Here is a 115,343-nt window from a genome sequence, read left to right as displayed (position 1 = left end):
CACCATCGGCCTGGCGATCTGGAGCGCCGCGATGGCGGCCGCCGCCGGCTCCCCGTGGGGAATCGTGGGAATCCTGGCCGCGCTGGCCGCCACGGTGGCGTTCTTCGTCTACAACCACCACCGCTCCAAGTCCCTGCGGGCTCGGCTGGAGAAGCAGGCAGCCACCGCCTGAGCCAGGCGCTGACGGCCGGTGGGCGCGGGTACACCCGGCCCGGCCGGTGCTGTGGAGGCGGTGGCCGGCGGCGCGTTACCCCCGAGCTCACAAGCGTGCGGTCGGGGTACAAAAGTATGGTCGGGGGCGTGGCCCCAAGCGGTCGGATGTACCCCGTTGTAGCATTTGCGGCGTGGTCTGAGCCGGCCGCAGTCGTACACGCCCACGATCAGTCGAAGGCCGTGAACATGGCAAAGAAGAAGCCCTCACCTAACGCGACCAACCTGACCCTGGCTTTTGTGTGGGAGGGGATGAACGGGAACTGCTGGGATCCGGTCAAGACCTGGATGCACGTGTGCGAGCGCTACTTCCCCGAATTCCTCCCCGACCACTACGGCAGCCCCAAAAAACCAATCACCCCGGAAGCGAAGGCAGAACTACTCACCGGCAGCAACCGCGCCATCACCTTCTCCCTCTGGCACAACCCCTTATTCGGAGAGATCTGCTTCTCCCTCCCACTCATCATGGACTGGGAAAACAGTCAGGTTCTCCCTGACCCCGGGGGCCTGTACACCATCTATGCCTGGGTGTGGCTGGATGCTGCCCTGGTCAAGAGCAGCCTGGCGCGCCTGGAGGAGTTCTTCGTCGCCATCTCCCAACACCTCCACGCCGAACTAGCCCTCGCAGAGGCACTAGCCGGTTGGCGCTCGTGGGGTTCCAAGGCCCGCTTCCAAGCGGGTGCCGAAAACAGAAACCGTGAGCACATGCACGGAGACAACATCTTTGGGTTGCCCACCCGCCCGGTGTGGGCCATGTGGATGGGACAACGCTACGCGGACCTGACCTCCCCCTGGCTGCACACCAGCCTCCCGGCCACCTGGGACGTGACCACCTACCCGGCCAGCCCGGCCATCCCCACCCCCGACTCCGGCCACGCCATCAAGGGACCAGACCCCAGCCCCTACACCGCCCCCGGGCTACTCATCAAGACCGCACCATTCCCCACCCGCAGCCAAGACCTACCCCCGGCCTGGTTCCCACCCGACTACCTGCCCGGCAAAACCTTCTTCGGCAAACTCAAACCAGCCAAACTACTCCCCCACGGCCCACGCGCATACGGCCCCGACCCCAAACGCGCCTAACCAACCGGCGCGCGGCGCATACCCGGGCAGCTGCGGCGCACCGCCGGTAGATCGCCCGACCGCCGTCAGGAGCTGACGGAATCCACCGCGCCGCCAAAGCGCCGGTCGCGCCGCGCGTACAGCTCGATGGCGCGCCACAGGGCCCGACGGTCGGCCTCCGGCCAGGGCTCGTCCGTGAAGACCAGTTCCGCGTATGCGGCCTGCCATAGCAGGAAGTTGGAGAGCCGGTGCTCTCCACCGGTGCGCCACACCATGTCCACGTCGGGCAGCTGCGGCTGGTACAGGTAGCGGGCCACCATCTCCTCGCTCACGCGGCGCCCAGAAATGCGGCCGGCGGCAACGTCGGCGGCGATCGCGGCAGCCGCATCGGCGATCTCCGCGCGACCACCGTAGTTGATGCACATGGTCAGGGTGAGGCGGTCGTTGTGCTTGGTCAGCTCGGCGGCCTCCTCCAGCTGCCGGATGACGCTGCCCCACAGCCGCGGGCGGCGTCCGGCCCACTGGATGCGCACCCCCCAGGAGTGCAGCATGTCCTGGTGCTTGCGCAGGACCTCGCGACTAAAGCCCAGAATGAAACTGACCTCCGCCGGGGAGCGCCGCCAGTTCTCCGTGGAAAAGGCGTAGGCGCTCAGGTGCTTCACCCCGATGTCCAGGGCCCCGGCCACCACGTCCAGCAGGGCCTCCTCCCCCTTGCGGTGGCCCTCGGTGCGGGGCAGGCCGCGCTCGTTGGCCCAACGGCCGTTGCCGTCCATGACGATCGCGATGTGCCCGGGCACCAGCTGGGCGGGCAGCTGCGGCGGGGTAGCACCGCTCGCGTGGGGTGGGGGCGTTAGGAAACTCACCGCTCCTCCTGCGTGTTGTTTTGGCTCTGCATTTTCAGGCCCGCTCCAGCAGCGGCAGGGACTTCAGGCGCCGCTCCAGGTGCCACTGCGAATACCCGCTCACCAGCTCGGAGGCCTCTACCCGCGCCCACGTCGGCGCGGCGTGGGCGCGGGGCCAGTCGCCGCTGAGCAGGGCCCCCAACAGGTGCAGCGCCGCGCCGGACGGGCACTGGGCGGTCACCGGCGCGCACGCCTCGCACAGCACCCCACCGGCGGGGGCGTCGAAGGCGGCGTGCGGGCCGGGCGCACCGCACGTGGCGCACTCGAACAAGGAAGGGGCCCAGCCGGCCACCGCCAGAGCGCGCAGCAGGAAGGAGTCCACCACCAGCCCGCTCGGGTGCCGGTTGGTGGCCAGGGAGGCCAGCGCCCCCACCACCAGGGCGTACTCCGTGGGTGCCTGTTCCAGGTCCTCGGTCAGCTGCGCGGCGGTCTCCACCACCACGGACGCGCACGTGTAGAGCGAGTAGTCCGCCATGATCGAGCGGCCGTAGGGCGCGATCGTCTCCACCTGCGTCAGCGTGTCCAGGCTGCGCCCTCGGTGCAGTTGGGCGTCCACCACCCCGAACGGCTCCAGTCGCGCCCCGAAGCGCGACGAGGTGCGCCGCACCCCCTTCGCCACGGCCCTGATCTGCCCGTGGTGGCGCGAGAGCAGGGTGACGATCCGGTCGGCCTCCCCCAGCGGGTGGGTGCGCAAAACCACGCACTCGTCCCGGTAGAGCTTGGCAGTCACGCGCCAATTGTCGCACCCCCACCGGCTTGGGCGCGTTAGCCCCGGCCCTGTAATGGCCGACGCTCCACCGGCGTTACTTCTAATGCAGGCCGGCGGAGCGTCGTCCACCCAGATTGGCCGCTAGCGCAGGGCGCGGTTGGCGGCAGAGATCATCGCCTGGAAGGAGGCGGCGACGATGGAGGTGTCGATCCCCACCCCCCACAGGACTTGGCCGTTGACCTCCGCCTCGATGTAGGCCGCTGCCTGGGCCTCGCGGCCGGAGCCGAGGGCGTGCTGGGCGAAGTCGCGCACCTTGATTTCCAGCCCCAGGGACTCCAGCGAGGTGACGAACGCGCCCAGCGGGCCGTTGCCCTCTCCCTCCAGCACCTTTGCCTCTCCGTCGAAGGTGATCTCGGTGGACACCTTGGTGTGGTCGTGGTCCAGCGAGGAGGAGTTGATGGCGCCCAGGCGGAAGCGGCCCCACGGGGTGAGGTCGCTGGCGTAGTCGTAGGGCAGGTACTCGTCCACAAACAGGCGCCACAGGGTGGCGGCGTCGATCTCCCCACCGGTGGAGTCGGTGTGGCGCTGCACCAGGCGGGAGAACTCGATCTGCAGGCGGCGCGGCAGCTCCATGTGGTGCTCGGTGGACATCAGGTAGGCGATGCCGCCCTTGCCGGACTGGGAGTTGACGCGCACCACCGCAGCGTAGGAGCGGCCCACGTCGTGCGGGTCGATCGGCAGGTAGGGCAGCTCCCACGGCACCGCGTTCTCGTCACCGCCGGCGGCCTTGACCTTCTCCTGGCGGGCAAAGAAGCCCTTCTTGATGGCGTCCTGGTGGGAGCCGGAGAAGGAGGTGTAGACCAGGTCTCCCACGTAGGGGTGACGCTCGGAGACGTCCATGCGGGTGCAGTGCGCGGCCGTGCGGCGCACCGTGTCGATGTCCCGCAGGTCCAGCTGTGGGTCGATGCCCTGGGAGAACAGGTTGAGCGCCAGCGTCACCAGGTCCACGTTGCCGGTGCGCTCGCCCTGCCCAAACAGGCAGCCCTCCACGCGGTCGGCGCCCGCCAGCATGGCCAGCTCTGCGGAGGCCACGGCGGTGCCACGGTCGTTGTGCGGGTGGACGGAGATGCACACGTTCTCGCGGTGGGAGACGTTGCGGGAGAACCACTCGATCTGGTCGGCGTACACGTTGGGAGTGGCGCGCTCCACGGTGGAGGGCAGGTTCAGGATGATTTCCCGCTCCGGCCCGGGCTCCCACACGCTGATGACGTTCTCGCACACCTCCAGGGCGAACTCGCGCTCGGTGTCCACGAAGATTTCCGGGGAGTACTCCAGCCCGAACACGGTCTCGTCACCCAGCACCTTCTCCGCCTGCGCCATGATCTCGCGGGTGCCGGCCATGGCCAGGTCCACGATCTGCGGCTTGCTCATGCGGAAAACCACGTCGCGGAACAGCGGGGCGGTGGCGTTGTAGAGATGCACGGTGGCGCGCGGCAGGCCCTCCAGTGCGTCGATCGTGCGGTGGATCAGGTCGGTGCGGGACTGGGTGAGGACGGAGACGGTGACGTCCTGCGGCACCGCGTCGTCCATCACCAGCGAGCGCACAAAGTCGAAGTCGGTCTGCGAGGCGGCGGGGAAACCGATCTCGATCTCCTTAAAGCCCAGCTTGACCAGCAGCTCGAACAGCTCGCGCTTGCGCTTGGGATCCATCGGCTCCATCAGCGACTGGTTGCCGTCGCGCAGGTCGGTGGACAGCCAGCGCGGCGCCGCCGTGATGCGACGCTGCGGCCACTGACGATCCGGCAGCTCCACCGGGTTGACGTCCAGGAAGGGCCGGTACTTCACGTACGGCATCGCGGAGGGCTGTTGGGGGGCGGGGCGGGCTGACGTCTTCATCGCAAAATCCTTCGGCGGTTAAGTCGGGTTCGGGTGCACTAAGTAGCCCGCGCCGAGGAGCCCGAACTTTAGGCCCCGGCGCGGCAGCTAAGCAGCAGGCCGAAGACGATCACGTTTCGCAGTGTACAACCCGCCCCCTGGGGCGTCCGGGCCTTCCGCAGTTCGGACAGGGGCGTTAGAAGCCCAGGCGTCCCAACTGCTTGGGGTCGCGCTGCCAGTCCTTGGCGGTGCGCACGTGCAGGTCTAGGAACACCCGCCGCCCCAGCAGCGCCTCGATTTCGGCGCGCGCGGCCGCACCGACCTCGCGCAAGCGGGAACCGCCCTTGCCGATCACGATCGCCTTCTGGGAGTCGCGCTCCACGTGCACCGAGCAGTGGATCGCCAGGGCGCCTGGGCTGCCGTCCGCCCGCGGCTCTCGCTCGATCATCTCTTCGACGGTCACTGCCAGGGAGTGGGGTAGCTCGTCGCGCACCCCCTCCAGGGCGGCCTCGCGCACCAGCTCCGCGATGCGCTTCTCGTCCCGCTCGTCGGTGATCTCCCCCTCGGGGTAGAGCGGCGGGCCCAGCGGCACCAGGCGGGCCAGCAGGTCCGCCAGGTCGTCCACTTGGCGCCCGGCCACTGCGGAGACCGGGATGATCTCGTCAAAGATTCCCAGCTCCTGCACGGCCAAAAGCTGGGCCACCAGCGCCTCGCGGTTGACCAGCTCGCTCTTGGTCACCACCGCCACCTTCTTGGCGCGCAGCTGCTCCACCTCGCCGGCAATGAACCGGTCGCCCGGGCCGATCTTCTCGTTAGCGGGGATACACATGACCACCACGTCCACCTCCGCCATGGTCTCCCGCACCAGCGAGTTCAGGCGCTTGCCGAGCAGGTTGCGGGGACGGTGCAGGCCGGGGGTGTCCACCAGCACCAGCTGGGCGTCGTCGCGGTGCACGATCCCGCGGATCGTGTGGCGGGTGGTCTGGGGGCGCATGGAGGTGATGGCCACCTTCTCCCCCACCAGCGCGTTAGTGAGCGTGGACTTGCCCGCGTTGGGGCGCCCCACCAGGGACACGAAACCGGAGCGGTAGTCGTCCGGTAGGGCCTCCAGGCGTGCCCGGGCGTGCTCGAAGTCGGCCATGCCCTCGCCCTCGAAGGCGTTGGGCCCGTTCATCAGGTCAGCGTCGCTCGGGAACTGCATCCTCTTCCTCCTCCGCTTTGCTCGCCAGCAGGGAGAGCAGTTGGTGGCGCCGCCCGCCAATGCGCTCGGCCTCCAAGTGAATACCAAGAATATCGGCGCTAGCGCCCGGGAGGGCAATCCGTCCCAGCGCCTTGGTGAGCAGGCCACCGGCCGTCTCCACGTCGTCGTCGTCGATGTCCAGGCCGAACAGCTCGCCCAGTTCTGCGATGGGCAGGCGGGCGGGCACGCGCCAGCGGCCCTCGCCCAGCTCCTCCACCTCGGGCTCGGCGCGGTCGTGCTCGTCGGTCATCTCTCCGACCAGCTCCTCCAGCAGGTCCTCGATGGTGACCAGGCCGGCCACGCCGCCGTACTCGTCCACCAGTACCGCGATGTGGTTGGAGGCGGCCTGCATCTGGCGCAGCAGGTCGTCTGCCCGCACGAACTCGGGCACAAAGAGCGGCTCGCGCGCCAGCTCCTCCACGCTCTCCTCCTGCGCGCCGGCGTGGTAGTGCAGGTGCTGCACCACGTCCTTGAAGTAGAGGATGCCAACGATGTCGTCACCCTCGTCCAGCACGGGCACGCGGGAGAACCCGGAGCGCACGAACAGGTTCATGGCCTTGCGCAGGGGCGCGTCCTGCGGGATGGTCACCAGGTCCGGGCGCGGCACCATGATCTCGTGGGCCAGGGTCTGGCCCAGCTCGAAGACGCTGCGTAGCATCTCGCGGTCCTCGTCCTCGAAGCCCTCGGTCTCGCCCACGCGGTCCACCAGGTCTCGCAGGTCGTCGGCCATCTCCTCGCGGGCCTCCGCCTCCGTGGTGGTGGGCGGGTTGATGTGCTCCAGCCCTTGCGTGGCGCTGGAGAGCCACCCTGCCACGGCGGCCGGACCCGCTATCAGCGGGCCCAGCTTTCGCGCCACGTTCACTGGGGAGTTCTTGCCCCACCGGGAGGGGCCCACCCCTGCCACGAGCGCCACGATCACCAGGATCACCGCCAGGCTCACCAGCGCGGTGAGCCACCAGGTCCTCAGGAACGCCGCCAGCCCCAGGGTTAGGGCCACGGTCGCCACGGTCTCGCACAGGTACTGGGTGGCTGCGGCGCCGGACTGCGCTTGGGCGCGCCGCTCCACGAATCCCTCCAGGCGGTGCGCGCCGCGCAGGCCCGCGCTTTGGGCCTCTTCCACCTGGACGCGGGAGAGGCGCTCCAGGGCGGGGCGGATCGCGGAGTAGAGGGCGGAGAGCGCATACAGCACCCCGGCCACCACGAACAGCAGGGTGGGGTACATCAGCACCCCTCCTGCTTGGCGCATTTGCCGCTCATCGGGCCCGCTGGGCTAGGAAGGTGAACAGCAGCTTGCGCTGCAGGTCGAACATGACCTTCTCCTCCTCCGGCTCGGCGTGGTCAAAGCCCAGCAGGTGCAGGATGCCGTGGGTGGTGAGCAGCAGCAGCTCCTCGATGGTGGAGTGCCCGGCGGCGGCGGCCTGTTCGCGCGCCACGTCGGGGCACAACACGATGTCCCCCAGCATCCCGGGCGGCGTGGGGGCGCCCGGCTTGCCCGGGCGCAGCTCGTCCATCGGGAAGCTCATCACGTCGGTGGGACCGGGCAGGTCCAGCCAGCGCTCGTGCAGCACCGCCATCGCGTCGGGATCCACCAGCATGATGGACAGCTCCGCCAGCGGGGAGACGTGCATGGAATCCAGCACGTACCGGGCCAGCTCGGCGAACTCGGCCGGGTCGATGGTGAAGGTGGTCTCGTTGTTTACCTCGATGCTCACTGCGCCTCCGTTTCGCTGTCGTGTCGCCCGCCCGCGCTGCGCTCGCCGCGCTCTACACCCGCGCCGTGCCCGCTGCCGTCGCCGCCATGCTCGCTGCCCTGGCCGCGCTCGCCGCGCTCTACGCCCGCGCCGCCCGCGCTGCGCTCGCCCTCGCGGCGGCTTGCCTCGCTGGCTTCCCGCCTGCGCGCCCGTTCGCCGGCCACGCGCGCCCGCTGCGCCTCGCGCCACCGCTCGTCGCGGCCACCGGCGGCTGCCTCTCTGGCGTCGTAGCGCTCGTAGGCGTCGATGATCTCCCCCACCAGGCGGTGGCGCACCACGTCGTTGGAGGTCAGGTTGCAAAAGGCGACGTCGTCGATGCCGGGCAGGATCTCTTGCACCACCTGCAGCCCGCTGCGCACTCCGCGCGGCAGGTCCACCTGGGAGACGTCGCCCGTGACCACCACGTGGGAGCCAAAGCCCAGGCGGGTAAGGAACATCTTCATCTGCGCGGGCGTGGTGTTTTGCGCCTCGTCCAGGATGATGAAGGCGTCGTTGAGGGTGCGGCCGCGCATGTAGGCCAGGGGCGCCACCTCGATGGTGCCGGCCGCCATGAGCTTGGGGATCTGCTGCGGGTCGATCATGTCGTGCAGCGCGTCGTAGAGCGGGCGCAGGTAGGGGTCGATCTTGTCGGTCAGCGAGCCGGGCAGGTAGCCCAGGTTTTCGCCGGCCTCCACGGCGGGGCGGGTGAGCACGATTCGGCGCACCATCCCGTTTTGTAGGGCGTGGACGGCCTTGGCCATCGCCAGGTAGGTCTTGCCGGTGCCGGCCGGCCCCACCCCAAAGACGATCGTGTTGGCGTCGATCGCGTCCACGTACGCCTTCTGCCCCAGCGTCTTGGGGCGGATGGTCTTGCCCCGGTTGGAGACAATGTCCGTGCCGAGCACCGAGGAGGAGCGGTCTTCTGCGTGGCTGGTGAGGATGGAGGCGGCGCGCGCCACGGCGTCCGGGGTCAGGCTCTTGCCGTCGCGGGCAAGCGCGATCAGTTCACCGGCCAGGTTGGCGGCCAGCTCCACCTGGGAGGCGGCGCCGGTGAAGGTGATTTCCGCGCCGCGCGAGTGGACCTGCAGGTGTTTGAAGCCGTCGGCCAGGGCGCGCAGCACCTCGTCGCGCGTGCCGAGCACCAGCAGCGGGTCCACCTCCGGCGGGATCGTTACGGTGCGGCTGGTCTGCGCCCGCTCCTGTGGCGCCGGGGCAAGCTGTGCCGGGCCGGGGATGGCGCTGCCGAGGGCGGCGGCCGGGTTCATCGCCTTACGCATGGTTTGGGGGCTTACCCCGTTCTCCTTTGTTCGCTTCGCCCACTTGGGTACTTTGCATTCAATGGTAAGGGCCGACGACGCCTCTCGCGCCTCCTTGTTTCCCTCGCCCTGCGGCGCAGCGGCCTTGCTTGGCCGGGCGGGAAGGCGGCAACGTCGTCCATCCCCTCGCGCCTTACGGCGGGGCGGCCGCCTTGCACAGGCCGCGCACGGCAGACTTGCCTCCACCGGTCGAATCGGACTGTACTACTTGAGGGACGCGGCCGGATCGCGCCACCTGACCGCACAGCGGCAGAGAACAGCGAGGTACCGACTATGAATCAGGCTCCCGGCGAGGGCGTTGCCTCGCTGGCGTTCGTCGCGTTCGTGGCCCTCGGGGTCTGGATGGCCTGGAATGAAGGGCCCACCTACTTCTGGTCGCTGATAGCTGCGGTGGCGGTGGCCGTGGTGATCATCGTGGCTTTCCTCGCCTGGGGATTCAGGAAGGGCCAAGCCCCCATGCAAAAGCTGCGCCGGCGTAAGGGCGTGATCGTCCACCCAGCCACCATGCTGCCGCTCCCGCTGGACGGCTCGCAAGACAAGATCGGCATCCTGAAGAACGAGGCCGCGCTGGTGATCTCCCGGGAGGCGCTCGAGCTGCACGACCTGCGCAAGAAGGACGCCGACGCGCCGATCGTGCTGCGGCAGGCCGACGTGGTGGGGATTCGCCTGGAGCCGGTCTCGTTCCTGCGTCGGCCGGAGTCGGCAGTGTTCATCGACACCCGCGCCGGCACCATCGCGCTTGTGCTGATGCTGCCGAAGGTGGACATGCAGGGCAGGCCCGTTGCTCCGGGGACTGCGGACGTGGCCCAGCTGCTCTACCGCTGGCACGCCGGCATGACCGGGTCCACCGACTTCTCTGGCGGGCAGTGACCCGCGTGGTTCTTCGCGCCCGGCGGACCTGCCGAGGTTTAGGCGTGCGGCCGCGCGATTTAGCTGAGCTGCCCGCATAGGATTGGCCCGTGCGTGTTGAAAATGCTGACAGGGTGCCCGTTCTGCTCGAATCCATACCCGCCAACGTGGGCCCGATCATCGGCAAGATCGTCGAACAGGTGCCCGAGGCAGCCGACGCGACGGTGACGGATGCGGAGGCAACGACACCGGAGGCGGGCGGGATTCGCCGCGCCGAGGCGGGCTTCGACGCGGACCTGGTCTTTTCGCTCGCGTTGCAGGGCGAGGCCGCCGCCCCGCAAGTGCCCGAGGGTGTTCGGGTGCTCCCGGTGGCCCCGCTGAAGGAATTGGGCTCCCAGGCTCTCGCGGAGGCATCCGGTTCCCTAGCGGACATCCTGGACGCCCTGGCTGACGACGTGGCGATCCTGCCGGTCGGTCTGGATGAGCAGGGCGAGATCCGCCCTATTGCCTTCACGGATCCCGGCACTGGCTTGCCTGACCTGCACATCTACTCCAGCGCCGAGGCTTACTGCGCAGACCGCCACGGCACCGAGGGGCTGTTCGTGATCCGCCACGGCGCCGTGCTGGTGGACTACGTGGTCTCCGATGCGGATTCGTTTCACCAGTTGGTGATCGACTCCGCTCCCGACAAGGAGGAGGCCGACGCGATCGACGTCTTTGTGCTGCAGCAGCTACTGGTGATGACGCAGCCCCCACTTGGCGAGGACGAGGCTGATGCTGCGGGCGAGGGCGAGGATTGGGACGACGTTGCCACCCGCCCTGCCCGCCCGGCCGCCGCCTACCTGCTGGACCTGCCCTCCCACTGGGCCACCATCGACCTGACCGCGAACGAGGCCAGACGCAAGGAGCAGATTCAGGCGCTGGTGAAGAAGCAGACGGTGCAGCTCTCTGACGCCGGTGCGCAGCTGCGTCACGAGATGCGCACCTGGCTGGCGCGCACCGCCTCGGACGCCGCCGCGCAGGGCGGGCGCGAATTCGCCTTCCTGGTGGCCCGCACCAACCAGGCTGCCGCCGCCCTGAACGTGGTCACCTACTGGCACTCTGTGGGCTCCTCCGGCAAGGCCACGGCCTTCGAGCTGCTGGAGCAGAAGCTGCGCGCCGACGCCGGGCCGGAGGATGACCTGGTGCTGGTGGAGACCGCAGACGACCGCCTGCTGCGGCACACCCGCACCGTGCAGGGCGCCACCGAGGTGGGCGGCGGGAACACCCCGCTGCTCATGGCCGACTACTGGCTGGAGGTACCCGGCGACCCGATCACGCTGGCCCACCTGGTCTTCACCACGCCGCACCTGTTTGCCCGCAAGGAGATCCTGGAACTGTGCGACGCCGTCGCGCTGGGCGGCTCCTGGTTCTACCCAGAGGAGAACTGAGCAGCGGGCGCAGCCCTCTTGGCACACTCGTTTCGGCACTGCAATGGAGGAGTTATGGAACTCAACACAGATTCCCCTCAGCTTGCCGTGCGCGACTTGCGTTTCAGGTACACCAAGGGCGGGGAGGAGCTCTACGGAGGGCTTTCGCATTCCTTCGCGCCGGGAAAGCTGACCGCCGTAACCGGACCGTCGGGGCGCGGAAAGTCCACGCTGCTCTACATACTAGGTTTGCTGCTATCGCCGACTAGCGGGGCAGTTCTCATAAACTCGAAACCTGTTTCCCACCTGCCAGATAGTGCCCGTTCAAGAATACGTTCTAGACAACTGGGTTTCGTGTTCCAAGACTCGGAGCTGGATCCCTCTCAAACCGTTTTGGACTCGGTGATGGAACCGGGCTTCTATATGGGGCAGGATCCGGCCCGGCTTCGCCAGCGAGCGAGCACTCTCTTGGACAAGTTCGGCCTTGGGGAACGCAAGGACCACAAGCCCGGCCAGACCTCCGGCGGCCAGGCCCAGCGCGTGGCTGTGTGCCGTGCACTTGTGAACGAACCGGACTTCATTCTTGCTGACGAGCCGACAGGCAACCTAGACCCCGGGAACGCGCTCACCGTCATAGAGGCCCTTCGATCCGCTGCTGACGAGGGCCGAACCGTAGTAATCGCGACCCACGACCCAGAGGTCATTAGGTTGTCTGACTCCGTGCTGGAACTGTAGGGGCCCAGACCATCAGCTTGGTTAGGGCGAGCGCAAGACCTTAACCGGATCTATCCGCGAGGCCCAGATCGCCGGCAATAGAGCTGAGCCGACCGTAGACGTCAGCAGGGTAATGAGCAGGGCTACTGTTTGCTGCCACACCAAGGGCGCTCCAGTGTAAAGGAAGTATCCGCTTGTTGCGGCTGCAGCCAAGACCCCACCAACCGCAGCTGGCCATACTGTGCGTAAGACCGTGAAGAGCACGAGGTCCGCCCGGGTCATTCCCAGCGCTCTGCGTCGGCCCAGATCGCGCCGGTTCGCTAGAACGTCAGAAACAACCACGGCAATGGTGAAGACTCCCCCCGCAGCTAAGGAGATGAGTAGCGCGGTGTAGTGATAGGAACCGAGGGAGCGCCGCAGCAGTTCACCAGCTACGCCAAGACCAGGTGGATTCTGAATGGCCAGCTTGTCTGGGGACGGGGACCCAAGAATACTCACAACTGTCGCCAGGGTTGGGGCAGTGAGGTCGACTCTCTTGACTAGCAGACTCAGCGAGGAGAGAAGGTCACCATCCTGCGCGGGTGTTACAAGGCCTGCAGACAGAAACTCAAAACCCGGCAGAGGGGCAAAGATTCCTACGATTGGGTACTGGCCTCCCGCCGTGTCTTCTACATAGCCGACGGGCAGGTCGATGCTCTGACCAACTGCGGCATCTTCTGCGATGATGGCTTCCCCCTCGTTGGGCGCGCGTCCCGAGACAATGCGCGCCACGTCGAGCTCATGGGTAACGCGCCAAAGGGGTACGGCGGCGACCCCGGGCAACCTGCCGTTTCTTACGTCCACGGGGAAGCTCAGGCCGACGCCCACCTGGACTTGAGATAAACCGCGTACTTGAGTCACCGCAGCGGGCGTAATGAAGTCTGCCTCCCCCTGCGAGCGCAAGGTCAGGAGACGGGAACGGGGCTCGTTCAGGGAGTCTGCGAGCGCCGTCATTTGTGCCGCAGAGCGTCCTACCGTCAACAGGGTTAGAACGCAGGTTGCTGCCACGACTATCGCGATCAGCGCACTGGCGACTCTCCTCGTCACAGCCGTGCGCCAAGAGAGCAGGATCAGGTGCCCAAGTCGCATTGCCCAAACACCTTACGACGGGCTAACCGAGGGCGCTGGGGGACCCGCGCCGGGTTCGGGCCCGGATATCTCCACTTGAGCCCCGGCTTCCAAACCAGTAACTACCGCAACGCCATCCTGCACCGAGATCACCGAGACTGGCACGGACACCACCGCGCCCTCAGATCGTTGGCGCACCGAGTACTCCCCGTCCGGCCCTTGTTTCAACGCCGCTTGCGGAATTCCGATTCCTTCTGCCTTCGGCACGAGCACGACTTCGGCGACGAGTGTGAGAGCGGATTCAGCGGGGAGCGTTCCACATTGGTCCTGGCAGACCAGTCCCCCGTCTGGGGCGATTAACGCGACATGGGTACTGCCGTCTTCCTGAACTTTGCCTTCACCCGTAATGGCGGGCCAGGCGTGGTCTGCGTGGAGAACACGCACCGGCGCACCAGTCGGCACTAGCGGCACCTGCGTGTTGGAGAGAACCAAGTGGAAAGACGGCGTTGCGGAGGGTGACATCACGATGGATTCCCCTCCGGAAAGGACCGAACCGAGCCGATGCTTTTCACCATCCAGCACTAGGTGAGCTGGCAGAGACGGCAATGCGACCAGTTCACCGGCAGCTACTATCCCCGTCTGTTGCAGCCCCAAGTCCTTTTGCCACTGCTTGACCGCCGCTTCGGTGTACGCGTCAAACTGGTCGTCTGCCTCACCAAGGTAGCCCAGCTCGACGAGAGCATTGTTCAGCTGGAGGACGTCTGTCCCTTTTGACTCTCGGGACAATTCCCGATAGAAGGGGACACTCCCCTCAACCGAACGAACCGGCACATCATTCACGCGATACAGCTCAGTGCCAACATCTGCACTGACTTCTCCCGGCAGTGACGTGAGTACACCGGACATCAGATTGGCCGCCACGGGAGTCTGAGGCTGTTCAACCCGCACTGTCAGAGTGAGCGTTCTACCTACTTCAACCCGTTGCGCGGTGGCAAAGACCGGCTCCGCACCGGGGGTTGCCGCAGGCTGCCCACCACTTCGAATCTGCATCCCGGCCCAGAAACTCAAGCCCGCCAAGACAGCAACACAGAGCACGATGAGGGAAACCCTCAGCGGACGGGGGGATTCACGTTTCCCTTGCCTCATTGCCCCTACCCTCGCTGGCGTTCTTTCGTGTTACTCACCGTACAGCGCAGCGGCAGGTGGACGGGCGGGACAGCGGTCAAACAACTCTAACTGTGCCTCGTAGGATCCAAACTTGCGCTGGCTCTCCGCGCTCCAGGTATCTAGATTCACTGGTTCCCAGATGGGGGCGGAGGTACCCTGCGGGTTCAAGCGGCTGGCCAACCACACATCTTTTGAGGGCTGTTCCTCAGCAAACTCCACACCCGCGTTTCGCATGCACGGAACGAAGAAAGTCGTGTAGTACTCGTAGAGCACAGCATCCATCTCTGGAGAATGTTCTACAACGACGCTCTTGGGGGTGAACTGCGCGTAGCAAAGCCAAATCTGCAGAGAAACCGGAGAAGCACCCGAATCGCCCGAGCCTGCTGTTGCTGAATCGAAACGCAAACCTTCGCCAGTCTGATCCAAGCTAACGGCAAATCCGTTTTGGGCCATGCAGTCGACGATTGGTTGATGGTTTTCCCCTAGCTCTATCCACCTAACCAGATCGGGAACAGGGACGCTTTCACCTATTCCCATCACGGTACGGTTTGCCTCCACCCAGCTAAGGCGATCGGCGCTCATCTGCTCGGGACTCTGGGGAGCAAGTTCGACCTTTGTCTCGGGCTTCCACGCCAAGTGGTCATACACGGCCTGGCCCTGCACAACCCCACCCGACTGAGCCACTTCACCTTGGGAGCACGCCCCCATAGATAGTGCTACGACACACGACGCGACGACGAGCTTAACCTTCAAGAACTCCACCCCTCCCGCAATCCAACTCCGCACACATCTGGATAACCAGGAGATGCGACGGGGTGACAGAACGGAAAACTGACCTATGGAATAATAACCAAAACCCTTGGCGCGAACCTTGAAATCAACGCCGCCCTGCCACCACATCAAGACATGCGCCAACAGTGATAACAAACACACCCTATGGTCTGAGTTCGTGTTCTGTCAACAGAAAACTTGTTTAGGTCGAGCAGAGCTAATTCTTCATTCGCGCCTGGAAGCTGGCCCGCGGGCTCTTCATGACGCCCAGTTCAATCTCCACGAAACAGTTGTTGTCCGGCTGCTCTGCCAGGACGCGCGTGCCGATCACGCGGGCCGAGGAGCAGGTGGTCAGGCTGACCGCGTCCAGGCCATCTCCCCCGGTCAGGTCCAGCAGGGCGTCGACCTCCATGCCGTCCAGGGTGTCAGACGAGAGCAGGTCGGTCTCCAGCGCGGCGTCGTGCTTGCCCCGCCACTTCGCCTTGACCAGGTAGGGCACAGGGGTGGCGGCGGTGCCCTCCAGGCTCACGGAGGTGGCGGTGACGCTGATTCCGGTCACCCGTTGCAGGGCGAAGCGGGTGCCCGTCATGGAGGCCAGTGCGTCACCGGTTTCGCGCTGTACGTCACGCAACCAATCCTCGTAGGAGTCCAGCACCTTGGAGTCCTCGCCCACCAGCTTCAGGCCTACCGAAATTGTCACTTCCTGCTTCTGGCCGGCGGTGAGGCGTTCCAGATCAAAGTAGTAGCCACACGGCACGTTCAACCCGTCCGTGGAGGCCTTCACGCGGGTTAGCCCCTCCTGCTCCTCCACCTGCGCGCAGCCGCCGTCCACGTCCGGGATCACCACCAGCATCTCGCCCGAAAGGCTCGCGCCCGGCGCCACGGAGCTGGTCAACGTCAACCGGGTGGTGGAGACCTCCTTGTCCCAGGCGGCCCCCAGGTCCACGCGCAGGCCGCTCTCCGTGAAGTCGCCCACCAGCTGGGCGGCCTGGGTGGTTATCTCCGGGCTCGCCGCCTCCTTCTGCCCATCGGACAGCTGGCCGGTCAGGGCCAGGGCACCAAAGGAAAGGGCCACCACTCCCGCGGCCGCACCGAGCAGCAGGTACAGGGGCTTGCGGCTCTTCTTCTCCGGCGCGGTCTTGGGGGCGGACTCGGGGGCAGGTAGTGCGGCGCTCTTGAGCAGCGTGGCGTCCCCGGCCTGTTCGGACTCCGCAGGCTCGGCCTGTGTGGGGGCTGTTTCCGCCCGCTTGGGCAGTGGGCGCCAGTCGTTTAGCGAGGTCTGGTCCGGGTCCTCCTCCGCCGTCTCGGCAGCAGGACCTGGCTGCGGGGGCGAGGGCTGCTCGGCCGGCTCTCCCCTGCCGGAAGACAGCGCCTCGATCTCCTCCCGCCCGGGGATAGTCAGCGGGGACTTCTCCCAGCCGGTAACGTCCGGCTGCACCGGCAGGGCGGGGGCCTGCCACACCGACAGCGGTAGGTTACAAAATGCGGTAACCAGCTCTGCGGCGGGCAGGCGGTGGACCGGGTTCTTCGCCAGCATCCCGCTCAGCAGCCGCCACAGCGCGCCATCGACGGGCAAAACCGGTGGCAGGGACTCGATGTGCCTTATCCCCACCGCAGTCGGGCCGCCCATGCCCCCAAAGGGGGTGCGACCGGCCAGCAGCTGGTAGAGCACGATCCCGACCGAGTAGACATCGGATGTCTCAAACGCGGTGCCGTAGGCGAAGAGCTCCGGAGCCATGTACTTGGGCGTGCCGATCGCCTCCCGCGCCCCCGGGGAGTCCTCCAGGATCTTGGCGATGCCGAAGTCCACCAGGCGCACGCAGTGACGATCCAGGGGACCGGAGGCGGCCAACAGCACGTTGTCCGTCTTGATGTCCCGGTGCACGATCCCCTGGGAATGGGCGGTGGCCAGTGCCTGCAGGATGCCTATGGTCAGCTCCACCGCCTCACCGGGGCTCAGCGTGCCCCGAGAGGCCAGCAGCGCGGAGAGGGACGGACCCTCCACCAGGTCCATCACGATCGCCAGCGTGGTGCCCTCCACCACCAGGTCCCGCACCTTGACCACCTGCGGGTGATCCAGGCCCAGCAGCACGTTGCGCTCCTGCACAAAACGCGCCAGGAGCGCCGGGTCGGCGCTGTGGTGTTCCTTGAGCACCTTGGCGGCCACCGGGCGGCCGGTGGTGACGTCGGTGGCACGCCACACCTCGCCAGTGGCGCCCCTACCGATCAACTCCGTGAGGATGTAGCGGCTGCCCAGCGCGCTCGGACGGGCAAATGCGTTCACTCGGAGAACCAGAACAAAGAGTGTGCTCCCTGCTGCCCGGCCGGCACGGGCCGCATGCCCGGGTTTGCGGTGGAGGCGTGCAGGGTCTTCAGCTCGCTGGCGGGCAGCGCGCTCTTGCTGCGGAAGTCCAGGCTTCCGCCCGCCAGGCCGTCTGCGGTGCTCAGGGACAGTCCGGCCAGGGCCTCGCGGACGGCGGCGGGCTCGGTGCTCCCGGCGGCCTCGACGGCGCGCACCAGCGCCACCACGGCGTCATGGCTGGCGGCGTCGGCCAGGTGCATCGACTGGGAACAAGGGTCGTCGCGGTAAAGGTTCATGCAGTCCGCGTCCCCCATGGCCAGGCGCATGGAGGTGAAGAAGGCGGAGGCCGCACTGCCATCCTCCCCCGGGGACAGGGCGGTCAGGTCGACAGAGGTGGTCCCCACCGTCAGCAGGCGGCCCTCGGCGGCGCCCGCCGCCATCACCGCCTCACCGAAGCTCGGCGTCACCGCCTCGGCGCTCACCAAGATCGGAATCTGCGCCCCACCCAGGCGCGCATCCAGGGCGGTGACCAGCGCGGCACTCTGCGCGGCCGGGGCAGAAACCACCACGGAGTCCACCTCGCGGGCATCCACCGCAGCCTTAATCGCATCGGCCGTCTTGGCAGCGTCGTCGATGGTGGCTAAACGCGCCCCGTCCACGGGCGCCTGCCGGGAGGGTGCCAGGGCTACGAAAGGCTTCTTGGCGTTCGCACCGGCCAGAGCGTCGGCCGCCGCCTGGCGCAGGGCGCCAGAGTCAGCGGCCAGGCTCCACACCTCGGCGTCGGTGGCGGCCGAATACAGGGAGATCACGGCTCTACCGGCCGCGTTGGCGAGCTTCAACGCATCGGAGAGGTGCGAATCGGCCTGGGAGGCAACCACGATCCCGCTCACCCCCTTGTCCAGCAGGGACTTCACGGCGCTGGCCGCACCGGAGGCAGTGCCGTCGTCCAGCGCCACCTCCAGGCTCACGTCGGCCCCGACCAGCGCGAACCGGTAGGCGGCCAGGTTGGCGCCCTCCACCAGGGGGCGGAACTCGGCGCCGGCCCCCTCCACGGGCCCCACGAGCACCCCGATGCGCACCTCCTGCCCCTCCGTCAGGGCGGCGGTCAGGCCGGCGTCGGGCTGCACGTAGGACTCCACGGTCGGCGCCGGGGCGGGCGGTGCGGCAACGTCGTCGGCACAACCGGCAAGCAGCCCCAAGGCCAGGAGGGCACTAGCGGCCCCAGCCACGCGGTTAGCTGCCTTCATCACTCGCCTCCCATGGTGAACGTTACGACCGTGAGCACCGGGGTCTCAGAGGTGCTAAACGGCTTAAAAGACTCCTCCAACAGCTGGGCCCGCTGGTAGATGGCCGAGTGGAGGTTGATGCGGCGCAGCGCCCCCTTGCGGGAGTCGGCAAAGCTGGTCACCGTGCCGTCCACGCCGTTGAGCACGTTGCCCGTCTCCCCCACGTCCGTGGTGATGCCGTACAGCTTGCCGATCAAGCCCAGGCGGTTGTCCGTGCCCGGCTGGCCCAGGTTGAGCAGCAGCGTGGAGAACTCGGAGGAAAGCTGGGTGGAGACGGACACGGACTGCTCGGCGGAGCGAGACAGGGCGTTCTGCAGTCCATCCAGCGTGTTGTTCATGGACAGCGAGAGGTCGTCCAGGGCCTTGGTGAGGTCGGCTTCCGTCTTAGCCTTGGCCTCCGTGACCAGGTCAGAGACGTCCTTCTGGGTCTGGGCGCGCTGCTGGTTCATCACGTCAGCCAACTGCTTGCCCAGCGCGTCCACCTCCGCCGTGGCGGCGGCCAGGGTGCCCTGCGCGTTCGTGCGGGCGGTGTCCAGTTCCTTGTCCACCGCCGTCTGCGCCTGCGTGATCTCATCCTTCAGGGAGGACAGCGCGGTGCCCAGGTGCTTGTCGGTGCAGTAGAGGCGGTTGGCCAGCCACATCACGGCCTGGCCGGGGGCCTGCGGCTGGCTGGCCTCCTGCTCCACCGCCGGGCAGCCGGCGGGGTCCGGGAGAGGCAGCACCGTGGCGTCGGGCCAGACGGTATCGAGGTGGGCGGTCAGCGCGTCAATCTTGGAGTTCACCCCACCAGAGCCGATCCCCTCGGTCGAGCCCAGTACCTTCTCGATCTCCGCCAGGGCGCCCGTGGCCTGCGTCTCCGGGCCGGTGGCCTCCTTGTAGAGGCCGTCCAGCAGCTGTTCCACGCTGGAGCCTGCGGCCACTAGCTGCTGCGCCTCGGAGAGCTCGGCGGCGATCTGGTTCAGCTCCTCCTCGGCCTCGGCGGCCTTGGCGCGCGCGCTGTCCACGCCGCTTTGCAGCTGCGCCGCAGCGGCCTGGGCCTGGTCGTAGGCGACCACCAGCGCATCGGTGGCGGCGGCCAACTCCCCCAGGGCGCAGTCAGGCTTGGCCAGCTTCGCCAGGGCAGCGGAGATGTCGGCGGCGGTGGAGGTCTCGGTGATGCCCGCCGCCCAGGTGGCGTCGCACGCGGAACCGGCGGCGATCGCCTCCACGACGCGGGCGTCCAGGGCGGCCACCATGCCGGACTCGTTCAGCCACGGGCCCACTGGCTTGGCCTGGTCGTGGTTCGCCTCCAACCCGTCCAGGATGTCAAAGAGGCCGGGGGCGTCCGGGGCGCCGGAGACCAGCTTGTCCTCCAACTCCTGCAGCTCCCGCGCCACCGCATCCACAGCGGTGCGCATGCCGGTCAGCTCGGTGCGAGCCCTGCCCACGGCCTCGATAGCGGCGTTGGTGTACTGACGCAGGCTGTTCACCTGGGTGCTGGACTGGTCGGAGAGCGTGGTGTTGCTGGCCTTGAGTTCATCCAACTCTGCGGAGATGCTGGTGAGCTGGGCGGCCAGGCCGTCGGCGCCCTGCAGGGCGTCCATCAGCGTCTCGGTGCCCAGGTTCTGGTAGTGCCCCAGGGCCTGGGTGGACAGGCCGGTCAGGTCCGACACGGCGGAGGCAAAGCCGCGCTCCACGCGGTACAGGGAGCAGGCCAGGGACTTGTCGGTGCTCTCCGGTGCCTCACAGGCATCGGCGTTCGCCTTGTCCTCGTATGCCTTCGGATCGCCGACGGCGCGGGTCAGGCCGGCCACGAGCGCGTCGCGGCAGCTCTCGCTCTGGTCGGAGTCCTCAAAGACCGCGCCCATCACGCCCATCTGCGCGTTGACGAGCGCGAACATCGAGGTGATGGTGCGCTGCTCGCCCTCCGCCAGCTGCGGCAGGGTGACGGTGCAGCCCTGCACCGCCGCCTGGGTCATCTTGGGCGAGTTGTTGTCACCTAGCAGGGCGTTGAAGGAGGAAACCAGGGACTTCAAGCCCTGCTGGGTGCCGTTGGTGGCGGAGCCGATGGCGGACTCGGTGGAGGAGCTGATGTTCTTTAGCTGCTCGCTGGTGGCCGTGAGCTGGTCGGTGACACGCTTGGAGCTGGACTGCAGGTCGGTGAAGGTGCGCCCGGCGATCGCGGAGACATCACCCTGCAGGGTGCGGTGCACCTGGTCCACGAAGTCGCGGGCCTCGGTGAGGTTCTTGGACACCCCGGAAACGGTGTTGACGATCTCCAGTTCGGTCTTGCCGGCGTCCCCGTTTGCCCCGAAGGCGGTGTTGACCACGGCCGTTACCGAGGGGTCTGTGGTGATGCCGCCCTCCACCGTCATGGTGAACTCGGGGGCTTCGAAGTCCTTGCTGTCCACCACCAGGGTGAAGGTGGTGGCAGGGCTGAGCACGGGCGGGGCCAGCAGGGCTGCCCACTGCACGGTGGTGACGCCCTCACTCAAGGGAGCCACCACGCCGTCGGTGGCGGCCCGCCCCTCCTGGGCACCGATCACAACGTCACCGGTCTCCACCCGCGCAGAGGCTGCCACGGTCAGCGGGGTGGCCACGAGTTCGCGCTGGCGGAACTGCGCGCCGTTGGATTCGTAGGTGATCTCCTCCGGCTTGGCGGTCAGGTTCTCCACCGACCACTGGAGCACGAAGCGCCCGGAGAGCCCCTTGAGCTGGGAAAGATCGGTGCCCACCTTGGAGTCGTGCCACCACATGGTGCGCACGCGTACCGGCAACTGTTGGGCGGACTGCGCGGGGGCCAGGCTGGTCTGGTTTTGCACCACCGCGCCGTCCCCGCCCCTGTGCATGGTGTCCACGTTGATCGCGGTCACCGCAGCGGACGGGCTCAGCTTGACGGTCACGTGCTGTAGCTCCGCGCCGCCGGGCGCTTCCGGTGCGCTGCTGGCCTGCGCCGCCGCGCCTGCCCCAATAGCCACCGCACTCAACAGAGCCGTAAGCGACCTGCGCACCCGCAAACCGCTGTTGCCGCCAGTTCCTTGCCTCACGAGTTGCCTCCGATCAAAGACCATCTGCAACAGGCTACCGGAGATTTATTGCCCTTCCTGGGACCCATTCGGGCGCGCCCTACTGAGCGACCTCCGTCACCTTCTATCCTTGTGCCGGGTTGCCTACGCGGGTGTGGGCCCGCGCGCGGGAGGATTGGAGTCTGCTTTGCGTCTGAAGCTCGAACTGGTTTCCACGGACGGGATCCGGCCGGTAATGGTGACCGCTGAGGCCAACACGACGATTTGCGATGTGGCCTCCACTATTCGCAGCGGTCAGACCAGCCTTTACATTCCGGCGGACAATTCCCTCACCCTGGAGTTGCTTTCTGACGAGAACTCCGCGATCGCGGTGCTTCCCCCGCGTTCGCTGGTAACGGAGGCGGCGCTGCGCTCGGGTCAGCGGGTCAGGTTGACGCAGTGGGCGGAGACCGGTTCTAGCTCCGGCAGCTCGGTGCCGGCCCGTCTGCGGGTGATCTCTGGTCCCGACGCCGGGGCGGTCTTCCCGCTGCGCCCCGGCCCGAACGTGATCGGCCGCAGCGACGACTGCGACGTGGTCATAAACGACCGCCAGATTTCCAGGCGGCATGCCCGCATCGTGGTAGGCGCCCAGGTGGAGATCATCGACATGCACTCCGCCAACGGCCTGGTCTTGGCGGACGAACGCGTGGAGCAGGCCGTCCTGGGGCCGCGCACCACGGTCTTGGCCGGCGCCACCACGTTCATCGTGGAGCGCGCTGCGGCCGCTGATTCGCCGGCGCTCGTGGAGACGTCGTTCAACCGCTCCCCGCAGGTGCGGGTGCGCTACAAGGGGCGCGAGTTCGCCGCGCCGGAGGCCCCCAAGAAGCAGGGCGCGCGCAAGTTCCCGCTGATTGCCATGGTGGCGCCGCTGCTGATGGGAACAATCCTTTTTGCCGTGTCCCGCAACATCATGAGCATCATCTTTGTGGGCTTGAGCCCGCTGATCGCGGTGGGCACCTACCTGGATGCCAAGATCACGGCGAAGAAGGCACGCAAGGCTGACGAGGAGCGCTTCGAGGAGGACATCGCTGCGCTGGAGAAGGACCTGACGCAGGCGCTGGTGGAGGAGCACCTGCACCGCCGTGACGAGATCCCCACCCTGGATTCGGTGATCGAGGCCGGTTTCAGTCTCAGCCCGCGCCTGTGGCACCGCCGCCCCGCCGATTCGGACTACCTGACCGTCAACCTGGGGATGGGGCGGGCGCTTTCGCGCAACAAGCTGACGCTGCCAAGCCGCAAGGACGCCGACGCCGCCACCTGGGCCCGGATCACTGACCTGGCTGAGAAGGTCAAATTCGTGGACGACGTTCCAATCACCGCCCCCTTTAGCGAGGCCCGCAACCTGGGATTGGCGGGACGGGAGGAGTGGCGTCTGCCGGTGGCGCGCGGGCTCGTGGCCCAACTGACCTGCCTGCACTCGCCCGCCGAGCTGGTGCTGTGCGCGATCGCGTCAGCGGACTCCAGCGATGCGTGGCAATACCTGATGTGGCTGCCGCACGTGGGCTCGCCCTATTCCCCCCTGGGTGGCTCCCACCTGGCGGCCGGGCCGGCTGCGGTCTCCGCCCTGGTCTCCGCGCTGGAGGAGCTTGTGGACGCCCGCAGGAAGGCCAAGGCGTCCTTCCCGACGGTGGTGCTGCTGGTGGAGGACGACGCCCCGGTGGAGCGCGGGCGCCTGGTGTCCTTGGCGAAGGACGGCCCCGACGCCGGGGTGCACCTGCTGTGGATGGCCGACGCCCAGGCCAAGCTCCCGGCCGACTGCCGCATCTTCCTGGCTCACGAGGACGACGGCAGCGTGACCGCAGGCTTCGTTGACCAGGAGTACAACGCCCCGATCAGCCGGGTGGAGCCCCTCACCGAGGTGATGGCCGGCAATCTGGCCCGTCAGCTCTCCCCGATCGAGGACGCCGGCGCGCCCGTGATCGACCAATCCGGTATTCCCCGCGCCGTCTCCTACCTGGCGCTGGCGGGAACCGAGTTGGCCAGTTCGCCGCAGGTGACCGTGGAGCGCTGGCAGGAGAACGGCTCGGTGCTCACGCGTGCGGCGCAGGGCCCGCGCCGGGCGGCCAACCTGCGCGCGCTGGTGGGCCAGGGCCCGCAGGGAGAGTTCACCCTGGACCTGAAGGGACAGGGGCCCCACGCACTGGTGGGCGGTACTAGCGGCGCCGGTAAGTCTGAGTTCTTGCAGTCCTGGATCCTGGGCATGGCGGCCGCGCACAGCCCCCAGCGGGTGACCTTCCTGTTTGTGGACTACAAGGGTGGCTCCGCATTCGCGGACTGCGTGCGCCTGCCCCACTCGGTGGGCCTGGTTACCGACCTCTCCCCGCACCTGGTGCGCCGCGCCCTGACTTCCCTGCGGGCGGAGCTGCAGTACCGTGAGCACCTGTTGAACCTGAAGAACGCCAAGGACCTGGCGGCCCTGGAGCGCACCGGGGACCCGGAGTGTCCGCCCTCTCTGGTGATCGTGGTGGACGAGTTCGCGGCTCTGGTGCAGGAGGTGCCGGAGTTCGTGGACGGCGTGGTGGACGTGGCCCAGCGCGGCCGCTCCCTGGGCCTGCACCTGATCCTGGCCACGCAGCGCCCGGCGGGCGTCATCAAGGGCAACCTGCGCGCCAACACGGCCCTGCGTATCGCGCTACGCATGGCCGACGAGTCCGACTCGGTGGACGTGATCGACTCTCCGCTGGCGGCGGAGTTCGACCCGCGCATCCCGGGCCGCGCCGCCGTGCGCACCGGCCCGGGCCGCATCTCCCTGTTCCAGGCGGGCTACGCCGGCGGCCGCACTGTGGCGGAGGCAGGGCCGGGCCGCATCGACATCGAGACGATGACGTTCGGCAGCGGTATTCCGTGGGATATTCCGCGCCCGCAGCAGCACGACGCGGAGGACGAGTCCACCCCCACGGACATCAGCCGGGTGGTCACCGCGATCTCCGGGGCCGCCGACCTGTGCGGCATCCCCGCACCGCGCAAGCCGTGGCTGCCGGAGCTGGGCACCCACTACGACCTGGCGGAGCTGGGGCGCACCTTTGGGGCGTCTTCGAGCTCCGAGCGCCTGCTGTTCGGCATCGTGGACGATCCGGCCCACCAGAGCCAGCACCCGGTCTTCTACAAGCCGGACGAGGACGGCAACCTGGCCGTGTTCGGTGCGGGCGGCTCCGGTAAGTCCGCAGTGCTGCGCTCCCTGGCCTTCGCCGCTGCTGCGACCTCGCCCGAGGCGCGTACCGAGATCTACGGCATCGATTTCTCCACGGCCGGCCTGTCCATGCTGGAGGGGCTGCCGGTGGTTGGCTCGATCATCGACGGCTCCGACCTGGAGCGAATCGGCCGCCTGATGCGCAAGCTCGTGGACGTGATGGAGCAGCGCTCCGCGCGCTTCGCGGCGGCCCGCGTGGGTTCGATCGCCGAGTACCGGCAGGCCACTGGGAGCACCGACGAGGCGCGCATCCTGCTGTTGATCGACGGATTTGGGGCATTCCGCACCGAGTTCGAACTCAACGCCTCCCCCAACTCCGTGTTCGCCCTGTTCTCCCGCCTGCTTTCCGAGGGCCGCGCGGTGGGCATTCACGTCATGGTCACCGCCGAGCGCCACGGCGTGCTGCCCTCTTCGCTCTCCGCCCACCTGCCCACCCGCCTGGTTTTGCGCCAGGCCGACCAGAACTCCTACGCGAGCCTGGACGTGCCCAGGGACGTTTTGGACGACGCTCCTCCCGGCCGCGCCGTCCTTGCCGGCCAGGACAACGAGCTGCAGGTGGCGGTGCCCGGCGGTTCCTCCCTGCCCGCCAAGCAGGCGCGCGCGATAGATGCGCTGGCCGAGGAGCTGCGGGTGCGCGGCGTGGCGCCGGCCCAGCCGATCGCCCGGATGGACACCCAGGTGCACCGCTCCCAGGTGCCGGACTCCGTTGAGGGGCTGCCCGTGCTCGGTATCGAGGAGTCGACGCTGGCCGCAATGCCGTTCACCGGCCAGGGCGCGATGATGATCGCGGGTATGCCCGGCAGTGGCCGCACCAGTGCGCTGGAGTCGATCACGCAGTCCATGCACCGCTGGGCCCCGGCGGCCGAGTTCTTCTTCATCGGCCCGCGCCGCTCCCGCGTGCACGCCCTGCCGCTGTGGGCTGCCACCGCGCACGACCCGGAGGAGGCGGTGGAGCTGGCCGCCAGGCTCAAGCCGCTTGCCGAGGCACCGGCCCAGAACGAGGCCCTGCCGGACGTGGTGCTGGTCATCGAGTCCCTCGGCGAGCTGGTGAGCACGCCGGCGGAAACCCCGGTGCTGGACGTGATCAAGAAGCTGCGCCGCAACGGCCACTTCGTGCTGGCCGAGCAGGAGACCAGCGCCTGGGCCTCGGGCTGGCAGCTGATCGCAGAGGTGCGCAACACTCGCCACGGCATCGTGATGCAGCCCAACCCGATGGACGGCGACCTGCTGTTCAAGGTGGACCTGCCACGCGTCAAGCGCAGCGACTACCCGCTGGGCCGGGGCGTGTACGTGCGCTCGGGCAAGATGTGGACGGTGCAGCTGCCCATGCCGGAGTCCGGGCGGCCTAGCTGATCGGTGGGCCGGCGGGGCATCGTCCAACGCGGAGGCGGGCGGGGCGTCGTCCAATCCGGTACCGGCGGGCGGGGCGGCATTCAACACGGAGGCGGGCGACCCATTGGTTGTCCCTGTGGATGGCCAGTGCGCGCCGTTGGCCGGCCTCAGTACGCTTGGCGTGGCCCGAAGCTTGAGCAGGCGACTGGAAAGGTGAACCCCGATGAACAAGAAGACGACTTTCGCCACCGCTGCGGCGGCCTTCCCCCTGGCGGCGATCGGTCTCTGGCGAATCTGGGCGCGGGGCGGCGATTACTGGCTGATCATGCTCGCGGCCGTCGTCGCCGCGCTGGTGCCAATCTTGCTGTGGGTCTGGCGCCACGGCAAGTCCTTTGGCGGGGAGAGGCTGGCTCAGCTCAGGCAGCGCCCGCACCTGGCCCTGCTGCAGGGATACATCACCTGGACCCACCTGGGCCAGAAGGACGACGCCTTGTCCGCGCTGCGACGCAAGCGCGCCATCCTGGTTCTGGAAGACCGCCTGGAGATCCACGACGTCTCGAAGAAGCCCACCGAGCCGAGCGTGGTGCTGCCGAAGAACCAGATCACATCCATCACCTGTGCCGAGTTGCCCTGGGCCGGGCAGACCTACATCGCGTTGATCATCGCCACCCACCAGACCGCGTACGCGACCGTCTTGATGACCGACCCGCAGAAGGGCCTCATGGCCGTGGGTGGGCAGCCGACCTTCGAGATCGCGGCCAACCTGAACGCCTGGCTGCTCAACTAGCCCGCCCCGGCGGCCGGGTCGCCCGGCTGGCCGGCTCGCCGGCTCGCCGGTCGCCTCTCCACCCCACTATCCGCCTACCCGGCTGCCCCATTGCCCCACTGGCCGGTTGGCCCATTGGCCGGCTGGCCGGCTGGAGCCCGGCGGTCGCGTGCCCTGACAAGTCGCGGAGAGCCGTGCTGAGCACGGCCCGGCTGTAGCCGGGCGGTGGGGGCTGGGGTTTGGTCGGGGTTGGTGTGTGGAACTGGTTGTGGGTTGGGGCTGGTGTGGTTAGGGTTTTTGCGTTGGTGAGCGTGGGTGCTCTAGTACACGGAAGGGTGCAAGGTAATGGCTAACGCGTACGGCTACACGCCAGAAGAGATGCGTCGCATCGGCAGCCAGCTGGTCTCCATCAAGGCAGAGATCGACGGCAAGATCCAAGAAGCCCTGGCCGCCGTTAACGGCCTGATCGGTTCTGGTTTCACCACCCAGGCAGCTTCTGGCGCCTACTCCGAGCAGTTCGAAAAGCTCTCCACCGGCCTAAAGCAGGTCAACGAGAGCATGGAGCCCTTGGGCAACTTCCTGACCCAGTACGCCAACGCCGTAGTGGACATGGACACCCAGATGAGCTCTTCCCTGCGGGGCTGACCCCGTTATGGCTCTAGCGGCCCCGGTGGGTGCGCGCGTGTTATTCGTGCCCACCGGGGCCGCTCTAGTACGAGGCAACAAGAACAGGGGGGATGGTTTTGCAGTCCATCAGGGTTGATGTTGGCGCACTAGGCACAATCGGGGCCTCGGCCAAGACGATCGCTTCGGAGTTTGAAAGCGCCAACACGAACTCCAACACCATTGCCGCCGCAGTGGGGCACGGGGCTTTGAGTGAGACCGTGCGGGGTTTTGCCCATGACTGGGACGACAAGCGCCAAAAGTTCATCGACGCCCTCAAAGCCTTCTCCGACGCCTCCCTGGCCGTGGCAGATGCGTGGATCAAGCTCGACCAAGACGGCGCCAACACCCTAAACGGCCAAACCCCCACCGGGACCGGTGGTGGCGCCACTGGTGGCGGGGCCAGCACCCACCCAACAGCCACAATCGCCTAAAGCGATGAGGGGATTAGTTGTCTATGAGTGCGCGTCCCTCTGATTGGAGTGCTCTGGGGTTGGGTGGTGATCCGACTCCGGGGGATCCGGTGGTGGTGCGTGATGGCGCAACCCGGTATCGGGGTGTGGCTGATGCGATCAAGCGTTGCGCCGACAACCTGCGGGCGCTAGAGGCTGGGGCAAGCTCGCGGGCCGAGAGTGTCACGGCGCTGCTGGAGCAGCGTGACACCCTGCTCGATGGGATCGGCAAGGCCGAGGGGCGTTATCGCGCGGCCGGGGAGGCATTGGAGACGTATTCGGCGGCGTTGGACCGGGTGCAGACCGACACATTGAATGCTTTGTATGCGGCCAGGCAGGCCAGGTGGGAACGCGATGAGGCCCGTGACAACCAGCGCTACTACCAGGACCTGGCCGACGACTACGCGAATAGCGACGATGAGGGCGGCTTTGGGCATGACCAGCAGGTGCGTTACACGCGGCTAGCCCGGTCTGCCAGGCAGGACGCAGATGCCGCGCAAGACCGGATCGATAACCAAGTTCGGGTGGTTGAAAACGCCGTCCGGGAGCGTGACCTAGCCGCGCAGACCGCTATTGATGCGATCCAGGGTGTTACCGCCACCGATGGGCTCAATGACGGCTGGTGGGAGAACTGGGGAGCCAAGATCCTGGGCTGGATCGCCGCCATCGCTGAATGGGTGGCCAATATCGCGGGCATCTTGGCCCTGGTCTTGTGCTGGGTGCCCGTGCTGGGGCAGGCACTAGCGGTTATCGCCGGCATCGCTGGGATCGTTGCTGCACTAGCCAACATCGGCCTGGCCTTGGGTGGGGAGAAGACTTGGGGCGAAGCCCTCCTCTCCGTGGTCTTTGCCGGCCTGGGCTGCATCGGCCTGGGCGGCCTGCGCGGTGCTGTCTCGTCCCTGAAGGCCCTGGGCGGGCTGGGTAAGGCAATAAAAGCAGCCGGCGGCCTGAAAGGAGCATTCCTCACTTTCGCCCGCGGGAGCTTGCGCACTATTGCGCGTGGGCTGAGAGGCATGTGCAAGACCGCGCACACCATGGTCTTCCATCCGATCACCGCGTTCCGCCGTATGGTGGCAGGGTTGAGAGGTGCCGCCCAGCGCTTGCGCATTGCCGCCAACAGGAAGTATCGCTATGTCACCGGCAAGAATCTCGGCCCCGGAGCTAAGGGAAGCGACCTACTGGCCTCAAACGCCCCTTATGGCAGCCGATTTGGCCGGAAGATCGCTGACGCCCAACAGTGGGACGACCTATTCCGCACAGGCCCAGGCCCCTATGACTTCAAGTGGACCAACCCAGCAGAGGTACTCGGCAGTGAGCAAGTGCTGAGGGTGGACCAATACATCGACAGGTATGGAGACGTCATCGACCGAGTTGGCAACTTCGATGGCACTTGGTTCGGCGCCCTCGATGACGGGAAGGTGTTCAGCTTCGAGGCTAGAGCAATATCTACCACCTCTCTGGATCTGGACTACCACCAGCTACGCCTAGTAGACATTCCGCTGGATTGGACGATCGAGGTGTCCTCGGTAGCGCCTAGCCTTGGCTATCCGGGTGGAGCAACCCAGCTCAGAATAATGGACGGCGATGTCCCGATTAGGATGAAGGACTTAATTGAGGAAGGTTACGTAGAACTTTGGCCTTTCAACTGAGTGAGCAGCTTCGCGATTTCATCTCCAAGCTTGGCCAGCACGCCGGATACACATCCGTGCCCGAGGGATACGATGTTTGGCACAAACATTCAACATGTATGCGCATTGTTCACCAAAACGGGGAGTACCTACTAGGCTCCTACGAACGCAACGACCCCCCTCGATTTGATTTCTCCAGCACAGAACTACACCTTCTGGAAAAACAAATAGCTGCGAATCTTGGTGCAGGATACAGGGCAGAGAAAAATCTGCCAGAGTTAGACTGGATGAAGTGGGCAAGAAACGTCAAAGAGGGCTACACCATCGAGCAACGTGACGCTAAACATTGCACCCTTAGCCACGAATCCACGGGGATCATTCCTGTTATAATTCGCACAATTGGGCGCTACAACAGTATTGCTAGCAGATTCTCCTATCTGGCCGGGGAGTCTTTGGACGATATAATCCGCTCTTTCCTTTCCCCCTCTGGGGGGCCTTTGTTTGAAGGAGAGTTCTTAGATCTGAGCGGCCGCTGACCCGTTCCTCTTAGCCCGCGTCAGACTCACTATCCGCTATTTTCGATCTATACTTCACTGATCGCGTCCTTCCGTAGCGGACTGCGCGGAGCTCAGCGCCAACGCTCGCACACTTCCAGAATCGAGTAAAACTATCCCCACCAACATTTCACTCGACTTGCACAAGTGGTGGCGGGCCCTGGGGTTTGGGAACTGGTTTTCGACGCAATGGCAGCGTTAATTGGGGGTGTTTCGAGGCGCTACGGCTGGGGTAGGGCGGTGGGCGTGAACCCCGTATTCACGCAAGGTTAAGACCGCCTCTGTGCTGTGGCGCCGCAGATTGCAGCTAAGGAATACGGGGGCGTTGGATCGTGGAGCGCCTGGGCAGCACACATAACGAAGGCGAGTTCACGGACCGAGAGCGTCACCGCACTAGTCGAGCAGCACCTCCCCTACTCGACAGGAACAGCAGGACCAATGGGCGTTTCTACAACCGGATTATGCAGCTTTAAGGCGAGAGATGGATCGGGCTAGAGGAAAGAGCGGGAATGCCCAAAAAGGCCGGAATAGAAACTATTCGACAGCCTGGGCACACCAGACAATCCAGCCCGCGTAACACTAAAAGACGGGCGCCAGATAGATATCATCGGCGTATTCCTTGAACAGGTGAAGGGATTATGAAACATTTTGAAGCAGTTTACACCGGCGAGGAGGGCACCATTGGCTCATACAGCCTCCAATACACGCCAAAGTCATTTGCTGACGATTTCGAGCTAGACCTTAAGTCGCGACACTTTAACGGCAAACGAATCTTCGCAATGCTTGTCTGGGCTGGGCCTGATGACATGGAACCGGATGAGGTACGTAAGAATTCATATCATCGCGATAACTACATGCAGTGCGCAGGCTCCAATGCCGCGATGACTGTTGAGGTGCGCGTGACGCATCCGGATAGATCGTTCGAGCACTACGTGGTGGCGCGCGAACCCGTACGCGACCCGAATGCGTGGACCACAATCACCTGGGACAACGGCAGCCCAGAGCTTTGCATCTGGCGACTGCACCCGGAGGAGGTCTTCACTGGCGAGCAGGCCGCCAAGGTATTCCGCGACTACATAGAACACGACCAACTCCCACCCAAAGAGTTACTACGCCGAACCGAGAACTAATGATCGCAGACAAACGACCGGGGTGTTGGGATTTGACGGACGATGCGCACGGACGGGCCAAACCAAGCAGACAGGAAAGCAATCCACTACCCCGGGTCGGCGCCTTGCGGAGCCGGGAGCGGGAGCTACCCTCGCCGGTCGCGGCCCGTCGGACCGCCTGACGCCCCACGAAGCCTGGGGCGGAAACTTAAACTGGCCCGTACGCAGCAGGCGGCACGGGATCGAGATGAGGCCCGACACGAAGCACTGCAACACGGCGCGACTCCAACAACCAAGGCCCTTACAATGAAGGATTTCGAATTCTCGCCCCAATTCACAGACCTGGTAAGGTGTGCAGCACTTCAGGGGACCGTCGAAGAATGCGACGATCGCTACGAGATTTGGCGACCGACCAGCGTAGTTTACGTAGTCAAGCGAGTACGCGGGGAGTATTGCTTAGGAAGCTACGAGCGCGCAGATCCTCCATCATTCGATTTTTTCACCACTGACTTGGCACTCATCGAAAGGTGCCTGATCGCCAACTTCTGTAGCGACTGCAGGGAAGATATTGGCTTCCCACGGCTTGACATATACCGAATGGCTCACAGCCTCAAAGACGGGGTCGAGGCATACATGCTCGATGACCGCTACTCCACGCTGCGCGATACCCACACCGGCAACTCGTACCCAATGCGCATACGCGAGCTTTCGGGAATCCCATTGGCGGCGACTCACCTATCGCATATCGTCACGGTCCCCATCGAGGAGCTCTTCGCCGCTTACTTGACGCCAAATGGCGCACCGCTGTTCGCGGAGTTCATCTATGAGCGCGGCCTCAGGTAAGCGGGCACGGCAGAGCCACCAGGCTCTTCGCGTCTAGGACGGATACAAGAGGTGAATCGACCCCGCCCGGGTCCGCCCGGCGGAGCGGCAAGTGCGACTGCCCAGTCCAGCTGGGGACCCGCTTACGTCATCGGCTAGGGGGTCCGGACTACTGCGCTCGCGCGCCCCACAGGTTGAGCCTGGTGGCCAACACGGCCAGGCCGGCCGGGCCTGCGGAGGACGTGCGCAGCACGTGGGGGCCCAGGCGCACCAGCTTCGCGCCGGCGTCCACCAGCGCGGCCGTTTCCTTCTCCCCGATTCCGCCCTCGGGCCCCACCACCAGTGCCACGGCCGGGCAGTCGGCGGGTACGGGCAGCTCGGTCAGGGCGGCGCTTGCCTCCTCGTGTAGCAGCGCCACCAGGGCGCCGCCTTCCGCCTGCTCCCTGATCCAGGCGCACAGCTCCTTCGTGGAGCGCGGCTGCTCCACCGTGGGCACCCAGGAGCGGCGCGCCTGCTTGGCCGCCGCGAGCGCGATCGCCTGCCAGCGGGCCACGGCCTTGGGGATCTTGGGGCCGCTCCACACGGAAACCGACCGCTCGGCCTGCCAGGGCAGGGCTCGCTCGATGCCCAGCTCGGTGGCGGTCTCTAGGGCCTGCTCGTCGCGTCCGCCCTTGGCCAGGGCCTGCACCAGGATCAGCGCGGGCTGCGCGGGGGCCTCCCTGCTCCAGGTGGTCACATCCACCGTCACCCGGTCCCGGGCGGCCGAGCGGACGGTGCCGCGCGCCCGCCCGCCGCGCCCGTCCACCACGTCCACGGCCTCGCCGGCGCGGATGCGGCGCACGCTGGCGGCGTGCTGGGCCTCGGTCCCCAGCACGTCCAGGCTCGCCCCGCCCTCGGCGGCAGAGAACTCGGCCTCGCCGACCACAAACACCGGCAGGGACATGGCTACTCCTTAGCTGAAGGCCTCGCGCAGGCGGCTGAAGAAGCTCTCCTTGCCGCGCGGGGTGGGGCGTACGCTCTCCTCGCCACGCAGGGCGGCCAGTTGCTCCAGCAGGCTGCGCTGGGCGTCGTCCAGATCCGTGGGCGTCTCTACCGCCACGTGCACGTACAGATCTCCACGCGTCTGGCGGTGCAGGCGGGTCATTCCCATGCCACGCAGGCGGATCTCGGCCCCGCTCTGGGTGCCGGCGGGGATCTCCACGTCCTCCTCGCCATCCAGCGTCTCCAGCGGGAACACCGTACCAAGCGCGGCAGCGGTGAGCGGGATGGAGACGAATGCGTGCAGGTGGTCGCCGTTTCGTTCCAACGTCGGGTGGGCAATCTCCACGATCTCCACATACAGGTCCCCGTTGGGGCCGCCACCGGGGCCGGCCTCGCCGCGCCCGGACAGGCGGATGCGGGTGCCGTCTCCCACACCGGCGGGGATACCCACCTTCACCTTGGAGTGGGAGGGCACGCGCCCCTGGCCTGCACACTCGGTGCAAGGCGAAGCGATTACCGTGCCGTATCCCTGGCACTCTCCACACGGTGAGGTGGTAACCACCTGGCCCATAAAGGAGCGCGTCAGGCGCTGCACGGTGCCGGAGCCCCCGCAACCGGAGCAGGTCACCGGCTGGGTGCCCGCCGCGCAGCAGGAGCCCTCGCAGGCGCCGCAGCGCACGTAGGTGTTGAAGCTGATCTCCTTCTCCACCCCGAACGCGGCCTCCGCCAGGGTCACCTCCACCTGGGCCAGGGCGTCGCGGCCGCGTTGGCTGCGGGACATCGGCCCGCGCATCCCGCCACCGGCTGCCTGGAAGAAGGACTCGAAGAAGTCACCGAAACCACCAAAGCCCTGCGGGCTGGGGTTGTCGTATTCGCGGCGCTTTTCCGGGTTGGACAGGGTCTCGTAGGCGACGTTGATCTCCTTGATCTTCGCCTCGTTTTCCTCGGAGCGGCCGGCCAGGTCGGGATGGTACTTGCGCGCCAGCTTCTGGTAGGCCTTCTTGATCTCCGCCTGGGTGGCGTCGCGCGCCACCCCTAGCACCTCATAAAAGTCGCTCATTGTTCCTCTACGTTTGCCTCACAGGTCGTGAGCACCCAAAAACCTCGACAGGTAGCTGGCCACGGCGCGTACGGCTGCCATGGCGGCCGGGTAGTCCATTCGCGTCGGCCCCACCACTCCCAGGTGCGCCATCGAGTTCGCGCCCCCGTAGGCGGCAGTGACCAGGGAGGTCTCCGCCAGTTCCTCGTGACCGGTCTCCGCGCCGATTCGCACCTCGATGTCGCTGCGGTCCATCTCCGTGAACAAACGCAGCAGGACGACGTTCTCTTCCAGCGCCTCCAGCACCGGCGTGATGGAGCGGCGAAAGTCCGTGTTGCAGCGCGCCAGGTTGGCAGTGCCGCCCACCACGACGCGTTCCTCGGCCTCGCACTCCGTCACCGAGGCGACCTCCCGCAGGAGCGCGGAAACGAGGTCGCGGTCGGCAGGGGCCACGGTGTGCTCCACCTCGGTCAGGGCGGCGCGCACCTGCGCCGAGGTCCGCCCGGCGCACAGCACGTTGACCTGCACTCGCAGGGAGGCCAGGTCCGCCCCGGCCAGGTCGGCTTCCACGATGCGCTGCTCCACGCGCCCGGAGTCGGTGATGACCACCATCAGCAGGCGCCGCTCGGCCAGCTCCACCAGTTCCACGTGGCGTACGCCGGCGTGGCAGAGCGTCGGGTATTGCACCACGGCCACCTGCTGGGTGAGTTGGGCAAGTAGCCGGGCGGTGCGGTGGACGACGTCGTCCAAATCCACCGCCTGGGAGAACAGGGCGTCCACGGCGCGGCGTTCGGCGGCCGAGAGGGGCTTGATCGCGGCGATGCGGTCCACGAACAGGCGGTATCCCTTGTCGGTGGGCACGCGACCGGCACTGGTGTAGGGCTGGTGGATGTAGCCGGCCTCCTCCAGCGCGGCCATGTCGTTGCGGATCGTGGCGGGGGAAACGTCCAGCGAGTGGCGCTCGACGATGGAGCGGGAGGCCACCGGCACACGGGTGTGCACGTAGTCGCTCACGATCGCCTTGAGCACCTCCAGGCGACGGCCCGAAACCGGCTCCGTGTTCTCCAGCGCACCGCGCTCCTTGGGCTCCGCCACTCCCCCTCCTTTCAGCACTCGCCACCCTAGAGTGCTAACTCTAGCGCGGCGGCGGCCGGGCATGCCTGCGGCGGTGCGGCCTGGCGACTGTGGCACCGCCCGCACTGCGGCGTTTTCGCTTCGGATGCACGACGTCCCGCCGGCGCCCCGCTACAAGCGCCGGAGCGCGGGGCGGCCCGTTTGCTCCGGCGGGGCGGGGCGGCAGCGTCGTCCATCCCGACCGCACACCAAGCGCTCCGCCCGGCTTAAAAGCAAGCCAACCCGGAATAAAGGCCACCAAAAGGTGGGGGTCGCCACTGCGTTGCAGTACCCTCATGGTGTGCTGCGACACAGCAGCGCCGTTTTGACCAGTCTCGGAAGGGCTCAGACATGGGTTTGATTCAGGCTTTTGTTGGGGCCGTTGGCGGCACCTTTGCTGACCAGTGGCTCGACTTCGTAACGGTGCCGGAGGGCATCTCCCCCACTGCGGCCGTGTTCCCCGGCGTGCTCAAGGGGCAGAACGCTGGTCGTGGCTCCAACACGCGAGGCTCCGAGAACATCATCTCTAACGGCTCCAGGATCGTGGTGCCTGAGGGCTACGGCGTCCTCCTGTTCCAGGAGGGTGGCCTGACCGGCTTCGTCGCCCAGCCCGGTGGCTACATCTACTCCTCCACCGACCCGCAGTCCCAGTCAATCTTCGCTGGCGACGGCATCGTCTCCTCCTTCATCAAGCAGTCCTGGGAGCGCTTCAAGTTCGGTGGCCAGCCGGCCGCGCAACAGGCTGTCTACTACGTCAACCTGAAGGAGATCCCGAACAACCGCTTCGGCACCCAGTCTGAGATCTACTGGGACGACGCCTACCTGGGTGCCCAGGTGGGTGCGCTCACCCGGGGCACCTACACCCTGCGGATCATCGACCCGATCCTGTTCGTCAAGCAGTTCGTGCCGGTCAACTACCTGATGCCCGGCGGCCCGGTGTTCGACTTCCAGGACATGGACAACCCGGCCGCGAACCAGCTGTTCACCGAGGTCGTCTCTTCCCTGGCGCCGGCGTTCTCCAAGTACACGAACGACCCGTCCAAGGGCAACCGCATCACCCGCATCCAGTCGGACTCCCTGGGCTTTGCGCAGTCCCTGTCCGCTGCGGTGGAGGAGGGCTACCAGTGGACCTCCACCCGTGGCCTGGTGATCCCCACGGTGACGATCACCGCCATCGAGTACGACGAGGACACCCGCGCCCTGCTCAGCGACGTCAAGAAGGCCGACGCCCTCTCCGGTGCGCGCGGCGGTTCCTTCCTGCAGCAGTCCGTGGCACGCGGCTTTGAGGCGGCCGGCCAGAACGGCGGCGGCGGCATGGCCATGATGGGTATGGGCCTGGGCATGACCGGGCAGGCGCTGAACTTCCAGCAGCAGCAGGGTGCTCCGGCGCCCTACCAGAACCCGTTCCAGCAGGGCTACCCGCAGGGTGCCCCGGCCGGCTACCCCCAGCCCGGCTACCCGCCGCAGGGCGCTCCGGCCGGCTACCCTCAGCCCGGCTACCCGCCGCAGGGCGCTCCGGTCGGCTACCCCCAGCCCGGCTACCCGCCGCAGGGCGCCCCGGCCGGCTACCCGCCGCAGGGCGCCCCGGCCGGCTACCCCCAGCCCGGCCCCGGCATGCCCGCCCCTGAGGCTGCCCCCGTCGCCCCGGACGCGCCTGCCGCGCCCGCTCCCGCCGGCGAGGCCCCGGCACCCGAGGCTCCCGCCGCCCCCGGTGGCGAGGACCCGGTGGCCAAGCTCGCCCAGTTCAAGGCGATGCTGGACCAGGGCCTGATCTCCCAGGCCGAGTTCGACGCCGCCAAGGCCAAGGCTCTGGGCCTCTAATCGATTCGCGATGAGTAATCCGAACGCACACGGTGCCGGGGAACCCAATTCCGGTTCCCCGGCACCCGAATCGACTGCGGCCAGCAGGGCCGACTACGCGAGCCGGGTGACCTCCCAGGGGCTTCCCCCGGACTATCAGCCTCCTGGCGGTGTGCCGCAGGAGGTGCTGGACGCACACGCCGCCTCCGGCCCGGCCGGCATGGGGAATCAGCCGCCGGCGGCCACTGTGCCGGCGCGTCCGCGCGAGCAGTACATCGACACCTCCACCGCCAAGAAGCACGGTCAGGACAAGTGCCCGCGCTGTGGCGCCACGGAGATCCTGCTGCGGCCCACCACGGGCATGCTGATGTGTCAGTTCTGTCGGCACGAGTGGGCCGAGGCCACCATCGAGGAGAAGTTCGGCCTGAACGCCCCGATCGGTGACCTGCACGGCCGCGTGCTGGGCACCGGCGTGAAGGACATCCCGGAGTCCGTCTCTGACGTGATCACGCTCAAGTGTCAGTCGTGCGGCGCCGAGGTGGTCATCAACACGGCGCAGAACGTCGCCTCGCGCTGCCACTGGTGCCGCAACACGCTCTCGCTCAACACCCAGGTGCCCAACGGCGCGGTGCCGGACGGTCTGCTGCCGTTCAGCCTGCCGCGGGAGGAGGCGATCAAGCGGATCAAGGAGTTCGTGCGCAAGCGCCGCTTCTTTGCCCACCCCGGGTTCGTGCGGTCGTTCGCCCCCACCGAGGTGGTGGGCGTCTACCTGCCCTACCTGGTGATCGACGCTAACGCCCGCGTGGAGTTGCACGGCACCGCCGAGATCGAGACGCGCCGCTACACGCGCCAGGTGAGCAAGGACCGCTCGGAGACCTACTACGACGCGGACGTTTACCAGGTTTCGCGTTCCTTCAGGTTGCTGGCCGACGACATCGTGCTGGAGTCCTCCGCTGAGCGCGCCAACATGGACACGTCGCTGAACACGAACAACGTGATCAACTCGATCCAGCCGTTCGACCTGAAGAACGCGGTGGCGTACAACGCCCACTACCTGCAGGGGTTCACCTCCGAGCGGCGTAACGTGCAGGTGGAGCAGCTGGTTCCCTTCGCGTGGTCCAACGTGCTCTCGGTGGGCCGGGCGCGCGTGAACGAGACCCTGAAGGCCTACGACCGGGGTGTGCGGTGGGAGCACGAGCGCATCGAGGTGGAGGGCTCCCGCTGGGTGTCCGTCTACCTGCCGGTGTGGCTCTACAGCTACTACCAGGACTTCGGTAACGGGCGCGGCCTGAAGCACTACGTGGCGGTCAACGGCCGCACCGGCGAGACCATGGGTTCCATCCCGGTTCGGCAGGGCCGCCTGGTTGCGGTCTCGTCCGTTATCGGTGTGATTGGCACGATTCTGGGCGGCATCGTCGCCTTCTTTGGAGGGTAGTCATGAGTCTGATTGTGCAGTTGCTGGAGCCGGTGCAGGCCGTTGCCTCGATGGCGATGGAGAGCGATGGCGATAACCGTTGGGCGCTGCTGCTGGCGGGCCCGATCGCCGGTTTCGCGTTCTACTCCATTACCTTCATGCGCTACCGCAACACTGACAAGCGCCACGCGTTCGAACACGAGACGAGCGCGCAGATGCTTGACGTGGACGGCAGCGACCGCAAGGTTGGCGAGGTGAAGGGCACCCGGGATCGCTTCATCGAGGGAGACATGAAGCACCAGCCGTTGAGGCGGCTCGGTGAGAACTCGGTGATCCTAGAAAAGCGGTAGGCGGCAGGCCTTCGACAGCAAACACGCGGGGTGGCTTAAGCTGCCCCGCGTGTTTGATCGTTATGGACCCGATGCGGTTGCCGCCGCGCGCCAGCGCGCCAACGCCCCCACGCCCACCGTGCCCGCGCAGCCGGGCCTAGTGGTGGAGGACGTGGCCACGGGCTACGTGGGCGCCGTGGTGCGCACCGAGAAGATCGGGGGCCGGCACGTCGTGGTGCTGGAGAACCGCTTTGGCCGCACCCGGTCCTTCACGTTGGGCCCGGGCTTCTGGGTGGATGGTAAGCCGGTCATCCTGGCCCCGGCCGTGCGCGCCCCACGTCCGCCGGCCGCCCCGCAGGGCGTGTCTCACTCCGGGCGGGCGTTGACGGCGTCGGGCAGCTACAAGGTGGAACTGGGCCGCGCCAAGGTAGCGCGCGCCTCGCGACTGTGGGTGGAGGGCAAGCACGACGCGGAGCTGATCGAGCGCGTGTGGGGCGATGACCTGCGCGTGGAGGCCGTGGTGGTGGAGCTGCTGGACGGCGTGGGCAATCTGGAGGCGGCGCTGGCTGACTTTCAGCCGGGCGACAACCGCCGTGCCGGCATCTTGCTAGACCACCTGGTGCCGGGCTCCAAGGAGAGCCGGATCGCGCAGGAGGTGGCGCGCCGCTTCCCCACCGGGGTGCTGATTCTGGGCCACCCGTTCGTGGACGTGTGGCAGGCGGTGCGCCCACAGTTGTTCGGCTTGCAGCGCTGGCCCGCTATCCCCAAGCACGTGGACATCAAGGTGGGCACCCTGCAGGCGTTGGGTTGGCCGCACCGCACCAAGGAGGACGTTGCCGACGGTTGGCGCCGCATCCTGGCCAAGGTCAACTCTTACAAGGACCTGGACCCGGCCTTGCTGGGCCGGGTGGAGGAGCTGATCGACTTCGTCACCGCCGGTAGCGACGCCTGAGCGCCCTCCCGTTGCACCCTACCGGTGGGTCCTACCGGCTGCGCCCTCCCGTTGCTCCCTACCGCTGCGCCCCGTTCGCGCGGGCGTCAGCTCGAGGAGCGGTTAGGGTGAAGCATGCGCGTTTTGAAGCCGGCCGCCGTGGCGGTCACCCTGTTAGTCAGCCTGGCCGCCTGCTCTAGCCCGGGCGCGGCCCCTGATCGCGCGCCGGCCCCGGAGGCCGGGAAGGTGGCCTCCGAGCAGGCGGGGGTGCCTGCCTCGCCCGCTCCCGGGCAGGGTGGCGATTCCGGCGCGGCCGGTGATGCCGGTGCGGGGCCCGGTCCGGCGACGGCGCAGGAGAAGCCCTTGCCGCCCCCGCAGGAGGTGCTGGCGGATTTCGACGCCGCGCTGGTGAAGCTGGGTGGGACCTACGTGGCCGAGGCCCCGGAGGGTTGGTCCGGCCCCACCTACCCGGAGCAGGAGGAGGAGTTCTTCGCGCACCTAGCTCCCCTGGTGGAGCCGGCCGTGAAGGAGGGCTGGCGCGAGGCCCCGAGCGGGGACAAGGTGGCCGCCGTGCGGGCGTGGGTGCGTGAGTACCCGGCCACCACCTACAACCCGGCCCTGATGGCGTACATGTGGGAGATGACCTGCGTGGCGGTGGAGAACGCTAGCGAGGACAGCCCGCTGCCGGCCGCGATCGGTGACGCCGCTGATGACAGCGCGCTCTCCCTGTCCATCGCCTACACCTGCCCCGCCCTGCAGGCCGCCAACTAGGCCGTTTGGCGGGTGGGGTGTGGACGACGTTCCGCCCGCCCCTGCGTGAACGCGGTCGCCCGGCGCAGCTAGTCGGTGAGTGCACCCACCACCGTGTCCGCCAGTAGGCGTCCGCGCAGGGTGAGCACGATCCGTTCGGGGAGTGCGGCCTGCTCGATCAGGCCCTGGGCGGCCAGGCCCGCCACGACGTCGGCGGGGAAGTCTGCGGCGGCTAGGCCGTCGCTGGTGCGGATGCCGAGCAGGACGCGCTCCAGCTCCCGGGTCTGGGCGTCCAGTTGCTCGCCTGCGGCGGCCGGGCTGAGCCCGGCGTTCACCCGGTCGGCGTAGGCGCGCGGGTGTTTGACGTTCCACCAGCGCAGCGCGCCGACGTGCGAGTGCGCCCCCGGCCCCAGGCCCCACCAGTCGTGGTCTCGCCAGTAGGCCAGGTTGTGTTTGGAGGCCGCCGCCAGCCGCGAGGCGGGCAGGTGCTCCTCCCCGGGGGCGGGCTTGGCGAAGTTAGAGATCTCGTACCAGCGGTAGCCGGCGGCGCCGAGCACCGAGTCGGCCAGCTCGTACTTGTCCGCCTCGTCGTCGTCGCTCGGGGTGGGGAGTTGACCGCGCCGCACCTGGGCGGCCATCTTGGTGCCCTCCTCGATCACCAGGGCGTAGGCGGAGATGTGGCTGGGGGCCAGCTCCACCGCCGCCTCCAAGGAGGCGCGCCAGTCGGCCAGGCTCTCCCCCGGCGTGCCGTAGATCAGGTCCACGCTGGTGTGCAGGCCGGCCCCCTTCGCCCAGTCCACCACTAGCGGCATGCGCTCGGGCCGGTGGGTACGCTCCAAGGTGGCCAGCACGCGCGGGACGCTGGACTGCATACCGAAGCTGACGCGCGTGAACCCGGCGCCCGCCAGGGTCTCCAGGTACTGCGGAGTGACCGACTCCGGGTTGGCCTCCGTGGTCACCTCCGCCCCCGGAGCCAGCCCGAACTGCTCGCGCAGCGCCGCCAGGATCGCGGCCAGGTCTGCGGCCGCCAGCAGCGAGGGGGTGCCGCCACCGAAGAACACGCTCGTGGCGGGGCGGGGCGCAAATCCTGCCTCAGCCAGCACGCGCGCACCCAGGCGGGCCTCGGCGAGCACCGAGTCGGCGAAGCTGCCCGGCTCCGCTCCCGGCCCGAATCCCACCGTGTACGTGTTGAAGTCGCAGTAGCCGCAGCGCACCGAGCAGAAGGGAACGTGAACGTACAGCGAAAGCGGGCGCGCGGCCGCCACCTCGGCGGCCGCGCGGTCCAGCCTTCCGGTACTGGGCCATTCGATGCCAGTTGGGAGCGTGGGGCTCATCGCGCCCGGCGCACCGCAGTGAAATCGGCGATCTGCCGCCCGGCGTCGATGCCCTTTTGCTCAAAGCGCGTCAGCACGCGCCCGGCGAACCGCTCCCCCGGAGCGGCAGTGGTCTCAAAGACGTCCCGCGCCCCGGCCAACACCTGCCCCATCTGCTCTGCGTAGCTCTCCCAGTCCGTGGCCAGGCGCCAGACACCGCCGTCTTGCAACAGGCTCGCCACCGTCGCCGCGAAGCCTGCGCTGACCAGGCGACGCTTGTGGTGGCGCGCCTTGCGCCACGGGTCCGGGAAGAAGGTCCACAGCTCGGCCACCGAGGCGGGCTCCAGCAGCACCGGCAGAGCCTGGGCGGCGTCGGCCTCCACCACGCGCACGTTGGAAACCCCGGTCTCCTTGACCCTCCGCAGCAGGCCCACCACGCCCGGGCGCCACACCTCGAACGCCAGGTGGTTAATCTCCGGGTGCGCGGCGGCGTGCGCCACCAGGGCCTCGCCGCCACCGCAGCCCACCTCCACCAGCAGCGGGGCGCCGCGACCAAACACCGCGTCCAGGTCCAGGCGGTAGTCCAGCGCCACCGTGGTCATGCCCGGCCCGCGCCGCACCGGCACCACCACCGCGCCGTGGGCCTCCTCCCACAGGCGCTGGCCGCGCTCGGGCAGGCGCCCCGAGCGACGCGCAAAGGAGGCGACCCGGGAGGGCAGGCGCCCGTCCAGTCCCGGCATGTCGATACCGGCGGCCTGCGGGAAGGCCTCCACGTACTCCGCCGGGGCCAGCTCCGGCCCACCTTCGCGAGCCGAGCCAGCGTCCGAACCTGCCGCGAGGGCCCCGCCCAAACCTGCCGCGCAGGCCTCAGCTTCACCCAAACCGGCCACACCGCTCACGGCGCCGGCCTGTTCAGAGCGGCAGGCGGCAACGTCGGCCACCTACTTGTCCTTCTTGCCGGTAGGCGCATCGGAGGTCAGGGCGGCAATGAAGGCCTCCTGCGGCACGTCCACGCGGCCGATCGCCTTCATGCGCTTCTTACCCTCCTTCTGCTTCTCCAGCAGCTTGCGCTTACGGGTGATGTCACCGCCGTAGCACTTGGCCAGCATGTCCTTGCGCAGCGCGCGGATCGTCTCGCGGGCAATGATGCGCGAACCCACCGCCGCCTGAATCGGCACCTCGAACTGCTGGCGCGGAATCAGGTCCTTCAGCTTGCCCGTCATCATCACGCCATAGGAATAGGCCTTGTCCTTGTGCACGATCGCGCTGAACGCGTCCACCTGCTCGCCGTGCAGCAGGATGTCCACCTTCACCAGGTCCGCGGCCGCGTCGCCCTCAGGCTCGTAGTCCAGGGACGCATAGCCGCGAGTCTTGGACTTGAGCTGGTCAAAGAAGTCGAACACGATCTCAGCCAGCGGCAGCGAATAGTGCATCTCCACTCGGTCAGAGCTCAGGTAGTCCATGCCGTGCATGGTGCCGCGCCGCGACTGGCACAACTCCATGATCGCCCCCACGAACTCGGTCGGCGTCAGGATCGTGGAGCGCACCATCGGCTCGCGCACCTCCTTGACCTTGCCGGCGGGGAACTCGCTCGGATTGGTCACGTCCACCACGGTGCCGTCCTCCATCGTGACCGTGTAAGACACGTTCGGGGCGGTCGAAATCAGGTCCAGGCCGAACTCCCGCTCCAGGCGCTCGCGCACGATCTCCAGGTGCAGCAGGCCCAGGAAGCCCGTGCGGAAACCAAAGCCCAGCGCCGCCGAGCTCTCCGGCTCGTACACCAGCGCGGCATCGTTCAGCTTCAGCTTGTCCAGGGCCTCGCGCAGCGCCGGGAAGTCAGAGCCGTCGATCGGGTACAGACCAGAGAACACCATCGGCTTGGGGTCCTCGTAGCCACCCAGCGGCTCCGAAGCGCCGGCCACCGCCGTGGTGACCGTGTCACCCACGCGGGACTGGCGCACGTCCTTCACGCCCGTGATCAGGTAGCCCACCTCGCCCACACCCAGGCCCTGCGAGGGGCGCGGCTCCGGGGAAATCACGCCGATCTCCAGCAGCTCGTGCACAGCGCCGGTAGACATCATGGACACGCGCTCGCGCGGGCGCAGCTGCCCGTCCACCACGCGCACGTAGGTCACCACGCCACGGTAGGTGTCGTACACCGAGTCAAAAATCATCGCTCGGGCCGGGGCGTCCGCGTCCCCCACCGGGGCCGGGATCGACTGCACGATCCGGTCCAGCAGCTCCGGCACGCCCTGGCCCGTCTTGCCGGACACGCGCAGCACGTCATCCGGCTCCACCCCGATCAAACCCGCCAACTCCTCGGCGTGCTTCTCCGGCAGCGCGGCCGGCAGGTCGATCTTGTTCAACACCGGGATGATCGTCAGATCGTTCTCCAGCGCCATGTACAAGTTGGCCAGCGTCTGCGCCTCGATGCCCTGCGCGGCATCCACCAGCAACAGAGCGCCCTCACAGGCCGCCAGCGAGCGGGAGACCTCGTAAGAGAAATCCACGTGACCGGGGGTGTCGATCATGTTCAGCGCGTACGGCTTACCGTCCACCACCCACGGCATGCGCACCGCCTGCGACTTAATCGTGATGCCTCGCTCACGCTCGATGTCCATGCGGTCCAGGTACTGGGCGCGCATCAGGCGCTCCTCCACCACCCCGGTGGCCTGCAACATCCGGTCGGCCAGCGTCGACTTGCCGTGGTCGATGTGCGCGATGATGCAGAAGTTACGCAACGAGCCCGGCGGCGTGGCAGCGGGCTGGATTGCGGCGGTTTGCGCGGCGGAAGCGATGGGCACGCTAAGGCCTTCCTACAAGTGGACACAGACTGCCTGCAATCTTCCCACGCTTCGCCCCAAACTGCCCCATCGCCGCAGAGGCGGCCTGATCACACGCGAGTCCCCGGCCCGCTCGGCACGCGGGCGGGGGCAGGCTCCCCGGTCACACGCGGGCCGGATGCAGGGGGCACGGGCGGGGGCAGGCTCCCCGGTCACACGCGGGCCGGATGCAGGGGGGCACGGGCGGGACGTCGGCCCTCACCCCAGCAATCGCACAGGAAAGACTGCCAAAATGAGGCCATGTCCTCTACTTACCCCTCCCCCAGCCTGCCCCTCGCGTTGCGTTACACCGGCCGGGCGCTGGCGGGATTCTCCCTCCTGTTCGTGGGCGCCTTCTTCCTGCTGGCGCTGCTCAAGGGCCTGACCGGAGACACGCTGTGGGCGTGGATCCCGCTGGTCTTCGCCGTCGTGCTGGCCATCCCGCCGGTGCGCCTGTGGATCAACACCGGCGCCACCCGCACCGCCAAGCCCACCCAGCCAGACGCCTACGGCCAGGAGAACTACGACCCCGCCGTCTACGACGGCCAAGTGATCGAGGCCGTGCAGATCGACGCCTCCGAGGTCGCCGCGATCAACGCCGCCGCCCAGGAGCGCGCCGAGCAGGCCCGCCGCAGCGCCGAAGAGGCCGCCCGCATGCGCGTCAACGCCGCCCGCGCCCGCGCCTCCAGCTCCGCGCGCGACTCCGTGCTGTCCGTCGTGGCCATCCCGGTCGCCTCGCTGGGCGCGCTCGTCACGCTGATCTCGCTGCTGTTCTAGGCCGCTGGGGTCCTAGGATTCCCGGGCTCCTCTGGTTTCCTGGTTTCCTGGGTTCCTGGGGTCCTGGGTTCCTGGGGTCCTGGGTTCCTGGGGTCCTGGGCTCCCGTCTGCTGGGCGCGCCGCCCTTCCCAGGCTCGCCCCACCCCCACAGTCGCCACGCCACTACTTTCTCGGGCCGCTCCCCACACGCGCGGCCCTCCCTCTTCCCCAGTCACCACTTCCCTCTACTACCCGGCGGATCAAGATGGCTAACTTCCTCTCTCGCGTACTGCGCATATTGGCCGACGCTCTTCTGGACGCGTTTTCTTCTGATTCTGGGCGAGCCTCCGGCCGCAGCAAGACTCACCCTCGCGGTGGCGGCGGGGGTGCGCGCGGTAGCGGCGCCCACAGCGGCGGGGCGCGTAACGGTGAAGCTCGTAGCGGCGGAGCTCGTAGCGGCGACGCACCCAAGCCTGCTCCCGCCCGGGGGCAGGCGCCTGCGGCTACGGGCTCCCCGGGCGGGCAGGTCCGTGAGTTAAGGCAGCTGCCTCGCTTCCAGTACGCGCCCCAGCGCGACGGGGACGCGGACCCAGGCGAGGTGGTGTGGGCGTGGGTGCCCTTCGAGGACGACCCCACCCAGGGCAAGGACCGCCCCGTGCTGGTGCTGGGGCGGGTGGGCTCGCAGCTGGCCGTCGTCACGCTGACCTCCAAGGACCACGGGCGCGGCGGCGGGCAGCGCGGCAACCGGGTGTACGTGGATGTCGGCACCGGCGCGTGGGACCCGCAGGGCCGCCCCTCCGAGGCGCGCGTGGACCGGGTGATCGCGCTCGACCCGCAAGCCGTGCGACGCGAGGGTGCCAGCCTTGACCGCGCCACGTTCGAGCACGTGGCGCACGCCGTGGCGAGCCTGCACTGATCACTTCGGAAGCCGGCGCGGCGGGCCGCTTCGGCGGCGAGGTGCGCGGCGGGGCTAGCGCGGTAGACCACTTGGGCGGCCTGGGTGCGACGGCCGGCTCGGTATGACCGACGGCCCGGGTCGCACGCTGGCCCAGGTTGCACGATGGCAAGCTCGGTATGACCGACGGCCCGGGTCGCACGATGGCCGTCGCGGCGGGCCTGGTGTGGGCAACAGCACCGGTGCCTCCGTACCCACCCCCTCGAACTAGCGGGACATACCTGGTAGAGTCCCTGCCTGGACTTCTAGCCTGGTCGGGCTGGGGTCCGGCCGCATCTGTAAATCCACGGGGCATCCCCACGCCCTCAGTCCGCAGACGGCACTGCCCTCACCGACCGTGACCCATCCAGTAAGAGAGTCAAATCAAGTGGCAAACATTAAGTCCAAGATCAAGCGCATCAAGACCAACGAGAAGTCTCGTCTGCGCAACCAGGCCGTGAAGTCCGAGCTGAAGACCTTCGTTCGCAAGGTCCGCGAGGCCATCGCCGCTGGTGACAAGGAGGCCGCCGAGGCTGCGCTGCGCGTTGCTAGCCGCAAGCTGGACAAGGCCGTCTCCAAGGGCGTTATCCACAAGAACCAGGCCGCCAACCGCAAGTCCAAGCTGGCGACCCAGGTTGCGGGTCTCTGATCCAGACCGCAGGTACGGGGCCGTGGCGCTGAGCGCCACGGCCCCGCCGCTTTTCCAGAAGCCAGCTTCCCGCTCCCGGGACAGCTGCGCGTTCGCAAAGCAACGGCCCGGGCCTCCTCAACGAGGAGGCCCGGGCCTGACTGGGTTTGCAAAACCTCCGGGCTAGTCGTTGATGACCATGGCCTGGCCGGTAGCGGCGTCGACCTGCACCTTCTGGTCGTCATCGCCGGTGGGGCCGTCGATGTCTACGTGCCACACGGGCTTGCCGCCGATCATCTCCAGCTCCGCGGAGTCAAAGCTGCCCTTCAGCAGGGTGAAGGCGGTCTGGATGGCCGCCTCAATCGGGACGGTGGCCCCCTGCAGGGAGAGCGGGCCGTCGTCATCGTTGTCGGGAACATTGCTGATCACCGCGCCGTCACGGACCTTCACGTCCATGGGGGTGGTGGCGCCGTCCGGGAGGATCTCCACGTCCCACTCGTTGGGGTTGCTGGAGTCCACGTCCAGGCCAACAACGGTGCCCGGCTGGGCGGCCAGGGCCGTGGTCATCGCGGCCAGTCCGACCGGGGGAAGCACGTCCAGCGCGACGGACGGGAGCGCACCGGGCGCGGAGGTGGTGGCCGGGGCCGCCTGCGTGGCGGTGCCGGACTGATCGTCTGAGGTGGGGGCCTCAGAGGCGGGGACCGTGACCACCACGGTCTTCTCGGGAGCGGGGGTGGATGAGGGGGAGCTGCAGGCCGCCAGGCCTAGCAGGGTAACGAGTGCCAACGGAACCAGGGGACGAATTGAAGTACTCATGTCCCCAGCATCCCAGCCGCCCGGTGCCTCCGCCCCGCAAACGGCCATTTTACTGGCCTTCCTAAGAGAACTCTAATCAGCGCCTCACGAGCCTGGCGCCAGCGGGTCCAACCTCCTAGTCAGCATCGACCCGCCCCACCCCAACCAACTCACCAGAGGTGGACACGCACCGGAACTAGACGTTTGCCCTCTCAACTCGACGTTCGTCTCCTCAACTCGACGTTCGCCCTCTCAACTCGACGTTCCCACCCCACCTAACGTCTAGATTCACCCCCAAACGTCGAGATTGGGCACCAAACGTCGAGCTTCGCCACCAAGCCCCGCTCCCAATCCCTCCAGTCAACCCAGGTGGGCCCGTCCCGCAACGTCGCTCCCAAGCCCGGCCCCAGCAAGCCCAAACCCCTAGTCAGCATCGACCCGCCCCATCCCAACCAACTCACCAGAGGTGGACACGCACCGGAACTAGACGTTCGCCCTCTCAACTCGACGTTTGCCCTCTCAACTCGACGTTCCCACCCCACCTAACGTCTAGATTCACCCCCAAACGTCGAGATTGGGCACCAAACGTCGAGCTTCGCCACCAAGCCCCGCTCCCCGGCCCCCGAACACCCGGGCTGGGCGTCAGCTGCGTGGCCGGGCGGGCGGCACAACTCCCAGGCGACCCCCACATAAGCCAAGTCCGGCCCAGACACAGGCGGGCGGGCGGCACAACTCCCCGGCGACTCCCCACACAAGCCAAGTGCGGCGCAGACACAGGCGGGCGGGGAGACGCGCCGTGAGGCTCGTCTCCCCGCCCGTCACAGTGGATTCGCGACCGACCCGGCTAGCGGGCCAGCCCGGCGGAGTTGCTTGGGTTAGGCCAGCGCGCGCCCCTTGGTCTCTGGCAGTAGCAGCGCGCTCAGCGTGGCCAGTGCGAAGGCTGCGGCGAATACGCCGAAGACTACGTTGGTGGACACCGAGCGCAGCATCACCGGCACCAGCATGGGCGCGGCGATGGAGGCCAGGCGCCCAAAGCCAGCGGCCCAGCCGGCACCGGTGGCACGGATGGCGGTCGGGTAAACCTCCGGGGTCACCGCGTAGACGGCACCCCACGCACCCAGCGCGAAGAAGGACAGTACGCATCCTGCGGCCACGATCGTCACCGGGCTGCCGGCCTGGGAGAAGAACACGGCGCCTGCACCGGCGCCGGCCAGGAAGGTGGCCAGGGTGGCGCGTCGGCCCCACTTCTCGATCAGCCAGGCGGCCACGGCGTAGCCGGGCAGCTGGGCCAGGGTGATCACCAGGGTGTAGGCGAAGGACTTGGTCAGGCTGGTCCCGCCGGCCACGAGGAGGCTGGGCAGCCAGATGAAGGCGCCGTAGTAGGCGAAGTTCAGGAAGAACCATACGCCCCACAGGCCGACGGTCCGCTTGAGGAACACCGCGCTGAACAGCGCGCGCACGCCGGTGGCCGCACCCACGTGCTCCTGCTCCACCACCGCAGAGGCCGGGGCCGCCAGCACGCCGCGCAGGGGCCGGCCGGCTTCGAACTGGCGCACGGAGGCCTCCGCCTCCTCGTGTCGCCCGGCTTCCTCCAGGAAGCGGACGGATTCTGGGACGCTGCGGCGCACGTAGAGCGCATACAGGGCGGGCACGGCGCCGATGGCCAACGCCCAGCGCCAGCCGTTCTCGCCTGGCACCACGTAGTAGCCGATCAGCGCGGCCAGGATCCAGCCAACCGCCCAGAAGGCCTCCAGCAGCACGATCACGCGGCCACGGATAGAGGCGGGGGCGAACTCGGAGACCAGGGTGGAGGCCACGGGCAGCTCGGCGCCCAAACCCAGTCCGACGATGAAGCGGAACACCAGCAGTAGGCCCAGGGAGGTGGCCAGCGCGGACGCGCCGGTGGCCAGTCCAAAGATCAGCAGGGAGAGCGCGAATACCTGCTTGCGTCCCAGCTTGTCGGCGATCAGGCCACCGAAGGTGGCACCGACGGCCATGCCGGCCATTCCGATCGAGGCGATCAGGCCGGTCTGGTCCTTGGTCAGGCCCCAGTCGGCCGCCAGGGCCGCCATCACGAAGGAGATGAGTCCAACATCCATCGCGTCCAGTGCCCAGCCCAGCCCGGATCCCACCAAGAGGCGGCGGTGCTCCGTGTTGAAGGACAGTTTGTCCAGACGCTCGTTTCTCGAGAGGGAAGTCATTCTTGAATGATAGGTAGCGCGTCCATGGACTGGGTTACCCGCCTCCACATAGTGAAAAGGCTCGGTGCCCTCCGCACCCAGGATTCCGCTCAGTAGTTGAGCTTTAGAGCGGGGTTGGGGCGCCGTCCGTGCGCCTCGCAGATGCGGGTGATGGCGCGTTCGACCGCGTACTCGCCGTCCTTGCCGCCTCCCTTGACCTCCGCGTCGGCGGCCGCCACGGCCCGGATTGCCGCCGCCAGGCCGGGCTCGGACCACTGCGCGGCCTCCCGCTTGGCCCGGTCCACCATCCACGGCTGCATCCCCAGTTCGCGGGCGCTCACGTGCGGCCCCGCGCTCAGCCGGGCCAGCAGGCGCACCTTGGCCGCGAGCGCACCGACGATCATGTTCGGCCGCACCCCGGTGGCCAGGGCGTGCCGCAGCAGTTTGAGCGCGGTGGCGGCGCGGCCTGCCACGGCAGCGTCGGCCACGCTGTATCCGGTGGCCTCGATGCGGCCGGAATAGTAGCGAGACACGTGCGCGGCGGTGACGGTCTGCACGCCCGACGCGCTCACGTCAGACAGCAGCTGCGCCACCGCAGCCGACAGCTCCCGCAGGTCCGATCCGAGCGCGTCCACCAGCGCCTGCACCGCGTCGGGGTCGATGCGGAAGCCGGCCCGCCGCACGTCTGCCTCCACGAAGGCGGCCTTGTCCCGCTGGCTTTTGATCTGCTCTCCCGCCACTACCGGGTAGCTGGCCGCGATCGCATCCAGCAGCTTCTTGCCGCGCTGGCCGCCGTTGTGCCGCGCCACCAGCCACACGTCCGGCTCGGGCGCGGCCACGTAGGCGAGCGCGTCGCCGATCAGCGCGTCGCTGGCCAGTTCGAGGTCCGGGATGAGGATGAGGCGCCGCTCCCCGAAAAGGGAGGGGCTGGTGACCACGGACAGCGTGCCGACCTCGTACGTGGCCGCATCTAGCTGCGTGACCTCAACCTGCGGGTCGGCCTGGCGCGCCTGGCGCAGCAGCGCACTCTGCGCCCGGTCCGCCAGCAGCGGCTCGCCGCAGCGAATCAGCACCACCGGCGCCAAGGTGGCCTGTTCCCACGACACCGAGGCGGTCTTCTTAGCTGCGCACATGCCTATACCTTGCCACGCGCCACCCACATTTGTTGACCCGCCCCTCTGGCTGCCCGTGGACGACGTTGCCGCGCCCACCGCCCGGCGCAGCGGGACGACGTTGCCGCGCCCACCACCCGGCGCAGAGGGACGACGCTGCCGCGCCCACCTGCCCGGCGCAGAGGGACGACGTTGCCGCGCCCCCGCCCGGCGCAGCGGGGCGCCACCGCCGCACACACGCACCACCTCACCCGCCTCGGCAGCGTGCCTCCACCCGCAGCCCCGCCACCTGGCCGTCCCCGTTTCGCCTGGCCGCGAGCGCGATGGGGCCGCACCGGTCGGTGCGGTAGACGCGCCCCCACTGCCGGTAAGCGCTCTCCACTCGCGGGGCGGGGTGCCCGTATGTGTTTTCGGCTCCCACGCTGATGAGTGCCACCGGCGCGCGCACCGCTGCGGGCAGGGCGGCGTCCCAGTTGGCCGAGCCGTGGTGGGGTACCAGCACTACCTCCCAGGTGGAGTCGGCGGGCGACAACGCCGAGCTCGCAACTGCCAGCTCGCGTTGGGAGGCTTCCTCCGCGTCCCCGGGCACCAGCACATCCAGTCCCGCCCGCTCGATTCCCACCACCAGGGAGGTGTTGTTCATCCCTTCCTCTGTGAGCCGGCTGGCCCGCGCCAGTCCCGCCGATGGCCCCAGCACCCGCCACCTCACCCCGCCGGGCAGCTCGCCCTGCTCCCCCACTTCCGGCACGCGGTGGGGCACCCCCGCCGCCTCCAGCTGCGCAATGACGCGGGCGTGCGTGGCCTGCGGCACCACCCCGGGCCCCAGCAGTGCCTGCCCCACCGGCACGGTGGCCAGCACGGTGGGCAGGCCGTCTATGTGGTCTGCGTGCAGGTGGGAGATGACCAGCAGGTCGATTCGGGTCACGCCGGCCTGCGCGATGCACCGGTCCACCTCCCCGTCGGCCGGCCCGGTGTCCAGCAGCACCGCGCCGCCCGACTCGGTGCGCACCAGGGCTGCGGAGCCCTGCCCCACGTCGCACTGGTAGACCTCCCAGTGCCCGCCCAGCCCCGGGCCGGGCGCCCACCGCCACCACGCCAACGCGCCGACCAGTAGGACGAGGAGCGCCAGCCCCCACCATGCCCACGCCACAGCGCGGCTAGACCCGGCCCGGCCGCGCATGGCCCTCCCGCTGACCCGTCGCTCGCGCCAGGTCAGCGCCTGGTGCCCGACGTTCCTCCCGCCTCCCCCGCACGCTTCCCGCCCCTCGCGGCGGTCGCCCCAGGCACGCCCGATCCGGCTGCGCCAGGCTTTGCCTCGTCGCGAGCCGGCCACTGCGACCCCAGCGAAGGCAAGCAACAACGCGGCGGCGGAGAGCGCCGCTCCAACCGGCCCGCTTACCCACGGCAGGTTGGCGCCGGGCAGGCCGGCAAAGAAGGCGGCCACGGCCGCGATCCAGGCGGAGAGAACGTCGGCCAACCAAAGGGCGGGAACGCCCCACCACGCCTCGCCGGCAGCCAGGGCGAGCAGGGCAGCCACCGTGGCCGGACCCACCGCGATCCCGGCTAGCAGGTTGGCCGGGACGGAGTACAGCGGCAGGGCCGAGTTTAGCAGGACCGTCACCGGCAGGGTCGCCGCCTGGGCGGCCACCGGCACCGCCAGGGCCAGGGCGAGCCAGCGCGGCAGGCGGCGCGACAATCGGCGGGCCAGGCGGGGCGCGAGCAGGACTATCCCCGCTGTGGCCAGGAAGGAGAGCACGAACGAGTAGTCCAGGGCGTTGTGCGGGTCGGCTAGGAGCATGACGGTGGCCGTGAGCCAGAGTGCTCCGGCGGTGGTAACCGCCCGGTTGAGTGCCAGCCCCGCTAAAGCGATCGCCACCATCGTGGCGCTGCGCACCACCGAGGCGCTGGGCCCCACCAGCCAGACGAACCCGGCCGCGCACAGCCCCGTCAGCGCCAGGCGCAGCCACCTGGGTCCACCCGCCAGCGCCGCCACCAGGCCCACCACTATCGCCAGGTGGGCGCCGGAGACCGCCGTGAGGTGGGTGAGAGAGGTGGCGCGCATCTGCGCTGTCAGCTGGGCAGGCAGGTCGGTGCGCTGCCCCCAGCCCAGTCCAGCCACCAGCGGGGAGCTCGCCCTGGAACGCACCGCCGCGCTGGCTTGCTGACGCCACTCCACCGCAGCGGGAGAATCCAAGCTGATCGGGGGCCGCCGGGCCTTTAGGCGCACCAGGGCGCGCTCGTGTCGCCCCACCTCCTTGGTGGTGCCGGAAAACCTGATTCGCTGCCCCAGAGAAAGCTCGCTCCACACCGAATCGGTGGCGCGCACCTCTACCCGCCCGCCCACCGGGGTCCAGGAGGCGCCGCCCGCCAGGCGAGCGGGGCCGGCTCCTGTGCTCTCGCGTTGCACCTCCCCCAGACGCACGCCTGTTCGTGCCCGGCTCCCCCTATCTGGGCTCGCACCCGCCCCCGCTGGCGCCCCGGACTGGAGGCGTTCCAGGCAGACCTCCACCCGCCACCCGAACTTGGTGGGCGCGGGCCATGCGCACACGCTGCCCTCCAGCGTGAAGACCCGCCCCTGCGCGCCGCTTCCCACCAGCGGGTGGACCCCCTCCGCCGCCGAAACCAGGTGGGTGTGCACGGCGCCGAGCAGCGCGGCGCACGCCCCCAGCAGCACCGCCGCCGCCACACGCGGACCCGCCAACACGTGCCTGCCGCGCGGCCTGGGCGCCAGCGCCGCCAGGGCAGCGATCGCCGCGAGCGCGCTCGCCGCCACCACCGCCGGCCACCAGGCGGGCAGCAGCCACGTGATCGCGCAGGCCACCCAGGCCGCTACGGCGGCGTAGGCCAGCCGATGGTCCGGGCCGGAGCGCACCCCCGCTGTGCCTGCCATCTCTCCTCCCCCGGCCCGTGGCTAGTCCACGCTGACGAACTCGCGCAGGGCCTCGAACTTGGCCGGCCCAATCCCCGGGACGTCCAACAAGCCCTGCACACTCTGAAACGGGCCGTTCTTCTCCCGGTGGGTGACTATCCGCCCAGCCAGGGACGGCCCTATCCCGGGCAGTTCCTCCAACTGCGCCGCCGAGGCCGCGTTGATGTTGACCAGCGCACCGCCCACGCCGCCCGCGCTAGCACCGCCCGCGCTAGCACCGCCGGCCGCGCCCGGTCCCGGTCCGGTGCCGCTGTCTGCGTCCCCCGGCCCGGCAGGTTCGACCACGCTCTCGCCGGGCCTGGGCACCACCACCCGTTCGCCGTCGCGCAGGAAGCGGGCCAGGTTGACGGCGTTGGGGTCGGCCTCTGGCAGGGCGCCGCCGGCCGCCGCGATCGCGTCCACCACGCGCGCGCCCACCGGCAGGGAGTACACCCCGGGCGAGGCCACCGCGCCCGCCACGTGCACCGCCAACACCTCCCGCGCGCGCTCCCCCGCGCCCGTCTGCGCAGCCGCCGTCTCCGCAGCGCCCGCGCTGGTCCCTTCCCCACCCGCAGCCTCCCCGGCTGCCCTCTGTGCAGCCGTCTGCGCAGTCGTCTCCGCAGCGTCCGCGCTGGCCCGTGCCCCACCCGGCGTGTCTTCCTTCTCTCCGGCGGTTTCCAGACCGGCCGAGCTCTTGGCGGGGGCCGCTAGGGCAACGTCGTCCACCTGGGGAGCGAACCAGCGAAAGTAGGCCAACATGGCGGCCAGGAGGGCGCACAGCACGGCCGCCGCCCCGATCGCGGCGCGCGCGGTGGGGAAAAGGCGGCTGCGGCGGGGCGGGGCGTCGATCTCCTCCACCGCTGCGGCCTTCATCGCGAGCGCCTTCAGCTCCGCCAGTTTGTTTTCCATGCCGGCAAGCTACGCACCTTGCCCATCCGCCTCCTACCCCGGCGGCGCAAAGCTACACGGCGGCGCCCCGCAGGCTCTCCTGTGGAAAATCGGCCGCCCACAGCTGCTCGCAGCCGCCTGCCAACCGCACCGTGCGCACGCCCGCTTGACTTCCCGCCCCGCACCGTGCCTCCGGGGTGCCCCGGCCACCGGCCCCCAAACCCGCCCACCGGCCCCTAGCACACCACCCGGCCTGCCGCCCCGAAACCCGCCGCTAGCCCGCCGCAGCCCTTTGCCGCTCCAAGCCCGCCCCGAAACCCGCCGCTAGACCGCCGCAGCCCTTTGCCGCAGCCTCAGCGCGCCACCTCCGCCGGCGGCACGGGCGTCACGGAACCGGCCACCGCGCCCGGTCCGGCGTGCGCGGCCAGCACGGGACCGCACTCGGTGTGCAGGATTTCGACCACGTGGGCGTCGCTGCCCTCCAGCAGGGCGGCCAGGCGCTCCTCTACCTCGGTCACTGCCGCGTCCGCGTCCACGTGCTGCAGGCAGATGCGCACAGGGCCGGGGGAAACGCGCGGGATTTTGCGGGAGGCGCCGGCGGCGTTGGCCAGGTGCTCGGCCAGGTGGCGCAGGGAGCGCCCGCGCCCGCGCACCACCTCCTGGACGGCGATCTTGCCCTCTGAGACGGTCAGGACGGGGCGCACCCCGAGGGCCGAACCGACCAGCGCGCTCGCGCCCCCGATCCGCCCACCCCGGTGCAGGTGGCTCAGGCTGTCCACCGCGAAGAACAGGCGAGAGCGCGCGGCCACGTCCCGCGCCGCCGCCCGCACCAGGTTGGCCTCGCCGCCGCGCTGCGCCAACCGGGCCGCCGCGAGCGCGGACATCCCCAGCGCCCCGCCGACGGTCCGCGAATCCACCACGCGCACCCTGCCGGCCTCGAACTCCTGGGCGGCGCGCTCCGCTGCGGCCACGGTGCCGGACAGCCCGCCGGAGATGTGCACGGACACCACCTCGCTGGCACCGGCGTCGAACGCGGCGCTGTAGGCGTCCACGAAATCCTGGTGGGCGGGCTGGGACGTGGACAGGACGGCCCCGCCGCGCACGGCCTCTATCACCGCCTGGGAGCTGGGATCCACCAGTTCACCCTCGCTGTTGAGCACCGCCAGCGGGATTACCCCAACGCCCCATCGCTCCGCCTGCTGCGCGTCCAGCCCGGCGGTGGAATCGGTCAAAACGGCTACTCGTCCCACGCCCCTTACCGTACATGCCGCCCCGCTACTTACCCGCGCAATCTAGACTCTTTTTCCATGAGTGACTCTGTGATGGACGCCGCCACTATTGCCCGCCTGCGCGCCGAGGCGCTGGCTGCGGAGGCGGAGGCAAAACGCGCCGAGGCCGCCGCCAAGCAGGCCGCCTTGGAGGCCGCCCTGGCCGCCGCCGGTGGTCCCGCCCAGGTGGACGACGCCTCACCCGCCGCCCCCTCCACGCAGCCGCTGCCCGCCCAGGCCGCCCAGGTGGACGACGCTGCCGCCGCGCCCCTCTCAGAGCCCGTGGCCGCCCCGTTTCCGCCTGCGCCCGCCTCAGAGCCGGTGGCCATCGCAGAGTCCCCGGCCCCAGCGCAGCCGGCCCCAGCGCAGCCGACCCCAACGCAGCCGACCCCAACGGCCGTGCCTGCGGCCGCCCCGCAGCCGCTTTCGGACTACGCCGCCAAGGTGCAGTCCGGCTACCCGCAGGACAACGTGCTGCCCATCGGTGCCTTCCTTGAGGAGGGCACACCAGTGGCAAGCGTCCCGATCGGCCTGCCGCTGGCGATGCTGAACCGGCACGGCCTGATCGCGGGCGCCACCGGTACGGGCAAGACCCGCACCCTGCAGCTGCTAGCGGAGGGGTTGTCATCCGCCGGGGTCTCGGTGTTCCTGACCGACATCAAGGGTGACCTGACCGGCCTGTCCAGCCCGGGCCAGCCCTCTGAGAAGCTGCTGGCCCGCACGGCCGCGCTGGGCCAGGACTGGCAGCCGCGCGCCTTCCCGGTGGAGTTGTTCTCGCTGGGCGGCGAGGGCGTGGGCACCCCGATTCGCGCCCGCGTTACTGACTTTGGCCCGCTGCTGTTGGCCAAGGTGCTGGGCCTGAACGACACCCAGGAGTCCTCCCTGTCCCTGATCTTCCACTGGGCCGACGCCCAGGGACTGGAGCTAGACGATCTGAAGGACCTGCGCGCGGTCATCTCCTTCCTCACCGGCCCGGACGGGAAGGAAGAACTACGCCAGATCGGCGGGATCTCCGCTGCCACCGCCGGGGTGATCCTGCGCGAGCTGGCGGCGCTGCAGGCGCAGGGCGCGGACGTGTTCTTCGGCGAGCCGGCCTTCGACGCCGCCGACCTGCTGCGCACCGCCCTGGACGGTCGCGGCGTGATTTCCGCGCTGGAGCTGCCCAAGGTGACCGAGCGGCCCGCCCTGTTCACCACCTTCGTGATGTGGCTGCTGGCTGAGCTGTTTTCCACGCTGCCGGAGGTGGGCGACCAGCCCAAGCCGCGCCTGGTGTTCTTCTTTGACGAGGCCCACCTGCTGTTCAACGGCGCTTCCAAGGAGTTCCTGTCTCAGGTGATCCAGACCGTGCGGCTGATCCGCTCCAAGGGGGTGGGCATCTTCTTTGTCACCCAGACGCCCAGCGACGTGCCTGCGGAGGTGCTCGCCCAGTTGGGTGCGCGCGTGCAGCACGCCCTGCGTGCCTTCACCCCGGCCGACGCGAAGAAGCTGAAGGAGACGGTCTCTACCTTCCCCACTTCCCCGCTGGACCTGGCCACGCTGCTGCCCTCGCTGGGCACGGGCGAGGCCGTGGTGACGGTGCTCAGCGAGCGCGGTAGCCCCACCCCGGTGGCGCCCACCCGCCTGTTCGCCCCGGCCGCCGTGATGGGGCCGGCCACCGACCAGGTGGTTGCCTCCACGCTGGCGGCCTCTACGTTGGCGGTGAAGTACGCCAAGACGGTGGACGACGTTTCCGCCTACGAACAGATGGAGCGCCGCACCGAGGAGTTGGCGCAGGAGCGGGAGGCCGCCGCGCTGGCGCAGGCCGAGGAGAAGGAGGCGGCCAAGGCGCAGCGCGCCACTGCGGCCGCACCGGCTCGCCGCACCGCCCGTCCCTCGCAGCTGGAGCAGGCCGGCGGGGGCGCCATGAAGAGCTTCCTGCGTTCGGTGGGCACGCAGCTGGGGCGGGAGGTCACCCGCTCGCTGTTCGGCACCCGGCGCCGCTAGCGAGCTGCCCGGCGGCGGCCGGCTCCCCGGGCGGTCAGGGGGCCCTTGCGGCTAAATGCCCAGACGCGGCGGGTCCTGGAAGATGAAGCGGGCGCGCAGCTTGGTGGACTGCCCCGGTGCCACGCGCAGCGCGTCGGCCACCTCGGGGCGGTTGAAGGCGTTGGTCATGAACTGGCAGGGCTCCACCGCGATGGAGTCGCGCTGACGGCTGTTGAGCGTGTCTCCCGTGTAGAAGTGCAAGATGCCCTGGCCCAGCTTCTGTACCGGCAGGTCGGTTTCCACCACCAGCTGCGGGCCGCCCAGCACCCGCACCACGCCGTTCACGCCAGCGGGGGTGACCTCCAGCTCGGTGACGGCGTCGTCCAGCTCCACGTCCTCCAGGGTGTGCAGGCAGAGCGGGAAGCGGCTGGCGGTGGCGAACGCCTGCGCGCCGGGCAGCGGGATCAGGCCGTCGTCCACCTCCACGCCGCTGCGGGCCAGGATGGACATGCTCATCTGGTCCACGGGGGCCAGCTTGAAGTAGGGGTGCCAGCCCAGCCCGATGGGGGCATCGCTTTCCCCCTCGTTGGTGGCCTCCAGCTCCAGGCACAGGCAGGGGTGCTCGTCGCCGGTGTACTCCAGCCGGTAGGTGGCGCGCACCCCCACGGTGAAGGGGTAGCCCTCGCTCGGCTCGATCCGGGTGGCAAAGGTCAGGAAGTCGGGCCCGGACTCCGCCAGCTCGAAGTCGACGCCGGTGACCAGTCCGTGCAGGGCGTGCCCGTCGGCGCCGGTGGGAAGCTGGTAGGTGCGGCCGTCGAACTCGTAGCGGCCACCCTCGATCCGGTTGGACCAGGGGGCAAGTAGCGCGGAGCGGGCGCCGTGGCCTTCGGCCAGGTCAGCGTCGTCCAAATAGCCGTCGATCAGCTCGCGGGTCCCGTCCTGGGAGGGCACCCTCCAAGAGAGCACCACCGCGCCCCGCGCGGCCACCTCCAGGCGCACACCCCGGTCCTTCAAAATCCAGGTCTCGTGCTCCCAGTTTCCGCGCAGCGCCATGGCTTTACTCCTCTATGCGGGGCGCGGCCGCCACCCCCAAGAAGGGGGCAGCGGCCGCGCCTGCGATTTCGCCCTATCAGGCGCCGGGCACAATGTTAATCAACTTGGGTGCCCGCACGATGATCTTTCGGGGCTCCACCCCACCCAGGAACTTAGACACCGCCTCGTGAGCCAGGGCAGCCTCAGTGAGCTCCTGATCGGTGACGGAGGGGCTGACCTCCAGGCGGGCGCGCACCTTACCGGACACCTGCACCACGCAGGTGACCGTGTCTTCCACGCACAGCTCCTCCACGTGCTGCGGGAAGGGCTCGCGGGCCAGCGACTGGCCGTGCCCCAGCTTCTCCCACAGCTCCTCGGCGACGTGCGGGGCAAACGGGGAGACCATCAAAACCAGCGCCTCGGCCACCTCGCGCGGCACGGCCGGCAGGCTGACCAGGTGGTTGTTGAGCACGATCATCTTGGCGATGGCGGTGTTCATCCGCATCTCCTCGAAGTCCTCCCGCACCCCCTTGATGGTCTGGTGCAGCAGGCGGGTCGTGGCGGTGTCCGCAGCCTCGTCCGCCACGGTCAGCTCGCCGGTCTCCTCGTCCACCAGGTTGCGCCACAGGCGCTGCAGGAAGCGGAAGGAACCCACCACAGCGCGCGTCTCCCACGGGCGGGACTGGTCCAGCGGCCCCATCGACATCTCGTACAGGCGGAAGGTGTCCGCGCCGTACTCCTCGCACATCGCGTCCGGGGTGACGATGTTCTTCAGGGACTTACCCATCTTGCCGTACTCGCGCTTAACGGCCTGGCCCTGCCAGGTGAAGCCGGTGGTCTCATCGCCCTCCACCTCGCTTGCCGGCACGTACTGGCCACGCGAGTCGGTGTAGGCGTAGGCCTGGATGTAGCCCTGGTTGAACAGGCGGTGGTAGGGCTCGCAGTCCGGCACGTGCCCCAGGTCAAAGAGCACCTTTTGCCAGAAGCGCGCGTAGAGCAGGTGCAGCACCGCGTGCTCCACCCCGCCCACGTACAGGTCGGTGCCGCCGCACTCCTTGCCCTCGCGCGGGCCCATCCAGTAGTCCAGATTGGCGGCCGCCGCGAAGGCGTCGTCGTTGGCGGGGTCGGTGTAGCGCATCTCGTACCAGCAGGAGCCGGCCCACTGCGGCATCGTGTTGGTCTCGCGGCGGTAGCGGCGCGGCCCGTCACCCAGGTCCAGGGTGACGTTCACCCACTCCTCGGCGCGGCCCAGCGGCGCCTCCGGGGAGGTGTCGGCCGCCTCCGGGTCGTAGGTGCGCGGCGAGTAGTCGGTGATCTCCGGCAGCTCCACCGGCAGCTGGTCCTCCGGCACGGAGTGGGCCACACCGTCCTCGTCCCACACGATCGGGAAGGGCTCGCCCCAGTAACGCTGGCGGCTAAACAGCCAGTCGCGCAGGCGGTAGGTGACCGCAGCGCGCCCCGCGCCCTTGGACTCCAACCAGGCGGTCATGACCGCCTTTGCTTCCTCCTTGGACTTGCCGTTCAGGTCCACCTCGTCGTTGGCGGAGTCCACGGCCACGCCATCGCCGGTGTAGGCGCTCTCGGTCAGGTCGTGACCGTATGGGTCCTCCGGCGCGCCAATCGTGCGCACCACCTCCAGGTCGAAGGCCCGGGCGAACTCCCAGTCACGCTGATCGTGAGCCGGCACCGCCATGATCGCGCCGGTGCCGTAGCCCCACAGCACGTAGTCGGCCACGAACACCGGCACGGGCTTGCCGTTGGCGGGGTTGGCGCCGAAGAAGCCGGTGAAAACGCCGGTCTTCTCGCGGTCCTCTGCGGTGCGCTCCAGCTCGGACTTAGCGGCGGCCTGCGCCCGGTAGGCGGCCACGGCCTCGCGCGGGTCAGCAAATCCACCCGTCCAGGCGGCGCGCGTACCGTCCGGCCACTGGTTCGGAACGGTCAGCGCGGCAGCGTCGTCCGCCTCTCCCCCAAAGGTGCCGCCCAGGATCGGGTGCTCGGGGGCAACCACCATGAAGGTGGCACCAAAGAGCGTGTCAGAGCGCGTGGTGTAGACCTCCAGGCGCTCCTGGCTGGCGCCGGCCTCCTGCGCGCCCGGCACGGCGAACACCACGTTGGCGCCCTCGGAGCGGCCGATCCAGTTGCGCTGCATGGTGCGCACCTTCTCCGGCCAGTCGATCTTGTCCAGGTCCGCCTCCAGGCGCTCGCCGTAGGCGGTGATGCGCATCATCCACTGGCGCAGGTTGCGCTTGAAGACCGGGAAGTTGCCGCGCTCGGAGCGGCCCTCGGCGGTGACCTCCTCGTTGGCCAGCACGGTGCCCAGGCCGGGGCACCAGTTCACGGGTGCCTCAGAGACGTAGGCCAGTCGCATGGAGTCAACCACCTGGGCCTGCTCCACCGTGCCGAGCTGATCCCACGCCACCCCGCCGGGGGTGGGCACCTCGCCGCTGGCCAGCTTCTGCCGCAGCTCGGCGACAGGGCGGGCGGCACCGCGAGAACCGTCGGGGGCGGTGGCGTTCGGGTCGAACCAGGAGTTGAACACCTGGGTGAAGATCCACTGGGTCCAACGCACGTAGTCCACATCGGTGGTGGACAGGGAGCGGCGCCGGTCGTGGGACAGGCCCATGCGGCGCAGCTGGCGGCGCATGTTGTCCACGTTTTCTTCCGTGGTGATGCGCGGGTGCGTGCCGGTCTGGACGGCGTACTGCTCTGCGGGCAGGCCGAAGGCGTCGTAGCCCATCGTGTAGAGCACGTTCTCGCCCTTCATGCGGTGGAAGCGCGCGATCGTGTCCGTGGCGATGTAGCCCAGCGGGTGGCCCACGTGCAGGCCCTTGCCGGAGGGGTAGGGGAACATGTCCAGCAGGAAGAACGGCTTGAGCTGCGCCAGCGGGCCGGCCAGCGAACCAACCGGGTTGTCCGCGTTGAAGGTGCCGCGCTGGTCCCACTCGTTCTGCCAGCGCTCCTCGATGCGCCCGGCCAGTTCGGCGGTGTAGCGGAAGGCGGGAGTGCTCTCCGTAGCAGTCATTTGTTTCCTCCTGTCAACCCGGCCAATTCTAGGCCAGCGGGCAAGTGGGCCCGGGGGCTGGCCGCCTGGTGGGCCGGGGTGAGATGCTGTGAGAGTGAGCACCGTTTTTACCAAGATCATCAACGGAGAGATTCCCGGCCAGTTCGTTTGGCGGGACGAGTTGTGCGTGGCCTTTGCGACCATCGCCCCGGTGACCGACGGGCACGTACTGGTTGTGCCGATTGAGGAGGTCGAGCGGTTTTCTGCGGCCGACGACGCCCTCCTTGCCCACCTGAGTGCCGTGGCCGCCCGGATTGGCCGCGCCCAGGAGAGCGGGCTGGGCTGCGTGCGCGCAGGCGTTGTGGTGGCAGGGTTCGAGGTTCCCCACCTGCACCTGCACGTGGTGCCACTGTGGGAGGAGGGGCAGCTGAACCTGGCTAAGTCCCGGCCTGACACGCCCGCGCAGGAGATCACCGCAGCGATGGACAAGCTGCGCGCGGCGCTGCGCGAGGCCGGCTGGGGACAGTTCGTCGCGGACTAGGCCGGCGGCGCGCGGCCGGCCGCTGCTGTCAGTGGGGTCGAGCCGCTGGCCGCTAGCGCCAGTGGCGATGGTGGTGTGGGAGTGGGCGCCAGTGCAGGCGCACCGCTGGCCGCTAGCGCCGGTGGCGTCCGCGCCTGCGGCGAGGCTTAGAGGACCAGGGCGATGCGGTCTGCCAGGCCCACACCCACGGCGGCCAACAGCAGGCCGTACAGGGCGGCGGTGAGCAGCCAGCGGTTTGCCACCAGGAAGTGGGCTGCGCCCTCGGAAAGCGGCAGAAAGCCGCGCTCCGCCGCGCGAGCCCAGGTGTGCACCACGAAGGGGACGCTGACCAGCCAGATCAGGGAGCACCAGGGGCACAGGGCCTGGAACTGCGTGATGGAGGCGTGCGCAAAGAAAACGACGAAGACCGCCGAGACCAGCGCGGCCAGGCTCAGCCCCCACCAGACCAGGCGAGGCAGCCTGCCGCCACACAGCAGCGCAAGCCCCAAGCCCAGCAGGCCACCGTAGAAGGCGGTTCCCACCACGGAGTTGGGGATGCCAAAGAGGAGGTGGGCCTGCTCGCTGACCAGGGAGGAGGAGCACCCCACCAGGGGGTTGATGTCGCAGATCAGGTGGGCGTTGGGCTCCGCGTAGTAGCGGATCTCGCTCAAGACCAGCTCCACGGAGGCCACCAGGCCCACCAGAGCCACAACGATCAGCAAGATGGAGTAGCCCAGTCCCGCCCCGCCAGCCCTGGCTGCGGCGGCCTGGCGGCGCTCCGAGAGAGCGGAGGGGGCGGCGGGCGGAACGTCGGCGGACGCGGAACTACAACAGGTGGCGCCAGCGTTCTCCGGCCGACTGCCGGCGGCACGCTCCTTCGCATCGCTACCTGGGGCAAAACGCTTGGGCACGGCAAGCTCTCCTCTCCGCCGCGACCGCGCCCGCCCGCACTAGGGGGCGCGACTCAACGGCCCCTACGCTACAACGCGCAGTGTTGGCATGCTCACTCGGAGTCAGTTTTGCATTGGCGGCGCGGACGTGTAACATTCCTTTTCGTGCCAAGCGGCACAACGCGCCATTAGCTCAATTGGCAGAGCAGCTGACTCTTAATCAGCGGGTTCGGGGTTCGAGTCCCTGATGGCGCACCACCAGACGAGAGTCTGGACGCGCCATTAGCTCAATTGGCAGAGCAGCTGACTCTTAATCAGCGGGTTCGGGGTTCGAGTCCCTGATGGCGCACCGAAGCCTCCTGGCCCAGCCGGGAGGTTTTTTCTTTGCCCGCGCGGGGTTACGGCCAGGATAGGCCGGGCTGCACTTTCAGTGGCGGGACGGCTGACCGCGACGCCGCCCGGTGGCGGGCCCTCAAGCCGACCAATCGCGGTCTCACAGCGGGCCCTCAAGGCAGCCGCCCACCGCCACGCAACAGGCCAACAAGGCGACCGCCCACCGCCCTAGACGGGCGATGGGCGGCTCACGGCGGGTTTAAACACCCGCTCCAGAGATGATGGCCATGAACGCCCCAAATGCCAAAAATCCCAGGACCAGTACGGCTAGGAACAACGACGAGATCACCACGCCGGCGATCGCAAGGCCCTTGGGTTCCCTCCGCATTCCCATGATGGAGAACACCAGGCCGGCCACCAGCAGCGCTAGGTTCATGACCGGCACCCAGAAGAAGAGCAGCAACGACAGGGACAACGCGAAGCCGGTGACGCCCATCCAGTTCGACTGCGGCGCCGGCGGGACTAGGTAGGCCGGTGCGACCATTCCCGGCTGGACCGCGTAGGCGCCGGCCTGGCTTGCGTAGGCGGCGGCCTGGTTCGCGTAGGCGCCAGGGGCGGAGTAGCCGGTGGGAGCCGTGTAGCTACCGTTCGGGCTGGCGTACGCGCCCTGCGCTCCAGCCGTGCTCTGGGTGGGCGCCGCGTAACCGTTCTGGGCAGGCGCCGCGTAACCGTTCTGGGCAGGCGCGGCGTAACCGTTCTGGGCAGGCGCGGCGTAACCGTTCTGGGCAGGCGCCGCGTAACCGTTCTGGGCAGGCGCCGCACCGTCACCAAGGGCGGGTGAGACGGTGGAGACCCCGGGCGCACCGGCCTGGAACTGGGCGGACTGCCCGGTGCTCCCCGCCCCCACCGGGGCACCGGGAGTGGCGGACACTTGCGGGGCGTTTGCCCAGGCGGTGCCGTCCCAGTAGCGCACCGTGCCGGTCTGGTCCGGGTACCAACCCGCTGCCTTGGAGGTCATTTCTTCTCCTGAACGTCTAGCGGCCGCGCCCGGAAGGCTCACCCCGGGCGTCCAGGTCAAGTTTAGGACAGGGGCATCTCGGGGTATCATCGAACGCCTACGCGCGAGTGGCGAAATGGCAGACGCGCTGGATTTAGGTTCCAGTGTCTTAGGACGTGCGGGTTCAAGTCCCGCCTCGCGCACAGATTGGATCAACTCCATGTTCCCCGGGGTGGCGCCGCGTGAACGCGGCGCCACCCTCATCTCATTCTCCCCGTAACCTCCGCCCCGGCCGGGGCCCTGCGGCGACCAACCTGCAGCGGCCGACCGGCATTGGCAGGCCCAGCCAGCGCCCCTAGTTTTAGCGACGCTGCCCAAAGCGCCTCAAAACCGCTTCAGCACCGAGCTAACGTAGCTCCCGGATTTCGAGTTGTCTCACAGCGAGCCAGCCGACGTCCCGAAAATAAATGCGGGGATCGAGAGCCGTTTGCCCTTCCCAAGCGGCACCAAGCCGCGTTTAGGGAGCCGGGGCCCTGCATTCCAGCGAGGCCCCGGCTTTTCCCGTCCAGGCCCCGGCCATCAGCCCCGGCGAACCACCCCCGGCCCGCCCCACCTAGGCCGGCCCGCCGCACCTCAGCAGACCGGCTCAGCCCCGCCGAACGCCACTGCCCGCCGAACGCCACTGCCCCGGTCGCGCCGACCGGCGCTCTCCCCGCCGCTTCCGGCTCAGCCCCGCCGGCCTGCCCCGGTGAGCGTGGCCTGCCCCAGCACGCGCGTGCCCCGGTAGAGCACCAGGCACTGGCCTGCAGCGATCCCGCGCGTCACACCGTCCAGCAGCACGCGCACCTCGCCGCTCTCCTGGTCCCACCACGCCCGCCCGGGCATGGCCTCGCCGTGGGCGCGCACCTGGGCCCCCACTTCGATGGCCGATTCCTCGCTGTGGCCGAGCGGAACGTCGTTCGCCAACCAGATCACCTGATCGGCGCGCAGCTCGTTCACGGTCAAAAGCGCGGCCGGCCCCACCACCACCTCGCCGGTCTCGGGGCGGGTGCCCACCACGTAGCGGGGAGCGCCGTCCGCGGCCGGCACGGTCAGGCCGAGCCCCCGCCGCTGCCCGACTGTGTAGCGGTAGAAGCCCTCGTGCTGCCCCAGCACGTTGCCGTCGGTGTCCACGATGTTGCCGGGCTGCGCGCCCAGGCGATCCTGCAGGAAGCCCTGAGTGTTGCCGTCGGCCACGAAGCAGATGTCGTAGGAGTCCGGCTTCTCCCCCACCGTCAGGCCGCGCGCCTCCGCCTCGGCTCGCACCTGGGTCTTGGAGGTCACGTCCCCCAGCGGCAGCAGCATCTGCGAGAGCCGCTCGCGCCCCACCACAGCCAGCACGTAGGACTGGTCCTTTTCCGTATCCGCCGCCCGGTGCAGCTCCGGCCCGTCCGGCCCGTCCACGATCCGCGCGTAGTGGCCGGTGCACACGGCGTCGAAACCGAGCGCCACGCCGCGTTCCAGCAGGGCGGAGAACTTAACGAACTCGTTGCAGCGCACGCACGGGTTGGGGGTGCGCCCGGCGCGGTATTCGGTCAGGAAGTCCGCGATGACGGTCTGTTCGAAGCTGTCGGACAGGTCCCACACGTAGTACGGGATGCCGAGCAGGTGGGCGGTGCGGCGGGCGTCGTCGGCGTCCTCGAGGGTGCAGCAGCCGCGCGAGCCCACCCGCGTGGCCGACGGCGTCTTCGACAGCGCCATGTGCACGCCGATCACCTCGTGGCCGGCGTCCACCGCGCGGGCCGCCGCCACCGCCGAATCGACGCCCCCGGACAGGGCAGCCAGTACTCGCAATTCGCTCCACCTTGCTTGCGGCCGCCCGCTTGTGTGCCGGCCTGTGTGTTTCGAGGCGGGTGCGTGCCGCGCCCGCTCGCCACTCTTGTGGTGCCCCTATTATTAGGCGGCCCTGGTGGACGACGCTTCCCGAGCCGCCCGGTTCAAGACGCCGCCACTAGGCCGGCCGACGTGCCAGGCCGGCGGGCCTGACCCGGTGGCGGGTACGTGGCCGGCGGGCGGGTGCGCGGCCGACCGGCGGGCCGGGCCCGGTGGCGTTCAGCGGTGTGTGGCGTCCGTGCTCGGCCGGCGGGCAGGTGCGCGGCCGACCGGTCAGCCCCGTGCTCATTCGGGGCGCACCCCTACCCACCCCGGCCGGTGCGGTCCCCACCGGGGCCACACTGCGGGCCGCCCTGGGGGCCGCCCTGGGGGTCGTCCCAGCCACTGTTGCGCAACCGGTTGTAGGGTTATTCGACCTGTCGAGCTTTTGGTGCACCTCTTGCGGGTTTGGTGCACCGATTGAGGGGTTACCCGCTCGGGTAAGCCCTCAAGAGGTTCGCTAAGCCCACGACTGGTCCACCAACCCTACAAGAGGTGCACTAAGCCCTCAATCGCTCGCGCACGCGCGTGCCTGTTCGCGCACACCCTCACCCCGGTGGCCACGCTTCGGGTCCCCACCGTCGCCGACGACAACCGCTCCTCCCCCGCTTTCCGCGTACACCACGTAGTCCGGGTGTTCGAGCGCAGTCCGGGTGAGTGAATCCGGTCCGGGTGCGTGAACGCGGGGTGTCTCGCTAAGCCCCCCAGCTCGCAAATGCTGCAACGGGGTACATCCGACCGCTTGGTGCCATGGCACCGATCGGTCGGATGTACCCCGACCACACTTCTGTACGCTCGGGGGCAACCCACCGCACCCAAGGCCCACCGCGCAACACCCGTCTCCCCCGCCGCGAGACACCCGCGCTCATTCGGGGCACGCCCCGCGGCATCCGACCGGGGCGCGCCCCGTGCCGCTCAGCCAGCCTGGCCGAATGCCCGGGCCGCGTTCACGAGCCGAGGCAGCGCGCCGCAGAGGGCGTCGACGTCGGCATCCGTGGTGGCCCAGCCGGTGGAGACGCGCAGCACGCAGCGGGCCTCGGCGTCGTCAACGCCCATGGCCACCAGGACCTCGCTGGGCCCGGAGACCCCGGCGGTGCAGGCCGAGCCGGCGGAGAGCGCGAGTCCGGACATGTCTGCGGCCGCCAGCAGCGCCTCTGAGGCCGCGCCGGGAAAGACCAGGTGCGCGATGTGTGGGGAGGCGGGCGCCCCGCCCGGCAGGGAGCAGCGCCCGCCGACCGCCTGGGCCGCAGCGATGATCCGCTCGCGCCAGTCCAGCATGCGCGCCGCCAGCGCCTCCCGCCCGTGCTCTGCTGCGGTCAGGGCTGCGGCCAGGCTGGCGGCTGCCGGGGTGTCCACTGTGCCGGAGCGCACCCCGTACTGCTGCCCGCCGCCGCGCACGGGGGCGGTCAGCCCGTCGCGGCGGGCCACCAGCACCCCGCCGGTACCGCCCAGCTTGTGCCCGGAGAAGGAGAGGGAGTCGACGTCCCACTCCCCTACGTCGATCCGCTTGTGCCCCACGGTTTGGGCGGCGTCCAGGTGCACCCAATCCAGGTTGATCGATGCATCCCCGCGCGCGCCACCTGGTCCGCCCGGTGCCACCGCCCCCGCGCCGGCCCCCGCGCCCACCGGCACCACCGCCCCCGCCCCCGCGGCGGCCAGCGTTTCCTTGACTCCGGCCAGCTCTGCGGGGTCCAGCCACCGCCCGGTCTCGTTGTTGACGGGCGCGAAGGCCAGGATCACGCCGTCCTCTGCCCTTCCGTTTCGTTCCCGCCAACCGGCCACGGCGCCAGCGATGGCGGCGGCCCAGCCGCCCCGGGGTGCTCCGGCGGCGTCCACTTCCACTAGGGCGTGCTCCCCGGCGGCGGCAACGGCTCCGCGCAGGGAGGGGTGGTCGGTGGACAGGCAGAGCGCCAGCGGCTCCTGCCCGGCGGCGCGCAGGGCGGCGGCCCGCCCGGTCAGGGCCAGCGAGTTGCCCTCGGTGGCGCCGGAGACGAACAGGATCTCGTGGCGTTTTTCGGTCTCTCGCCTGGCGGTGCGTCGCGCTGACAGGACGTCGGCCACCTGGTCTCGCCAGTCCTCCAGGCGGCCGCGCGCGGCCTGTCCGCCGCTGTGCAGGGCGGAGGCGTTGCCGGGGTGGGTGCGCAGGCGCTCGACCTCGGCCAGGTAGGCGTCGCTGGCAGCCGGCAGCGGCGGGGCCGTGGCGGCGTAGTCCAGGTAGATCAATTAGCGTCCTTGGGTGTAGAGGCTGGCGAGGTTTATCCCCCTCGGGTGGGAGGGCCAATCTTTCTCGCTTTCATTATTCTCGAAGGAGCTTGCCCTTCCCACCGATCGAGGTAACGATGACTGCGCCCACCGCTGTCCTTCCCACTGATGCTTTCTCCCGTAAGTCCCGGCTGGCGGTGTTTTTCCGGCGCTTTTGGTGGCTGGTGCTGATCGGGGCGGCGCTGCTGGCACTGGCTGTGGCTACCGTGAGCCACGCCGTCTACTACGCCAAGCGCGCGCTGCCCGGAACAACGGTGGGCAACATCGACGCCTCCGGGATGACGGAGGAGCAGATTGTGCGGGCCCTTAGTGATGCGCAGAAGGCCGTGCGGGTGGAGGTGGATGGCCACGCCACGGTCTCTTTCACCCTGGCGGACGTGGGCGTGACCGTGGACGGGCCCGCCACCGCCCGGGCCGCCCTGGAGCCCTCGCGGGACGTGTGGAACCGGTTTGCGGCGTTGTGGGCGGAGCCGCGCGTGGTCCCCGTGGTGGTGTCGGTGAACGACGTTGCCGCTGCGGCCTCCGCGCAGTCGCTTGTGCCCGCAGACCGTCGGATGCCGGTGGATGCGTCCATCAAGGTGGGCGCGGACGGCGCGGTGGAGGTGGTGCCTGGGCGCACGGCCTACAAGGTGGACCCGGCGGTGCTGACCGAGGCGGGCCGGCTGGCGGCGCGCAGCTTGACGAGCGTGGACGTGGATTTGCGGTTTGCCGAGGTGGCGCCCAAGGTGACCGACGCGCAGGCGGCCACCGCTGCGGAGCAGGCCAATAAGCTGTTCGCGACCGAGCTGGGGGTGGTGGGAACGGAGGGCAACGTGCTGCCGGATCGCGCCACGCGGGCGGCCTGGTTGAAGGTGTCGCTGGACGGCGCCGGCAAGCCCGTGCTCGCCGTGAACCGGGAGGCCGTGGTGGCCTGGGTGGCGCAGCAGGCCCAGCCCTTCGAGTGGGCGGCCAAGGACGGCAAGCGCACGGTGACGCAGTCCGGCACCGTGGTCAGCGTCGAGGTCGAGGCCGTGGACGGCTCCAAGGTGACTAATGCGCAGGCCGTGGTGGATGCCTTGGTGAGTGCGCTGCAAAAGGGCGAGCCGGTGATGGCGGAGTTCGAGACGGAGGCGGTGGAGGCCGCCTACCAGGACACCGTGGTGGCTCCGGCTGCCGGCAGCGCCTCGCTGGCCTACCGGGCCGCCCCGGGCGAGAAGTGGATCGACGTGAACCTCTCCAACCACACGGTGACGGCCTACGAGGGCGCCACCCCGGTCTACGGGCCGGTGTGGATGGTCGATGGCGCTGACGTCACCCCGACCGTGACCGGCACGTTCCGGGTGTGGGGTAAGTACGCCTCCCAGACCATGCGGGGAGAGAACTACGACGGCACCCCGTACGTGACCGAGAACGTGCCGTGGATTTTGTACTTCTACAGCGGCTACGCGCTGCACGGCGCCTACTGGCGTGACTCCTTTGGCTACGCCGGCGCGGACGGCTCTCACGGCTGCGTCAACATGCCCGTGGGTGACGCCAAGTGGTTCTACGACTGGGCCAGCGTGGGCACGGTGGTGGCCTCGCACTACTGAGCGGGGTCCCGGCAGGCAGCGGGCTTCCCGTCTGGCTGTGCCCGCTCGATGAGTGCAACTGCGGGTGGGCTCGTCCCGCTGGCCTGTCCGGCCTGGCCGCGGCTGGCGCAAAAGACTGGTGGGGCGGGCGGTGAAAACACCGCCCGCCCCATCCCGCCTTTTCGCGCAGAATCGGTTTCGAGGACCTAGCTACTTCAGCGCCGCGAACACCGCCGCCACCACGGAGGCGGCCCCGACCAGGATGCCCAGGTACTGCACGGGGATGAAGAACATGGTGTGCTGGTTCTTCAGGCGCTGGGAGAGGTCGTCGGTGTGCTGCGAGACCACGTACTCGATCTGCGTGGCCGCCTCGGCGGCGTTGGCGGGCACGGGCACGCCCGGGCCGGCCTGGAACACGCCCTGCTCGGCGCGCGAGTGCAGGGTGCCGCGCAGGTTCTTGGCGTACGCGTCCACCTGGGAGCGCACGCGCAGCACGTTCAGGAAGTAGCCCAGCAGCCAGGTCAGGCCACCGGCCAGCACGCCGCCCAGGCCCAACAGCCACGGCACAGAGGGACGATCCGTGAAGAGCCACATGAGCCCGGCGGCGATGGAATACCCCGCCGCGATGGTAAAGAGGGACGCAATTCCCCAGCCACGCCAAACAATCATGTGGGAATGATCCCGCGAATCGCGGCTTGCCGCAATCAAAAACGGGCGGGGCGGGAGATTAGTACTCTCCCGCCCCGCCCGGTCTTGGCTCGCTAATTGCGTAGCTCCGCCAGGATCTGCGGCACCACCTCGAACATGTCCCCCACCACCGTCAGGTCGGCGATCTGGGTGATCGGGGCGTCGTCCTCGTCCACGATCGCCACGATCGTGCCGGAGGAGGCCATGCCGCTGGTGTGGTGGATCGCCCCGGAGACGCCGGCGCCGATGTAGAGGCGCGGCGCCACGGACACGCCGGTCTGGCCGATCTGCAAGGAGCGGTCCACCCAGCCCTCGTCGGTGGCCACGCGCGTTGCACCGACGGCGCCGCCCAGAGCGTCGGCCAACTCCTCCAGCAGGGAGAAGTCGCCGCCAGTGCCGCGCCCGCCGCAAACCACGGTCTGCGCCTCAGCCAGCGGCACCTTGCCGGCGGTGCCGGTGTGGGTGGAGGACTCCACGCTCACCGCCTGCGCCTCAGCGGAGTACTCCACGGCCACCGGCACCACCACGGGGTCCAGGGGCGTGGCGAGCGGCTCTGCGCTCACGGAGGAGGGACGCACCGCCACGATCGGGGTGCCCCGCGTGATCCGGTAGGAGGTGGTCCAGGTGCCGCTCAGCACCGACTTCGTGGCCACCAGCTCCCCGCCACTGACCTCCAGGCGGGTGGCGTCCACCACCGCACCGGATGCGCGCGAGACCGCCAGGCGGGCCGCCACTTCCTTGCCGCGGTAGTTGGAGACAAGCAGCACGGCGGCCGGCTCACCGGCTCCCTCGCTGGAGCCCTCGCCGGCCTTGCGGATGCACGCCTGCACCGCGTCGGCCACCACGGCCGGCACGCGCGGGGAGTAGCCCGCCAGGTCGGGCGTGTAGACCACGCTCGCGCCGTGGCTGCCCAGGGCGGCAGTGTCCGGGGCGTCGTTGAGCGCCACCGCCACCACGTCCCCGCTGGTCAGAGAGCGCGCCAACGTCAGCAGCTCGGCAGAGGGCGTGGTCAGGGTGTAGCCCTGCTCGGCGTCGCCCACGTGGTCAACCATCACAAGCAGCGTCTCGGTCAACATCTCAGCGCTCCAATCCGGCCAGCAGGCCCCGCTCGGCCAGGAACTCCACCACGGCCCGCCCGGCATCGGGCCCGGCCTCGATCACGGCACCGCCGCCGCGGGCGTCGGCCATCTCCTCACCCAGCGAGCCGGTGGACGCACCAGCGATCCCCACCTCGGCCTCATCCAGGCCCAGGTCCGCCAGCTCCACCGTGTCCAGCGGCTTCTTGCGCGCGGCCTTCAGGGCCGCGAAGTTCGGGTAGCGCGGCTCGTTCAGCTGGTCGGTCACGCTCACCACCGCAGGCAGCGGCGCGGAGAGCACGTCCTCGAAACCGTCGGCCAGGCGCTTGATCCGCACGCGCCCGCCCGCCACGGACAGCTCGCTGGCCAGGGTGAGGGAGGGCATGCCCAGCAGGGAGGCCACCGCGCCGGGCACCATGGAGGTCAGGCCGTCCAGGGAGGCCATGCCGGCCACCACCAGGTCAACCTCACCCAGGGAGCGGATGGCGGCGGCCAGCACGCGGGCCGTACCCACAACGTCCGAGCCGGCGGCAGCGTCGTCGCACACGTGCAAAGCACGGTCGGCGCCGCGCTGCAGGGCGGCCATCAGCCCATCGGCGGCGTCTTCCGGCCCCATCGTCACGGCAATCACCTCGCCGCCGGCCTCCTCGGCCAAGGCCACCGCGGCCTCCACCGCGTTCTCGTCCAACTCGTTCAGGACGTCGTCCTCACCCCGCACCAGGGTGCCGTCCTCCAAACGACGCTCGGACTGCAAGTCCGGCACGTGCTTGACCAAAACCACGATTTTCATTGCTCCACCATGCCACAAATCAGGCTCTCGCTGCCCACTCGCCGCGCTCGCTAAGCCCCAGGCGATGAAGTGACTGGCCAGACACAAAGCGCAAGCGGCCCCGATGTTGTTCAATATCGGGCGTGCAGTACATAGCCCGCCTGAACAGCCCCCTGGCTCAGCCAGCCCAAGTGCCCTCCCGCCTGGGCACTCACCTGACCGGGTCAGGCGCGGACTTCGCAATCGTCGCCACCCGCGCCAGCGCGGTCGAGCTCTGCCTGGTCGACGTGGACTCGGCCGGCAAGCGCAGCGAGACCCGCATCCGCCTGCGCGGCCCCATCAACGGCGTCTGGCACGGCCACGTGCCCGGCGTGCGCACCGGCCAGCGCTACGGCTACCGCATCCACGGCCCCTGGGACCCGGCCGCCGGGCTGCTGCACAACCCGGCCAAGCTCATGCTGGACCCCTACGCGCGCGGCGTGGAGGGAGAGGTCTACCCGCGCCCAGAGCTGCACATCGGCAACCACGGGGTGGCCTGCCCCATCGACACCCTGCCCTTCGCCCCGCTGGGCGTGATCACCACCCAGTCTCGCGGCGTGCTGCCCTCCCCCCGCACCCCGTGGGAGCACACGGTCATCTACGAGGCCCACGTGATCGGGCTGACCAAGCAGCTGCCCTCGGTGCCCCCGGACCTGCGCGGCACCTACGCGGGCGTGGCCCACCCGGCCACGATCGCCCACCTGAAGAAGCTGGGCGTCACCGCGATCGAGCTGCTGCCGGTCCACGCCAAGATGGATGAGCAGTTCCTGACCGGCAAGGGACTGGGCAACTACTGGGGCTACTCCACGCTCTCCTACTTCGCGCCCGAGCCGTCCTACGCCACCGCCACCTCCCGCGCCCGCGGCGCCCAGGGCGTGGTGGACGAGATCAAGGGAATGGTCTCCCTGCTGCACGAGGCCGGTATCGAGGTGCTGCTGGACGTGGTCTACAACCACACCTGCGAGGGCGGGGACGCCCTGGCCGTCTCCTGGCGCGGCATCGACAACACCGGCTACTACGCCCACGACGGCTCCGCCCCCGCCCGCCTGGCGGACTTCACCGGCTGCGGCAACTCCCTGGACTTCCGCCGCACCCGCGTGGTGCAGATGGTGCTGGACTCGCTGCGCTACTGGGCCACCGAGATCGGCGTGGACGGCTTCCGCTACGACCTGGCCGTCACCCTGGGCCGCTCGCTGGGAGAGTTCTCCCCGCGCCACGCTTTCTTCGTGGCCCTGGCCACCGATCCTGTGCTTTCTACGCTCAAGCACATCTCCGAGCCGTGGGACCTGGGGCCGGGTGGCTGGCGCACCGGCCAGTTCCCGATCCCCTTCGCGGACTGGAACGACCGCTTCCGTGACACGGTGCGGCAGTTCTGGGTGGCCGACGCCCGCTCCCAGTCCTACGGCTACGGCGGCGCGGGCCTGGCCGACCTGGCCACCCGCCTGACGGGCAGCGTGGACCTCTTTGGGCACGGGCAGCTCATCGGCGGGCGCGGCCCGCTGGCCAGCGTCAACTACGTCACGGCGCACGACGGCTTCACGATGCACGACCTGGTCTCCTACGACCGCAAGCACAACCTGGCCAACCTGGAGGACAACCGGGACGGCACCGAGAACAACCGCTCCTGGAACTTTGGCCACGAGGGCGAGATCGACGAGAAGGCTGCGGGGGCGGGCCTGGAGGCCGTGCACATCATGCGACTGCGCTCCCACCGCAACCTGCTGGGCACGCTGCTGCTGAGCGCCGGTGTGCCGATGCTGGTGGCCGGTGACGAGTTTGGCCGCACCCAGCAGGGCAACAACAACGCCTACTGCCAGGACTCGCCCATCTCCTGGATCGACTGGCAGCTTTCGGAGGCGCAGGAGTGCCTGCTGGAGACCTCCCGCTACCTGCTCAAGCTGCGCCGCGAGCACCCCGTGCTGCGCCCCTCCGCCTTCGCGGCCGCCATCCCGCTGGAGATCGACGGCCAGCGCGACCAGATCGTGGACACCTGCTGGTACGGGCCCGACGGGCAGCGACTGGCCGACTCCGTCTGGCACGACCCGGACTCGCGCGTCATCACCATGCTGCGCTCCGGCTGGGCCTGGGGCGGGCGCGACGCCATGCTGGTCCTGAACGGCTCGCTTGCCGCCGTTGACGTGGTGCTGCCGAAGGGCCGGGGCGTCTCCTACGAGCTCCTGTGGGACTCCGCCTGGCCGCGCCCCGACAGCGCCGAGCGCGGCGTGTTCGAGCCCGGCGACGAGGTCAGCCTGGAGGGCCTGACCATGCAGCTCTACGTCACCACCTCGGTGGCCCGCATCGCCAGCGAATAGGCAAGGGCCGACGTTACCGCCCGGCCCACGGCACAAGGCGGCCGCCACGCGCGGGCACCGTAGCTCTTTGACCGGCCGGCGGCAACGTCGTCCACGCCACTAGGGCTCGGCAGGGCGCCCCTAGCAAAGGCGACTAAAATGGGGCGGCATGACTGAGATCGAGACCACCGCCGACCGCCTGGAGCGGTCCACGGACGCCGCTTCGCTGGAGCGCAGCCGGGCACGCAGCCTGGAGATCGAGGCGGAGATCGCCGCCGACCCGTCGCGCTTTCGCGTCCTGACCGGCGACCGCCCCACGGGCCACCTGCACCTGGGCCACTACTTTGGCACCATCGCCAACCGGGTGCGCCTGCAGAACGCGGGCGTGGAGACGTGGGTTTTGGTGGCCGACTACCAGGTCATCACCGACCGCGACGGCGTGGGCGAGCTGCGTGAGCGCGTGCTCTCCCTGGTCACCGACTACCTGGCCGTGGGCATCGACCCGGCCAAGTCCACGATCTTCGCGCACTCTATGGTGCCGGCCCTGAACCAGCTGATGCTGCCGTTCCTGTCCCTGGTGACGGAGGCGGAGCTGCACCGCAACCCGACCGTGAAGGCGGAGCAGGAGGCCACGGGCGGCCGCGCGCTGTCCGGCCTGCTGCTGACCTACCCGGTGCACCAGGCGGCCGACATCCTGTTCTGCAACGCCAACCTAGTGCCGGTGGGTAAAGACCAGCTGCCGCACCTGGAGCAGGCCCGCGTGATCGCCCAGCGTTTCGACAAGCGCTACGGGCGCGCCGTCAAGGACCGCCCGGTGTTCCGCCGCCCGGAGGCGCTGCTGAGCGAGGCCGCCGTGCTGCTGGGCACCGACGGGCAGAAGATGAGCAAGTCCAAGGGCAACACCATCGAGCTGCGCATGAGCGCCGACGAGACGGCGGCGAAGCTGAAGAAGGCCGTCACGGACGCCGACCGGGTGATCACCTACGACCCGGAGGGCCGCCCGGAGGTCTCTAACCTGCTGCTGCTCACCTCGCTGTGCACGGGCGAGGCTCCCGAGGCCATCGCCGAGCGCATCGGTGACGGCGGTGGCGGCACCCTCAAGCGCGTGGTCACGGAAGCCGTGAACGACTATTTCGCGCCGATTCGGGCCCGCCGCGCCGAGCTGGCCGCCAACGAGGACTACCTGATGCAGGTGCTGCGCCAGGGCATCGAGCGAGCCAACGAGGTGGCCGAGGCGAAGCTGGCGGAGGTCCGCGCGGCGATGCAGATGGTCTACTGAGCCTCACCTTGCCTGGCCTGTGCGCCGGGCACCGGGCGGCGGGTGCGGGAGCTCTTCCCGGGCCCGCCGCTTCTTGCAAAGGGTTTCACGCAAGGCGCAAGCAGGGGCAATTGACCAAAGTAGTGTCCGGCCTCACTTAGGATAGTGTCGTGAGCCACATTTCTGCCCCGGCCCCCCGCGAGGGCCAGAAGCCGTCCCAGCCCGCCCACGCCGCCGCCCCCGCGCAGGCGGCACCTCTAGCCGCCCGGCCCGCTGCCGCACCGGTTTCCCCGCCGGTCGCCGCGCCGGTTTCGGTGTCCGACGTTGCCGCGCCCGCCGCCGCGACCGCGCAGCCGGTTGCCACGCCCGCCGCATCGGTGACTGCGCCGGCAGCGGCCCCTGCCGTTCCCGTGGAGACACCGTCCAAGCCGCGCTTCGAGGTGGAGCACCCGCTGGGACGCATCCCGGTCACCGAGGTGTTCCCGTCGGTGGAGAACGGCACCTGGCCGGCCAAGGCCACGGAGAACGAGGCGTTCCCGGTGCGCGCCACCGTGTTCCGCGAGGGACACGACCGCTTCGCGGCCACCGCAGTGCTGATCGGCCCGGACGGCAAGGACCACTCCAGTGCACCGATGTATGAGATCGCGCCGGGGCTGGACCGCTACGAGGCCTGGCTGATGCCGGACCGGCCGGGCGACTGGTCCTTCCGGATCGAGGCGTGGAGCGACCCGTACGCCACGTGGTGCCACGACGCGACCGTGAAGGTCAACGCCGGCACGGACGTGGAGCTGATGCTCACGGAGGGCGCCCTGTTCCTGGAGCGGGCGGCGGATCGCGACCTGCCGGTGGCCGCGCTGGACGTGCTGCGCGGGGCGGTCAAGACGCTGCGTGAGACCTCCCGGCCGCCGCAGGCCAGGCTGAGCGCGGGATTGTCCCCGCAGGTGCGCCAGGTGTTGGACGAGTACCCGGTGCGGGACCTGCTCTCCCCCACCCGCCCCTACCCGCTGGTGGTGCACCGAGAGAAGGCGCTGGCTGGCGCGTGGTATGAGATCTTCCCGCGCTCGATCGGCGCGGTGCAGAACCCGGACGGTTCGTGGAAGTCCGGCACGCTGGCCACGGCGGAGGCCGACCTGCCGCGCATCGCGGGCATGGGCTTCGACGTGGTCTACCTGACCCCGATCCACCCGATCGGTACCACCAACCGCAAGGGGCGCAACAACACCCTGGAGGCCCTGCCGGGCGACCCGGGTTCCCCCTACGGCATCGGCGCGCCCGAGGGCGGCCACGACGCGGTCCACCCGGACCTGGGCGACTTCGCGGACTTCGAGCACTTCGTGGCTCGGGCCCGCGAGCTGGGCATGGAGGTGGCGCTGGACATCGCGCTGCAGTGCTCCCCGGACCACCCGTGGGTAAAGGACCACCCGGAGTGGTTCACCACGCGCGCCGACGGCACCATCGCGTTCGCGGAGAACCCGCCCAAGAAGTACCAGGACATCTACCCTCTGAACTTCGACAACGACCCGGAGGGCATCTACCAGGCGATCCTGGCGATGCTGCTGAAGTGGATCGACCACGGGGTGACCCTGTTCCGCGTGGACAACCCGCACACCAAGCCGGTGAACTTCTGGCAGCGCATCCTGGCCGAGATCGCGGTGGACCACCCGGAGGTGGTGTTCCTCAGTGAGGCCTTCACGCGCCCGGCAATGATGCGCACGCTCGGGGCGGTGGGCTTCCACCAGTCCTACACGTACTTCACGTGGCGCACCGAGGCCAAGGAGATCGGCGAGTACCTGGTGGAGCTGGCGGAGCAGACCGCGCACCTGATGCGGCCCAACTTCTGGCCCACCACCCACGACATCTTGACCCCGCAGATGTGGGACGGCGGCGCCCCGATCTTCGCGGCCCGCGCCGTGCTGGCGGCCACGGCCAGCCCGTCCTGGGGCGTCTACAACGGCTACGAGCTGATCGAGGACGTGCCGCGCCCGGGCGCCCAGGAGCAGATCGACAACGAGAAGTACGAGTACAAGCCGCGCGACTACAGCCGGGCCGACGAGATCGGAATCTCCTCCCTGTTTGCGCGGCTGAACGCGATCCGCGCCGCCCACCCGGCGCTGCGTCAGCTGCACCGCATCACGATCCACCCCACCTCCAACCCGGCGCTGTTCTGCTTCTCCAAGCACGTGCCGGCCGCACTCTCCCCGACCGGGGTGGCGGACACGGTGCTGGTGGTGGTCAACCTGGACCCGCACAACACCCAAAACGGTGTGTTGGAGCTGAACGTGGACGCCCTGGGGGCCTCCGCGCGTCCCGGCGTGTTCCTGCGCGTCACGGACGAGCTCAGCGGCGAGGAATACGTGTGGGGTGAGCGTCCCTTCGTGGAACTCACCCCCCACCACTACACGCCCGTGGGCAAGATGGCCCACGTGCTGCGAGTGGAACTCATCTAGTAGGTATCGGCCCGGGAGGGCGCGCCTGACGGCTCCGCCTCCCACTTTCACGACAGGTGCAAATCATGGAAACGCTCAACTCCCCCACTCCGCGTCCGGTGGACGACGCTGCCCTGGGACAGGCCGCCTACGGAGAGTATTTTGACCCCCACTCCGTTCTTGGCCCCCACTTCCACGAGGGCGCCCTGACCATCCGCACGGTGCGCCACCTGGCTGACGAGGTGGCGATCGTGACCGAGGACGGGGAGTTCCCCGCTGTTCACGAGGCCTACGGCGTGTGGGTGTGCGTGCTACCCGTGACGGAGATGCCCGACTACCGGGTCAAGGTCCGCTACGGAGAGACCACCGCAGTAGTTGATGACCCGTATCGGTTCCTCCCCACGCTGGGCGAGCTGGACATGCACTTGATCCGCGAAGGGCGCCACGAGCGCCTGTGGGAGGTGCTCGGCGCGCACGTGCGCGAGTACGACGGCCCGCTAGGTGAGGTGAGTGGAACGTCGTTCGCCGTGTGGGCGCCGAACGCGCGCGCGGTTCGCGTGGTGGGCGACTTCAACTACTGGGACGGCACCGCCACCTCGATGCGCTCGCTGGGCAACTCCGGCGTCTGGGAGCTGTTCGTGCCCGGCGTGGGCGTGGGCACGCGCTACAAGTTCGAGATCAGGCGCGGCGACGGCTCCTGGGTGCAAAAGGCCGACCCGATGGCGCGCGCCTGCGAGGTGCCGCCGCTGACCGCCTCGGTGGTGACCAAGAACGTCCACGAGTGGCACGACGAGGAGTGGATGGAGGCCCGCAAGGAGAGGGACGCGCACTCCGGCCCGATGAGCATCTACGAGGTGCACCTGGGCTCCTGGCGTCCCGGCCTGACCTACCGCGAGCTGGCCACGGAGCTGGTGGACTACGTCACCGACCTGGGCTTCACGCACGTGGAGTTCATGCCCGTCGCCGAGCACCCCTTCGGCGGCTCGTGGGGCTACCAGGTGACCTCCTATTTCGCGCCCACCTCCCGTTTCGGCACGCCGGACGACTTCCGCTACCTGGTGGACGCGCTGCACCAGGCCGGCGTCGGCGTAATCGTGGACTGGGTGCCGGCGCACTTCCCGAAGGACGAGTGGGCGCTGGCCCGGTTCGACGGGACCGCGCTCTACGAGCACCCGGACCCGCGCCTGGGAGAGCACCCGGACTGGGGCACGTTCATCTTCAACTTCGGCCGCGCCGAGGTGCGCAACTTCCTGGTGGCCAACGCCCTGTACTGGCTGGACGAGTTCCACATCGACGGCCTTCGTGTGGACGCGGTGGCCTCCATGCTCTACCTGGACTACTCGCGTCAGGACGGCCAGTGGGCACCGAACGTTTACGGCGGGCGCGAGAACCTGGAGGCGATCTCCTTCCTGCAGGAGGCCAACGCCACCGCCTACCGCCTCTACCCCGGCATCGTGATGATTGCGGAGGAGTCCACCGCGTTCCCCGGGGTTACTGCCCCCACCGAGTACGGCGGCCTGGGCTTTGGCCTGAAGTGGAACATGGGTTGGATGAACGACACGCTCAGCTACATCGCTGAGAAGCCGATCAACCGCCGCTGGCACCACGGCAAGATGACCTTCTCCCTGGTCTACGCCTTCACCGAGCAGTTCGTGCTGCCCTTCAGCCACGACGAGGTGGTGCACGGCAAGGGCTCCCTGTTGGCCAAGATGCCGGGCGACTACTGGCAGCAGCTGGCCGGGCTGCGCTGCCTGCTGGCCTACCAGTGGGCCCACCCCGGCAAGCAGCTGCTGTTCATGGGCCAGGAGTTTGGCCAGGGCTCCGAGTGGGATGGCAACTGCCTGGAGTGGTGGCACATGGACAAGGCCGAGCACCAGGGCGTGCACCGCCTGGTGCGTCAGCTCAACGAGATCTACGCCGACACCGAGGCGCTGTGGGCGCACGACTTCAGCCCCGAGGGCTTCGAGTGGCTCAACGCCAACGACGGCGACCACAACGTGTTCTCCTTCGTCCGCAAGACCCGCCGCGACGACGGCCACATGGAGTACCTGGTGTGCATCGCCAACTTTGCCGGCACTCCGCACGAGGGCTACCGCGTTGGTCTGCCGGTGGACGGGGAGTGGGACGAGGTCCTGAACACCGACGCCGAGGTCTTCTACGGCTCGGGCGTGGGCAACATGGGCAAGGTCTACACCGAGCCGACCCCGTGGGACGGCCGGCCGCAGTCGGCTGCGCTGCGGGTGCCGCCGCTGGGCGCGCTCTGGCTGCGCGCGGTGCGCTGAGCCCCGCGCCACTCGGGGTAGCCCCGGGTGACCCGGGCGGGGTGTTGGGGGGCGAATCGGTTTTCCGATTCGCCCCCCTCCTCTCGTTCCTGAAAGGCACGGGCGTGCATCGCCCCGGGGGCCGCCCCGCGCTTGCGGCCCGGGCGGGGGCCGCAGCCGCTGCCCCTCTTCTACATGATCAGGCTGGCCAGCCTCCGGCGCGCCGCACTCACCTCCGGGGTGGCGCCCAGGGCGTGGAACATCTCCACCAGGCGGGCGCGAGCGGCCTCCTTGTCCTCCTCGCTGCTTGCCGCCACGCGGTCCAGCAGCAGGTCCAGGGCGGCTGCGGCATGCCCGGCCGCCAGGAGCTGGTCGGCCCGCGCCAGCGGGTCCTCCAGGACCTGGGCCGTGTCCTGGTGGCTGGACTCCTCCAGGCGCTGCATCAGCCGCACCTGGGAGAGCGCGGCCTGCGCCTCGTGGTCCCGGGGATTCTCCAGCAGGGCCTTCTCGTAGCACTTGATCGCCTTGCCCAGGTCGCCGGCCTCGATCGCGGCCTGTGCCTCCAGGTGGAGCGGCGGCACGGGCTTGGGCGGCGGCGCACCGGTCACCTTGCCGGTGATGCCCTGCTGGGTCGCCAGCGCGATCAGCTGCTCCAGCAGCGCGCGCAGCTGCTCGTACTCGGCCACTCCCTCGTAAAGCGGCACCGGGCGCCCGCCCAGCACGGCCAGCGTGTAGGGGTAGCTGGTCACGCCGAAGGCCTGCGCTACCTGCGGGTTCGTCTCGACGTCGGCCACCGCCAGCTGGAAGGCGCCGTCCGCTTCCTTGCACAGCTCCCCCAGCACGGAGACGTTGCGGGCGGCACCCGGGTCCGTGCGGGCCGTGATCGCCACCACCACGGGGACCTGAGCGCTCAGCTCCACCATCTCGGCCAGGTTCGCCGGCGTCAGTTCCACCTCCAGCGGGGCGGGGATTCGCCCCGCCTCGTCGGAGCTACCTGCGCGATTCTGTGCCGTGCCTGCGCCTGCGCCGCCCGGGGCGGCACCGGTAACTGCCGAGCCGGCGCCGAGCACCCCCGGCTCGCCGCCCTGGCCCTGCGCCTTAGCGCGGGCCGTTGCCGCCAGCTCTGAAAGGTCTACTCCGCGTCCACTCACTGGTTGGCCTGCCCATCTGGGTTGGTGGAAGGATCGGCTACTACCGTGCGCAGCACGCGCTCGGCACCGATCACCTTGGCCTTCTCGCCGCTCACGGCCGAGGGCACGGCGAACGCCACGGTGATGTCCCAGGTGGCGGTCACGCTCCCCTCCACCTTCTTGTTCTCACCCAGCAGCGCACCGATGCTGCCGCCCAGGTTGAAGGTAGAGCCGGCCACCGTGCGCTGGAACACCGCGGTCTGCGTGAGCGTAGCCACCACGATCGCGCCGCCCTCTGCGGTCGGGATCTCAACGGCACCGTCCTCCCCCGCAGACAGCGTGGAGACCACGGTCCCGGAGGCAGAAGCAGAGTCGGTCATGCTCTTGACCTGGGTGGCCAGGGCAGCGGTGAAGGTGTCGTCGACGTCCACCACGGCGTTGCCCACCTGCGCGGGAGCCATCTGGACATAGTTAGAAACCACCTCCTGGGCAGAGTGCGCCGCGCCGGAGCCCTCCTTCACCCCGACCTCCGCGGAGAGCGTGGCCGGCACGGTGGCGCCCGGCAGCAGCCGCACCCAAGCCCACAGCTTGAACGGGTCCTGCGCGCCCTCCTGGCGAATCACCTTCAGAAGCGGGGTCTGCCCGTCGGTCGGGATCTCGGTTAGTTCCAGGATGGTCCGGGGCCACTCCACTCCGGCGCTAACCGTGGAGGTGTTGGTGGGGGCGGAGAGCGCCCCTGCGGGGAACTGACCACCGGACTTGCCGTCCAGCTCCAGCGCCGCCACGCGCATCCGCAGCGCGGGCCCGAACACGCGCGGGCTCAGGGCGTCGGCGTCCGCCGTCTTCACGGCCTCCAGCACCCGGTTGACGTCCGTGGTGACGTTGCCGATCTGCTCCTCGGTCAGCACCGGGCTGGTGTCGGGTACCTCGGTGCTCTGGGCGCCCGGCTCGGTGGAACTGCACCCAGCCAGGAGCGCTGCGGCGGCCACTAGCGCGATGGGAAGAAGACGCTTCATTCGGGCTTCTCCTCCGTCTCAGCCTCCGCAGGCGCGCTCTCCTCGGCGCCCGGGATCGGCCAATGGACCACGTAGCCAGTCTCCAACCGGCCGGAGCCCGCCCGCTCCGCTTCCTCGCTGCCGGTCTCACTGTGGCCGGCGGTAGCGGCGTCGGCGGGCGCAGCGTCGTCCACACTCAAGTCGCTGCTTTCGGCGTCCTGCGGCTGCGCTGCGGCCTGGCTCGCGCCGTCCTGGCTGGCTACGGCGGCGGGCCACTGGGGCATGTAGGCGCCCAGGAAGCCACCGTTGGTGCCTCCCTCGCCGCGCCCCTCGCCAGTGGCCTCGGCGTTCCCGTCGGCACCGACGGTGGTGCCCGCCTCGCCGGCGTTCTGGCGAACGGAACCGCCCAGGGAGAAGGAAGTGGCCCGGGCATCCTCGCCCTCCACCAGCCCCGCCTTGACGGTGCCCGTGACGGAGGAACCGGCCTGGCTGGCAGCGCCGGCCAGCGCACCACCCACGGCTCCGGCAGCACCGGCGGTGGTGGCATCAGCGCCGCTCTTGGCGCCAGTCAGCTTGCCCAGGAAGGGCAGCTGCTCGCGCGCCGAGGAGGTCAGACGGCCCAGGATCGACTGGCGCGGCTTGGCAGCCTCCGGCGCGTCCTCGCCGCTCTCGCCGCTTTCGAGCCGCGCGAGCTCGCGGCGAGACAGCGGCGGCGGGCTGTTGGGGTCGATGGCGCGCATCGACTGCGTGGTGGCGGCCCGCTTGGCGGCCCGCTTCTCCGCGTTGCGGCGGCGGCGCTCGGCCTCCCGCTTGAACAACAGGTCGACGTAGAAGACCGCCCCGGCCAGGGCCAGGAACAGCAGCGCCCACAGCAGGCCGGGGATAAGGAAGGTGGAGCGGTCGCGCGCGGCCCAAGACAGCGTCAGGCTGGGCGCGCCACTGGTGCCGACCGCGATGAGGGAGACGTTGTCTACCTCCGGCTTCAGCTTCAGCTTGACCTCACCGGTGCCGGACTTCGCGGTGGTCCACATGTCGCTGCTGGTCAGCGCGGCCTGCATGGTAGCCGTGTCCAGTTCCTCGGCACCCGAGCCGTCCTGCGGTGCACCGCTAGCCCCCTCGCTGGCGGCCGCAGAGGCGGCGACGGAGGCCGACGCACTGGCCCCCTCGCTCGCCGCCGCACTGGCACCCGCACTGGCACCCGCACTGGCGCTCTCACTCGCGGCCGGGGAGGGCGCCACGGTGGCGACCTCGGTGTTGGGGTCCAGGTTGACGGAGGTGAGGGTCTCCCAGTCCACGATGCCAGTGATCTCCGCTACCCGGTAGCTGGAGGACCAACCGTCCACGTCAGCGGTGCGGCCGATCGCCACTGCCACCTGCTCGCCCTTGGGCACGGTCACAGTGGCCAGGACCTCCCCCGGCAGGGCGTTGAGCACGCCCGGGGAGGTGATGAGCACCGGGGACTTGGCGTTGGCCGCCACCGGGTCGAACGTGGCCACCACGCGGTCTGCTGGCTTTAGTACCGTCGCGGACAGGATTGCCCAAACCAGGAATACGGCAGCGATTGCAGCCAGCGCGTATGCGGCGTTTAGCAGAGTAAGCAGTGACTTTTTCAAAGGTAACTCCTTGGGTCAACAGATACGATGCCACACAGTGCCCAGGGCCCTGCCCCGAACGAAGGATGAATCACAGGTGAATGAAGCTGCCTGGATGAGTCAGCGCCGCCAGAATGCGGCCCTCCATCAGGAGCGGCTGGAGCGCGAGCGTGCCGCCCAAAGCGCCCAGGCCGGTGAGCTGATCCGGGCTTTCCTGGTCAGCGCCCGCCGCCGTGGTTTGCAGCCGCAGCCGCTGCGGGTTTCCGGCTATTCCGGTTTCGAGGCCCGCACCAACCTGCGCGGCTGGTATCTGCGCCTGGACCGCACGGTGGGGATAGACACCGATGGCAATTTCTACGTGTTAACCGCTCCCCTTTCGTTCCTTGATCGCTTCCGCACGCAGCGGCCGGTGCCCTCGCCGCCCCCGCTGGTGATTGGCCAGGGTGGGCGCGACGGCGACTCCATCGAGCTGCGTGCTGCCCTAGAGCGTCTCCTACCTGGCTGGGAAGACGCCGAGAATTAGTTGACCTGTGGATGGACGACGCTGCCGCGCCGCCCCGTCCCTTCCCCGCGCCACTGCGTGCACCGGCGTTCTTGTAGGCTGATTTGGCTGCTACCGGGCGGCTTGGCGCACCAGTTCCGCCAGGGCCTGCGCGGTGGCGGCGGGGTTCTCCATGGGCGGGAAGTGGCCGGCCCCGGCGACGGTGACCACCCGGCAGCCCAGGGCGGCGGCCATGTGTTCGGCGTCGGCGGGGCTGCAGGGCACGTCGTGCTCCCCGCGCAGTACCAGGCCGGGGGTGGCGGCCCGCGCCAGGGTGCGCAGCGCGTCGGTGCGGTCGGGGCGGGCCGCCATGGCGCGCTGGGCCCAGGCGATGGCCTGCCCGCTGCTGGCGCCGGCCATCGCCCGGTATGCCTCCAGCACGTCTCCCCCGCCCAGGGTGGCCGGGGCAAGCACGGCGCCGGCCATGGGGGCAACCACTCCGGCCCCCTCGGTGAGGGCGCGCTCGGCCATGTCCAGGCGGCCGGCGCGCGCCTGCGGCGCGTCGAGCGTGGACTTGGTGTCCAGCAGGGCGAGCGCGGCCACCAGTTCGGGGTGGCGCTCTGCCAACGCCATCGCCACGTAGCCGCCCATGGAGAGGCCCGCCACGGCGGCTCGCTCTATCCCCAGGGCGCGCAGCGTGGCGGCCACGGCGTCCGCGTAGCCCTCCAGGCCCTCCACCGGGCCGTGCCCGCCGGGACCCACCAGGTGGGCGCTGCCGCCCCAGCCGGGACCGTCCACCACCAAAACATCCTCCACCCCACGAGCGGCGAGCTCCGGCAAGAGCAGGTCCCACATGTGTCCGTCCACGGGGAAGCCGTGCAGCAGCACCAGCGGCAGCCCGCCGGGATTGCCGAGGCGGCAGGTGGCTAGGTAGGTCGGTTCCACGGGTTTCTCCTTCGTCTCCAACTGGGCCAAGTGGCGCTCCTAGCCGCAATTGTTGCCTGCCTGGCCGGCAACGTCGTCCCTTTTCGGCCCAAGCGTTGCAGCCTGGGTCCTTTTACCGGACGGCGCGCTGCCAGCAGGCCGTGTGCCAGTGGCGGCGCTCCTCCAGGCCGGCGTCGGCCCCGAAGAGGTGCTCGTTGCTCCAGGCGACCACGTGCGCGGTGCCGGGCACGATGGGGCGGTGGCAGCCCGGACACGTGTAGGTCTTGGTGCTGCCCTGCTGGCGGCGCACCGTGAAGTCCGCCCCGCCCGGGCCGCGCTCGGTGCGGGGTAACGCGGCCAAGCGGCCCATGTCCAGGGGAACGTGCCCCTGGACATAGGGCCGCTTGGAGGATCGCCGGCCGCTCGGCACTAGGCCACCAGCGCGCCGCGGCGGTAGACCTCGACAGGGTGGATGTCCTCGGTGACCACCACGACGTCGGCGAACTTGCCGGCCTCCAGGGAGCCCACCTGGTCCTCGATGCCGATGATGCGGGCGCCCACCAGGGTGGCGCTGTAGACGGTGTCCACCAGGCTGACGCCGCCCTTGTACGTGGTGCGCACCACGTCCATGAGGCGCGCGGTGCCGCCCGCGATGGAGCCGCCGTGGGTGAGGCGGGCCACGCCGTCCGCCACGGTGACCTCCTGGGAGCCCAGGCGGTAGGCGCCGTCGGGCATGCCGGCCGCGGCCATCGCGTCGGTGATGAGCACTACGTTGTCGCGGCCCACGATCTCGAACACGTTGCGCACCACGGCCGGGGACAGGTGGGTGCCGTCGGCCACCAGCTCCACCACGCAGCGGTCGCGCACGGCGGAGGCCAGGAACTCGGCGATCGGGCTGGGGGTGCGGTGGTGCAGCGGGGTCATGCCGTTGAACAGGTGGGTGACGGTGCACAGCGGGGAGCGGCGGTTCTCGGTGCGCGCCAGGATCTCCACGGCGTCGTCCAGGGCCTTGCGGGTCTCGTCCGGCCCGGCGTCGGTGTGCCCGAAGGACGGCAGGGCGCCGCCCTCGATCAGCGCCTCGCTGACGCCGCCGGCGCCCACCACGTTCGGCTTCTCCGGGGCGATGGTCATGGTCATGCCGTAGCCGCGCGCGATCTGGATCAGCTCGCGGGTCAGCTCCGGGTTGGGCTCCTGGATCAGCTTGGGGTCCTGGGCGCCGCAGCGCACCTCGCTGACGAAGGGGCCCTCCCAGTGGATGCCGGCCAGCTCGCCCTCGTCGCACAGGTCCGCCAGCAGGGCGGTGCGCTCGCGCAGCGTGTCCGGGGCGGCGGTGACGGTGGAGGCCACCAGGGTGGTGGTGCCCTGGGAGCGGTGGGCCATGACGGCGGTCAGCACGTCCTCGCGGGTCTGGGCGTCGGGGAAGGAGGCGGAGCCGCCGCCGTGGCAGTGCACGTCCACCAGGCCGGGCAGCACGTACCCGTCTACCGCCTTGGCGGCATCTGCCAAGCCCGCCGGGGCCTGCGCGGCGGGACCAACGTAGGTGAGCTTGTCGCCCTCCCACGCCACCACGCCGTCGGCCAGGATTTCATCGGTTAGTACAACGCGCCCGCGCAGAGCGCCAGTGATCTGCTCCATGGGCGCAATTGTGCCACCGCGAGCCTTGTCCGGGTTGGGACCACCCGCCGCGAACAATTGATTTCGCTAATCGACAATCGAGCGGCGGCCGCCTTTAGCGAGCCTTACCGAACCGGGGACGACGTGCCCGCCTGCCGCCCGGCGGGCGCGGTCGCTGCCGTCATGGCGGCGGCTCAGCCCAGGCGCGCCAGCATCTGCTTGATCGCGCGGTCGGCGTCCTTTTCTACCCTGGCCGACGCTGCCGCCCCGCCCGCCCACTTCAGGCCGGCCGACGGTCGCACCGCCACCACGCGGCCACGGTCCACCACCAGCGGGGCGAATACGCCGTTCTTGGCCGGGCAGATCAGGCGCTCGCCGGCCTCGTCCGTGAGGCAGGTGCGGTCCTTGTAGCCCACGTGCAGCTCGTCGAAGGCGCCCAGGAAGAGGGTGCGGTTGGCCTCCTCGCGGTGCTGGGCCAGCAGGTCGGGCAGGTCCGCGCGCAGGTAGTGGGCTTGGTTCAGCTCGGCGGCGCTGCGCGGCGTGAACTCCACCAGTTTGCCGTTCTCCACGCGGACTCGCGCCAACGGGAGGTCGCCTTGGCTGGCTGCGGCAAAGGCGTCATCCAAAGCCTGGGCGCACTGCCGCAGCGGCAGTGCGCTCCAACGGGCCAGGTCGACTGCGGTCACCGGGCCGTGGCCCGCCGCGTAGCGCCGGGCCACCTCGGCCAGGGCCTGGGCGTGACCGGCCTGGCCTGCGGCCACTCCCCCGCTGCCTCCCACGCCGGTGTGCGCGCCCGGCAGGCCGCGCGCGTCGATTACCAGGTGCTCACCGCTGCTGCGCTGGGCTTGCACCAAGACCCCCTCCAAATGCAGGGCAATAAAGACCACCCGGCGCAGGACCTGCCCATCGTCCGCCTCCTGCCCGCCCGACTGCGGCAGCAATCCTGCCTCCAGCCAGGCGGCGTTGAGGTCCTCACGCCGGGCGGCGCCGTTAGCGATCACCGCGAGGGCGACGTCGGCCGCCCGCTCCATGAATCTCGGCGGCAGGCCCAGGTTCTTCAGGTGATTGCGCACGTAGGTGTCGCGGTGGCGCAGGGTCTCGCGCAACCAGTGGTGGTCCGCCGCAGTCGTGACGTGCACGGTGCCTCGCATCGGCCAGGAACGCACCAGCCCGGTGGGCCCGAATGCGCCCTCCACCTCGGCCTTACTCGTGCCCTGGGTGCGCGCCAGGAGGGCATGCGGGATTGCGCTCGCCTGCTGGCCCTGGACCGCCAACAACTTGGCTACCGCCTCCACCGGGTCGGCTCCGGCAGTAGCGGGCACCAGCCCCTGCGCCACGATCCGCAGCAGGCTGGCCTCCGGCGGCAGTTGCGCCGCCGCCCCGACCGAGCCCGCTCCGGGCTTGGCGCTCTTGAAGCCCTCTACGCTGGTTGCGGCCGGGCGGGCCGCCGGGGAGCTCGCCATCAAAAGAGCCGCGAGTCGGAGTCGTCCACCCCGCGCATGGCGGCGTAGTCCAGCAGCAGGCAGCCGATGCCCCGGTCTGCGGCCAGCACGCGTGCCTGCGGCTTGATCACCTGGGCGGCGAACACGCCGGTGACGGGGGCCAACAGCGGGTCGCGGTTGAGCAGCTCCAGGTAGCGGGTGAGCTGCTCCACCCCGTCGATCTCGCCGCGCCGCTTGACCTCCACAGCCACGTGGCCGCCCTCCGGGTTGCGCACCAGCAGGTCCACCGGACCGATCGCGGTCGGGTACTCGCGGCGCACCAGGCTCACGCCCTGGCCGATCAGCTCCACCTGCTCCGCCAGGAGCTCCTGCAGGTGGGCCTCCACGCCGTCCTTCTCCAGGCCCGGGTCCACGCCCAGGGCCTCCTCGACGTCAGCCACCACGTTGTAGATGGTGATGGTCAAGACGTCGTCCGCCTTGGCTGCGGCCACCTTCCACACCTGCGTGGCCCCCTCGGCCGCCGCGTCCGGCTCCGGCTCGGCCTCGCTGAAGTTGCACGGCGGGCTCATCCAGTTCAGCGGCTTGTACGAGCCGCCGTCGGCGTGAACCAGCACCGAACCATCGGCCTTCAACATCAGTACCCGCAACGCCCTGGGCAGGCGGGCATCCAGGCGGCCGGAGTAGGTCACGGAGCAGTCAGCAAACACAACACGCACGGCCCGTAGCCTAGCGGCTCCGGCCAACGCCGCACGCCCAGCCCGGCCCCAGCGGGTCTGCGCGCACCGATCCGGGCGGTACGGCGGCAGCGTCGTCCAGACAAAACGAAGCGCCGCAGCGGGAAGGCCAAAATCCTCTTCTCGCTGCGGCGCTCAGACCCGGGCTCGCTGCGAGGGCGGGCGCCGGGAGGCTTGGGCTAGAGCAGGGGCTCCTCGCGGGGCCCGGCGGCGTCAACCCAGGCGACCATGGCGGCGTACACGTCGGCGGAGACGCGAAGCACGTCGGCGCCCATGTGGACGTTCACCTGGCCGTCCCCGGCGGGGTCGGCGCTCATCTCGAAGCTGTGGCGGGTGTAGGCGCGAAAGCGCCGCACGCCCACGAACACGGAGCGGTAGACGTAGATGGTGGTGGAACCGAACACGAGGTAGCCGGGCACCTCGCGCTCTTCGCCACCGGCGCGGACCTTGCAGCGGAAGCTGCCGATGCGGTCGCGCAGGGCGGCCTTGCGCAGCAGGGCCAGCGCCGCCAGGATTCCCAGCGGTATCGCGATTGCTAGCGCCCACCACCATTCCATGGCTTAGCCCAGCTTGGCGTAGTCGGCTAACACGGTGATGATGTCACGGTCGACGTTGGCGAAGCCGCCGTCTACGTGGAAGGTGTGGGTGGCACCGGCGGTGTCGGTCACGCGCACCTCGCCGCTGGCCAGGGCGGCCAGGATCGGTTGGCGGCCGGGGAGGATGCCCAGCTCTCCAGAGAGAGCGGGCACCACCACAGACTGCGCTTCGCCTTCCCACACGTCGTGCGTGCGGGCCACGATGTTTACCTTGAGCGCCACGGTGATCAGGCCTCCGCCTGCAGCTTCTTCCAGTTGCGCTCGAGGTCCTCGATGCCGCCGATGTTGAAGAAGGCCTGCTCGGCCACGTGGTCGTACTCGCCGTCCGCGATGCGGCGGAAGGCCTCGATGGTCTCGTCCAGCGGCACGGTGGAGCCCGGCACGCCGGTGAACTTCTCTGCCATGTAGGTGTTCTGGGAGAGGAACTGCTCGATGCGGCGGGCGCGGGCCACTGCCAGCTTGTCCTCTTCGCTCAGCTCGTCCACACCGAGGATGGCGATGATGTCCTGCAGTTCCTTGTTCTTCTGCAGGATGGACTTCACGCGGGTGGCGACCTCGTAGTGCGTCTGGCCCACGAAGCGGGGGTCCAGGATGCGGGAGGTGGAGGCCAGCGGGTCCACTGCCGGGTACAGACCGCGGGAGGCGATCGCGCGGGAGAGCTCGGTGGTGGCGTCCAGGTGCGCGAAGGTGGTGGCCGGGGCCGGGTCGGTGTAGTCGTCGGCGGGCACGTAGATGGCCTGCAGCGACGTGATGGAGTGGCCGCCGGCGGAGGTGATGCGCTCCTGCAGCTGGCCCATCTCGTCGGCCAGGTTGGGCTGGTAGCCCACGGCGGAGGGCATGCGGCCCAGCAGGGTGGAGACCTCGGAACCGGCCTGGGTGAAGCGGAAGATGTTGTCGATGAAGAGCAGCACGTCCTGCTCCTTCACGTCGCGGAAGTACTCCGCCATCGTCAGGGCGGACAGGGCCACGCGCAGACGCGTGCCCGGCGGCTCGTCCATCTGGCCAAAGACCAGCGCGGTCTTGTCGAAGACGCCGGCCTCCTCCATCTCGTGGATCAGGTCGTTGCCCTCACGGGTGCGCTCGCCGACGCCGGCGAACACGGACACACCGCCGTGGTCCTGCGCCACGCGCTGGATCATCTCCTGGATGAGCACGGTCTTGCCCACGCCGGCGCCGCCGAACAGGCCGATCTTGCCACCCTGCACGTAGGGGGTGAGCAGGTCGATGACCTTGATGCCGGTCTCGAACATCTGGGTCTTGGACTCCAGCTGGTCGAACGACGGGGGCTGGCGGTGGATGGACCACCGCTCGGTGACCTCGAGCTTCTCGCCCTCGGGCAGGTTGAGCACGTCACCGGTGACGTTGAAGACCTTGCCACGGGTGACGTCGCCAACCGGGACGGTGATCGGGGCGCCGGTGTCAACCACCTCGGCGCCACGGACCAGGCCGTCGGTGGGCTTCAGCGAGATGGCGCGCACCAGGTTGTGGCCCAGGTGCTGGGCCACCTCCAGGGTGAGGGCGACGGGGCCGGCGGCCTCCCCCTCGCCCTGGCTGCTCAGGTCCAGCTGGGTGGTCAGGGCGTTGTACATTTCCGGGATCTGCCCGGGCGGGAACTCGATGTCAACCACCGGGCCGATGACTCGGGCAATGCGTCCGTTAGCCATGTTCTTCTCCTTCGTGTACGGGGTGGCTCAGCTCGCCGCGAGGGCGTCTGCCCCCGACACGATCTCGCTGATTTCCTGGGTAATCTCGGCCTGGCGAGCCGAGTTGGCAAGTCGGGTGTAGTCACGGATCAAGTCTTCGGCGTTGTCCGTGGCGGTGTGCATGGCCTGCTGGCGGGCGGCGAGCTCGGAGGCGGCCGACTGCAGCAGGGCGTTGCGGATGCGGGAGCGCACGTAGATGGGCAGCAGCGCGTCCAGGACCTCGTTGGCGGAAGGCTCGAATTCGTAGAGCGGGGTGCGCTGCTCTGCGTCGGGCACGCCGTCGTAGTCGGCGTCCACCACCTGCAGGGGCAGCATGCGCCGCACCTGCGGGACCTGGGAGACCATGGAGACGAAGCGCGTGTAGACCATGTGGACTTCTGCCACGCCACCGTCGTCGGGCTTGGCGATGAACCGCTCGTAGAGCACCTGCGCGATCTCGTGCATGTCCTCTTCGGTGGGGCTGTCGCTGTTGCCGGACCAGATGCGCTCCACCTCGCGCCCGCGGAAGCGGAAGTAGGCGGCGGCGCGGCGGCCGGCCACGTAGATGACGGGCTCGCGCCCCTCGTCCACGAGCGAGGCGATCAGGCGCTCGGCCTCGCGCAGCACGGTGGCCGAGTAGGAGCCCGCCATGCCGCGGTCGGCCGCGACCACGAGCACGGCGACGCGCTTGTTGTCGGCACGCTCGCTCGGGTCCTGGGTGAGGGGGTGGTCGAAGTCCGCGTGCGCGGAGAGCAGGCCGATGGCCTCGGTGAGGGCAGCGTCGTACGGGCTCGCGCTCTGGGCGCGGTTGCGCGCCTTGCCGATACGCGAGGCCGCGATCAGCTCCATCGCACGGAACACCTTCTTCAGGGTCTGGGTGGAGCGGATCCGCTGCTTGTAGATTCGCTGCTTTCCGCCCATTGTCAGGCCTGCTTCCGGCGAACGACCTGCTCGGTGTCGTACTCGGCCTGCGGGCCGTCCTCGTCGGCCTCCCCTGCCTCGGCGCTCGCGACGCCGGTGAACTGGTCCACGAAGAGCTCGGCTGCGGCGCGCAGCTCCTCCTCGGTGGCCTTTTCCAGCTTGCCGGTGGCGGCGATCTCCTTGAGCACGCCGGTGTGGGCGCGCAGGTGGTCCAGGAACTGCTCCTCGAACTTCAGCACGTCCTCCACCTCGATCTTGTCGAGGTAGCCGTTGGTGCCGGCCCAGATGGAGGCAACCTGCTCCTCGACCGGGTAGGGGGTGTACTGCGGCTGGCGCAGCAGCTGCATCAGGCGCTCGCCTCGGGCCAGCTGACGACGGGTGACCGCGTCCAGGTCGGAGGCGAACATGGCGAAGGCCGCCATGGAGAAGTACTGGGCCAGGGTCAGCTTGAGCGTACCGGCCACCTGCTTCATCGCCTTGATCTGGGCGGCGCCACCGACTCGGGAGACGGAGATACCCACGTCCACGGCGGGGCGCTGGTTGGCGTTGAAGAGGTCGGACTGCAGGAAGATCTGGCCGTCCGTGATGGAGATGACGTTGGTGGGGATGTAGGCGGAGACGTCGTTCGCCTTGGTCTCGATGACCGGCAGGCCGGTCATCGAGCCGCCGCCCAGCTCGTCGCTCAGCTTGGCGCAGCGCTCCAGCAGGCGGGAGTGCAGGTAGAACACGTCACCCGGGTAGGCCTCGCGGCCCGGCGGGCGGCGCAGCAGCAGGGAGACGGCGCGGTAGGCCTCGGCCTGCTTGGACAGGTCGTCGAAGATGATCAGGACGTGCTTGCCCTGGTACATCCAGTGCTGGCCGATCGCGGAGCCGGTGTAGGGGGCCAGGTACTTGAAGCCGGCCGGGTCGGACGCCGGGGAGGCCACGATCGTGGTGTACTCCAGGGCGCCGGCCTCCTCCAGGGCGCCGCGCACGGCGGCGATGGTGGAGCCCTTCTGGCCGATGGCGACGTAGATGCAGCGCACCTGCTTCTGCGGGTCGCCGCTGTCCCAGTTGGCCTTCTGGTTCAGGATGGTGTCGATCGCGATGGCGGTCTTGCCGGTCTGACGGTCACCGATGATGAGCTGACGCTGGCCGCGACCGATCGGGATCATGGAGTCGATCGCCTTCAGGCCGGTCTGGAGGGGCTCGTGGACGCTCTTGCGCATCATCACGCCGGGAGCCTGCAGCTCCAGGGCGCGGCGGCCCTCGGACTCGATGGCGCCCAGGCCGTCGATGGGGTTGCCGAGCGGGTCAACCACGCGGCCCAGGTAGGCGTCGCCAACCGGCACGGAGAGAACCTCGCCGGTGCGGTGCACCTCCTGGCCCTCCTCGATGCCGCTGAAGTCACCCAGGACCACGGCGCCGATCTCGCGCACGTCCAGGTTCATGGCCAGGCCAAGCGTGCCGTCCTCGAAGCGCAGCAGCTCGTTTGCCATGGCGCCGGGCAGGCCCTCAATCTGGGCGATGCCGTCGGCGGAAAGCGTCACGTGCCCCACCTCGTCCGCGGCCGCCTTGGCGGGCTCGTAGGAGTTGATGAAGCTGTCCAGTGCCGCGCGAATCTCTTCGGGGCGGATCTTCAGCTCAGCCATTTGATCTTCCTTATATCCAGGGCTTGGCTCTCAGGCGCCGAGCGCCTCGCGAGCAGAGTTCAGACGGGTCAGGACGGATCCGTCGATCACGTCGTCGCCCACGGTTATGTGCAGTCCGCCCACCACGTCGGGACGGATGTTGATGTTCAGCAGGACGGGCAGGCCGTAGATGCGCTGGAGCGCGGCGGCCAGGCGGTCCTCCTGCTGGCCGGTGAGCGGCACGACGGAGGAGACCATGGCCACCAGGCTGGAGTGCTCGCGGGCGGCGTCCTCGATGAGCTCGCGCACCACGGAACGGGCCGGGCGCGAGCCGCAGGTGCGGATCGCCTGCGAAAGCAGGGTCAGCGTCGCTGCGGACACGTGCCCACCCAGCACGGATTCCAGCACCTCGCCGCGCTTGTGCTCGGGCACCAGGTGGCGCCCGGAGACGGCGGCACGCACCGCCGGCTCCTGGCCCAGGAACTCGTGGACGGAGACGAGCTCACGCTCCAGCTGGGTCAGCTCACCGGTAAGGTGCGCCTCGAAGAGGATGGTGATTCGCCCCAGCTTGTGCAGCACCTGGATGAGGTCTGCGCTCTCCGCCAGCTTGCCTCGCACCACGCCGCAGCACAGGTCCACGACCTCGCTGGAGGCTTCCAGCCCGACGCGGGAAACCACGTCGCGCAGCAGCTCGGCGCGGTCGTCCGCGCTGCGGGCCGGGTTGGTCAGCGCCTGGCCCAAGCGGTCAGAGAATGCCACCAGGTCCGCCACGGCGAAGATCTCGCGGGCCTTGCTTAGGCGGTCTGCGGGAACGTCGGCCAGCAGCGCCCGCCAGTTGGCGGCCGCGGTGTTGAGAGTAGCTACGGAGGTGGGACGCATCAGGCCTGGCTCCCCTTCACCGGTGCCTTCTCCAGCTCGTCGAGGAAGCTGTCGATGACCTTGGAGGCGACGTCGGGGTTAGTCAGCTCCTGGCCCACGATGCGGGCCGCCAGGTCCGTGGCCACGCGGCCCACGTCGCTGCGCAGCTCACGCTCGGCGGCGGCGCGGGAGGCGGCGATGGACGCCTGGGCCTGCTCGCGCATCTGCTCGGCGTGGGCGGCTGCCTTCTCGTGCGCCTCGGCGGTGATCGTCTTGGCGTCGCTGCGGGCCTGCGCGCGGATCTCCGCGGCCTGCGTGCGCGCCTCGGTCAGCTCTGCGGCGGCCTGGGCGCGGGCTGCTTCCAGCTCGTCCCCGGCACGCTCGGACAGCTCAAGACCCTTCTCGATCTTCTCGGCGCGCTCGTCGAGCAGCGCCGTCAGCTTCGGCAGCGCGAACTTCCAAAGGGCGATGACGACGATGGCCAGTGCCAGTCCCGCCCAGAAGACCTCTGAGAGGGGCGGCAGCAAAACCCGCATTCCGCCGCCCGCCCCTGCGGCGAGCGTCTGCATCAGGAGGCCGGGAAGACGAGGCCGGCGGCGAAACCGATGAGGCCCAGGGCCTCAACGAAGGCCGCACCCAGAATCATGTTCACACGCAGCGCGCCGGCCACCTCGGGCTGACGGGCGGTGGCCTCCTGGGTCTTGGCGACGAGCCAACCGATACCGAGGGCGGGGCCAACGGTGGCCAGACCGTAACCGATGGTTGCGATGTTACCGATGACGTTCATGTGCTTTCCTTCTTGGTGGGCTCGATCAGTGGTGTTCGACCGAGAGGTTGATGTACACGGAGGTCAGTAGCGTGAAGATGTATGCCTGCAGCGCGGCCACGAAGGTCTCGAACAGCAGGAAGACGATGCCGATGCCGAAGGTGAGCGTTCCCGCCGCCTTCACGGCCCCGGCGGCCTCGAAGAAGAGGTAGTGGGTGCCGGTGAAGGCCAGCACCAGGATCAGGTGGCCCACCATCATGTTTGCCAGCAGACGCATGGTGAGCGTGACGGGGCGGATGACGAAGGTGGACAGCAGCTCGATGGGCGCCAGGATGAAGTAGATGGGCCACGGGATCCCAGGCATGAAGAGCTGCTCGCGGAAGAAGGTCAGCCCGCCGCGCTCCTTGATGCCTGCGGCGATGAAGGCGACGTAGGCGAACAGGGCGAAGACGAGCGGCACTGCCACCACCGAGGAGGCGGCGATGTTCAGGCCCGGGATGATGCCGGTGATGTTCATGGCGAAGACGCCGATGAAGATCACGGTGAGCACCGGGGTGTACTTGCGGGCCTTGGCGCCCAGGATCTCCTCCGCGATTCCCTTGCGGACGAACTCCAGGACCAGCTCGATCATGGACTGGCCCCGGCTGGGCACCAGCTTGGCGCGGCGCGCGGCCACCACGAAGATCAGCGCGATGGCGACGGCGGCAACGATGCGGACCAGGACCAGGCGGTTGACCTCGAACGGGGTGCCCACAAACAGGAAGGGCTCCGGGAAGAACTCGTGCTCAAAGTCGATGCCCTGGTAACCATCGCCACCGGACGAGGACGAGAGAGCAACGAGGGCGCGCTGCGCGGCTGCGGTAAACAGTTGGTCCCCCATTCGTCGTCATTGATTGGCTGCTGAGACAATAGCCGATTTCTGGCTGCCCTTAGTTAGTTCAGCGACCCTCGCGCGGGACGGAAGTCCCCGCCCCGGCGTCCAGTATGGGCTGAATCCGGGCCAAAGCGCCCACCTCGAACGCGGTGGAGCCCAGGATGCCGACCACCAGGGTGAGGAACAACACAACGGGATTGATGGCCGGCGTCAATCGCGCCAACGCGATTGCACCAAGCATTAGCACTGACTTGGCAAGGAATCCCCCAAGGAGCCCGGCCAGGGCGAGCTGCGGGTGCTTGGCCACCACGCGCAGGCCCACCAGCTGCAGCAGCACGATCAGCAGGGTGATCGCCCCACCCAGGGCGCCACTGAGCGCGCCGCGCCCGCCCGTGCCCAGCCAGCCCGTGCCCAGCCCGCCCGTGGCCGGCCCGCCTCCCAGCCACCCCAGGGCCAGCCAGCCTCCCAGCGCGCCCAGGGCGGTCACGGCGGCGGCGAAGACCAGCAGGCGGTTGCGCAGCGGCGCGTAGATGTCGCCGAGGCTGGTGGGGGTGGTTCGGCTCACTTTGCTTCCTCCTTCGGGGCGGCGGCGGGAACGTCGTCATTGGTGGAGATGCCGGGCAGGAACAGCCAGGTCACGCCCGCGCCGAGCAGCACGGCCACGAACACCACGGGACCAACGGCCTTGGGGGGCAGCACCACGAGGGCGGCGGTGCCCAGGGAGACGATGGCGGACCACAGGTACATGGTCAGCACGGCGCGGCGGTGGGAGTGGCCGGCGTTGAGGAGGCGGTGGTGCAGGTGCATGCGGTCGGCGTGGAATGGGCTCTTGCCGGCGCGGGTGCGGCGCACCACGGCCATGCCCATGTCCAGCAGCGGCAGCAGCATGATCGCAAAGGGCAGCAGGATGGGCAGCCAGGAGGGGGCCAGGGAGTCGCGGATGACCGAGTTGGGGTCCACCTGGCCGGTGACGATCACGATGATCGCGCCGGTGACGAAGCCGAGCGTGAGCGCCCCGGAGTCCCCCATGAAGATGCGGGCCGGGTGGAAGTTGTGGGGCAGGAAGCCCAGGCACACCCCCACCAGGGCGGCGCTGAGGGTGGCGGCCAGGGAGGCGTAGGTTTCGGCCCCGCTGAGGCGGGAGAGCACGTAGGAGTAGATGAAGAAGCCGGATACTCCGATTCCCACCATGCCTGCGGCCAGCCCGTCTAGGCCGTCCACGAAGTTCACGGCGTTGGCCAGGGCCACCACCACGATGACGGTGAGGAAGACCGACAGGGCCGACGATCCCACCGTCAGTCCCCCGATCGGCAGCGAGACCAGCTGCACGCCCATGCGCACCAGCACCAGGGCGGCCAGGATCTGACCGATGAGTTTGACGGCCCAGTCCAGTTCCCACATGTCGTCCAGGGCGCCGAGCAGGCACATGATCCCGCCGGAGACCACGACGGCCCAGAACTGCTGGTCGGCCAGGGCGGGGCCCAGGAAGGCGGTCTGCTTGGCGATGAGCAGCGCCACGACGAGGCCCAGGTACATGGCCACACCGCCCAGGCGGGGCACGGGGACCTTGTGGACGTCGCGGCCGCGCACCGGGGTGAGCACGCCGAGGCGGTTGGCTAGCACGCGCACCACCGGCGTGAGCAGGTAGGTGACGCACGCGGCCGCGAGGACGACTAGCAGGTAGACCTTCACCGGCCGCCCCCAGAGCTTTGGCCGGGTTGGCCGACGTCGCCGTCTGCCGCTGCGTCTGGGCCGCCGCCCGGTTGCGGGGCGGGGACGACGTGACCGCCGTCGGCCCCCACCACGGTGGCCAGGCCGGCGAGCGCGCCGGCGATGCGGGCGGGGTCCAGCGCGCCGGTGCGCACCACGCGCACCTCGCTGCCCGTGAGGTCGAGGATGGTGGAGGCGCCCTGGGTGGAGCGTTGCCCGCCGTCCAGGATGAGGGCCAGGCTGGCGCCGAGCTGGTCGGCGCACTCGCGCGCGGTGGTGGCCGGCGCCTGGCCGTGCAGGTTGGCGGAGGTCACGGCCAGGGGGCCGGTGATGCGCAGTAGTTCGCGGGCGGTGGCGTCGGCGGGAACGCGCAGCGCCACGGTGCCGTTGGTCTCCCCCAGGTCCCATTCGACCTCGGGGCGGGCGGGCAGGATGAGGGTGAGGGCGCCGGGCCAGAAGGAATGGGCCAGGCGGGTGGCGACGTCGGAGAACTCGGGCACCAGGGCGGTGGCGGCCGCAGCGTCAGCGATCAGCACCGGGGGCGGGAAGTTGCGTCCGCGGCCCTTGGCGGCCAGGAGGCGGCCCACGGCGGCCGGGCTGAAGGGGTCCGCGCCGATGCCGTAGACGGTGTCCGTGGGCAGGGCGATCACGTGGCCTTGGTGCACGGCCGCAGCGGCCTGCTCCAGGGCAGCGGCGGTGGGTTCAAGCAGCTGCATCGTGTCCGCCTCTCCTGGCCAGGTGGCGGCCAGGTAGCGCTGGCGGCCGCTGAGGTCGTCTTGGGTGGAGGCGGCGGTGAACCCGGCTTCCAGGGCCATCCTAACCACGGCCGGTCCCTGGTGATCGGCGTGTTCGATGAAGACGCGCCCGCCGGCTCGCAGCAGCTCGCGGGCGCGCTGCAGCACGGCGGCCAAGTGGCCCAGCCCGTCGGCACCCTGGCCGTAGAGCGCCAGCGCCGGGTCGAACTTGGCCACCTCGGGGTCGCGGGGCACGGCCGCCGGGGGCACGTAGGGCGGGTTGGAGACCACCACGTCCACGCTGCCGCGCAGCTCCCCCAGCGGGGAGCCGCAGATCGGGGCGCGCACGTCTCCCTCCACCAACCGCACCTGAGGGGCGAGCGCGGCGATGTTGCGGGCGGCCAGCTCCAGCGGAGCCTGGCCCAGCTCCAGGGCCCACACACGCGAGCCGGGGACCTCGGTGGCCACCGCCAGGGCGATGGCGCCCGAACCGGTGCACAGGTCCACCACCGTGGGGGCGGCCGGGCGGCCGGCGGCCGTGGCCTCCCGCGCGGCGGCGCGGGCGGCGTCGATGGCTGCCTGGGCCACCTGCTCGGTCTCCGGCCGGGCCACGAAGGTCCCCGGGGCGCTGGCCAGGGTCAGGTGCCGAAAGGGCATCTGTCCCAACAGGTGCTGCAGGGGCTCGCGCTGGGCGCGCCGCTCGGTCAGGCGCGCCAGCTGCACTGCCTGGTCGGCACTGAGCGGGGCGGTGGCGAGCACGGGCGGGCCGCCCAGCACGTGCTGGGCCAGCCAGCGCGCGTCGGCGGCCGGGCTGGGCACCCCGGCCCGCGTGAGCGCTCCGGTCACGGCGGCCATCGCCTCGCGTGGGCTCATCTCCTCCTGCGGGCGCGTCCCTTGGGGCAGGCTCACTGCCCGGAGGCCTCGGCTAGGCGCTCGGCGCGCTCCATGTCGATGCAGGACTGGATGACGGCGTGCAGTTCCCCGCCCAGCACGGCGTCCAGGTTGTAGGCCTTGAAGCCGGTGCGGTGGTCGGCGATGCGGTTTTCGGGGAAGTTGTAGGTGCGGATGCGCTCGGAACGGTCCACGGTGCGCACCTGGGAGCGGCGGGCGGCAGAGGCGGCGGCCTCCTCCTCGGCCTTCTTCGCGTCGCGCAGGCGGGCGCGCAGCACGCGCATGGCCGCCTCCTTGTTCTGCAGCTGGCTCTTCTCGTTCTGCATGGAGACCACGATCCCGGTGGGCAGGTGGGTGATGCGCACGGCGGAGTCCGTGGTGTTGACCGACTGCCCGCCCGGGCCGGAGGAACGGTAGACGTCGATGCGCAGCTCGTTGGGGTCCAGCTGGATCTCCTCGTCGCTCTCCTCCGCCTCCGGCAGCACCAGCACGCCGGCGGCGGAGGTGTGGATGCGGCCCTGGGACTCGGTGACGGGGACGCGCTGGACGCGGTGCACGCCGCCCTCGAACTTCAGGTGGGCCCACACCCCGTCCTCGGGGGCCACGTTGCCGCGCGCGCGGATGGCCAGGGTGATGTCCTTGTAGCCGCCCAGGTCGGAGTCGGTGGAGCCCAGCACCGCCACAGCCCAGCCCTTGGCCTCGGCGTAGCGGGTGTACATGCGCACCAGGTCGCCGGCGAACAGGGCGGATTCCTCTCCGCCCTCCCCGGCCTTGACCTCCAGGATGACGTCGCGGGCGTCGTCGGGGTCGCGGGGGGCTAGCACGTCGTGCAGGTGCTCCTCTGCGGCGGCCGCGGCCTCCTCCAGGGCGGGCACCTCCGCAGCGAAGTCGGGGTCCTCTGCGGCCAGCTCGCGGGCGGCCTCCAGGTCGCTGACGGCCTGCTCCCAGTCCCGGTAGGCGCTCACCACGCGCCCCAGCTCCGCGTAGCGCCGGCCCAGGGTGCGGGCCTTGGCCTGGTCCTCGTGGACTGCCGGGTCGGCCAGCGCCGCCTCGATCTGCGCATACTCCGCCAGCTGTGCTGCCGCGATCTCGCTCACCGGTGTTCTCCTCTAGCTACGTTTTGTGGACGACGCTGCCGCCCGCCGCTCCCCTCCCGTGCTGCGCGCGCGGGGCGGGAAAATACAACGAGCGCCGGGTGCCACGTGGGCAGCCCGGCGCTCGTGAAGTGCTACTTCTGACGCTTGCCGTAACGAGCCTCGAAGCGAGCCACACGACCACCGGTGTCCAGAATCTTCTGCTTGCCGGTGTAGAACGGGTGGCACGCGGAGCAGACGTCGGCGCGCAGTTCGCCCGACGTGGAGGTCGAGCGAGTGGTGAAGGTGTTGCCGCAGGTGCACGTCACGACGGTGGTGACGTACTCCGGGTGAATACCCTGCTTCATGGTTTCTCCTTGAGGTTTAGGTCCGGGTCCATGGTTGGACCGCCACGGTGAACCGGAGCCAAGGGGTCATTCTTCCAGCCCGGGGGCGGTGAGCGCCACCTCTGGCGCCGTGGTGGCGCTCACCCACGGGCCTGGGTTGGGGGCGGCGGCGCGAGCGCCCCGCCCCCCACCAGAGCGATTTGGGTGTCAGTCGTTTTCCGCTGCCGGGGTGGTCTTAGAGACGGTGAGCAGGAACTCGGTGTTGGACTGCGTCTCACGCAGCTTGGACAACACCAGTTCGGTGGCCTGCTGCAACTCCAGTCCGGCCAGGACTCGGCGCAGCTTCCACAGGATCTTCAGCTCCTCGGAACGAACCAGGATCTCCTCGCGGCGCGTGCCGGAGGCGTTGACGTCCACGGCCGGGAACACGCGGCGGTCGGCCAGCTGGCGGGACAGGCGCAGCTCCATGTTTCCGGTGCCCTTGAACTCCTCGAAGATGACCTCGTCCATCTTGGAGCCGGTCTCCACCAGGGCGGTGGCCAGGATCGTGAGGGAGCCGCCGTTTTCCACGTTGCGGGCGGCACCGAAGAAGCGCTTGGGCGGGTAGAGCGCAGAGGCGTCCACACCACCGGACAGGATGCGCCCGGAGGCGGGGGCGGCCAGGTTGTAGGCGCGGCCCAGGCGGGTGATGGAGTCCAGCAACACCACCACGTCCTGCCCCAGCTCCACCAGGCGCTTGGCGCGCTCGATGGCCAGCTCCGCCACCTGCGTGTGGTCGGAGGCCGGGCGGTCGAAGGTGGAGGCAATGACCTCGCCCTTGACCGTGCGCTCCATGTCGGTGACCTCTTCGGGGCGCTCGTCCACCAGCACCACCATCAGGTGGACCTCCGGGTTGTTCACGGCGATGGCGTTGGCGATCTGCTGCAGCACGATCGTCTTACCGGCCTTGGGCGGGGAGACGATCAGGCCGCGCTGGCCCTTACCGATGGGCGCCACCAGGTCGATCACGCGGGGCGTGAGGGCCTTGGGGGTGGTCTCCAGGCGCAGCTGCTCGTTCGGGTAGAGCGGGACCAGCTTGGCGAACTCGGGGCGCGCCTTGGCCTCCTCCACCGTCATCGAGTTGACGCGGTCCAGGCGCACCAGCGGGTTGGCCTTGTTCACGCCGCGACCGGAGTGGTGCTGCTGGGCCTCCCCCTCTCGCGGAGCGCGGATGGCGCCCTGCACGGCGTCGCCCGGGCGCAGACCGTACTTGCGGACCTGGCTGAGGGAGACGTACACGTCGCGCGGGCCGGGCAGGTAGCCGGAGGTGCGCACGAAGGCGTGGTTGTCGTGCACGTCCAGGATGCCGGCGATCGGCACCAGCACATCGTCCTCGGTGATCTCCGGCTCGGCTTCCTCCCCGCCGCGCCCGCGCCGCTTGTTGCGGTCGCGGCCGCGCCGGCGGCGCCCACCGCGCTCGTCGTCCCAGTTCTCTCGCCGTTCGTCGCGGCGGTCCTCGCGGCGCTGGCGGCGCTCACCGGCGGCCTCCCCCACCGCGTCCAGCGCGGCCTGGGTCTGCGCCGGCAGCTCGCCACGCTGACCGTCCTCGCCGCGATTGCGCGCGAACTCACCCTTCACGTCCAGATCGGCGGCGCCCGCACCGGCCGCGTCCACCGCCCCGGTGCTCAGGCCCCGGCGGCCGCGCCGTCCGCGCCGCTCACCCTGCTCGGACCGATCAAAACGGTCCCGGCCCTCGCGGCGCTCCCGGCCCTCACCGTTGCTCTCGGCCCGCTCGCGATTCTCACCGCGCTCGCCGCGACGCTCGGAGCGGCCGGCGGCAACGTCGTCCACCCGCTCGCCACGACGCTCGGAGCGACCGGCGGCAACGCCGTCCCCACCCTCACTGCGGCGGGAATAAGCCTGGCGCTCCTGCTCGCGGTCCGCCTCGCTGCGCTCGGTGCGGGAGGCGCGGCCCTCCGCTGCGCTGCGAGAGACGGACAGGGCGCGGGCGGCGCGGTCAGAGGCCGGGCGCCCCTCCCCCTGCTCGGGGCGGGCGGCGCGGCCCCCACCGGAGCGGGCGGCGGAGATGGCCTCGATCAATTCCGGCTTGCGCTTGGCGCTAACGCCGGTAAGCCCCAGCTGCTTGGCCAGGTCCTTCAACTCCGGCAGCCGCATCTTGTCAAGGGAGGGCTGAGTCGTGATTGCTTCGCTCACGGATGTGTCCTTCTTCGTGCCGGAAAACGCACGGAAAATCAATGAAGAGAAAGCCACTACGGGCTAGGAATGCCAGCCTTGCTGGCGAGGCGCGCGGCCAGCGGCCCGGCGCACAATCCCTACCCTAACAGAAACGCGGCCCTCGCCGCCTCAGGCCACGATCCGGGCGCCCTGCATGTCGATGCCGGGGGTGAGCACCTCCCAATCGCGTTCCAACTCGGCGCGGGTGGCCGGGTCCAGTTCCTGGAAGACCAGCACCGACGGCCCAGCCCCGGAAACCACGGCCGGCAGGCCCCGACGGCGCAGCGCACGCACCGCCCCCACCGTGCCCGGCATGGAGGCCGCGCGGGCGTCCTGGTGCAGGCGGTCGGCGGTGGCCTCCATCCAGTCCACCTCCACCCCGCACAGGCCCGCGGTGAGCAGGGCGGCGCGGGCCACGTTGAACGCCGCATCCGCGTGGGACACCTGATCCGGCAGGACGGAGCGGGCCTTGGCCGTGGCCAGGCGGGTGCCCGGCACCAGCACCGTCAGCGGCAGGTCGGCGCGCACGGGCAAAGAAGCGCAGCGCCCCCGCCCGTTGGCGTCCACCCAGCTGACGGTCGCCCCGCCGTAGATGGCCGGGGCGGCGTTGTCCGGGTGACCCTCAAACTCGGTGGCCAGCTCCAGCAGGGCCGCGTCCGTCAACGGCCCCTGCGTCGCCGGGTCGTAGCCCGGCAGGTCCGGCGCTGTGGTCAGCGCCCGGGCCAGCATCAGACCGGCCACCACCGCAGCGGAGGAGGAGCCCATGCCACGCCCGTGCGGGATGCGGTTGTGGCACACCAGCTCCAGGCCGCCCTGCGGGGCGCCGGCCGCGTCCAGGCCCACCCGGATCGCCTTGATGACCAGGTTGTCCTCGCCCGCGCCCACGGTGCCCTCGCCCTGGCCGCGCACCTCCACCCGCGTGGCGCCCACGGTGGCGCGCACGCTGACGCGGTCACACACCCCCAGGGCCAGGCCCAGGGAGTCAAACCCTGGCCCCAGGTTGGCGCTGGTGGCGGGGACCTCCACGGTGGCGGTGGCGCGTTTGATGGACATGGACTCTCCTTTGCGCGGACGCAAGATGCCTAGAAGTTTGTCAAGCGGCAGCGGCCGCCCGGTTCTGCGCCGGTGCCGCCGCTCGCTTGGCTCGCGTTACAGGCCCAGCACCTGGGCGGCCGCCTCCACGGTCGGGGCGATCACGGTCGGGTCGATCTCGCGGTTGCCGAGCGCCGTGGCCGTGTCTTTCAACCCGTTTCCGGTCACGGTGCAAACGATCTTGGCGCCGGCAGGCACCTCACCACGCTCGTGGGCGGCCAGCAGACCCGCCACGGAGGCCGCAGAAGCGGGCTCCACAAAGACGCCAACTTCAGCGGCTAGCAGCGCCTGCGCCGCCAGGATCTCCTCGTCAGTGACGGCCTTGATGAAGCCGCCGGAGGTGTCGCGCGCCGCCACGGCCAGGTCCCAGGAGGCGGGGTTGCCGATGCGGATCGCGGTCGCGATGGTCTCTGGTGCCTCAATCGGGTGGCCCGCCACGAACGGGGCGGAACCGGCGGCCTGGATGCCCCACATCTTCGGGGTCTTGGTGGCGCGGGCCTCGTGCTGCGCGCCCGCATCCAGGCCCGCGTACTCGCGGTAGCCCATCCAGTAGGCGGAGATGTTGCCGGCGTTGCCGACGGGCAGCACGTGGATGTCCGGGGCGTCACCCAGCGCGTCCACAATCTCAAAGGCCGCAGTCTTCTGGCCTTGCAGGCGGTAGGGGTTGACGGAGTTGACCAACGCCACCGGGTATTCATCGGCAAGGGCGCGGGCAATGCGAAGGCAGTCGTCAAAGTTGCCGTCAACGGCCACCAGCTGGGCGCCGTGCACAATCGCCTGCGCCAGCTTGCCGGCTGCGATCTTGCCGGTGGGCAGGATGACGGCGCAGCCCAGGCCCGCGCGCACCGCGTAGGCGGCGGCGGAGGCGGAGGTGTTGCCCGTGGAGGCACACACCACCATCTTGGTGTCCGTGGCGGCCACCTTGGACATGGCCATGGTCATGCCGCGGTCCTTGAAGGAGCCGGTCGGGTTGGCGCCCTCCACCTTGATGTAGACCTCGGCGCCCACGGTGGCGGACAGGGAGGGGGCGTACACCAGCGGGGTGCCTCCCTCCAGCAGGGTCACCACCGGGTCGTCCTGCTCAATCGGCAGGCGGTCGCGGTATTCCTCGATCAGACCTCGCCATTGGTGTGCCATCAGTTGCTCCCTTCCACTGTCAGGACGGACTTCACGCGCTCCACCACACCCGCCAGGTCGGCGAGCGCGGCGTCCAGCGCCTGGCGCGGGGCGGCGTGAGTGGTGATGTTCAGGGTGGTGAACTCGCTGGAGTCCTCCGCTGCGCGCTGCTGCACGCGCTCGATAGAGATGCCGTGGTCCGCGAACTTCGCGGCCACCGCTGCCAGCTGACCGGGCTTGTCCGCCAGCTCCAGGCTGATGGCCACGGCGGCCCGCACCTGGGCGACCGGGAGCTTGGTCAGCTCCGCGTAGGCCAGCTCCGCCGGGGCGTTGCCGCCGTGCACCTTGTGGGAGGCGGCCGCCACCACGTCGCCCAGCACCGCAGAGGCGGTGGGGGCGCCGCCCGCGCCGCGCCCGTAGAACATGAGCCGGCCGGCGGCCTCCGCCTCGATCACGACGGCGTTGAAGGCGCCGTCCACGCTGGCCAGCGGGTGGCCCACGGGCACCAGGCGCGGCTCCACGCGCACGTCGTAGTGGTCGCCCACGCGCTCGGCGGCGGCCAGCAGCTTGATCACGTAGCCGTCGGCCTTCGCCTGGGCGATGTCGGCGGCGGTAACGGAGCGGATGCCCTGCACGGGAACGTCGGCCCCGCTCACGCGGGTGTGGAAGGCCAGGGAGGAGAGAATGGCGGCCTTGGCGGCGGCGTCGTGCCCGTCCACGTCCGCAGTCGGGTCGGCCTCCGCGTAGCCGAGCTCCTGGGCGGCGGCCAGGGCGTCCTCAAAGGACAGTCCCTTGGTGGTCATCTCGTCCAGGATGTAGTTGGTGGTGCCGTTGACGATGCCGAGGATCTTGGAGATGCGGTCACCGGCCAGGGACTCGCGGATCGCGTATACCACGGGCACGGCGCCGGCCACGGCGGCCTCGTAGTAGAGGTCGGAGCCGGTGCGGGCGGCGGCCTCGTAGAGTTCGGGGCCGTGGGCGGCCAGCAGCGCCTTGTTGCCGGTCACCACGGTGGCGCCGGACTCCAGGGCCGCCAGCACCAGTGTGCGTGCGGGCTCGATCCCGCCGATCAGCTCCACCACCACGTCGGCGCCGGTGGCGGCGGCGTGGGCGTCCGTGGTCAGCAGCGCGCGGTCAATGAAGTCCTCCCGTTTGGTTTCCAGGTTGCGCACCGCGATGGCGTTGACTCGCAGCGGGGCGCCCGCCCGGGCGGCCAGGTCACTGCCGCGCTCCTGCAGCAGCCGCACCACCTGGGTGCCGACGGTGCCGCAGCCAAGCACTGCGATCGTTACTTCTTTGCTCACGAACTCTCCTGACGTAGCTACTGCCGTGAGTATATGGGCGCGCTTCGCTTTGAGTAGGCAGCGCCCACGGACCAAAAACGCACTGCCCTTCCTCTCGCCCACGCGTCTGCAAGACCGACCCGCTCAAGAGGCGCCGATGCGCCGCCACAAGGTGAGAACGCGCTGCGTATGCGGCGACGTTGTTGGGTACGACGCTGTCCTCCTGGCCGGTGTGTGCGCAGGCAACCTCCGCCGACGCGGTCAACGCACCCGCCGCCACGATCTTGACCGGCGTGCGAACACGGAACCTGTTGGCGGTTAGCTCCGCACGAAAAAGGTTCGTCGCGTCGATGAAGGTGTCAATAACAAGAGCGCCGGAGCGATGAGGGGGCACGCTTGTAGGGCACCCGGCGAATTGTGCGGGTTGCGGAGAAAGCCCCTTCAACAAACATCCAGCATGTGATACGCGTCTCTCTCACTCTTGATCTTGCCGGGGGGGCAGCGTAACTTAGCAATGCCGGCAACCAGGAAAGCGGACTACCTCGCGGCAATCTCTTCACCCAGTAGCAAACGGGGAGGGCATATGCGCTTTAAACACACCCTGACAGGGTGCGCACTTATCTTAGCCACTATCCTTTCCGGCTGCAGCGCCGCAGAAGAACCCTCCACAGCCAATCCCCCAGCCAGCCCGGCCAGCCAGTGGGATCCGGAGAGCTGGAAGCCGCACTCCACATTCAAACGACCGCAATACACAGAGCAGCAAAAACTCGAATCTCGACAATACTGGTTAGATCAGTACATTCGACAAGGCGCCGAAGCTAAGGACATACCCATCGTACGATGGGTCACGCATATAGAATTTGCCGAATTAATGGTCTCCGAACTGGAGCGACATGGAATTGGAGCGGTCGCCGACGAAAATGGTCAAATCCACTTTGTCCCCGGCGTCCCCGAGTCCCAGGAAAAGCTCCTCGGCCAGGTCCACTACGATACTTATAGCAGATATCCGGTCGACCCCGTCTACACCTCCGACTACTCCAGAGAACAGCTTGGAATGCTATGGGATTACTGGACAGAGTATTATGTACCCTGCATGAATGCACACGGATTTCAAACAGAGCCCTCGCCAGTCTCCCGCGAAAGCTTCGTTTCGGCGTATTACCTACCAGGGGCGGATAACTGGTGGCCTATCGTAACAACTCAGTCACTTCCCCTAGAAACACAGGCAAGAATGGCTCAGATTTGCCCAACCTTCCCTGCAGCGAAGTACTTCTACGGAGAGTAGCTGCTGTGATTCCACCGCTAATGAGACCGTCTCGCAGTCTCGCTCGACTTCGAACAGCAACCCTCACGGGCGTAATCGCTGCGGTGACTCTCCTGTCTGGCTGCAGCTCCAGTGAGCCAACTTCCCTGCAAGCACCTCCATCCACCAAAAGCAGTGAATGGAACCCAGAGAGCTGGAAGCCGCACTCCACATTTAAACGCCCCCACTACACCGAGGCGGAGCGATTACGCAACCGACAGGCTCAGCTTGACAAATACGTCCAATTGGGAGCCACACCAAAGGATCTTTCCGTCGTGCGCTGGGTGAACGCTATCGAGTTTGCCGAAATAAAAGCGAACGAACTGAATAAGTATGGAATTAAGGCAATTGTAGACGAAACCGGTGGACTTAGCTACATCCCCGGCATACCAGAGTCCCAACAAGAATTATTAAACCAGATCAACTATGACCTGTACAGCCAATACCCGATCGACCCAATCTACACGACAGACTTTACAGAAGAGCAACTAGGAATGCTTTGGGATTACTGGAGCGAATACTACATTCCCTGCATGAACGCCCAGGGAATCACACTAGAGCAGTCGCCCGTTTCTCGCGAGACCTTTATTTCAACCTTCCTCCTACCCAACAGCGAACGCTGGTGGCCCATTCACGCAGGCCAGTCACTCGCCCCTGAAACACGATCGAAAATATCTCGAATCTGCCCACCATTCCCGGCACCAAAGTATTTTTACGGAGAGTAGGCGCCATGAGATTAACAATGCCACGCACCGCTTTGGGGCGGGAGGATTACTGTTCAACGACTAGGAGCGAACAGCGCATTTTCCGCGTCTCCAGGCAGGTGCCTTGCGCACGCATGCTCCACTTGGGCACGCCATGACTCTGAGCCGAGTCTTGCCCCGGGCGCTCATCTGCGCGGTAACCACCGCAGCTCTTTTGTCTGGCTGCGCGTCGACTCCTGCGGCCCAAACGCCCGCCTCTTCACTGGCAGAGGAGTGGGACGCTGCAGCCTGGGTGCCGCCCCACCCTGTTCAGCGCCAGCCCTCTACGGCTCAGGAGCGGGAGGAGTCGCGGGAGAAGCAGCTCGCCCGCATCGCTAACCCCACCAACGCCACACCAAGGCCGGCGGTGCGGTGGGTGACTCCCGCCGAGTTCGGTGAGATCATGGCGAAGAGGCTCGCCGAAGTGGGCATCACGGCCGAGGCAGGCGACGGCGGGGTTTCCTTCCCCGACGGCATCGATGAGCCGCTAGAACCGCTACTGGACAGCGTCACCGTTGAGGTCACCGCCGAATACCCGATTGACCCAGAGTACCTGCGCCCCTTGAACCAGGAGCAGCTTGGGCTGCTTTGGGACTACTGGACCGGATACTTCCTCCCCTGCGCCAACGCTCACGGGGCGCCGCCGATTCAACCCAGCCCCACTCGCCAATATTTCGTGGCGAACTATTATTCGGTATTCATAACCGATCCGGAAAGCTGGTTACCACCCGATAATTTGATGCTGCTGATGGAATTTTCGGACTACCAGGAATTATCGAAGTTCTGCCCGGATCACCCGCCAAGCAAGCACCTCTACGGACAATAAGCATCCCTTACCCCCGAGTTGTTAGCGAGTAGCCCATGACTGTCACGCGCCCGCGCCGTTCCCTTACCACCGCAGTGTTCGTGCTGCTTCTTGCTGCGGTTTGTGCCGCAGGCGGCTTTTGGGCGGGCAGGGTGACGCTTCGCCCCGCCCAGTCCACGGCGCAGGAAGCACCGGAGCTGTTGGTGACCGCAGTCTCGGAGCAAACAGTCGGGCGAACTTTGACGCTCACCACCACCATGGAGCGCTCAATCCAGCCTCTCGCCGTCAACGAGCTCGTAGGGGTCGTCACGCAGGTGGGGGATCTGGCCGCCGTCACCTCCGGTTCCCTGCTCTACACCGTGGGGGCGCAGCAGGCTCGGGCGGTCCTGGGGACGGTGCCGTTCTTCCGGGATATGGGGGCAGACGCCAAGGGAGAGGACGTGAAGCAACTACAAGAGTTCCTGGCCTCCACGGGCGCTGACCTAGTGCCGGACGGCAGCTGGGGACCGGCCACTACCCGCGCCGTGAAGCAGTGGCAAAAGGACACCGGGCAGGAGCAAACTGGGGTCATCGCCGCCGGGACACTCGTGGCCATCCCCTTCTCCCCGGTGACGCTATCTCCCGACCGCTCTCTGCTCTGGCACGGCGCCAAGCTCTCTGGGGGTGAAAAGCTGCTACAGACGGCCACGGGCACCCCAGATTTCTTCATGGAGATAACGCAGGGACAGGCAGGCTTGGTTCCCACCGGCACGCCCGTGGTGGTCCACACCGACAACGGCGATTTCGAGGGCGTGACCGGTCAGCACCAGGTCTCCGAACAGGGCATCAAGGTGCCGGTTTCGTCCCCCACTGGCGGCCTGCTTTGCGGGGAGAAGTGCGCTGAGCTTGGCACCGACCAAAAGGTTTACCTCCTCACCAGTATCGAGCTGGTGCCCCCGCGCACCGGCCCGGCCGTTCCTGTCTCGGCATTGTTGACGCAACCGACCGGAGAGGTGAACGTGGTGGCCGAGGACGGCACCCACATCCCCGTGCGTGTCGAGGCGGTCGCCGAGGGGGTCGCGGTCGTGGACGGCATCGAGGTGGGCACCCGCGTGCGAGTATTTGCGCCCTCCCCTAACCTTGCCCCCGCTGGAGTGCAGGCCCCCTCCGCTCCGGGGGAAGAAACAGAGGAAACTTCGCCACCCGCCTCGCCTGCTGATGGTGCGCCGACCACCGGGGAGGGGAATTGAGCGCCACCCCAGTTGACTCGCCCCGGCTCGCACTCGCTAACGGCGGCCCCTTGCCCGTCACCGCAGCGAAAGCCCCAATGATGGACGACGCCGCCCACGCCACCATCGGCGTTAAGGACCTGCGATTTTCTTACCGCAAGGGCGGCGAGGAGCTCTACGACGGGCTGAGCTACACCTTTTCTCCCGGCCAGGTGACCGCAGTGACCGGGGAATCCGGCCGGGGAAAGTCGACGCTCCTGTACGTACTTGGCCTCCTGCTGACACCCACGAGCGGAAGAGTGGAGATTGACGGCGAGCCCGTCTCTCACCTGCCCGACCGCCGTCGTTCTCTGCTGCGGGCCCAGCGGCTCGGTTTCGTCTTCCAGGACTCAGAATTGGACCCGACTCGCACGATTCTCGATTCAGTGATGGAGCCCGGGTTGTACGGCGGTGCGGACAGGGCCAGCCTGGAGAGCCGGGCGCTGGAGCTATTGGCACAGTTCGGACTATCGGAGCGGTCCCACCACAAGCCCGGGCAGACTTCTGGTGGTCAAGCCCAACGAGTTGCCGTGTGCCGGGCCCTCATCAACTCACCCGACTTTGTCCTGGCCGACGAACCCACCGGCAACCTGGACCCACGCAATTCAACGCTCGTTCTCGACGCCCTGGCGGCGGCCGCGAGCGAGGGACGCACAGTTATAGTCGCCACCCACGACCCGTTTGTGATCGAGCGCTCCGACCAGGTATTGGCTCTATGAAACTACGCTCCCTGCTGACCGAAGCCCTAGCCGCCGCCCGGTCCTCCCTGGTGCCCTCGCTGCTGATCGCCGTCGTGGCTGCGCTGATGACCTCAACGAGTCTCATCACCGTGGGTAGGCAGGCGCGCCTGGAGGAAGACTTGGCCGCGCATTTGCAAAGCCCCGCCGCGCGCACCACGGTGATCACGGCATTGACTGACGAGGCCCGGCTCACCGTCCCGGCCTTGAACTTGTCCAGTGACATAGACGGGGTAGCAACCGCCGTCGGGATCAGCTTCCCCGTGGACGTTTACAACCCGGCTCTGGGGCCCGACTCCGGCAAGGTCGCGCTGGTGGAGCTCTACGGTGACGCCCCGGACGCCGTTCGACTAACCGAGGGACGGTGGCCGCTGCCGGGAGCAAACGAGGCGCTAGTCTCCGCCTCCTCACAGGAGGTGTTACGCCTGGAACATCCCGCCGGCGGCGTGGTCTCACCCGATGGTTCACAGTGGGCGATAGTCGGAAGGTTTGAGCCCCAAACCCCATTTGGCGCATTAGCTACGCAAGTGGTCAGCCTGCCCGCCTCCGCTCCCGATTCAGAGGTTCTGCTCCGCCAAATCCACCTGATCCCAGCCGAGTCCGCCCGTGCCTCTGCTCTCTACCAGGCCTCACTGGAGCTCACCCCCGGCCCGCCCGGCAGCATGGACGTCTCCCCGCCTGCCGTGGCTACCCAGTCCACTCAGCAGATCACGAGCCAGGTGGCAGGTTACGGCCGCCAGCTGGTGCTACTTATCGCCGCAGTTGGCGCGGCGCTTACCGCAGTGGTGGTGTTTGCCGACGTGCTGGTCCGCCGCAGGGACCTAGGTAGGCGCAGGACCTTGGGAATCCCCCGGGGACATCTGATCCTCTTGGTAGCGCTCCGGGCTTTCTTTCCTGCCTTCTTTGGGGCAGCCGTCGGCGCAGGAGTGGGCGTTCTTGTAGCTGGAGCGCCATTGGACTTCGCCGCTGCAGTGCTAGTGCTAAGCGTGATCTCAACGTTCCTGGCAGCCCTGCCGCCAGCGGCTTTTGCTGCCTTCCGCGACCCAGTCCTTGTTATGCGCACCGCTTGATGGCTGCCCTAGCTCCTTTGCCTTCCCCAGGTAGAACTCGCCTAAGGCAGCGCTTAAGCCCCACTTTTCCAACAAGCGGACTAAGCCAAGTGGGGGTAGGGCCCGCAAAAGGCCCTACCCCCACTTGGCTTGTCCCGTGAGCCTACGGCAGTGACAACACCAGCTGCAGAGCCTCAGCTACCTCCTCGCTGAGAGAGGCCGGGCCACCCATCATGTCCACCCGGTCGATTTGCCGGTTGGCAACCAGGTAGCTGCGTGTAGTCGCAGAGAGCTGGCCTGCCTTGCTCAGCAGTAATGGGGAATCAAGCGCTATGGCCAGGGCGCCACCGGACAGAGCGTCGGCGAAGACGTCTCCAGAGGCAATCACCGCTCCCTTCGCATCGGCTAGGTAGCGCTGCGCCAAAAGCCTTGCGGTCTCGTAGCGGTCCTTCCCGGCCACAGAGTGCATGTTGAATCCCGCGGTGTAGTCGGCATTCTCCAGAGCCATCGTGGCCTTACCACCAACCGCAGTCGGCACCAGCGCGGCATTGGCCTCCAGGTACTGCACCGAGGCAACAGGGAGCCAGTCCCCGCTGCTCAGCAGGATGACACCGTCAGCTCGTGCCGCCGCCGGCCCCGCCGCCAGGGCATCGGCGAACTCCTTGCCATCAGCAAAGAAGACGTTCTTTACGGGGCGCAGGCGCTCCACTTCGGTGGCAACCGCAACAGCCGTGGCGTACCGGTCGCTACCAGCAACCCGAACCGCCTCCATGCCTTGGGCTCGCAACGTCTCCAGTTTGGCGTCGGCAATTGCAGCCTGGCCACCCACCACGTAAACCTTCTTGATGCCGCGCTGCTTTAGGACCCCGCTCACCTGCGGTTCGAGCACAGAGCCCGTGGTCAGCAACAGAGGGCCGTCCACTGCACCCGCCAGTGGTCCTGCCGTTACCGCATCCGCGAACCCGGTGCCGCTCACTAGAACAGCTGTGGTTCCCGTAAACGCAGCACTCTTGGCCGCCTCCACCGCAGTTTCCACACGGTTGGCACCGGCAATCCGGTACAGTCCCGCCGGGGCTGGCTCCGGCTTGACGCCCTCCACAGAGAAGGTCAGGTTGTAGTCCGTCTTGGCCCCTTCTGCCAGGGTGTACCCCTGGGCGGCGGCAGCTTGCACCAGTACCGAAGTCGTACCGGCTGGCACGGTGTGCACTCCTGGCTCAACGTCGTTCCCATTGATCAGGAATCGCACGTTCTCCACCACAGGAATGGTGAAGGTGTCGTTGCCCGTCCCCGGCTGGTCGTCCGTGAGCAGCGAATCGGGGGTCTTCACCGTCGCCCACTGGCCGCGCAC

At 68.9% G+C, this 115,343-nt stretch carries 96 protein-coding genes and 3 tRNA genes (2 of these 99 only partly in view); 38 read left to right on the top strand and 61 right to left on the bottom strand.

Annotated features, from left to right (window positions below):
• Together ABYF38_RS08025 and ABYF38_RS08020 are read left to right on the top strand one after the other, a co-directional pair.
• A protein-coding gene (locus ABYF38_RS08025) for a hypothetical protein (protein WP_371151864.1) crosses the window boundary here: on the top strand, window positions 1–172 show its 3' portion. 353 nt of this gene lie to the left of the window's left edge; 172 of the gene's 525 nt are visible here — the last part of the coding sequence; the start codon falls outside the window, past its left edge; the stop codon is at window positions 170–172.
• A gap of 227 nt (window positions 173–399) precedes the next feature.
• Complete coding sequence (locus ABYF38_RS08020; protein WP_371151863.1) at window positions 400–1,293, top strand: hypothetical protein; 894 nt, start codon at window positions 400–402, stop codon at window positions 1,291–1,293.
• 65 nt (window positions 1,294–1,358) lie between these two features.
• Here the strand turns inward: ABYF38_RS08020 and ABYF38_RS08015 are convergent, their stop codons facing one another.
• From ABYF38_RS08015 to ABYF38_RS07985, 7 genes are all read right to left on the bottom strand, one after another.
• Complete coding sequence (locus tag ABYF38_RS08015) at window positions 1,359–2,135, bottom strand: isoprenyl transferase (protein ID WP_371151862.1); 777 nt, start codon at window positions 2,133–2,135, stop codon at window positions 1,359–1,361.
• A gap of 34 nt (window positions 2,136–2,169) precedes the next feature.
• Window positions 2,170–2,904 (bottom strand): DNA repair protein RecO, encoded by a 735-nt coding sequence (gene recO / locus ABYF38_RS08010; protein WP_371151861.1) that lies wholly within the window; start codon window positions 2,902–2,904, stop codon window positions 2,170–2,172.
• Window positions 2,905–3,024: 120 nt separating this feature from the next.
• A complete protein-coding gene (gene leuA / locus ABYF38_RS08005) occupies window positions 3,025–4,779 on the bottom strand; it encodes a 2-isopropylmalate synthase (RefSeq protein WP_371151860.1) in 1,755 nt (584 codons plus the stop codon).
• A gap of 175 nt (window positions 4,780–4,954) precedes the next feature.
• Window positions 4,955–5,959 carry a GTPase Era gene (gene era, locus ABYF38_RS08000; RefSeq protein ID WP_371151859.1) on the bottom strand — a complete coding sequence of 335 codons (1,005 nt, stop codon included), beginning with the start codon at window positions 5,957–5,959 and terminating at the stop codon, window positions 4,955–4,957.
• On the bottom strand, window positions 5,937–7,244 hold the full coding sequence (locus ABYF38_RS07995; RefSeq protein WP_371151858.1) for a hemolysin family protein: 1,308 nt from the start codon (window positions 7,242–7,244) through the stop codon (window positions 5,937–5,939). The genes era and ABYF38_RS07995 overlap by 23 nt, the downstream gene beginning before the upstream one ends.
• Window positions 7,245–7,251: 7 nt before the next feature.
• Window positions 7,252–7,710: an rRNA maturation RNase YbeY gene (ybeY, locus tag ABYF38_RS07990; RefSeq protein WP_371151857.1), complete on the bottom strand. Its 459-nt coding sequence runs from the start codon at window positions 7,708–7,710 to the stop codon at window positions 7,252–7,254.
• Window positions 7,707–9,005 (bottom strand): PhoH family protein, encoded by a 1,299-nt coding sequence (locus ABYF38_RS07985; RefSeq protein ID WP_371151856.1) that lies wholly within the window; start codon window positions 9,003–9,005, stop codon window positions 7,707–7,709. Before ABYF38_RS07985 ends, ybeY begins: the two co-directional genes overlap by 4 nt.
• A gap of 312 nt (window positions 9,006–9,317) precedes the next feature.
• On the opposite strand from ABYF38_RS07985, the gene ABYF38_RS07980 reads away from it, so the two are divergent.
• From ABYF38_RS07980 to ABYF38_RS07970, 3 genes are all read left to right on the top strand, one after another.
• Entirely contained in the window at window positions 9,318–9,914 is a 597-nt protein-coding gene (locus ABYF38_RS07980; RefSeq protein WP_371151855.1) for a hypothetical protein, read from the top strand.
• Between the two features lie 89 nt (window positions 9,915–10,003).
• On the top strand, window positions 10,004–11,323 hold the full coding sequence (locus ABYF38_RS07975; protein WP_371151854.1) for a hypothetical protein: 1,320 nt from the start codon (window positions 10,004–10,006) through the stop codon (window positions 11,321–11,323).
• A 54-nt stretch (window positions 11,324–11,377) separates the two neighbouring features.
• A complete protein-coding gene (locus ABYF38_RS07970) occupies window positions 11,378–12,037 on the top strand; it encodes an ABC transporter ATP-binding protein (RefSeq protein WP_371151853.1) in 660 nt (219 codons plus the stop codon).
• A gap of 21 nt (window positions 12,038–12,058) precedes the next feature.
• Here ABYF38_RS07970 and ABYF38_RS07965 read toward each other — a convergent pair whose 3' ends face one another.
• The 6 genes from ABYF38_RS07965 to ABYF38_RS07940 all read right to left on the bottom strand — a co-directional run bounded on the left by ABYF38_RS07965 (window position 12,059) and on the right by ABYF38_RS07940 (window position 21,606).
• Window positions 12,059–12,916, bottom strand: coding sequence for an FtsX-like permease family protein (locus tag ABYF38_RS07965; RefSeq protein ID WP_371151852.1), 858 nt, complete (start codon window positions 12,914–12,916; stop codon window positions 12,059–12,061).
• Window positions 12,917–13,156: 240 nt separating this feature from the next.
• Window positions 13,157–14,044, bottom strand: a complete 888-nt coding sequence (locus ABYF38_RS07960) for a peptidoglycan-binding domain-containing protein (protein ID WP_371151851.1) — start codon at window positions 14,042–14,044, stop codon at window positions 13,157–13,159.
• A 255-nt stretch (window positions 14,045–14,299) separates the two neighbouring features.
• Window positions 14,300–14,974 (bottom strand): hypothetical protein, encoded by a 675-nt coding sequence (locus ABYF38_RS07955; protein ID WP_371151850.1) that lies wholly within the window; start codon window positions 14,972–14,974, stop codon window positions 14,300–14,302.
• 304 nt (window positions 14,975–15,278) lie between these two features.
• Window positions 15,279–17,345: a serine/threonine-protein kinase gene (locus tag ABYF38_RS07950; RefSeq protein ID WP_371151849.1), complete on the bottom strand. Its 2,067-nt coding sequence runs from the start codon at window positions 17,343–17,345 to the stop codon at window positions 15,279–15,281.
• A complete protein-coding gene (locus ABYF38_RS07945) occupies window positions 17,342–18,610 on the bottom strand; it encodes a hypothetical protein (RefSeq protein WP_371151848.1) in 1,269 nt (422 codons plus the stop codon). The genes ABYF38_RS07950 and ABYF38_RS07945 overlap by 4 nt, the downstream gene beginning before the upstream one ends.
• Window positions 18,610–21,606, bottom strand: coding sequence for a hypothetical protein (locus tag ABYF38_RS07940; protein ID WP_371151847.1), 2,997 nt, complete (start codon window positions 21,604–21,606; stop codon window positions 18,610–18,612). The genes ABYF38_RS07945 and ABYF38_RS07940 overlap by 1 nt, the downstream gene beginning before the upstream one ends.
• Before the next feature lie 235 nt (window positions 21,607–21,841).
• Here ABYF38_RS07940 and ABYF38_RS07935 point away from each other — a divergent pair, with 235 nt between their 5' ends.
• From ABYF38_RS07935 to ABYF38_RS07900, 8 genes are all read left to right on the top strand, one after another.
• Window positions 21,842–26,236, top strand: a complete 4,395-nt coding sequence (locus ABYF38_RS07935) for an FtsK/SpoIIIE domain-containing protein (protein WP_371151846.1) — start codon at window positions 21,842–21,844, stop codon at window positions 26,234–26,236.
• 202 nt (window positions 26,237–26,438) lie between these two features.
• On the top strand, window positions 26,439–27,002 hold the full coding sequence (locus tag ABYF38_RS07930) for a hypothetical protein (protein WP_371151845.1): 564 nt from the start codon (window positions 26,439–26,441) through the stop codon (window positions 27,000–27,002).
• A 324-nt stretch (window positions 27,003–27,326) separates the two neighbouring features.
• Entirely contained in the window at window positions 27,327–27,626 is a 300-nt protein-coding gene (locus ABYF38_RS07925; protein ID WP_371151844.1) for a WXG100 family type VII secretion target, read from the top strand.
• A gap of 92 nt (window positions 27,627–27,718) precedes the next feature.
• Entirely contained in the window at window positions 27,719–28,078 is a 360-nt protein-coding gene (locus tag ABYF38_RS07920; protein WP_371151843.1) for a hypothetical protein, read from the top strand.
• Window positions 28,079–28,203: 125 nt separating this feature from the next.
• Entirely contained in the window at window positions 28,204–29,745 is a 1,542-nt protein-coding gene (locus ABYF38_RS07915) for a glycohydrolase toxin TNT-related protein (RefSeq protein ID WP_371151842.1), read from the top strand.
• Complete coding sequence (locus ABYF38_RS07910) at window positions 29,730–30,260, top strand: Imm61 family immunity protein (RefSeq protein ID WP_371151841.1); 531 nt, start codon at window positions 29,730–29,732, stop codon at window positions 30,258–30,260. The genes ABYF38_RS07915 and ABYF38_RS07910 overlap by 16 nt, the downstream gene beginning before the upstream one ends.
• A gap of 656 nt (window positions 30,261–30,916) precedes the next feature.
• Window positions 30,917–31,408 carry an NTP pyrophosphohydrolase gene (locus ABYF38_RS07905; RefSeq protein ID WP_371151840.1) on the top strand — a complete coding sequence of 164 codons (492 nt, stop codon included), beginning with the start codon at window positions 30,917–30,919 and terminating at the stop codon, window positions 31,406–31,408.
• A gap of 285 nt (window positions 31,409–31,693) precedes the next feature.
• Complete coding sequence (locus tag ABYF38_RS07900; protein WP_371151839.1) at window positions 31,694–32,230, top strand: Imm61 family immunity protein; 537 nt, start codon at window positions 31,694–31,696, stop codon at window positions 32,228–32,230.
• Window positions 32,231–32,378: 148 nt separating this feature from the next.
• Here ABYF38_RS07900 and ABYF38_RS07895 read toward each other — a convergent pair whose 3' ends face one another.
• The 3 genes from ABYF38_RS07895 to hrcA are packed head-to-tail and all read right to left on the bottom strand — an operon-like array spanning window position 32,379 to window position 35,324.
• Complete coding sequence (locus ABYF38_RS07895) at window positions 32,379–33,152, bottom strand: 16S rRNA (uracil(1498)-N(3))-methyltransferase (RefSeq protein ID WP_371151838.1); 774 nt, start codon at window positions 33,150–33,152, stop codon at window positions 32,379–32,381.
• Between the two features lie 9 nt (window positions 33,153–33,161).
• Complete coding sequence (dnaJ, locus tag ABYF38_RS07890) at window positions 33,162–34,250, bottom strand: molecular chaperone DnaJ (protein ID WP_371151837.1); 1,089 nt, start codon at window positions 34,248–34,250, stop codon at window positions 33,162–33,164.
• Window positions 34,251–34,268: 18 nt separating this feature from the next.
• Window positions 34,269–35,324 (bottom strand): heat-inducible transcriptional repressor HrcA, encoded by a 1,056-nt coding sequence (gene hrcA / locus ABYF38_RS07885; RefSeq protein ID WP_371151836.1) that lies wholly within the window; start codon window positions 35,322–35,324, stop codon window positions 34,269–34,271.
• A 369-nt stretch (window positions 35,325–35,693) separates the two neighbouring features.
• On the opposite strand from hrcA, the gene ABYF38_RS07880 reads away from it, so the two are divergent.
• From ABYF38_RS07880 to ABYF38_RS07860, 5 genes are all read left to right on the top strand, one after another.
• Window positions 35,694–37,163, top strand: coding sequence for an SPFH domain-containing protein (locus ABYF38_RS07880; RefSeq protein ID WP_371151835.1), 1,470 nt, complete (start codon window positions 35,694–35,696; stop codon window positions 37,161–37,163).
• A gap of 10 nt (window positions 37,164–37,173) precedes the next feature.
• Window positions 37,174–38,577, top strand: a complete 1,404-nt coding sequence (locus tag ABYF38_RS07875; protein ID WP_371151834.1) for a hypothetical protein — start codon at window positions 37,174–37,176, stop codon at window positions 38,575–38,577.
• Between the two features lie 2 nt (window positions 38,578–38,579).
• Window positions 38,580–38,906 (top strand): hypothetical protein, encoded by a 327-nt coding sequence (locus tag ABYF38_RS07870; RefSeq protein WP_371151833.1) that lies wholly within the window; start codon window positions 38,580–38,582, stop codon window positions 38,904–38,906.
• Between the two features lie 49 nt (window positions 38,907–38,955).
• Window positions 38,956–39,837 carry a DUF3097 domain-containing protein gene (locus tag ABYF38_RS07865; protein WP_371151832.1) on the top strand — a complete coding sequence of 294 codons (882 nt, stop codon included), beginning with the start codon at window positions 38,956–38,958 and terminating at the stop codon, window positions 39,835–39,837.
• A 114-nt stretch (window positions 39,838–39,951) separates the two neighbouring features.
• On the top strand, window positions 39,952–40,587 hold the full coding sequence (locus tag ABYF38_RS07860) for a hypothetical protein (protein WP_371151831.1): 636 nt from the start codon (window positions 39,952–39,954) through the stop codon (window positions 40,585–40,587).
• Window positions 40,588–40,655: 68 nt separating this feature from the next.
• Here ABYF38_RS07860 and hemW read toward each other — a convergent pair whose 3' ends face one another.
• From hemW to lepA, 3 genes are read right to left on the bottom strand one after another with little or no spacing between them, the layout of a single operon-like run.
• On the bottom strand, window positions 40,656–41,900 hold the full coding sequence (gene hemW / locus ABYF38_RS07855) for a radical SAM family heme chaperone HemW (protein ID WP_371151830.1): 1,245 nt from the start codon (window positions 41,898–41,900) through the stop codon (window positions 40,656–40,658).
• A complete protein-coding gene (trmB, locus tag ABYF38_RS07850) occupies window positions 41,897–42,820 on the bottom strand; it encodes a tRNA (guanosine(46)-N7)-methyltransferase TrmB (RefSeq protein ID WP_371151829.1) in 924 nt (307 codons plus the stop codon). Before trmB ends, hemW begins: the two co-directional genes overlap by 4 nt.
• A complete protein-coding gene (lepA, locus tag ABYF38_RS07845) occupies window positions 42,821–44,683 on the bottom strand; it encodes a translation elongation factor 4 (RefSeq protein ID WP_371151828.1) in 1,863 nt (620 codons plus the stop codon).
• Window positions 44,684–44,962: 279 nt separating this feature from the next.
• On the opposite strand from lepA, the gene ABYF38_RS07840 reads away from it, so the two are divergent.
• The 3 genes from ABYF38_RS07840 (at window position 44,963) to rpsT (ending at window position 47,040) form a co-directional block, all read left to right on the top strand.
• The gene (locus ABYF38_RS07840; protein ID WP_371151827.1) at window positions 44,963–45,478 is read left to right on the top strand and encodes a hypothetical protein; all 516 of its coding nucleotides are present in this window, start codon (window positions 44,963–44,965) and stop codon (window positions 45,476–45,478) included.
• Between the two features lie 244 nt (window positions 45,479–45,722).
• Window positions 45,723–46,373 (top strand): type II toxin-antitoxin system PemK/MazF family toxin, encoded by a 651-nt coding sequence (locus ABYF38_RS07835; RefSeq protein ID WP_371151826.1) that lies wholly within the window; start codon window positions 45,723–45,725, stop codon window positions 46,371–46,373.
• A 406-nt stretch (window positions 46,374–46,779) separates the two neighbouring features.
• On the top strand, window positions 46,780–47,040 hold the full coding sequence (rpsT, locus tag ABYF38_RS07830) for a 30S ribosomal protein S20 (RefSeq protein WP_371151825.1): 261 nt from the start codon (window positions 46,780–46,782) through the stop codon (window positions 47,038–47,040).
• A 162-nt stretch (window positions 47,041–47,202) separates the two neighbouring features.
• Here rpsT and ABYF38_RS07825 read toward each other — a convergent pair whose 3' ends face one another.
• The 6 genes from ABYF38_RS07825 to ABYF38_RS07800 form a co-directional block, all read right to left on the bottom strand.
• On the bottom strand, window positions 47,203–47,835 hold the full coding sequence (locus tag ABYF38_RS07825; RefSeq protein ID WP_371151824.1) for a PepSY domain-containing protein: 633 nt from the start codon (window positions 47,833–47,835) through the stop codon (window positions 47,203–47,205).
• A gap of 854 nt (window positions 47,836–48,689) precedes the next feature.
• Window positions 48,690–50,015: an MFS transporter gene (locus tag ABYF38_RS07820; protein ID WP_371151823.1), complete on the bottom strand. Its 1,326-nt coding sequence runs from the start codon at window positions 50,013–50,015 to the stop codon at window positions 48,690–48,692.
• An 89-nt stretch (window positions 50,016–50,104) separates the two neighbouring features.
• A complete protein-coding gene (holA, locus tag ABYF38_RS07815) occupies window positions 50,105–51,127 on the bottom strand; it encodes a DNA polymerase III subunit delta (protein ID WP_371151822.1) in 1,023 nt (340 codons plus the stop codon).
• Window positions 51,128–51,353: 226 nt separating this feature from the next.
• Entirely contained in the window at window positions 51,354–53,996 is a 2,643-nt protein-coding gene (locus ABYF38_RS07810) for a ComEC/Rec2 family competence protein (RefSeq protein ID WP_371151821.1), read from the bottom strand.
• A gap of 21 nt (window positions 53,997–54,017) precedes the next feature.
• Complete coding sequence (locus ABYF38_RS07805; RefSeq protein WP_371151820.1) at window positions 54,018–54,923, bottom strand: helix-hairpin-helix domain-containing protein; 906 nt, start codon at window positions 54,921–54,923, stop codon at window positions 54,018–54,020.
• A gap of 332 nt (window positions 54,924–55,255) precedes the next feature.
• Window positions 55,256–56,134, bottom strand: coding sequence for a DegV family protein (locus tag ABYF38_RS07800; protein WP_371151819.1), 879 nt, complete (start codon window positions 56,132–56,134; stop codon window positions 55,256–55,258).
• A 75-nt stretch (window positions 56,135–56,209) separates the two neighbouring features.
• Between ABYF38_RS07800 and ABYF38_RS07795 the strand changes: the two genes are divergently transcribed.
• Entirely contained in the window at window positions 56,210–58,153 is a 1,944-nt protein-coding gene (locus tag ABYF38_RS07795) for a helicase HerA-like domain-containing protein (RefSeq protein ID WP_371151818.1), read from the top strand.
• 51 nt (window positions 58,154–58,204) lie between these two features.
• On the opposite strand, the gene ABYF38_RS07790 is transcribed toward ABYF38_RS07795, so the two are convergent.
• Both ABYF38_RS07790 and ABYF38_RS07785 read right to left on the bottom strand, forming a co-directional pair.
• Window positions 58,205–59,185, bottom strand: coding sequence for an aldose 1-epimerase (locus ABYF38_RS07790; RefSeq protein ID WP_371151817.1), 981 nt, complete (start codon window positions 59,183–59,185; stop codon window positions 58,205–58,207).
• A 76-nt stretch (window positions 59,186–59,261) separates the two neighbouring features.
• Complete coding sequence (locus ABYF38_RS07785; RefSeq protein WP_371151816.1) at window positions 59,262–62,186, bottom strand: leucine--tRNA ligase; 2,925 nt, start codon at window positions 62,184–62,186, stop codon at window positions 59,262–59,264.
• A 94-nt stretch (window positions 62,187–62,280) separates the two neighbouring features.
• On the opposite strand from ABYF38_RS07785, the gene ABYF38_RS07780 reads away from it, so the two are divergent.
• Window positions 62,281–62,706, top strand: coding sequence for an HIT family protein (locus tag ABYF38_RS07780; protein WP_371151815.1), 426 nt, complete (start codon window positions 62,281–62,283; stop codon window positions 62,704–62,706).
• 146 nt (window positions 62,707–62,852) lie between these two features.
• On the opposite strand, the gene ABYF38_RS07775 is transcribed toward ABYF38_RS07780, so the two are convergent.
• Window positions 62,853–63,596, bottom strand: coding sequence for a vitamin K epoxide reductase family protein (locus tag ABYF38_RS07775; protein WP_371151814.1), 744 nt, complete (start codon window positions 63,594–63,596; stop codon window positions 62,853–62,855).
• A 161-nt stretch (window positions 63,597–63,757) separates the two neighbouring features.
• Here ABYF38_RS07775 and ABYF38_RS07770 point away from each other — a divergent pair.
• Both ABYF38_RS07770 and ABYF38_RS07765 read left to right on the top strand, forming a co-directional pair.
• Window positions 63,758–63,833 (top strand) — tRNA-Lys (locus ABYF38_RS07770).
• Between the two features lie 18 nt (window positions 63,834–63,851).
• Window positions 63,852–63,924: transfer RNA gene (locus tag ABYF38_RS07765), tRNA-Lys, on the top strand.
• Window positions 63,925–64,167: 243 nt separating this feature from the next.
• Here ABYF38_RS07765 and ABYF38_RS07760 read toward each other — a convergent pair.
• Window positions 64,168–64,926: a DUF2510 domain-containing protein gene (locus tag ABYF38_RS07760; protein ID WP_371151813.1), complete on the bottom strand. Its 759-nt coding sequence runs from the start codon at window positions 64,924–64,926 to the stop codon at window positions 64,168–64,170.
• A 101-nt stretch (window positions 64,927–65,027) separates the two neighbouring features.
• Between ABYF38_RS07760 and ABYF38_RS07755 the strand changes: the two genes are divergently transcribed.
• Window positions 65,028–65,108 (top strand) — tRNA-Leu (locus ABYF38_RS07755).
• A 523-nt stretch (window positions 65,109–65,631) separates the two neighbouring features.
• On the opposite strand, the gene mnmA is transcribed toward ABYF38_RS07755, so the two are convergent.
• Both mnmA and ABYF38_RS07745 read right to left on the bottom strand, forming a co-directional pair.
• Window positions 65,632–66,738: a tRNA 2-thiouridine(34) synthase MnmA gene (gene mnmA, locus ABYF38_RS07750; RefSeq protein WP_371151812.1), complete on the bottom strand. Its 1,107-nt coding sequence runs from the start codon at window positions 66,736–66,738 to the stop codon at window positions 65,632–65,634.
• Between the two features lie 993 nt (window positions 66,739–67,731).
• Window positions 67,732–69,039 (bottom strand): aminotransferase class V-fold PLP-dependent enzyme, encoded by a 1,308-nt coding sequence (locus tag ABYF38_RS07745; RefSeq protein WP_371151811.1) that lies wholly within the window; start codon window positions 69,037–69,039, stop codon window positions 67,732–67,734.
• A gap of 116 nt (window positions 69,040–69,155) precedes the next feature.
• Here ABYF38_RS07745 and ABYF38_RS07740 point away from each other — a divergent pair, with 116 nt between their 5' ends.
• Window positions 69,156–70,646 carry a L,D-transpeptidase family protein gene (locus tag ABYF38_RS07740; RefSeq protein ID WP_371151810.1) on the top strand — a complete coding sequence of 497 codons (1,491 nt, stop codon included), beginning with the start codon at window positions 69,156–69,158 and terminating at the stop codon, window positions 70,644–70,646.
• A gap of 189 nt (window positions 70,647–70,835) precedes the next feature.
• Here the strand turns inward: ABYF38_RS07740 and ABYF38_RS07735 are convergent, their stop codons facing one another.
• From ABYF38_RS07735 to ABYF38_RS07725, 3 genes are all read right to left on the bottom strand, one after another.
• Window positions 70,836–71,294 carry a hypothetical protein gene (locus ABYF38_RS07735; RefSeq protein WP_371151809.1) on the bottom strand — a complete coding sequence of 153 codons (459 nt, stop codon included), beginning with the start codon at window positions 71,292–71,294 and terminating at the stop codon, window positions 70,836–70,838.
• A gap of 92 nt (window positions 71,295–71,386) precedes the next feature.
• A complete protein-coding gene (locus ABYF38_RS07730) occupies window positions 71,387–72,388 on the bottom strand; it encodes an electron transfer flavoprotein subunit alpha/FixB family protein (protein WP_371151808.1) in 1,002 nt (333 codons plus the stop codon).
• Window position 72,389: 1 nt separating this feature from the next.
• Window positions 72,390–73,178, bottom strand: coding sequence for an electron transfer flavoprotein subunit beta/FixA family protein (locus ABYF38_RS07725; protein ID WP_371151807.1), 789 nt, complete (start codon window positions 73,176–73,178; stop codon window positions 72,390–72,392).
• A gap of 122 nt (window positions 73,179–73,300) precedes the next feature.
• Here ABYF38_RS07725 and glgX point away from each other — a divergent pair, with 122 nt between their 5' ends.
• The 4 genes from glgX (at window position 73,301) to glgB (ending at window position 81,453) form a co-directional block, all read left to right on the top strand.
• Entirely contained in the window at window positions 73,301–75,508 is a 2,208-nt protein-coding gene (glgX, locus tag ABYF38_RS07720; protein WP_371151806.1) for a glycogen debranching protein GlgX, read from the top strand.
• Window positions 75,509–75,656: 148 nt separating this feature from the next.
• The gene (trpS, locus tag ABYF38_RS07715) at window positions 75,657–76,766 is read left to right on the top strand and encodes a tryptophan--tRNA ligase (RefSeq protein ID WP_371151805.1); all 1,110 of its coding nucleotides are present in this window, start codon (window positions 75,657–75,659) and stop codon (window positions 76,764–76,766) included.
• A 389-nt stretch (window positions 76,767–77,155) separates the two neighbouring features.
• The gene (locus tag ABYF38_RS07710; RefSeq protein ID WP_371153018.1) at window positions 77,156–79,192 is read left to right on the top strand and encodes a maltotransferase domain-containing protein; all 2,037 of its coding nucleotides are present in this window, start codon (window positions 77,156–77,158) and stop codon (window positions 79,190–79,192) included.
• A 65-nt stretch (window positions 79,193–79,257) separates the two neighbouring features.
• A complete protein-coding gene (gene glgB / locus ABYF38_RS07705) occupies window positions 79,258–81,453 on the top strand; it encodes a 1,4-alpha-glucan branching protein GlgB (RefSeq protein WP_371151804.1) in 2,196 nt (731 codons plus the stop codon).
• Between the two features lie 170 nt (window positions 81,454–81,623).
• On the opposite strand, the gene ABYF38_RS07700 is transcribed toward glgB, so the two are convergent.
• From ABYF38_RS07700 to ABYF38_RS07690, 3 genes are read right to left on the bottom strand one after another with little or no spacing between them, the layout of a single operon-like run.
• Entirely contained in the window at window positions 81,624–82,583 is a 960-nt protein-coding gene (locus tag ABYF38_RS07700) for a tetratricopeptide repeat protein (protein ID WP_371151803.1), read from the bottom strand.
• The gene (locus ABYF38_RS07695) at window positions 82,580–83,578 is read right to left on the bottom strand and encodes a hypothetical protein (protein ID WP_371151802.1); all 999 of its coding nucleotides are present in this window, start codon (window positions 83,576–83,578) and stop codon (window positions 82,580–82,582) included. Before ABYF38_RS07695 ends, ABYF38_RS07700 begins: the two co-directional genes overlap by 4 nt.
• On the bottom strand, window positions 83,575–85,170 hold the full coding sequence (locus ABYF38_RS07690; RefSeq protein ID WP_371151801.1) for a hypothetical protein: 1,596 nt from the start codon (window positions 85,168–85,170) through the stop codon (window positions 83,575–83,577). The genes ABYF38_RS07695 and ABYF38_RS07690 overlap by 4 nt, the downstream gene beginning before the upstream one ends.
• 94 nt (window positions 85,171–85,264) lie before the next feature.
• Here ABYF38_RS07690 and ABYF38_RS07685 point away from each other — a divergent pair, with 94 nt between their 5' ends.
• Window positions 85,265–85,672, top strand: coding sequence for a hypothetical protein (locus ABYF38_RS07685; RefSeq protein ID WP_371151800.1), 408 nt, complete (start codon window positions 85,265–85,267; stop codon window positions 85,670–85,672).
• Window positions 85,673–85,762: 90 nt separating this feature from the next.
• Here the strand turns inward: ABYF38_RS07685 and ABYF38_RS07680 are convergent, their stop codons facing one another.
• The 23 genes from ABYF38_RS07680 to ABYF38_RS07570 all read right to left on the bottom strand — a co-directional run bounded on the left by ABYF38_RS07680 (window position 85,763) and on the right by ABYF38_RS07570 (window position 108,132).
• A complete protein-coding gene (locus tag ABYF38_RS07680; protein ID WP_371151799.1) occupies window positions 85,763–86,575 on the bottom strand; it encodes an alpha/beta fold hydrolase in 813 nt (270 codons plus the stop codon).
• A gap of 112 nt (window positions 86,576–86,687) precedes the next feature.
• Window positions 86,688–86,924 (bottom strand): hypothetical protein, encoded by a 237-nt coding sequence (locus tag ABYF38_RS07675; RefSeq protein WP_371153017.1) that lies wholly within the window; start codon window positions 86,922–86,924, stop codon window positions 86,688–86,690.
• A gap of 59 nt (window positions 86,925–86,983) precedes the next feature.
• Entirely contained in the window at window positions 86,984–88,189 is a 1,206-nt protein-coding gene (locus ABYF38_RS07670) for an N-acetylglucosamine-6-phosphate deacetylase (protein ID WP_371151798.1), read from the bottom strand.
• A 173-nt stretch (window positions 88,190–88,362) separates the two neighbouring features.
• Window positions 88,363–89,631: a DNA glycosylase AlkZ-like family protein gene (locus tag ABYF38_RS07665; RefSeq protein ID WP_371151797.1), complete on the bottom strand. Its 1,269-nt coding sequence runs from the start codon at window positions 89,629–89,631 to the stop codon at window positions 88,363–88,365.
• Entirely contained in the window at window positions 89,631–90,326 is a 696-nt protein-coding gene (gene nucS / locus ABYF38_RS07660) for an endonuclease NucS (RefSeq protein WP_371151796.1), read from the bottom strand. Before nucS ends, ABYF38_RS07665 begins: the two co-directional genes overlap by 1 nt.
• Before the next feature lie 197 nt (window positions 90,327–90,523).
• Entirely contained in the window at window positions 90,524–90,901 is a 378-nt protein-coding gene (locus tag ABYF38_RS07655) for a hypothetical protein (RefSeq protein ID WP_371151795.1), read from the bottom strand.
• 3 nt (window positions 90,902–90,904) lie between these two features.
• Complete coding sequence (locus ABYF38_RS07650; protein ID WP_371151794.1) at window positions 90,905–91,162, bottom strand: F0F1 ATP synthase subunit epsilon; 258 nt, start codon at window positions 91,160–91,162, stop codon at window positions 90,905–90,907.
• Window positions 91,163–91,167: 5 nt separating this feature from the next.
• Window positions 91,168–92,604, bottom strand: a complete 1,437-nt coding sequence (gene atpD / locus ABYF38_RS07645; RefSeq protein ID WP_371151793.1) for a F0F1 ATP synthase subunit beta — start codon at window positions 92,602–92,604, stop codon at window positions 91,168–91,170.
• A gap of 27 nt (window positions 92,605–92,631) precedes the next feature.
• On the bottom strand, window positions 92,632–93,543 hold the full coding sequence (locus ABYF38_RS07640) for a F0F1 ATP synthase subunit gamma (RefSeq protein WP_371151792.1): 912 nt from the start codon (window positions 93,541–93,543) through the stop codon (window positions 92,632–92,634).
• A 2-nt stretch (window positions 93,544–93,545) separates the two neighbouring features.
• A complete protein-coding gene (gene atpA, locus ABYF38_RS07635; protein ID WP_371151791.1) occupies window positions 93,546–95,174 on the bottom strand; it encodes a F0F1 ATP synthase subunit alpha in 1,629 nt (542 codons plus the stop codon).
• A gap of 30 nt (window positions 95,175–95,204) precedes the next feature.
• The gene (gene atpH / locus ABYF38_RS07630; protein WP_371151790.1) at window positions 95,205–96,032 is read right to left on the bottom strand and encodes an ATP synthase F1 subunit delta; all 828 of its coding nucleotides are present in this window, start codon (window positions 96,030–96,032) and stop codon (window positions 95,205–95,207) included.
• Complete coding sequence (locus ABYF38_RS07625; protein ID WP_371151789.1) at window positions 96,032–96,580, bottom strand: F0F1 ATP synthase subunit B; 549 nt, start codon at window positions 96,578–96,580, stop codon at window positions 96,032–96,034. Before ABYF38_RS07625 ends, atpH begins: the two co-directional genes overlap by 1 nt.
• The gene (gene atpE / locus ABYF38_RS07620) at window positions 96,580–96,798 is read right to left on the bottom strand and encodes an ATP synthase F0 subunit C (protein WP_371151788.1); all 219 of its coding nucleotides are present in this window, start codon (window positions 96,796–96,798) and stop codon (window positions 96,580–96,582) included. The genes ABYF38_RS07625 and atpE overlap by 1 nt, the downstream gene beginning before the upstream one ends.
• A 25-nt stretch (window positions 96,799–96,823) precedes the next feature.
• Window positions 96,824–97,657 (bottom strand): F0F1 ATP synthase subunit A, encoded by an 834-nt coding sequence (gene atpB, locus ABYF38_RS07615; protein WP_371151787.1) that lies wholly within the window; start codon window positions 97,655–97,657, stop codon window positions 96,824–96,826.
• Window positions 97,658–97,715: 58 nt separating this feature from the next.
• Window positions 97,716–98,216: a hypothetical protein gene (locus ABYF38_RS07610; protein WP_371151786.1), complete on the bottom strand. Its 501-nt coding sequence runs from the start codon at window positions 98,214–98,216 to the stop codon at window positions 97,716–97,718.
• Window positions 98,213–99,343: an MraY family glycosyltransferase gene (locus tag ABYF38_RS07605; RefSeq protein ID WP_371151785.1), complete on the bottom strand. Its 1,131-nt coding sequence runs from the start codon at window positions 99,341–99,343 to the stop codon at window positions 98,213–98,215. Before ABYF38_RS07605 ends, ABYF38_RS07610 begins: the two co-directional genes overlap by 4 nt.
• Window positions 99,340–101,004 carry a peptide chain release factor N(5)-glutamine methyltransferase gene (gene prmC, locus ABYF38_RS07600; protein ID WP_371151784.1) on the bottom strand — a complete coding sequence of 555 codons (1,665 nt, stop codon included), beginning with the start codon at window positions 101,002–101,004 and terminating at the stop codon, window positions 99,340–99,342. The genes ABYF38_RS07605 and prmC overlap by 4 nt, the downstream gene beginning before the upstream one ends.
• On the bottom strand, window positions 101,001–102,083 hold the full coding sequence (gene prfA, locus ABYF38_RS07595; RefSeq protein ID WP_371151783.1) for a peptide chain release factor 1: 1,083 nt from the start codon (window positions 102,081–102,083) through the stop codon (window positions 101,001–101,003). The genes prmC and prfA overlap by 4 nt, the downstream gene beginning before the upstream one ends.
• A 131-nt stretch (window positions 102,084–102,214) precedes the next feature.
• Entirely contained in the window at window positions 102,215–102,427 is a 213-nt protein-coding gene (gene rpmE, locus ABYF38_RS07590; RefSeq protein WP_371151782.1) for a 50S ribosomal protein L31, read from the bottom strand.
• A gap of 186 nt (window positions 102,428–102,613) precedes the next feature.
• On the bottom strand, window positions 102,614–104,599 hold the full coding sequence (gene rho / locus ABYF38_RS07585; RefSeq protein WP_371151781.1) for a transcription termination factor Rho: 1,986 nt from the start codon (window positions 104,597–104,599) through the stop codon (window positions 102,614–102,616).
• A gap of 150 nt (window positions 104,600–104,749) precedes the next feature.
• Complete coding sequence (gene thrB, locus ABYF38_RS07580; protein ID WP_371151780.1) at window positions 104,750–105,673, bottom strand: homoserine kinase; 924 nt, start codon at window positions 105,671–105,673, stop codon at window positions 104,750–104,752.
• A 96-nt stretch (window positions 105,674–105,769) separates the two neighbouring features.
• Window positions 105,770–106,849: a threonine synthase gene (gene thrC, locus ABYF38_RS07575; RefSeq protein WP_371151779.1), complete on the bottom strand. Its 1,080-nt coding sequence runs from the start codon at window positions 106,847–106,849 to the stop codon at window positions 105,770–105,772.
• Window positions 106,849–108,132 (bottom strand): homoserine dehydrogenase, encoded by a 1,284-nt coding sequence (locus tag ABYF38_RS07570; protein WP_371151778.1) that lies wholly within the window; start codon window positions 108,130–108,132, stop codon window positions 106,849–106,851. The genes thrC and ABYF38_RS07570 overlap by 1 nt, the downstream gene beginning before the upstream one ends.
• A gap of 850 nt (window positions 108,133–108,982) precedes the next feature.
• Between ABYF38_RS07570 and ABYF38_RS07565 the strand changes: the two genes are divergently transcribed.
• From ABYF38_RS07565 to ABYF38_RS07540, 6 genes are all read left to right on the top strand, one after another.
• On the top strand, window positions 108,983–109,396 hold the full coding sequence (locus ABYF38_RS07565) for a hypothetical protein (RefSeq protein WP_371151777.1): 414 nt from the start codon (window positions 108,983–108,985) through the stop codon (window positions 109,394–109,396).
• A gap of 83 nt (window positions 109,397–109,479) precedes the next feature.
• Window positions 109,480–110,139 (top strand): hypothetical protein, encoded by a 660-nt coding sequence (locus tag ABYF38_RS07560; protein ID WP_371151776.1) that lies wholly within the window; start codon window positions 109,480–109,482, stop codon window positions 110,137–110,139.
• 133 nt (window positions 110,140–110,272) lie between these two features.
• Entirely contained in the window at window positions 110,273–110,983 is a 711-nt protein-coding gene (locus tag ABYF38_RS07555) for a hypothetical protein (RefSeq protein ID WP_371151775.1), read from the top strand.
• A gap of 35 nt (window positions 110,984–111,018) precedes the next feature.
• Window positions 111,019–112,191, top strand: a complete 1,173-nt coding sequence (locus tag ABYF38_RS07550) for a peptidoglycan-binding domain-containing protein (protein ID WP_371151774.1) — start codon at window positions 111,019–111,021, stop codon at window positions 112,189–112,191.
• A complete protein-coding gene (locus ABYF38_RS07545) occupies window positions 112,188–112,928 on the top strand; it encodes an ABC transporter ATP-binding protein (protein WP_371151773.1) in 741 nt (246 codons plus the stop codon). Before ABYF38_RS07550 ends, ABYF38_RS07545 begins: the two co-directional genes overlap by 4 nt.
• Window positions 112,925–114,016: an FtsX-like permease family protein gene (locus ABYF38_RS07540; protein WP_371151772.1), complete on the top strand. Its 1,092-nt coding sequence runs from the start codon at window positions 112,925–112,927 to the stop codon at window positions 114,014–114,016. Before ABYF38_RS07545 ends, ABYF38_RS07540 begins: the two co-directional genes overlap by 4 nt.
• Before the next feature lie 142 nt (window positions 114,017–114,158).
• On the opposite strand, the gene ABYF38_RS07535 is transcribed toward ABYF38_RS07540, so the two are convergent.
• On the bottom strand, window positions 114,159–115,343 hold the 3' end of the coding sequence (locus ABYF38_RS07535) for a cell wall-binding repeat-containing protein (protein WP_371151771.1). Its footprint extends 2,859 nt past the window's final position; 1,185 of the gene's 4,044 nt are visible here — the last part of the coding sequence; its start codon lies off the right edge, out of view — the gene reads right to left on this strand; its stop codon occupies window positions 114,159–114,161.

Source organism: Buchananella sp. 14KM1171 (assembly GCF_041380365.1).
Classification (GTDB): domain Bacteria; phylum Actinomycetota; class Actinomycetes; order Actinomycetales; family Actinomycetaceae; genus Buchananella; species Buchananella felis.
The sequence above is the reverse complement of the archived record's forward strand: the minus strand, read 5'-3'. Positions and strand labels throughout refer to the sequence as shown.

Excerpts from the sequence above, each read along its gene's own strand:
- ABYF38_RS08020 (WP_371151863.1), top strand. The coding sequence starts at position 400 with ATGGCAAAGAAGAAGCCCTCACCTAACGCGACCAACCTGACCCTGGCT.
- leuA (WP_371151860.1), bottom strand. The coding sequence starts at position 4,779 with ATGAAGACGTCAGCCCGCCCCGCCCCCCAACAGCCCTCCGCGATGCCG.
- era (WP_371151859.1), bottom strand. The coding sequence starts at position 5,959 with ATGCAGTTCCCGAGCGACGCTGACCTGATGAACGGGCCCAACGCCTTC.
- ABYF38_RS07995 (WP_371151858.1), bottom strand. The coding sequence starts at position 7,244 with ATGCGCCAAGCAGGAGGGGTGCTGATGTACCCCACCCTGCTGTTCGTG.
- ABYF38_RS07985 (WP_371151856.1), bottom strand. The coding sequence starts at position 9,005 with ATGCGTAAGGCGATGAACCCGGCCGCCGCCCTCGGCAGCGCCATCCCC.
- ABYF38_RS07980 (WP_371151855.1), top strand. The coding sequence starts at position 9,318 with ATGAATCAGGCTCCCGGCGAGGGCGTTGCCTCGCTGGCGTTCGTCGCG.
- ABYF38_RS07970 (WP_371151853.1), top strand. The coding sequence starts at position 11,378 with ATGGAACTCAACACAGATTCCCCTCAGCTTGCCGTGCGCGACTTGCGT.
- ABYF38_RS07945 (WP_371151848.1), bottom strand. The coding sequence starts at position 18,610 with ATGAAGGCAGCTAACCGCGTGGCTGGGGCCGCTAGTGCCCTCCTGGCC.
- ABYF38_RS07930 (WP_371151845.1), top strand. The coding sequence starts at position 26,439 with ATGAACAAGAAGACGACTTTCGCCACCGCTGCGGCGGCCTTCCCCCTG.
- ABYF38_RS07925 (WP_371151844.1), top strand. The coding sequence starts at position 27,327 with ATGGCTAACGCGTACGGCTACACGCCAGAAGAGATGCGTCGCATCGGC.
- ABYF38_RS07920 (WP_371151843.1), top strand. The coding sequence starts at position 27,719 with ATGGTTTTGCAGTCCATCAGGGTTGATGTTGGCGCACTAGGCACAATC.
- ABYF38_RS07905 (WP_371151840.1), top strand. The coding sequence starts at position 30,917 with ATGAAACATTTTGAAGCAGTTTACACCGGCGAGGAGGGCACCATTGGC.
- ABYF38_RS07900 (WP_371151839.1), top strand. The coding sequence starts at position 31,694 with ATGAAGGATTTCGAATTCTCGCCCCAATTCACAGACCTGGTAAGGTGT.
- ABYF38_RS07895 (WP_371151838.1), bottom strand. The coding sequence starts at position 33,152 with ATGTCCCTGCCGGTGTTTGTGGTCGGCGAGGCCGAGTTCTCTGCCGCC.
- dnaJ (WP_371151837.1), bottom strand. The coding sequence starts at position 34,250 with ATGAGCGACTTTTATGAGGTGCTAGGGGTGGCGCGCGACGCCACCCAG.
- ABYF38_RS07880 (WP_371151835.1), top strand. The coding sequence starts at position 35,694 with ATGGGTTTGATTCAGGCTTTTGTTGGGGCCGTTGGCGGCACCTTTGCT.
- ABYF38_RS07875 (WP_371151834.1), top strand. The coding sequence starts at position 37,174 with ATGAGTAATCCGAACGCACACGGTGCCGGGGAACCCAATTCCGGTTCC.
- ABYF38_RS07870 (WP_371151833.1), top strand. The coding sequence starts at position 38,580 with ATGAGTCTGATTGTGCAGTTGCTGGAGCCGGTGCAGGCCGTTGCCTCG.
- ABYF38_RS07860 (WP_371151831.1), top strand. The coding sequence starts at position 39,952 with ATGCGCGTTTTGAAGCCGGCCGCCGTGGCGGTCACCCTGTTAGTCAGC.
- hemW (WP_371151830.1), bottom strand. The coding sequence starts at position 41,900 with ATGAGCCCCACGCTCCCAACTGGCATCGAATGGCCCAGTACCGGAAGG.
- ABYF38_RS07840 (WP_371151827.1), top strand. The coding sequence starts at position 44,963 with ATGTCCTCTACTTACCCCTCCCCCAGCCTGCCCCTCGCGTTGCGTTAC.
- ABYF38_RS07835 (WP_371151826.1), top strand. The coding sequence starts at position 45,723 with ATGGCTAACTTCCTCTCTCGCGTACTGCGCATATTGGCCGACGCTCTT.
- ABYF38_RS07825 (WP_371151824.1), bottom strand. The coding sequence starts at position 47,835 with ATGAGTACTTCAATTCGTCCCCTGGTTCCGTTGGCACTCGTTACCCTG.
- ABYF38_RS07820 (WP_371151823.1), bottom strand. The coding sequence starts at position 50,015 with ATGACTTCCCTCTCGAGAAACGAGCGTCTGGACAAACTGTCCTTCAAC.
- holA (WP_371151822.1), bottom strand. The coding sequence starts at position 51,127 with ATGTGCGCAGCTAAGAAGACCGCCTCGGTGTCGTGGGAACAGGCCACC.
- ABYF38_RS07810 (WP_371151821.1), bottom strand. The coding sequence starts at position 53,996 with ATGGCAGGCACAGCGGGGGTGCGCTCCGGCCCGGACCATCGGCTGGCC.
- ABYF38_RS07805 (WP_371151820.1), bottom strand. The coding sequence starts at position 54,923 with ATGGAAAACAAACTGGCGGAGCTGAAGGCGCTCGCGATGAAGGCCGCA.
- ABYF38_RS07795 (WP_371151818.1), top strand. The coding sequence starts at position 56,210 with ATGAGTGACTCTGTGATGGACGCCGCCACTATTGCCCGCCTGCGCGCC.
- ABYF38_RS07790 (WP_371151817.1), bottom strand. The coding sequence starts at position 59,185 with ATGGCGCTGCGCGGAAACTGGGAGCACGAGACCTGGATTTTGAAGGAC.
- ABYF38_RS07785 (WP_371151816.1), bottom strand. The coding sequence starts at position 62,186 with ATGACTGCTACGGAGAGCACTCCCGCCTTCCGCTACACCGCCGAACTG.
- ABYF38_RS07760 (WP_371151813.1), bottom strand. The coding sequence starts at position 64,926 with ATGACCTCCAAGGCAGCGGGTTGGTACCCGGACCAGACCGGCACGGTG.
- ABYF38_RS07740 (WP_371151810.1), top strand. The coding sequence starts at position 69,156 with ATGACTGCGCCCACCGCTGTCCTTCCCACTGATGCTTTCTCCCGTAAG.
- ABYF38_RS07735 (WP_371151809.1), bottom strand. The coding sequence starts at position 71,294 with ATGATTGTTTGGCGTGGCTGGGGAATTGCGTCCCTCTTTACCATCGCG.
- ABYF38_RS07730 (WP_371151808.1), bottom strand. The coding sequence starts at position 72,388 with ATGTTGACCGAGACGCTGCTTGTGATGGTTGACCACGTGGGCGACGCC.
- ABYF38_RS07725 (WP_371151807.1), bottom strand. The coding sequence starts at position 73,178 with ATGAAAATCGTGGTTTTGGTCAAGCACGTGCCGGACTTGCAGTCCGAG.
- trpS (WP_371151805.1), top strand. The coding sequence starts at position 75,657 with ATGACTGAGATCGAGACCACCGCCGACCGCCTGGAGCGGTCCACGGAC.
- glgB (WP_371151804.1), top strand. The coding sequence starts at position 79,258 with ATGGAAACGCTCAACTCCCCCACTCCGCGTCCGGTGGACGACGCTGCC.
- ABYF38_RS07695 (WP_371151802.1), bottom strand. The coding sequence starts at position 83,578 with ATGAAGCGTCTTCTTCCCATCGCGCTAGTGGCCGCCGCAGCGCTCCTG.
- ABYF38_RS07685 (WP_371151800.1), top strand. The coding sequence starts at position 85,265 with ATGAGTCAGCGCCGCCAGAATGCGGCCCTCCATCAGGAGCGGCTGGAG.
- ABYF38_RS07675 (WP_371153017.1), bottom strand. The coding sequence starts at position 86,924 with ATGGGCCGCTTGGCCGCGTTACCCCGCACCGAGCGCGGCCCGGGCGGG.
- ABYF38_RS07670 (WP_371151798.1), bottom strand. The coding sequence starts at position 88,189 with ATGGAGCAGATCACTGGCGCTCTGCGCGGGCGCGTTGTACTAACCGAT.
- ABYF38_RS07665 (WP_371151797.1), bottom strand. The coding sequence starts at position 89,631 with ATGGCGAGCTCCCCGGCGGCCCGCCCGGCCGCAACCAGCGTAGAGGGC.
- ABYF38_RS07655 (WP_371151795.1), bottom strand. The coding sequence starts at position 90,901 with ATGGAATGGTGGTGGGCGCTAGCAATCGCGATACCGCTGGGAATCCTG.
- atpD (WP_371151793.1), bottom strand. The coding sequence starts at position 92,604 with ATGGCTAACGGACGCATTGCCCGAGTCATCGGCCCGGTGGTTGACATC.
- ABYF38_RS07640 (WP_371151792.1), bottom strand. The coding sequence starts at position 93,543 with ATGGGCGGAAAGCAGCGAATCTACAAGCAGCGGATCCGCTCCACCCAG.
- atpA (WP_371151791.1), bottom strand. The coding sequence starts at position 95,174 with ATGGCTGAGCTGAAGATCCGCCCCGAAGAGATTCGCGCGGCACTGGAC.
- atpH (WP_371151790.1), bottom strand. The coding sequence starts at position 96,032 with ATGCGTCCCACCTCCGTAGCTACTCTCAACACCGCGGCCGCCAACTGG.
- ABYF38_RS07625 (WP_371151789.1), bottom strand. The coding sequence starts at position 96,580 with ATGCAGACGCTCGCCGCAGGGGCGGGCGGCGGAATGCGGGTTTTGCTG.
- atpE (WP_371151788.1), bottom strand. The coding sequence starts at position 96,798 with ATGAACGTCATCGGTAACATCGCAACCATCGGTTACGGTCTGGCCACC.
- atpB (WP_371151787.1), bottom strand. The coding sequence starts at position 97,657 with ATGGGGGACCAACTGTTTACCGCAGCCGCGCAGCGCGCCCTCGTTGCT.
- rpmE (WP_371151782.1), bottom strand. The coding sequence starts at position 102,427 with ATGAAGCAGGGTATTCACCCGGAGTACGTCACCACCGTCGTGACGTGC.
- thrB (WP_371151780.1), bottom strand. The coding sequence starts at position 105,673 with ATGTCCATCAAACGCGCCACCGCCACCGTGGAGGTCCCCGCCACCAGC.
- thrC (WP_371151779.1), bottom strand. The coding sequence starts at position 106,849 with ATGGCACACCAATGGCGAGGTCTGATCGAGGAATACCGCGACCGCCTG.
- ABYF38_RS07565 (WP_371151777.1), top strand. The coding sequence starts at position 108,983 with ATGGTCTCCGAACTGGAGCGACATGGAATTGGAGCGGTCGCCGACGAA.
- ABYF38_RS07555 (WP_371151775.1), top strand. The coding sequence starts at position 110,273 with ATGACTCTGAGCCGAGTCTTGCCCCGGGCGCTCATCTGCGCGGTAACC.
- ABYF38_RS07550 (WP_371151774.1), top strand. The coding sequence starts at position 111,019 with ATGACTGTCACGCGCCCGCGCCGTTCCCTTACCACCGCAGTGTTCGTG.
- ABYF38_RS07540 (WP_371151772.1), top strand. The coding sequence starts at position 112,925 with ATGAAACTACGCTCCCTGCTGACCGAAGCCCTAGCCGCCGCCCGGTCC.